Below are 115343 nucleotides of genomic sequence, written 5' to 3'. Positions count from 1 at the left end.
GTGACTCTTTTGCTCAACGTCTCATCACGCAGATGTATTTCGAGGGCGACCCGCTGATTAAACAGTGCCCGATTGTGAAAACCATTAATAACGATGACGCAATTCGCACATTGATTGCCGAACTGGACACCCATGCCGCGGTGCCGCTTGATTGCCTGGCGTATCGCTTTGATTTAGTTCTGCGTGGCCAGCGAGCCACACTGTTTGAAAACCGTACTCAGGGGGCCGCGTGATGAAAGATTATTTAGCAGAAACCGCATCGCAAACGGCTGGCCCATACGTCCACATTGGTCTGGCTCCGCAAGCTGCTGGTTTTAACATTTTCGAGAAAAACTTCAGCCATGTGCTGACAAATTCCCACACCCAAGGCGAGCGGATTATCGTAGAAGGCCGGGTGTTTGACGGCTCAGGAACGCCTGTGCGCGATGTGTTGCTGGAAGTGTGGCAAGCCAACGCGGCCGGACGTTACAACCACCCTGCAGATAAACAAACAGATAAAGAACTGGATGAAGATTTCCGTGGCTGGGGACGTACCTGTTCAGATTTCGACAGTGGTATCTGGCGTTTTGACACCATCAAACCGGGTGCTGTAACCGGGCGCGACGGCCGCATTATGGCCCCGCATTTGAACCTGTGGATTGTGGCGCGTGGCATTAATATCGGCCTGAATACGCGGATGTATTTTTCCGATGAGCAAGCAGCGAATGAGGCCGACCCGGTGCTCAATATCATCGAGTGGGAAGTGCGACGTAATACGCTGATTGGGAAGCGTGAGAAGCGCGGTAATGAAGTGGTGTACACGTTTGATGTGTTTCTTCAGGGGGAGAAGGAGACGGTGTTTTTTGATGTATAGGTGGGTCACAATTCACTTGTTGGGTTGTGTCCTTTGTTAGAGTAGCGATTGTTCCGTTCACTAAACGTTCAGTGTTCCCTGTACTTACCGAAACGGTGAACGTATCAAGGGTGCTACCGCAGCACCCTTGATAATCCCGGCTCCCGGCGATTAAATCGCTGCTTCGCAGTAAACCTCCGTTTTTCCTTTCAGTCCCAGGGTCGGTTGTGACGCGCTCCCGGCGATCACAACCTCTCGCCGTTCCCGACGGCTCGACCCGGCCTTACAGTCAAAACGGAGGCGATTTATGCCGGACTCAAAGGTCAACACCGAAACCCAGGGTCAAAAGCTAGTCTGGTTTTGACCCTGGGTCCCGGTATAAATTGCCCCAGTGTTCCTCATAAGTCAGGGTTGAGCTGCCGGGAGCAGCGAAAGAGAGCGATCGCCGGGAGCGAGTCGCGAACGACCCTGAACGTTGGGGATAAGCTGGAGTTTACCGCGCAGCGGCAATTTAAAACCGGGCGGCGGGGTTGTCAGGGGGATGCCGTAATCCCCCTGACACGTTCACCGTTAACAAGTGTATCCGGGAACGCAGAATTTACGGGTGAACGGAAAACCTCCGATCACTATATATTTATTGGAACCCACCCATTTCCAATAAACCCCTCCTGACCCGAATCATTAATTTAAATTAACCTTCCCTCACCTATTGTTATAAAATATCGAGTGATGTTAATGAAATTTTGCTAGCAAGTTATCAAAATCAAACAACTTATCTTGTCAGCGCTACGGGTCTGTTTTTAACATCAGGTTATGGAAAAAAACGGTTTGTTTAGTCAGCGCATTCGCTTGCGCCATCTTCATACTTTCGTGGCTGTCGCTCAACAGGGAACTCTGGGGCGCGCGGCTGAAACACTTAATCTTAGCCAGCCTGCATTATCGAAAACACTTAATGAATTAGAGCAGCTAACCGGCACGCGTTTATTTGAGCGTGGGCGGCTTGGCGCACAAATGACGCTGATGGGTGAGCAGTTTCTGACGCATGCGGTAAAGGTGCTCGATGCGCTCAATCACGCCGGGCAATCGTTTAATCAAAAAGATGGGCAAAACACTACGGTTATCCGTGTTGGTGCGTTACCAACGGCAGCTCTGGGCATATTACCAAAAGTTATCGGCCAGTTTCACAAGCAGCAAAGTGACGTTACGCTGCAAGTCGCCACTATGAATAACACCATGCTGCTGTCGGGTTTAAAATCGGGTGAGCTGGATTTAGGCATTGGCCGAATGTCAGATCCTGAATTGATGACCGGGCTGAACTATGAACTGTTATTTCTTGAATCGTTAAAACTGGTGGTTCGTCCTGGGCACCCGCTACTGCATGAAAACATCACACTTAGCCGCGTGATGGAGTGGCCGGTGGTGGTGTCGCCAAAAGGAACGATTCCACGCCAGAATGCCGAATCACTGCTTTCAAGCCAGGGTTGTAAAATGCCTGCAGGCTGCGTTGAAACGCTTTCCGCATCTCTTTCTCGCCAGTTGACTGTGGATTATAACTACGTGTGGTTTGTGCCATCTGGCGCGGTTAAAGAAGATTTACGCCAGGGAACTTTGACCTCGTTGCCGGTGGCAACACAAGGTGCTGGTGAGCCGATTGGTATTTTGACTCGCGTGGATAAACCGCTTTCAGCGGGTGCACAAATTCTGCTCTCTTCGATTCGGAAATCTATTCCGGGTTAAATAACAAGGGTGGATGGCGCATGCGACTCATCCACTCTACAACACCGTTTTCGTAGGTCGGATTAGCGTTAGCGCCATCCGACATTAATTAACCAGCAGCATCCATCTCATCAAACACCTGTTGTGCAAGATGCATAGTAGCGTTGGCTGCGGGTAAACCGCAGTACAGTGCTGAATGCATAATCAGTTCTTTGAGCTCATCTCGCGTCACGCCGTTGTTAAAAGCCGCTCGCAGGTGCATTTTCAACTCAGCCTCACGGTTAAGCGCAATTAACATCGCGATGGTTATCATGCTGCGTGTGTGGCGCTCAAGCCCCGGACGCGTCCAGATATCGCCCCAGGCATAACGCGTAATGAAGTCCTGAAACTCCTCATTTAGCGGCGTGAGTTGTGACAACGTGCGGTCTACGTGTTTATCGCCGAGCACCGCGCGGCGCACTTCCATGCCTCGTTGATAATGTTCTTCGTCCTTCATCTCAGTCGCCCTGTTGAATAAAGTTAAGCAACGCGATGTTGAAACCGTGCGCGTCTTCAATGCTGGAGAGGTGTGAAGCCTCGATAGTGACAAGGTGCGAACCATGCACCTGCTGATGCATAAACTCACTGTCGGCCACGGTGCAAACCGGGTCGTTGGCTCCGGCGATAAACTGCATCGGTAGCGTGATATTGCCAATTTCTGCACGTAAATCCGCGGCTGCCAGTGCTTCACAACAGGCTGCATAACCTTCTGGATTGGTCTCGGCCAGGGTTGCGCATAACGCATCGACTTGCGCATGATGGTGGTGAACAAAATCATCAGTAAACCAGCGTGACGGCGCACTTTTGGCAATCGCCGACATCCCTTCGTGGCGAACAGTTCGCGCGCGTTCCAGCCAGCCACTTTGCTCACCGATTTTCGCGGCACTGTTGGCGACGGTTATCGAAAGGAACCGCTCCGGCGCAAAACACGCCAGCCAAAGGCCAGTCAAACCACCCATTGAAATCCCGCAGAAATGCGCCTGCTTAACGCCCGCATCATCCATCACGCTGAGAACATCTTCTGCCAGTTGTGGCAGTGTAGTTTTCTCGTTTTTGGTAGTACGTCCGTGGCCATGCGTGTCGTAACGCAGCACGCGGAAGTTCTCAAGCAACGCCGCCATTTGCGGCTGCCACATTTCAAGAGTGGTGCCGAGCGAGTTCGACAACACTACAACCGGTGCGCCGCTGCGCCCTTCCAGTTGATAATAAAGGCTCATTTTACCCTCCTGGTTTGTTGTGCCGCCCGCACCAGAACCTGGCTGATAAAGGTGTCGTTACTGCCAAGAGCTTGTTGCGGGTCGAGTAAATTTTCGATTTGTATCGCGGAAAGATGGGCGCTGACATCAGGATGCTGTGCGAGCAATGTCGCGAGGGGCTGATTTTCGTCCAACGCGCGATGACAAAGTTGTTCCACCAGATGGTGTGCGGCCTGTTTTCCGATTGATTTCGCCAGCGCCAGAGTCACAGATTCCGCCATAATCAAACCGTGAGTGATATCCAGGTTAGTACGCATTTTCGCGGTGTTAATCTGCATTCCCCGCATCAAATCCAGCGAGGTTTGCATCACACCGCCTGTCAGCATAATCAGCTGTGGGAGCGTTTCCCATTCGGCTTGCCAGCCGCCAAGCGCCCTTTCATGTTGCTGATTCTGGCTGGCGTACAGCGTTGCCATCATTCCCGGAATACGCATGGTGGCAGTCAGAATAGCGGCACAGCTCACCGGATTACGTTTATGGGGCATGGTGGATGAACCACCGCGCCCTTCGGCAATCGGCTCGGCTACCTCTGCAACTTCGGTTTGCATCAGTAACGAAAAATCGTTGGCGAATTTGCCGAGTGTGCTGCTGACACCTGCGAACCAGGTGGCGGCTTCCAGCAATCTGTCGCGCTGGCTATGCCACGGCGTGTCTGACTGGTTAAGCGCAAGGATGCTTGCTAACGCTTGCGCCACAGGCATGCCCTGATCTTTAAGCGATGCCAACGTACCCGCAGCACCGCCGAATTGCAGAACCAAAACACGCGGTTTTATCTCATTCAAACGCTGCTGCCAGCGCAAAAGTGCATCAAGCGTTCCTGCCAGTTTAAGACCAAAAGTAATCGGCAATGCGTGCTGCATCCAGGTGCGGCCAGCCATCACGCTATGCTGGTGTTGTTGGACTTGTGTGGCTAAAACATCGATCAACTGGCCGATATGTAACTCAGAGGCATCGAATGCAGCGCGTAGTTGCAGCACCAGTCCGGTATCAATCACATCCTGGCTGGTTGCGCCCCAGTGAACGTAACGTGCGGCCTGTTCATCTTGTTGTTTTACGTTGGCAGTGAGCTGTTTCACCAGAGGAATCGCCAGGTTTCCAGCACCTGCCGCCGCTTGCGCTAAGGCTTCACTATTGAGATTTGTGGCCTGACACTGCCCGGAAATGACATTAACCGCCGATTCCGGGATCACGCCACATTGCGCACAGGCCTGCGCCAGTGCTGCTTCAAAATCCAGCATCCCTTGTAACGTCTTCTCATCGCTGAAAATTTCAGTGAGCGATGAAGCACGCAACATTGGGGTAAACAGTGTCATGCCAGCTCCTTAAACGCGTTCAATAATCAGTGCAATCCCCTGACCGACACCAATACACATGGTACATAGCGCGTAACGCCCGCCGCTACGCTTGAGTTGATACGCGGCGGTCATCGCCAGACGCCCACCGGATGCACCAAGAGGGTGCCCAAGCGCAATGGCCCCACCATTCGGGTTTACATGTTCGGCGTCATCAGGCAGACCCAGGTCGCGCATCACCGCCAGCGCCTGTGCGGCAAAAGCTTCGTTTAATTCAATCACGTCCATTTGTGCCAACGTTAACCCGGTTTGCGCCAGCACTTTGCGCACTGCCGGAGCCGGGCCAAAACCCATAATCCGTGGCGCGACACCTGCGGTCGCCACACCAACGACTCGCGCCAGCGGCTGCAAACCATGAGTGTTGAGCGCCTGTTCGCTTGCGACCAGCAACGCACAAGCCCCATCATTAACACCTGATGCGTTTCCTGCGGTGACGGTGCCGTCGGCTCGTACCACACCTTTGAGTTTTGCCAGTGCCTCAATCGAGGTGGAACGAGGATGTTCATCCTGCTTAAACAGCAATGCTTCACCTTTGCGTTGCACGATAGAAACGGGAATTAACTCATCATCAAAAATACCCATTTCCTGAGCGCGAGCGGTGCGTAACTGGCTGCGTAAGGCAAAGGCGTCCTGATCCTCACGGTTAATATTAAAGTCAGTCGCGACGTTTTCTGCCGTTTCGGGCATCGCATCAACACCGTACTGCGCTTTCATCAGCGGGTTGATAAACCGCCAGCCGATGGTGGTGTCTTCCATTTTCATATTGCGACTAAATGCGCTTTCCGCTTTGCCCATTACAAACGGTGCGCGCGACATACTTTCCACGCCACCTGCAATCATCAGCTGCGTTTCACCGCTTTTAATCGCCCTTGCCGCAACACCCAGCGCATCAAGGCTTGAACCACATAAACGGTTGATGGTGCTTCCCGGTACCGTCTCTGGTAGCCCCGCCAGCAACAAAGCCATACGCGCCACGTTGCGGTTATCTTCCCCCGCCTGGTTTGCGCAGCCGTAAATCACATCATCAACCGCCGACCAGTCGAGATTTGGATGGCGCGCGATCAAGGCTTTCAGCGGTAATGCAGCTAAATCATCACTACGAACACTGGACAGTGTGCCACTAAAACGACCGAACGGAGTACGCACTCCATCACAGATAAATGCTTGATTCATCATAGTTCCTTACGCGCTTTCTGCCAGTTGTTCGAAGCCCAGGGTGACCGGGGTAATACGTTGTAATTCTTCAAAAGAGAGGCCGTTGAAGATTTCGCGTACCACGGGTCCCTGTGCAGTGATATCAATCACTGCGAGGTCGGTATAAATACGACTGACACAGCCGATTCCGGTGAGTGGATAAGAACAGCTATCCACCAGTTTGCATTCGCCGTCGCGGGTCAGATGATCCATCATCACAAAGACCTGGCGTGCGCCACTGGCTAAGTCCATCGCCCCGCCGACGGCAGGAATGGCATCCGGTGCGCCAGTGCTCCAGTTTGCCAGGTCACCTTGCGCGGAAACCTGGTAAGCGCCGAGTACGCAGATATCGAGATGGCCGCCGCGCATCATGGCGAACGAGTCGCCGTGGTGGAAATAGCAGCCACCGGTCAACAAAGTCACAAACTCTTTCCCGGCATTGATAAGCTCAGGATCTTCTTCCCCTTCAGCCGGTTTTGGCCCCATACCTAACAGACCATTTTCGCTGTGCAGGAAGATTTCTTTATCTGCCGGAAGGTAGTTTGCAATGCGCGTCGGCAGGCCGATGCCGAGGTTCACGTATGCGCCTTCGGGAATATCACGCGCCACGCGCTGCGCCATTTCATCACGAGTGAGTTTTTTCATTTCCAGCTCCTTAGGCGCTTTGCGCCAGCGAGTTTTCGACGGCGACCAGGCGTTTAACGAAAATACCGGGGGTGATGATGTTTTCCGGGTCAAGTTCGCCCAACGGCATAATTCGGCTGACTTCCGCGATGGTGACGGTGGCAGCTGTCGCCATGATTGGCCCAAAGTTACGCGCCGCTTTGCGGTAGACAAGATTGCCCCAGCGGTCGCCTTCATAGGCTTTGATTAAAGCGAAATCAGCTTTTAGCGGGTATTCGAGAACGTACTGGCGGCCATCGATTTCACGGGTTTCTTTACCTTCTGCGAGCGGCGTTCCAAAACCGGTTGGCGTAAACACCGCACCTAACCCCGAACCTGCCGCCTGAATACGCGCCGCCAGGTTGCCTTGTGGCACCAGCTCCAGTTCGACTTTGCCGCGTCGATACAGGTCATCAAAAATTTGTGAATCCACCTGACGTGGGAAGGAACACACCATTTTGTGCACGCGCCCGGCTTTCAATAATGCCGCCAGCCCCACTTCGCCATTGCCTGCGTTGTTGTTGATGATTGTCAGGTCGCGTGCCCCCTGTTCTATCAGGGCATCAATCAGATGGGTGGGCTGCCCGGCGGTGCCAAAACCACCAATCATAATGGTGGCTCCGTCGAAAATTCCGGCAACCGCTTCTTCAAGCGAAGCCACAGTTTTGTTGATCATCACGGTTCTCCCTGGGGTGCTTTATTCGCACAAGATTGCGTTTCTTGAACAAAATGTGACTCGCTTAACGAAGCTGGTCAAGGGCGATAATCGAAATGTAGTGCGATTATCGAACATCATGTATCTTTGTTTTCAGAGTGTGATCAACGGCGAAATTTGAGGAGAACGGAATGGAAATTCAACGTGATGAACCGGTAGCAGGTGAAGTCGATCCCTTTAAGGGCGACCCGAATTTTATGGCATCCCTGGCTCGTGGATTAGAAGTAATTCAGGCATTCACTCCACAGCGGCGACAAATGTCTATTTCGCAAATTAGCCAGAAGACCGGGATCCCTCGCGCTGCGGTGCGACGCTGTTTGTACACTCTGGGCAAGCTTGGTTTTGTCTACGCCGAAGACGGAAAATACTACCAATTACGCCCGCGAATTTTATCGCTGGGCCACGCTTATCTGGCCTCTACGCCACTGGCGAAATCCACGCAACCGGTGCTCAAACATCTGAGTGAAATGCTCAACGAGTCCTGTTCAATCGCAACGCTGGATGGCGACGATATTCTGTATATCGCCCGCGCTTCCAGCTCACGCATCATGACCATTGATTTGGATATCGGCAGCCGCCTCCCCGCGTGGTCAACGTCCATGGGGCGCGTGTTGCTGAGTTATTTGCCGGAAGAACAACTCAATGATTTCCTGGCGCGGATTACGATGATTCGTTATACGCCGCAGACGGTGGATTCGGTCAGTAAGCTTCGCGAGGAGTTGAAGCGTGTGCGCCAGCAGGGCTACGCGCTTAACGATCAGGAGCTGGAGATGGGGCTGCGTTCGATTGCTGTTCCACTGGTGAATCCTGAAGGAACGGTGGTTGCCGCACTCAACGTTGGCGTTCATGCCGGGCAGGTTTCCGCCCAGGAATTGCTTAACCGTGTACTGCCTAAGTTGCAGGAAGCAGCGCAGGAATTGTCGTTGTTGTTGAAGGCAGATTAACGGCTGCGTTTAGCGTGGCGCTCCCAGTTCTCGGCTTTCGCCTGCTCGGATTTTTTGAGCGCCACGTAACACGCCCCGCAGCCACCGTGATGCGGCATGGCGCTGCAAAACGCCTGCACTTCTTCAAATTCCACCAGCCAACGAGCGAGATAACTGCGCACGATATTGGCATGTGATTTGTCTTCACGCCCTTTGCCATGAACGATCAGCAAATTACGCAAACCGTCTTTTTTGGCTTCCTGAATATAGGCAAAAAGCATCTGACGGCACTTTTCAACCGGCTGGCGAATCAGGTTCAGGCTTGCTTCTTGTTTGTATTTGCCATGTCGCAGTTTATCCAGTACGCCGGTTTGTAGCCCTTCACGCTTAAATTCCAGCGGTGCGGCGAGCGGAATAATTTCCAGAAAACCGGTGGTGAGGAAGTTATCTAATTGAAGCGTGTCGGGCTTTTGCACCACTTTCTCTTTGACCGGTTTTAACCACTGGCTGCTGTTGCAATCTTTCAGCGGTTTCACGTCTTCCATCGCGTCGAGAAACAGCGATTTTTCGTCAAGGTTCATGGGCAAAATCCTCCAGGCTTTATTCAGGAGTCACTATAGCCGCCGATGTGCCGTGGCTCAACGGCATTCGCGGCGAAATTGATTGATAAGCGCGGTGGTTAACGGAGCCTGGGTCACATCACGCCGCTGAATCAAATAGTAAGTGGCGTTCGGTAGCGTTTCGACGATTTTGATTTGTTTGAGTCGGTGCGCCAACAACGGGTCATCGCCTAGTTCGGCGGGCAAAATACTGAGGAAATCACTTTGTGCCACCAGGCTGATGCAGGCCGAAAAGGTTTCGCAGAACACGCTGACATTGGGAATTTCTGAGCGCTTATGGAATAACTCTTCCAGTTGTTTGTAGTAACTGCCGCGTGGCGTTGGCAGCGTCCAGTTGTAGTGCAGGAGTTCTTTTATTGATGTGGCGTTAATTGCCGGATGATCCTCGCGACCAAAGATGGCGAACGGTTTTTCAAACAGCCGTTCAAAGGTAAATTCCTGGTCGTAGGGTCCCTGATAATAGGTGTTGATGGTGAAATCCAGTTCTCCCTGGCGCAGCGAGTTGATCATCGACACCAGTTGCCCTTCCATAATGCGCACTTTCACTTGCGGGTGTTTTTGATGAAACGCGGTGATAACCGGCGGCATTAATGTGCGGGAAACACTCGCCCCCAAACCGATATTGATTTGCCCCGCAAGTTGCCCCTGACGCTGCAAAATATCTTCCTGTGCGGCGCGTAACTCTTCGAGAATCAAGCGTGCGTGAGAGTAAAAACTTTCACCGCATTCGGTCAACGCCACGCCCTGGCTGCGCCGGATAAACAGACGTGCCGACATCCCTTCTTCTAATTCTTTTATCGATTTTGTGAGCGCGGGCTGCGAAATATTTAACGCCCGGCTGGCTCCGCGAATGCTGCCATTTTGCGTCACCGCCACGAACGCGCGGATTTGATGGAGCTTAACCTGGAAGGTCACATTACCTCCTGATAACCATTAGCTATCAGCCGAAAGATTTTAGCATCTACTGTAATTCAAACTCTTGTGCCAGGGTAATCCCATGACGGCGAAAACTACCAAATATCGCTGAGCGATAAGTAAAAACTATCACAGCGTGAAGTTGATCACAGAAGATGCTTATACAGGATGGGTTATGTCGCAATTAGAACTGGCAGTACATGAACTGGCTCCGCGCATGCAGCACTGGCGGCGTGATTTTCACCATTTTGCCGAGTCTGGCTGGCTGGAGTTTCGCACCGCCACGCTGGTTGCTGAGACGCTACATCAATTAGGTTATCAGCTGGCGTTAGGTCGTGATGTGATTGATGACGCAGCGCGCATGGGGCTGCCATCGGCTGAAGTACTGGCACGTGAAGAACAACGTGCGCTGGAACAAGGCGCATTACCGCAATGGCTCCACCATTTTTCCGGCGGATTTACCGGGGTTGTAGCCACTCTGGAAACCGGTCGTCCCGGCCCGACGCTGGCGTTTCGCGTGGATATGGACGCGCTGGATTTAGGTGAGCTGCTCCAGCCTGCGCACCGCCCGTTTGCCGAAGGTTTTGCGTCTTGCAATACCGGAATGATGCACGCCTGCGGCCATGACGGACACACGGCGATTGGCCTCGGGCTGGCCACCGTTTTGCAGCAGTTTTCCAGCCAGTTAAACGGCACTATCAAACTCATTTTCCAGCCTGCCGAAGAAGGTACTCGTGGCGCTCGCGCCATGGTGGCAGCTGGTGCGCTCGATAACATCGACTACTTTACGGCGATTCACATCGGCACTGGCATCCCTTCCGGCACCGTGGTGTGCGGTAGCGATAACTTTATGGCAACCACCAAGTTTGATGTGGAATTTACCGGTGTCGCGGCACACGCGGGCGGCAAGCCGGAAGAAGGCCGTAACGCCCTGCTCGCCGCCGCGCAAACCGCACTGGCTTTGCACAGCATCGCGCCGCACAGTGCGGGCGCATCACGCGTTAACGTCGGCGTTTTGCAGGCTGGCAGCGGGCGCAACGTGGTTCCCGCGCAGGCTTTATTGAAAGTGGAAACTCGTGGCGAAACCAGCGCAATCAATGACTATGTGTTTGACCGGGCACAGGAAATCATTCGCGGCGTGGCAACGATGTATGGCATCGAAGCTGACGTGAAGTTAATGGGTGCCGCGACCAGCAGCGTGCCATCGCCAGAATGGGTGGCATTTATCCACCAACAGGCGTTAGAGGTGAATGGCGTAAAAGAAGTGGTCGACACCGTAAAAGGCGCAGCAGGTTCCGAAGATGCGACGTTGATGATGGCGCGCGTGCAGGAACAAGGCGGCAAAGCCTCTTACATGGTGTTCGGCACCGAATTGAGCGCCGGTCATCACAATGAGAAGTTTGATTTTGATGAAAACGTGATGGAAGTTGCCGTGAATACCATGGCACGCCTCGCACTTAATTTCCCGTGGCCGCGAGGTGTGTGATGAGTTCGATTTATCAGTTTGTCGATGATGCGATTGAAGCAAAACGCGGCGAGTTTACCACGATCGCCGATGATATCTGGGATCACCCGGAAACCCGTTTTGAAGAGCACTGGTCTGCGGAACGCCTGGCCTGCGCGCTGGAAGCAGAGGGTTTCAGTGTTGAGCGCAATGCCGGGAATATCGAAACTGCGTTTGTGGCGAGTTTTGGTTCCGGTAAACCCGTTATCGCCCTGCTCGGCGAATACGATGCGCTGGCGGGATTAAGCCAGTGTTCAGGCGAAGCATCACCAAATCCGCTGGTTGAAGATGCTAACGGACACGGTTGCGGTCACAATTTACTGGGTACGGCGGCCTTTGCAGGCGCGGTAGCGGTGAAGAACTGGCTTGAACAATATGGCGCTGGCGGAACAGTACGATTTTACGGCTGCCCTGGCGAGGAAGGCGGTTCCGGCAAAACGTTTATGGTGCGCGAAGGGTTATTTGACGATGTTGACGCGGCCGTGACCTGGCACCCGGAAGCCTATGCCGGGATGTTCAGTACCAGTTCGCTGGCGAACATTCAGGTGGCGTATCGCTTCCACGGAATTGCGGCACATGCCGCAAACTCACCGCATCTCGGGCGTAGCGCATTAGATGCGGTGACGCTGATGACCACCGGCACTAACTTCCTCAACGAGCACATCATCGAAAAAGCGCGTGTGCATTACGCCATTACGAATACCGGAGGGATTTCGCCGAATGTGGTGCAGGCGCAGGCCGAAGTATTGTATTTGATTCGTGCCCCGGAAATGGCCCAGGCACAGCATATTTATGAGCGCATCAATAAAATCGCCGAAGGTGCGGCGCTGATGACCGAAACTTCGGTGAAAATTCGTTTTGATAAAGCCTGTTCCAATTATCTGCCCAATCGCAAGCTTGAAGGCGTGATGTACGAGGCTTTACAAGCACTTGGCTTGCCACAATGGAGCGAAGAAGAACTGGCATTCGCCAAACGAATTCGCGCTACGTTCACCGAAAATGACCTGCAAAACAGCTTAAACAACATTGCTAACACCTCCAATGAAGAGGGAAAAATGTTTGCGCGTCGCCATCGTGAAACGTTGTTGATTAACGAAATTGCGCCCTATGCCCCAAATGACAAAATTTTGCCGGGTTCCACGGACGTTGGCGATGTGAGTTGGAAGGTGCCAGTCGCACAATGCTTTAGCCCGTGCTTTACCGTCGGCACCCCGCTGCACACCTGGCAATTAGTGAGCCAGGGACGCACGTCGATTGCCCATAAAGGGATGTTACATGCGGGTAAAGTGATGGCGGCAACCGCTCTGCAATTGTTTGCAAATCCGAAGATATTGGAAGGCTGCCAAAGCGAGTTGCACGCACAACTCGCCGAACGCCCTTATCAGTGCCCGATCCCGGAAGGCGTGACACCGTCACCTTTAAAATAATTATATAAAACACAATATCGCAACTTCACCCGAGGTAAGCCCATGAGTATGTCCTCCATACCCACGCACTCCGGCTCTGGCAAGCTGTACAGCCTTGTAGAAAAAATTGGCAATAAAGTGCCCCATCCTTTTTTGCTGTTTGTTTATTTGATTGTTGTTTTGTCTGTGAGCACTGCGGTGCTTTCTGCTTTCAACGTCAGTGTTCGTAACCCCGCTGACGGCAGCATGGTGCAGGTCAAAAACTTGCTGAGCGCAGATGGTGTGCACTGGTTTTTGCCAAACGTGATTAAGAACTTCAGCGGGTTTGCGCCGTTAGGAGCGATTCTGGCTTTGGTTTTAGGGGCGGGCCTGGCGGAGCGCGTCGGGTTGTTACCGAGTTTGATGGTGAAAATGGCGTCCCATGTGAGTGCACGTTACGCCAGTTATATGGTGCTGTTTATCGCCTTCTTCAGCCATATTTCTTCAGATGCCGCGCTGGTGATTATGCCGCCGATGGGGGCGCTGATCTTCCTGGCGGTGGGTCGCCATCCGGTAGCCGGATTGCTGGCAGCCATTGCGGGCGTGGGCTGCGGGTTTACCGCGAATTTACTGATCGTGACAACCGATGTGCTGCTTTCGGGCATTAGCACCGAAGCCGCGCATACCATCGATCCCGCGATGCACGTTAGCGTGATTGATAATTGGTATTTTATGGCGACCTCGGTGTTGGTTCTGTCGATTGTCGGCGGCCTGATCACCGATAAAATCGTCGAGCCGCGCCTGGGGAAATGGCAAGGTGAAAACAAAGAAAAACTGCAACAACTTGATGATGTACAACGCTTTGGATTACGCGTCACCGGGATTGTGTCGCTGTTGTTTATTGCAGTTATCGCCCTGCTTTTAATTCCGGAAAACAGTTTGCTGCGTGATCCGGTGAAAGGCACGATTATCCCATCGCCATTTATTAGCGGAATTGTGCCGCTGATTATTCTGTTCTTCTTCGTCATCTCTCTGGCCTATGGCATTGCGACCGGGAAAATCCGTAAACAGGCTGATTTGCCGCAGCTCATGATTGAGCCGATGAAGGAGATGGCCGGTTTTATCGTGATGGTGTTCCCGTTGGCGCAATTTGTGGCGATGTTCAACTGGAGCAATATGGGCAAGTTTATGGCGGTCGGGCTGACCGATGTGCTGGAAGGCTCCGGGCTAAACGGTATTCCGGCTTTCCTGGGTCTGGCATTGCTTTCGTCGTTCCTGTGTATGTTTATCGCCAGCGGTTCGGCTATCTGGTCGATTCTGGCACCGATTTTCGTGCCGATGTTTATGATGCTGGGCTTCCACCCCGCGTTCGCGCAAATTCTGTTCCGCGTGGCAGACTCTTCGGTTATCCCGCTGGCACCGGTTTCGCCGTTTATTCCATTATTCTTAGGCTTCCTGCAACGTTATAAACCCGATGCCAAATTAGGGACTTATTACTCTTTAGTATTACCTTATCCCCTCATCTTTTTGGGTGTCTGGTTGCTGCTATTGGTGGCGTGGTATCTTGTTGGCTTGCCGATTGGGCCGGGAGTTTACCCGCATCTTTAATTAACCGGAGCGAACAATGCTGACATTGCTGGAAGACAAGATCGTTACACCATTAGGGCCGTTATGGGTCATTTGCGACGAGCAGTACCATTTGCGTGCGGTGGAATGGGAAGAACATAGCGACAGAATGGTGCAACTACTGGGTCTTCATTATGGCTCTGGCGGCTATCAACGTGTGGCTTGCACGAATCCAGATGGATTAAGCGGCAAGCTGCGCGATTATTTTGAGGGTGATTTAGCGGTGATTGAAACGCTCCCTACCGCGACGGCGGGAACGGCATTTCAGCGCGAAGTATGGCAAACGTTGCGCACAATCCCTTGCGGGCAAATCATGCATTACGGGCAGTTAGCAGACCAACTTGGCAGGCCGGGTGCAGCGCGTGCAGTGGGTGCTGCAAATGGTTCAAACCCGGTCAGCGTGGTGGTTCCATGTCATCGAGTGATTGGCCGTAATGGCACAATGACGGGTTATGCGGGAGGCGTAAGCAGGAAAGAGTGGTTACTGCGGCATGAAGGATATTTGTTGCTGTAGCACCCTAAGCGCAGAGGAATGTTCTTTATTCACACAATAATAATATGGATTAATATACAGTTCTATTAATTTCAATAGGATAGCTCTATAACCACAAGGTTATTAGCTGATATATTCTGAATGCGCTTTCATCATACTTACGTGCTCAAGAAAAAGATGTTAAAATTGACCAATATCAATAACGGCCCGAGCATATCTATGATCCCTGAAAAGCGAATTATTCGACGCATTCAGTCTGGCGGTTGTGCTATCCATTGCCAGGATTGCAGCATCAGCCAATTATGCATCCCCTTCACGCTCAATGAACATGAGCTTGATCAGCTTGATAATATCATCGAGCGTAAGAAGCCTATTCAGAAAGGACAAACCCTGTTTAAGGCTGGTGATGAGCTGAAGTCGCTGTACGCAATTCGTTCAGGGACCATCAAGAGCTACACCATTACTGAGCAAGGTGACGAGCAAATTACCGGCTTCCATTTAGCAGGCGATCTTGTGGGCTTTGACGCTATTGGCACGGGTATGCACCCAAGCTTTGCGCAAGCACTTGAAACCTCAATGGTTTGCGAAATCCCATTTGAAACCCTTGATGATTTGTCGGGTAAAATGCCAAATCTGCGCCAGCAGATGATGCGTTTGATGAGCGGCGAAATTAAGGGTGACCAGGATATGATCTTGCTGCTTTCCAAAAAGAATGCAGAAGAGCGTCTGGCCGCATTTATCTACAATCTTTCACGTCGCTTTGCCCAGCGCGGCTTCTCCCCTCGGGAATTCCGTCTGACCATGACTCGTGGCGATATCGGTAACTATCTTGGGCTGACGGTGGAAACCATTAGTCGCCTGTTAGGCCGTTTCCAGAAAAGTGGCATGCTGGCGGTGAAAGGTAAGTACATTACCATCGAAAATATCGATCTTCTTGCACAACTCGCTGGTCAATCGCGTAACGTCGCCTAGTATCTGCTTTCCTATGTGGGATCATAAAATTTTCCTGATTTATTGATCCCACAGAGACTTATCACCTGTTTCATTCATCGCATATGGGTTAATCTTAATTTACAGACTGTGGTTAATCAGTTGTAAGGAGACCTGTATGGCAAAGTATCAAAACATGCTAGTCGCTATAGATCCTAATCAGGACGATCAACCCGCCCTGCGGCGTGCTGTTTATTTGCATCAACGGATTGGTGGCAGGATCAAAGCATTTCTGCCTATCTATGATTTTTCCTACGAAATGACCACCCTTCTGTCACCAGATGAACGCACAGCTATGCGCAAAGGCGTGATTAGCCAGCGTGCGGCCTGGATAAAAGAACAAGCCCAGTACTACATCGATTCGGGTGTACCGATTGAGATTAAAGTGGTTTGGCATAATCGTCCCTTCGAGGCGATTATTCAGGAAGTGATCAGCGGTGGTCATGACCTGGTGCTCAAAATGACGCATCAGCACGATAAACTGGAAGCGGTAATTTTCACACCAACCGACTGGCATCTGCTGCGTAAGTGCCCAAGCCCGGTATGGATGGTTAATGAAAAACCGTGGCCTGAAGGCGGCCGAGCGGTCGTTGCGGTCAACCTTGCCAGTGAAGAGCAATACCACAACGCGCTCAATGAAAAGCTGGTTAAAGAGACTATTCGCCTGGCCGAGGATGTTAACCACACTGAAGTTCACCTCGTTGGTGCTTATCCAATTACTCCAATTAACATCGCCATCGAACTCCCTGATTTTGATCCAAGCGTTTATAACGATGCCATTCGCGGCCAGCATTTAGTTGCGATGAAAGCGTTACGCCAAAAATTTGGAATCGATGAGAAAATGACTCACGTCGAGAAAGGATTACCGGAAGAGGTTATTCCTGATCTCGCGGAACATTTGCAAGCGGGTATTGTGGTGCTCGGCACTGTAGGACGCACCGGTCTTTCTGCTGCATTCCTTGGCAATACTGCCGAACAAGTTATCGACCATTTGCGCTGCGATTTGCTGGTCATCAAACCTGATGATTACCAAACACCGGTAGAAATGGATGATGAAGAAGACGATTGATTTGTCGTTCAATCGGTAAAGAAAAGCCCGTTCATTAATATGAACGGGCTTTTTGTTGGGTGGCGTGCTGAATCTCATACCAGATACCCATGTGTGGCGGGAAAAGTTCATTCCCGCCACTGACCTCAAAACTTCACGATTGCGACTTGTGACAAGCTAAGAATGCCGCCATCTCAATGCCTCCTTTTCGATAGTGAAATTCACACAGTGAATCTTTCACCAGAAAAATAATCATGAGAATTGTCAAACAGATAACGATAACGGTGAACAACCTGTTCTTTGACGACATCTTCGCCTCCTGCGTTGCAAACACAAAGTGAAGAGGCTACTATCATGGTGTCTATGCATGAGAGGGCCTCGGGTTGGTTTAACTAACTCGGGGCTTTTTTCTGTCTGCTTTTCACCACTGGCATTGAAGCAAACAGCTTCAGCACCCGGTGATACTTTACTCCTCACACCTTATCTCATCTACATTATTTTTCTATAGATTCAGTCAGTTAAATGTAATATTTCATTCACTTGAGTGATAGACACGCGGAAAAAAACCGCCCCGAAAGGCGGTTATGGTATGCGGCTCGCACTATTATAAAAAAAACTAGAGCGCTTTAAGAATCGCTTCAACGCTGGCTTTGGCATCGCCAAACAGCATTTGAGTATTCTCTTTAAAGAACAGCGGGTTCTGCACACCTGCGTAACCTGTGTTCATTGAACGTTTAAAGACGATTACGTTTTGCGCCTTCCACACTTCCAGCACTGGCATACCAGCGATTGGGCTGCGCGGATCTTCAAGCGCGGCCGGGTTAACGGTGTCATTCGCGCCGATAACCAGAACTGTGTCGGTATCGGTGAAATCATCGTTGATTTCATCCATTTCCAGAACCACATCGTACGGAACACGGGCTTCAGCCAACAGAACGTTCATATGGCCTGGCAAACGCCCAGCAACCGGGTGGATACCGAAGCGAACTTTGATACCACGCGCACGCAGCTTCTCAGTAATCTCTGCCACCGGATATTGCGCCTGCGCAACAGCCATGCCGTACCCTGGAGTGATGATCACAGACGTTGAGTTTTTCAGCATGTCTGCTGTGTCTTCAGCTGTGATTTCACGATGCTCACCGACTTCGTCATCTTCACCAGTAGAAGAACCGTCAGTACCAAAACCACCGGCAATTACGCTGATGAAGGAACGGTTCATTGCCTTACACATGATGTAAGACAGAATCGCACCGGAAGAACCAACCAATGCACCGGTTACAATCAGCAAGTCATTGCTGAGCATAAAACCTGCTGCTGCTGCTGCCCAACCGGAGTAGGAGTTCAGCATTGAGACGACAACTGGCATATCTGCACCACCAATTGACGCAACCAGGTGCCAGCCAACAATCAGTGCGATGATAGTCATCACCAGCAATGCTAATACTTGCAAGCCAACGCTTTCAGTACGCACGAAGATGATGAGCATAGCGAAGGAAACAACCAGCGCCGCGAGGTTCAGTTTATGACGATGTGGCAACATTAACGGTTTAGAGGAAATCTTACCGCGCAGCTTACCAAACGCCACGATGGAGCCCGTGAAGGTCACCGCACCAATAAAGATACCGAGGAAGACTTCCGTTAAGTGGATGTTTTCCATAATCGGCTCAAGGCCAGGAGCATGATCCAGATAGCTGTTAAAGCCAACCAGAACCGCAGCCAGACCCACGAAGCTGTGCAAAATTGCTACCAACTCCGGCATCTCGGTCATTTCTACTTTCTTGGCAAGATGGATACCGATGGCACCACCAATCACCATGGCAACGATAATCCAGACCACGTTGCCAGTTTCTGGCCCGAAGATGGTCGCAACCAATGCGATACCCATACCGGCCATACCGAACAAGTTGCCTTGCTTAGATGTTTCGTGTTTTGACAGCCCCGCCAGGCTGAAAATAAACAGAATAGCGGCAACAATGTATGCTGCTGTAACTAATCCACCAGACATGTGTTACCCCTTAGTTCTTCCGGAACATTTTCAGCATGCGCTGAGTGACGGTGAAACCACCAAAAATATTGATACTGGCAATCAGTACGGCAACAAAGCTCAGGAAGCTAACCCAGCCGCCATGACCAATTTGCAGCAATGCACCCACCACAATAATCCCTGAAATGGCGTTAGTGACCGACATCAGGGGCGTATGTAGAGCGTGTGAAACATTCCATACAACGTAGTAACCAACAACACACGCCAGCGCAAACACGGTGAAGTGGCCGAGGAACTCTTTAGGCGCAACGTCAGCAAGCCAGCCGAACAGAATGATCGCCAACGCCATAAACGCATATTTGCGCCATGGTGAAGCCGGTTTTTTATCTTCGACAGGAACAGCGGCTTTCTTCGCCGCAGCTTGAGGCTGTGCAGAAACCTGAATTGGCGGTGCCGGCCAGGTGACTTCTCCATCACGAATAACCGTCACACCACGAATGACAACATCTTCAAAATCAATCACGGTATTGCCATCTTTCTCTTTGCAGAGCAGTTTCAGCAAGTTAACCAGGTTGGTACCGTAAAGTTGAGAGGATTGCGTTGGTAGGCGTCCTGGCAGATCGGTGTAACCAATAACTTTCACACCGTTTGGCGTTACAGTCACCTGGTCGGCAACGGTATATTCGCAGTTACCACCGTTTTGCGCTGCAAGATCGACAATCACGCTGCCCGCTTGCATGGAGTCAACCATTTCACGGGTGATAAGTTTTGGAGCCGGTTTGCCTGGGATCAACGCCGTAGTAACGATGATGTCGACTTCTTTCGCCTGGGCTGCAAACAACTCCATTTCGGCTTTAATGAAGGCTTCAGACATCACTTTGGCGTAGCCATCACCGCTGCCTGCTTCTTCTTTAAAGTCCAGTTCAAGGAACTCAGCACCCATACTTTGCACTTGTTCTTTAACTTCTGGACGAGTATCGAAGGCGCGCACAATAGCACCAAGGCTGTTAGCTGCACCAATCGCCGCAAGGCCCGCAACACCAGCACCGATGACCATCACTTTCGCCGGTGGTACTTTGCCCGCAGCGGTAATTTGCCCGGTAAAGAAGCGGCCAAATTCATGAGCGGCTTCAACAATTGCGCGATAACCCGCAATGTTAGCCATTGAACTTAGGGCATCGAGCGACTGCGCACGTGAAATACGTGGCACGGAATCCATCGCCATTACGGTGACATTTTTAGCGGCAAGCTTTTCGAGCAACTCAGGATTCTGAGCAGGCCAGATGAAGCTCACCAGCGTGGAACCTTCACGCAATAGCTCAATTTCGCTATCTTGCGGTGCATTCACTTTCAGAACGATGTCAGATTGCCAGACGTCAGCGGTATCCGAAATGGTCGCGCCAACTTGTACAAATGCTTCGTCATCAAAGCTCGCCAGTTTACCCGCGCCGCTTTCGACTGTGACGGTGAAGCCCAGTTTCAGCAATTGCTCCACTGTTTTTGGCGTGGCTGCCACGCGGGATTCGCCCGCCCACCGCTCTTTTGGTACCCCAATACGCATAGTATTCCCTTCCATCTGATTTTTGTTGATGGTTTGTCAGACATTGCCTTGGCAATCGTCAGTTCCGTTACCAGTTCAATTAAAAATACATCTGTAACAAACTATTTATAACCTACTGAAAATAACGCCTGTGATCTAGATCAGGATCTCAGTATTTGTATCATTATCGTAAAAATTTAGCTCCAGAGCCTTAAGACAGCTCTTTTCGACTAATTTTCATCTACAACACCTGATAATACGCTTCATCAGTGCGGCAATTCACGATTCTGCGCCGCTGCAAATTGCACATTTAACATTACATTAACCAATTAAGTTGTAAGCTTTACCACTTTTACTGGTCAAAGCACTCTTTTATGAAGCTATAAATTTTCGTTATGAAAAGTAGCTGAAATCAATAATTGCAGGGTGCGAGATACCGCAGGCAGTTACACGTTGCAACCTACAACCTTAAGCCTGCCAACTTACACAATTTTTTCCACTTTTCATGCCCCTTTCGTCATAGAACACCGAATTTTAAGCCCTTTATCTGAAGCCTCAGTCCGCGATAAAAGCAATGAAACAAACCAATCCTATGCGGAATTAACACACGCCATAAAGTTGCATGAATGATGAGAGAACATTACGATGAACTGATTAAAACACGCGCAATCTACAGACGTCTCAAGCAGCCGCCTTTGATCAACCCCACTTTCAAATAAATTAGCTAATAAAAGCATGACCCTACAGTACCAGTATCCAGAGCATCTTCGTCATACACTTAAAACTCTTCCATCAAGTCCTGGTGTATATATTTTCTACGGTTCGGATCAAAGCTTTCCTCTCTACATCGGGAAAAGCATCAACATTCGTAGTCGTGTTCAGTCGCATTTCAGAACACAATCTGAAGCGAAATTACTGCACATGACCACTCGTATTGAATTTCACCAAACCATTGGTGAAATTGGCGCCCTGTTACTTGAGTCCCAACTCATAAAGAATCACAGCCCACTCTTCAACAAAAGGTTACGAGTGACGAGAAAGCTTTGTTCTCTTCGTATTACTGACCAAACAACACAATTTGTATTCAGCAGCGAAACCGACTTCACAAATGTTAATGGCTTATTTGGGCTGTTTAAAACCAGGCATGCAGCTATAGACCAGTTAAGAGAGTTGGCAGACAAGGAACAACTTTGTTGTGGGGTATTAGGCCTTGAAAAGTTGACTGCTGGCAGGCCGTGTTTCCGTTTCTCGTTGAACAAATGTGCGGGTGCGTGTTGCGGGAAAGAGACTATTGAGCATCACCAGGAACGGCTTAGAAGTTCTCTTGAATCGATAAGAGTCCGGAGTTGGCCATACCCCGGACGCATTGCTATAAAAGAGAAATCAGGAGATCAAACTGAGTACCATATATTGAATAACTGGCTGTATTTGGGAACGGTAAACACTCTGGAGTCAGGTAAAGCAATGGTTACTCCCCCCTCACATTTTGACCGGGACAGTTACAAGATTCTTTGTCGATATGTTTTCCAGAGCGATGCCGTAAAAATCGTTGAGCTAGACTGACTGGCAAATTCTACTGCTCTTTGCTTCATATCTTTGTTGAGATAAACACCGTGCTAACCAAATACGGCATATATACCCTTACTGGGCGGTTTCAGCTGGTACAAATCCTGCTTTTATCGCCGGAGAGATGGGACACGAGAATGCGCAAATGGTATATACGGTCTACTCTGCGTGGATTTCAGGATTAGATGCTGATCAAGTCAGTCTTTTGAATAGCAAGATTGGTAATGCATAAACGGCTACCATGCCCCTATTATGCCCTTTTATCAATAAGTTAACTTGATAACGCAAGCTAAATCAATCAGTTGTAGATTAGCCACTATTTCAATGCAATAATCGGCGGCTAACAGGTAACCCTCAGAGAATGCGGTATTTGTATTCATTTTGCGCAAGGCGAAGGACTATTTTTATGAAGCTCAAGAACACCCTTCTGGCATCAGCACTGATTTCCTTAACGGCGCTGTCTGCTCAGGCGGCAACGGAACTGACACCGGATCAAGCTGCAGCTCTTAAACCATTTGATCGCATTACTATCACTGGTCGTTTCAATTCGATTGGTGACGCTGTCGATGCTGTTTCCCGTCGTGCGGATAAGATCGGCGCCGCATCTTTCTATGTTCAGGGTACAAGTGATGCCAGCAGTAGCGGTAACTGGCGCGTAGTCGCTGATGTGTATCATGCTGATGCCCCTAAAGCCGAAAAGACGTCCAACCGCGTTATTAATGGTGTGACGGAGTTACCGAAAAACCAGGCATATGCTCTTGAACCATTCGATACAGTGACAATTCAGGGCTTTTATCGCAGCCAACCTGAAGTTAATGATGCAATCACTCGTGTAGCTAAAGAAAAAGGTGCGGACTCCTTCTTTATTGTGCGCCAGATTGATGCTAACTCCGGTGGTAACCAACGTATTACCGCTTTCATCTATAAAAAAGATGCCAAGAAACGTGTTCTGCAAAGCGCTGACGTGATTCCTGCTGATTCAGAAGCAGGTAAAGCGGCGCTGGCTGCCGGTGGTGCTGCAGCCGCCAAAGTTGAGATCCCAGGGGTTGCAAGCTCCAGCACACCAAGCTCTGATGTTGGTCGCTTCTTTGAAACACAAACCACTCAAGGCGGGCGTTACACTGTAACGCTACCAGACGGCACTAAAATTCAGGAACTGAACAAAGTGACTGCCGCTCAAATGGTTCCATTTGATAGCGTGAAATTCACTGGCCACTATAGCAGCGGTACTGAAATTTCTTACCAGGTTGCAAAACGTGCGGCCAAGAAAGGTGCGAAGTACTACCACATCACTCGTCAATGGGATGAACGTGGCGGTAACATGACAATTAGCGCTGATTTGTATAAATAAGCGCAGCTTTTGTAGCAAAAAGGGTGGCTCAGCCGCCCTTTTTTTATTTCCCGAGCATTTTATGGCTCATGTCATTGCAAGCAGCGTCTACACTCCGTAAAATTCCGCGCCTTAGTGTTACCCACCATTTTTATGCATAAAAACATGATAATTATTCTGGGTCTTATTTGAATATCACGGGACTGCTATGGAAAAGAAACTTGGCCTCGCCGCATTAACTGCATTGGTATTGAGTTCGATGCTCGGTGCTGGTGTATTTAGCCTGCCGCAAAACATGGCGAGTGTAGCCAGTCCCTCAGCATTACTGATTGGCTGGGCCATTACCGGTGCAGGTATTTTGTTGCTGGCGCTGGCAATGTTGGTGCTAACCCGCCTGCGGCCCGATCTGGACGGCGGAATTTTTACTTACGCTCGCGAAGGTTTTGGCGAACTGATCGGATTCTTCTCCGCATGGGGCTACTGGCTTTGTGCAGTGATCGCCAATGTCTCCTATCTGGTTATTGTTTTCTCCGCACTGAGTTTCTTCACCGATACGCCGGAACTGCGCTTGTTTGGTGATGGGAATACCTGGCAGTCGATTATTGGGGCATCGGTGCTACTGTGGATGGTTCACTTCCTGGTACTTCGCGGCGTGCAAACGGCGGCCAGTATCAATCTGGTTGCCACACTTGCGAAGTTATTGCCGTTAGGTCTGTTTATCGTTCTCGCCGCTTTGGCCTTTAAACTTCGTACCTTCACCCTCGATTTTAGCGGGATTGCGCTAGGTGTTCCCGTTTGGGAACAGGTCAAGAACACCATGCTGATTACCCTTTGGGTATTTATTGGTGTTGAGGGTGCAGTGGTGGTTTCTGCTCGTGCGCGTAATAAAAATGATGTCGGGCGAGCAACACTTCTTGCTGTGACTGCGGCATTAGGCGTGTATCTGCTCGTCACATTGCTTTCGTTGGGGGTAATTGCCCGTCCGGAACTCGCCGGTATGCGCAATCCTTCGATGGCCGGATTAATGGTCGAAATGATGGGCCCTTGGGGTGAAGTTATTATCGCTGCTGGACTTATTGTTTCAGTGTGTGGTGCCTATCTGAGCTGGACTATCATGGCCGCAGAAGTGCCATATCTTGCAGCCACACATAAAGCCTTCCCGAAGATTTTTGCTCGTCAGAACAAGAATAATGCACCGTCTGCTTCGCTGTGGCTTACCAATATTAGTGTCCAGATTTGCCTGGTTTTGATTTGGTTGACGGGCTCAGATTACAACACGCTGCTAACGATCGCTTCAGAGATGATTCTGGTTCCCTACTTCCTGGTCGGTGCCTTTTTGCTAAAAGTGTCGACCCGCCCTCTGCATAAAGCAATTGGCTTTGGGGCATGCATTTATGGCTTATGGCTGTTGTATGCATCAGGCCCCATGCATTTACTGCTTTCGGTGGTATTGTATGCGCCGGGATTATTAGTCTTTATGTATACGCGCAGCACGCATACGCATGACATCAAACTTAATTTCAAGGAAAGATCTGTCATTTTCCTGATGCTGGTGGCTGCGTTTCCTGCAACATGGGTACTGGTGAAGTAAATCACCAGAAAACAACAGTAAGGAGTCGTCGATGGAGATAACATCATCCGCCCGTCCCATTTTGATTACTGGTGCCGGTAAACGAATTGGCCTGGCACTGGCGCGACACTTCCTGGCTCAAAAGCAACCCGTCATTATCAGCTACCGTACGCGTTATCCGGCGGTAGATGAGCTAGAACAGGCAGGGGCAACTTGCCTGTTCGCAGATTTCTCAACTAACCAGGGTATTGAGCAATTTGCCCTGAACGTCACACAGTGTTGCGACGGCCTGCGTGCCATTCTGCACAATGCCAGTGCCTGGCTTCCCGAGCCCTCTCACTCGTCACCCGCTCAGACCCTGGCTGAAATGCTACAAATTCACGTTAACACCCCCTATCTTCTCAATCATCTTCTCGAGCCGCTGTTGCGTGGAGGTGGGCATTCCAGTGCCGATATCATTCATTTCACCGATTACGTTGTAGAACGTGGAAGCGATAAGCACATTGCCTATGCAGCCAGCAAAGCTGCGCTTGATAATATGACTCGCTCGTTTGCCCGCAAACTGGCACCTGAAGTCAAAGTGAATGCCATTGCGCCAGCAATGATCATGTTCAATGAGCATGACGACAGCGAGTACCGAAAAGCAGCATTGAATAAATCGTTGATGAAAATAGTGCCTGGTGAACAAGAAATAGTTGGGTTAGTAAATTATCTGTTGAACAGCAGCTACGTGACAGGCCGCACCCATTGCGTAGATGGCGGCCGCCCACTTAGATAATTTTGTTTACCCTCGATTTATGGCATTAAAACCTATTGCAGTGTATGTTTTCTTTTTGATCCAATGTATCGGGCTATGAGCAAAATCGTATACGTAGAAGACGATCCTGAAGTAGGAGCGTTAATCGCCGCTTATCTCGGCAAACATGACATTGACGTTATTGTTGAAAGCCGTGGTGATTGCGCTGAAGCAACAATTCAGCAGCAGCGCCCTGACCTTGTGTTGCTTGATGTCATGCTCCCCGGCAAAGATGGTATGACATTGTGCCGTGACTTGCGTCCTCAGTGGGATGGCCCGATTGTGCTGCTTACCTCTCTGGACAGCGATATGAACCACATATTGTCACTGGAGATGGGCGCTAACGACTATATCCTCAAAACCACGCCTCCAGCCGTTCTTCTTGCGCGCTTACGCTTGCATTTACGCCAACGCGTTTCTGCGCAACATACTGTCGAAAGTAGCCCTACAGCGCTCAAACCTCACAAAGCTATGCGCTTTGGTGCGTTGTGTATTGACCCGGTCAATCGTCAAGTCACCCTTGGTTCAGAGAACATCACACTTTCCACTGCTGATTTCGATCTACTTTGGGAACTGGCGACTCACGCGGGGCAAATTATGGATCGCGATGCATTGCTTAAAAATTTGCGTGGGGTGACCTACGACGGTCTGGATCGTAGCGTTGACGTCGCTATTTCACGCCTGAGAAAGAAACTCTACGACAGCGCTACTGAGCCATTTCGTATCAAAACGGTGCGTAATAAAGGCTATTTATTCGCCCCACATGCCTGGGAAAGCGAAGTTTAGGTGCTCAATATTTCATTTGCTTAATACTATAAGTAACCGTTCATTTAATGAGCGGTTACTTTGATTCAACGACTTCCTTTCGAAATCCCTCCTCATATATTTCACAGCCTCACCCGACTAGTTTTAATTGTGTAAACTTATGTATAGAAATACACCTAACTTATATGATAGATTTCTGTCTGTGATTTGCTTCAAAAATTCAGATTAATATTTCACAAAAAAAACTATTTTATTATTACTTTGTGTTCTTTTTGTTACTTATCTGAATTAACAAAAAAACCTTTAAATTTCATTCACGGGCAAAAATCCGTGAATGTAGAAAAATAGCTAATTTCACCTTGTCGTAACACCGGATAACTCGCTCTGACAATCCAGTTATCTGTTTAAAAACACCATTATGAGCGTAATTGCTTCAGGTAATTTTGTGATAAAAGTGTGGCTACAAAATAATATTTTGCATCGTTTGAATAACAGTCAAATCAAGTTATTAAACAATCGTTATGCCCATGCCATTATTGCCAGCACCATGGCTATTGTTCCCTTATCGATTGTTCGTGGTTTAGTTATCACTGCGTCGGTACTTTGTGATACTGCAGGATTTAACCAGGCAGCGCTGTGGTTTATGCAGCTACAGATTGGTTTCTTAGCGCTAGCACCACTGGTGATGAATATCTATGTTGCGGTTCACTGGGCCGTCAGAAACCGCCTGTCGCAAATATACTGTATCGCGTTAAGCATCAGTACGTTGATGATCTTCCGACGAATCATGGATGATAACGCACAATTTTTCCTGGATATCAGCATTCCTATGGCTTTGGCCTCCGGAATAATTGGTAATGTATTACAGGAAATCGTCAGTAAGAATCTGTTAAAAATTCGCCAATGGAAGGATAACAATAACGTCACAATTGTTTCGTTTTTTGTTACGTTAATGGTAATTGCCCTATTCAGCAGCATTATAAAATTAGCTGCTGAAGCTGGCTTAGACCATACAATGAATTTATTCAGCCAACTGTCACTTTATTTTTACCCAACTAATTTTCTAAATGGCATTTCATACGTCCTGTTGCGCAGTGTTCCATGGTTCTTTGGTCTACATGGCTATTATCTATTTATGGACATTGATGTTGCTTTTACTGCAGCTGCAAAATTAAATATTAATGATTGGTATTCAGGACGTGGCGCACTCAATATTCTCAGCCCTGTCTTCTATGACATGTGGTGTAATTCTGGTGGTACAGGAAATACACTGAGTTTAGTCATCTGCATTTTAATGCAGAAAAACAGTCCGCACCGCCGCCTGTTGACCATCGCCGGGCCAATGGCATTGTTTAACATCAACGAACCGCTGATTTTTGGTTTTCCGATTGTTCTCAACCCGGTAATGATTATTCCGTTCGTCCTGACCCCGTTAGTCTCTTACATCGTGGCGTACGGGGCGACTTACTATAGTTTCATCCCGCGGATTACCGCAATCGTTAGTTGGTCAACGCCAGGGCCTATCAAGGTGTGGTTAGCCAGCGGGGAATCCAGTGCTGCCGTCATGCTATATATTGCTCTTGTCGCTCTAGGCGTGGCTATTTATTACCCATTTGTCAAAAGTACATTAAAACAAAAAAGCGCTGTAAATAATGACATGGACTTACTGACCGGTGAGGTAAAAACCAGCCAACCGACAAACTTTGAGATGGTGCCTAACTACAATCATGTTGTAGAAGAAAACAGTAACCTTGAAGCACAAAGACAGATAGAAAAACTGCAAACCAGCGGTCAATTCATCCTGTATTTCCAGCCGCAGATACGTTTATCTGACAATAAAATCTTTGCCGTTGAGGTTTTAATCCGCCATCAGGATGACCACGGAAAGATAACGCCACCAACATTCCTGAAATATTATGAGCGTGCTGGTTTGATGCCGGAGATAGATTTCTGGGTGATGGAAAACGCAATGGATTATGTGCGAGAAAATATGCCTGAAACAGAGGGCATGACTCTATCGGTCAATATTTCCCCACAAACGTTGGTCGACTATCGACTTCTGCACATTGTGAATAAAGTGCTGACTAAACCATTACCTGCTGGCTGGAATCTTGAGTTTGAGATAACAGAATCACAAAAGGTTCACGAACCTGTGCGTGCCGCAGAAGTGCTGGAAAAACTGCGCAGTCTCGGTATCAAAATCGCCCTTGATGATTTTGGTTCTGGCTATTCAACACTGCACTATTTGACCCGCTATCCGTTGGATAAGATTAAGCTAGATAGATCGATGGTTCTCGGTTTGGCCAAGCCTGATGGGTTTAGCTTCCTGCAACAGGTAGTTAAATTATGCACGGTTGTTCAATGTGAAATACTCATCGAAGGTGTTGAAACCGAGCAAGAATTAGAACTTGTGAAAATGGCCGGCATTGAATTGTGCCAGGGTTTCTTGTTCCACCGCCCTTTGCCGGGAGAAACCGTGTGTCAACTTTTGGCGGAACAACACAAGATGGAAATGCAGCCAGGCCATACTCTGCCTGAGGTTGAAGTTATAGCTTAAGCCACCATTGTCATTAAACACCGCGTTTATACACACCAGATATTGTCAGCAGGGGCAAACCCTGCTTTCATACCCTGCCAACTGGGGTAAGAAAATTCTAAAATGACATCGCTCATATCCCCGTAGCGCTCCTGTAAAGCAAGAGCCAGTCTTCAGATACGTAATAACCCGGTGATTTTCATTGAAAAAGTTATTTATACAATTCTATCTTTTACTGTTCGTCTGCTTTTTGGTGATGACCATGCTGGTTGGCCTGGTATACAAATTCACCGCCGAACGTGCAGGTCGCCAGTCGCTAGATGATTTGATGAAAAGCTCACTGTATTTAATGCGTAGCGAGTTGCGAGAAATTCCTCCTCGCGACTGGAACCGCACCATTAAAGATCTCGACCTCAATTTATCCTTTAAGCTGCACATTGAGCCAATGGATAAATTCAAGCTTGATGAGATGACCATGCATCATCTGCGCGCAGGCGAAATTGTCGCTCTCGACGATGAATATACATTTATCCAGCGCATCCCTCGCAGCCACTATGTACTGGCCGTTGGGCCAATACCGTATCTCTTTTTCTTACACCAAATGCGCTTATTGGACGTCGCACTGATGGCCTTTATTGCTATCTCCCTCGCCTTCCCCGTATTTATCTGGATGCGACCGCATTGGAAGGACATGCTCAAACTGGAGACGGCAGCGCAAAGATTAGGGCAAGGGCATCTTGATGAGCGAATTCATTTCGACAGCGCCTCAAGTTTTGAGCGCCTGGGCGTCGCGTTTAACCAGATGGCCGATAGCATTAATGCGCAAATCGCCAGTAAGAAACTCCTGATTGACGGGATTGCTCATGAACTACGTACACCATTAGTCCGCTTACGTTATCGCCTGGAGATGAGTGATAATCTTACCGAAGCGGAATCACTGGCGCTAAACCGCGACATTGGACAACTGGAAGCGTTAATTGAAGAATTGCTAACCTACGCACGTCTGGATCGCCCGCAAACGGAGTTACAACTGGCAAGTGTCAACGTTCCTCGCTGGCTTGATGAGCACATTGCCGACGTCAGAATTATTCATCCCCATCTCGATATCTTGCTGGATACCCCACCTAGCGGCAATTTTGGCCTGATTGACCTACGCCTGATGGAACGAGTGACCGATAACCTGGTCAACAACGCACTACGTTACAGCAATGAGAAATTACGCATTAGCCTGTGGCTTGACGGACAAACCGCGATTTTGCAGGTGGAAGACGATGGCCCAGGTATACCCGCAGAAGAACGCGAACGAGTATTTGAACCATTTGTTCGCCTCGACCCAAGCCGTGACCGCGCTACCGGTGGCTGTGGCCTTGGGCTGGCAATTGTGCATTCTGTCGCAACCGCTATGGAAGGTTCTGTAGTCGTTGATAGCGGTGCCTTGGGCGGTGCGCGTTTTCGCTTTAGCTGGCCAATTAAGACTGAATCCGCAATGTCACTGGCCTCTATCAAGCCAAGCCGCTAAAAATCACATTGTCTCCTGCCTGACTTTCACAACACTGATGGTCAGGTTCATCTCCTTGTGTTATAAACAATAAATAGTATGTTGTAACTAATGTGGTGGCGAAATGACAAAATATGATTTGATTGAGCGCCTTAACAGTACATTTCGCGAGCTCGAGCGAGATCTCCGTCTGTTTAGTGAACAACTCGACAGCTACAGGTTGTTAGTTGGTCGCGTCTTTCAACTGCCTACGGTTGATAAAGGGAATGAACACGATGCGGTAAGCAAAATCGAGGTGACACAACGACTTGGTAGAGAAGCACATCAGGCCACCCTCGCCCATTTCACTCATTTGTTTATCCAGCAGCAGTCCGAGAAAACCAGCAGTAAAGCCGCTGTGCGCCTGCCTGGTGCGGTTTGCTATCAGGTTGACGAAATCTCCCGCCTTCAGACTCAAACCCTGGTAGTACGCATTAATCAGCTTAAACAGGAGCTTGAAAACATTATCAGCGTGGAGTCGGGACTGCCCAGCGTGCAGCGCTTTGAGTGGGTTCACCGCCAGCTTCCTGGGCTTATCACCCTTAATGCTTACCGCTCTATTACACTGCTGGAAAACCCCACTACGTTGAATTTTGGTTGGGCAAATAAACAAATCATCAAAAATTACTCACGCCGGGAAGTTATCGAAATACTCGAAAAGAGCCTCAAAGCGAATCGCGCTGTACCGCCCTACACCCGTGAGCAATGGGCGGAGCAAATTACCCGTGAGTTAAATTCCATTACCAGCCTTTCAGATAACGTACGCTTGAAGATTAAACGACCGGTAAAAGTACAGCCCGTTGCCCGCGCCTGGTACCAGGAGCGTAAAAAACAGGTACAACATGCCTGCCCGTCACCTTTGGTGGTGCTGTGTAACCGTGATAATGGCGAAATGCCACCGGATATGGGGGAGTTACTGAATTATGATGCGGAGAATATTCGTCATCGCTATAAGCCGGATGCGCAACCACTACGGCTGGTAATCCCGCGCCTGCATTTATACTGCGAGGAATAAATGCAGGCGCGTCGGCCTTACTGTTTCATGCTGCCAACCATCTCTTCTGGTCGCACCCAGGCATCAAACTCGTCTTCACTTAGATAGCCAAGTTTCAGCGCTGAAGCTTTCAAAGTTAGCCCTTCTTTATGGGCTTTCTTGGCAATTTCTGCTGCTTTGTCATAACCAATATGCGTATTGAGTGCAGTCACCAGCATCAGTGATTCGTTCAGTAATTGCGTAATGCGGTCACGATTCGGCTCAATACCCACCGCGCAATGTTCGTTAAAACTTTCCATACCATCAGCCAGTAAACGCACCGATTGCAAGAAGTTATGAATCACCATCGGGCGATAAACATTGAGCTCAAAGTTGCCTGACGCCCCACCCATATTTACCGCCACATCGTTACCCATCACCTGGCAGCAGAGCATCGTCACCGCTTCACACTGGGTAGGATTCACCTTACCAGGCATAATTGAGCTGCCCGGTTCATTCTCAGGAATAGCGATTTCACCAATTCCGCAGCGCGGGCCGGAAGATAACCAGCGCACATCGTTGGCAATTTTCATAAGCGACGCCGCCAGCCCTTTTAGCGCACCATGCGAATGAACCAGCGCATCACAGGTCGCCAGTGCTTCGAATTTATTCGGCGCGGTGATAAACGGTTGCCCGGTAATTTCTGCCAGTTCTTTGGCGACGCGTGCTGCATATTCTGGGTGGGTATTCAGCCCTGTTCCAACAGCCGTACCGCCTAATGCTAGTTCGGCAACGTGCGGTAGACTGTTTTCAACATGCCAGAGATTATGCTCAAGCATCGCTACCCAACCGGAAATCTCCTGGCCCAGGGTAAGCGGGGTTGCATCTTGTAAATGAGTACGGCCAATTTTAACGATGTCACGGAAGGCTTCCGCTTTACCCTGCAATGTCTCTCTCAATAGGTTTAGCTGCGGGATAAGTTGTTCGCGCACTGCAATGACAGCAGCAACATGCATCGCCGTTGGGAAAACGTCATTCGAACTTTGGCTCTTATTCACATCGTCGTTCGGGTGAACTTTTCGCTCCATGCCACGCACGCCGCCGAGAATTTCGCTCGCCCGGTTTGCCAACACTTCGTTCATATTCATATTGCTCTGTGTACCCGAGCCGGTTTGCCAGATAGCCAGTGGGAATTCATCCGGGTGTTTGCCCGCCAGAACTTCGTCGGCAGCCTTAATAATGGCGTTGCCACGATCCTCCACCAGCAATCCAAGATCCATATTTACCTTCGCGGCAGCTCGCTTGGTTAATGCCAACGCGTGGATCAGCGCCGTGGGCATTTTTTCGGTGGAAATACGGAAGTGCTCAAGTGAGCGCTGAGTTTGCGCGCCCCACAGTTTATCTGCCGGGACGTCGATTGGGCCCATTGAGTCTTTTTCACTGCGACTTGATGCCATTTCATTCTCCTTAGACATAGAGCATCCCCCAAAATAATTCGAGGTGCGTCAAGGCGACAAAGGAGCTTATCCCGATGAGCTTACATAAGTAAGTGATTCGGGTAAGCGAGAGCAGCCAACACAGACGCACCACGAAGAATGAAGGGGGATAAAAAAACCGCCCTGATGGGCGGCTTGAGTGTCTTACTTCACGCACCGTGTGCATTGCGAGGCGTGTATTTTCTGGAAGAAGTCATTGCCCTTATCATCCACCAGAATAAAGGCCGGGAAGTCTTCAACTTCAATCTTCCAGATGGCTTCCATACCTAATTCCGCATATTCCACGCAATCAAGGCTCTTGATGCTCTGCTGCGCCAGAACTGCCGCCGGGCCGCCGATACTACCAAGATAGAAACCGCCATGTTTATGGCAGGCATCCGTCACTTGCTGGCTACGGTTGCCTTTTGCCAACATCACCATGCTGCCGCCGTTGGCTTGCAATAAGTCGACATAGGAATCCATACGCCCGGCGGTTGTTGGCCCAAGTGAACCTGATGCATAACCGTCTGGCGTTTTTGCAGGCCCCGCGTAATACACCGGGTGATCCTTAATGTATTGCGGCAAACCTTCGCCGTTGTCGATACGTTCTTTGAGTTTAGCGTGGGCGATGTCACGTGCCACAATTATCGTGCCGCTTAAAGAAAGGCGAGTTGAAACAGGATACTGCGCCAGTTGTTTTAGGATCTCACTCATCGGACGGTTCAGGTCGACTTTAACTGCCTCCCCTTCACCCGCCTGACGCAATTCCTGCGGGATAAATTTTCCTGGGTTGTGTTCGAGTTTTTCGATCCAGATACCATCGCGGTTGATCTTCGCTTTAATGTTGCGATCGGCTGAGCACGAAACACCCATACCAATCGGGCATGACGCACCGTGACGCGGCAAGCGCACAACACGGATATCGTGGGCGAAGTATTTACCACCAAACTGCGCGCCAAGGCCAAGGTTCTGAGCTTCTTTTAATAACTCGTTTTCAAGTTCTACGTCGCGGAATGCCTGGCCGTGTTCGTTACCTTCGGTTGGCAGACCATCATAGTATTTGGTTGAGGCGAGTTTTACGGTTTTAAGCGTCGCTTCAGCCGATGTACCGCCAATCACAAACGCCACATGATACGGCGGGCACGCTGCAGTCCCGAGGCTACGCATTTTATCGACCAGGTAATCTTTAAGGCGGCCAGGACTCAACAGCGCCTTAGTTTCCTGATAGAGATAGGTTTTGTTTGCTGAACCGCCGCCTTTGGCGATACAGAGGAATTTGTATTCAGCGCCATCAACACTGTAAAGATCGATTTGCGCAGGCAGGTTTGTGCCGGTATTCACCTCTTTGTACATATCCAGCGCCGCGTTTTGCGAGTAGCGAAGGTTATCTTCAATAAAGGTGTTATAGACGCCGCGGGAGAGCGCTTCTTCATCACCACCGCCGGTCCAGACGCGTTGGCCTTTTTTACCCATGATAATTGCCGTACCGGTATCCTGGCAGGTTGGCAAAATACCTTTTGCAGCGATTTCGGAATTACGCAGGAATTGCAGCGCGACATACTTATCATTTTCGCTGGCTTCAGGGTCATTCAGGATATCGGCTACTTGTTGCTGGTGGGCCGGGCGCAACATAAACGAGGCATCGTGGAAGGCGTGTTTGGCGAGTAACGTGAGGGCTTTAGGATCAACTTTCAGGACTTCCTGCCCTTCGAACTCTGACACGGAAACATAATCACTGCTGAGCAGGTAGTATTCTGTTTCATCTTTTTTTAACGGGAACGGTTCTTGATAATGAAAGTCTTTATTCGGCATTGTTCTCTCACTTACTACGTTAATTATTATCTTTTATACCCTTTAGATTTCAAGCCTGAGCCAACCCCGCTGTGGCTTGAAAGATAACGGGTCTAACATGCTACACAATTTTTTAACAAAAACTGAGACTAAACCGACTTTTTAATCCCCTGGTTACTTCACTGCGGATAATTGGTTTAATAGCAGTAACTTTGTTTAGATTACTATAGGGCTTGATAATGCAAAAACTCATTAACTCAGTGCAAAACTATGCCTGGGGAAGTAAAACTGCGTTAACGGAACTTTACGGCGTGGAGAACCCAGAAAACCTGCCTATGGCAGAACTTTGGATGGGGGCTCACCCGAAAAGTAGCTCAAAAATTCTTGATAATGGCCAGGCTCGTTCACTGCGTGACGTGATTGATGCTGACAAACCCGCACTGTTAGGCAAGGCCGTTGCAGAGCGTTTTGGTGAGCTACCGTTTCTCTTCAAAGTGCTGTGTGCCGATCAACCCCTTTCTATTCAGGTTCATCCTAACAAAAAAGCTTCTGAATTGGGCTTTGCCAAAGAGAATGCAGCAGGCATTCCATTAGATGCCGCAGAACGTAATTACAAAGATCCAAACCACAAACCAGAACTGGTGTTCGCGCTTACCCCATTCCTGGCAATGAATGCGTTCCGTGAGTTTAGCGATATAGTCTCTTTGCTGCAGCCCGTTTCTGGCGCACACCCTGCCATAGCTCATTTCTTACAAGAGCCAAATGCGGAACGTTTGTCACAGCTTTTTGCCAACCTGTTGAAAATGGAAGGCGAAGAAAAATCTCTCGCCCTCGGCGTGTTGAAGGCTGCTTTGAATAATCAACAAGGCGAGCCGTGGGAAACCATTCGCGTGATTTCTGAGTTTTACCCGGACGACAGTGGCTTATTCTCACCACTGCTGTTGAACGTGGTGAAATTACAACCGGGCGAAGCGATGTTCCTGTTTGCGGAAACCCCGCACGCTTATCTGAAAGGTGTGGCTCTTGAGGTGATGGCAAACTCGGATAACGTCCTGCGCGCAGGGCTCACGCCAAAATACATCGACATTCCTGAGCTGGTCGCAAACGTTAAGTTTGAGCCAAAACCTGCCGCTGAATTGCTGACTCAGCCGGAGAAAAATGGCAGCGAGCTGGACTTCCCTATTCCAGTTGATGACTTCGCCTTCTCCTTGCACGATCTCAGCTCTCAGCAAGTGCAGCTTGCCCAGCCAAGTGCGGCCATTGTGTTCTGCACTGAAGGTGAAGCAATTTTAAGCAAAGACCAGCAACAATTGACGCTCAAACCTGGTGAGTCTGCGTTTATTTCTGCGCAAGAATCACCGGTATCTCTCAGCGGTGTAGGTCGTGTGGCTCGTGTGTTCTCTAAAATCTGAGTTTAAAGCAACTTACTGATCTTTTTGGGTAGGATTGCTAAGCTGTGTAGAATCAGTTTCTTCAATGCCCGCGGGCATTTCAATCATCTGCCGGAGGACTACCGGCAGATGCACTTAATATGGACTACGACAGAATGAAAAAATCACTGGTTGCAGTAGGTGTTATTGTGGCTTTGGGTGTGGTGTGGACTGGCACAGCCTGGTACACCGGTAAACAGCTCGAAGGCCGTATGGCGGAGATGATCAGCAACGCTAATACCGCATTGAATAAAGCCTCACCCGAAGCTGGCTTGACGCTGGGCTACCAGGATTACCATCGTGGTCTGTTCAGCAGCACCATGCAGTTAGTCATCAAGCCAACCGCAGGAATGACAAGCGCGATCCTCAAGCCCGACCAAACTATCGTATTTAACGAAACCATTGATCATGGCCCGTTCCCGTTTGCACAACTGAAAAAATTCAATCTGTTGCCTTCCATGGCTTCAGTTCATACCACATTGACGAACAACCCAACCACCAAACCATTGTTTGATATTGCTAAAGGCCAGTCCTTTATTGATGCCCAAACGCGCATTGGCTATAGCGGTGACACCTCATCTGATATCAACTTGCTGCCACTGAATTATGAAAATGGCGAACAAAAAGTTGCCTTTAGCGGTGGTGAGTTCAAGGCTGATGTGGATGCCCAGGGTGATAAAATTGCCGTGAGTGGCGAAGCGCAAAGCGGCCTGGTCAATACCGTCAATGAATACGGACAGCACGTGCAGATGACCTTTAACGGTATTAAAACCGAAGGCAATAGTGCGCGTAGCGAATTTATCGAGCGAATTGGTAGCCAGAAAGCCTCGATCGACAAGTTATCCATTTCCATCGAAGGCAAAGAAATGGCCGTTGTGGAAGGTTTTAACATCAACGCCAAATCTGAGCTTCAGGAAGATAAAAAGCATCTTTCCGGCCAAATCGATTACGCGATTAATTCTTTGAAGATACAGAACAAAGATATTGGTAGCGGCAAGCTAACGCTCAAAATCGGCAATCTTGACGGAGCGGCGGTGCGCGAATTTAGCCAGAAATATAATGCTGAGTCGCAAAAATTACTGGCAGATCCTGCTGTTGCGCAGAATCCAGAAGCTTACCAGCAGCAAATTGTTGAGCTGTTTGCCGCCAACCTGCCGCTGTTGTTGAAAGGTGATCCGGTGATTACCATTGCACCATTAAGCTGGAAAAATGCTAAAGGCGAAAGCAGCTTCAATCTGTCTTTGTTCCTGAAAGACCCGGCGCAATCAACGGGTGAACCAACAACTCCGGAAGAACAACTGAACCGTGTGGTTAAATCTCTCGACAGTAAGCTGGTTATCCCAGTAGATATGGCGACTGAGTTAATGACTCAAGTTGCGCAGTTTGAAGGCTACCAGCCTGCCGAAGCAGCTAAACTTGCCGAGCAGCAAATCAAAGGTCTGGCCGCAATGGGCCAAATGTTCCGCGTGACCACTATGGAAGACAATAATGTGGTTTCCAGCCTGCAGTACTCCAACGGTCAGGTGACACTGAACGGCCAGAAAATGGCACTGGGCGATCTGTTAGGAATGTTTGGTATGCCGACTATGGGTGAGCCAGAAGCGGCCCCGGCACCAGAACTTGAAGCACCTGCCACACCAGACGCGCCTGCTGTTCCTCAGCAATAATTATGAGCGATGCCTGGCTAAGAGCCTCCCTTTAGGGAGGCTCTTTAACTTTTTCTCACCACTAATCGTGCTGGCATAATCTGACTGAGCGCACTGGTATCACCTTGTTGTGTACGTTGCAGGATACGCTGCCCAGCCATACGGCCTATCTCACGAGCAGGTGTAGAAACCCAGGTTAATGGCAAGTCATCCAGTTCATCGTCCATCACTTCAGCGAACGCTGCTAGTGCTACATGGCGGTCATAGTAACTGTCGATACTTCCCTCACCGCTTTGTCTTCCTGCGCGCAGTAAACCAAACCATGCCCCCATCGCCACAGTGCTGTTGTGGCAGAGCACAGCAGTAATTGTCGGGTTGTGCTGTAGAAGTGTGGTGATCGCGTCCGCCGCTTTTTTCTGACTCGGCTCGCATTCGATTATCCACTCACTGTGGAATGGCAAGCCGTATTGCAGAAGCGTGGAACAATAACCACCCACGCGCTCGGCGCGAGTCAAAGAGGCACCATCACCACCGAGCCAGGCAATCCGTTGATGCCCACGCTTGATCAAGTGTTCGGTGACAAGCTGAGCGGCCTGCATATTGTCAGGCCTGATAATATCGGCCTCATCGAGGTAGCTGGCGCGAGAGGCAAATACCAGGGGTAAATTTTTCTGTTGCGCAATAGTACGCATATCCGCCCCCTGTCCTGCTGCTCCGGCGACAATAATGCCATCCACTCCTTGTGCAATTAACATGTCAAAGCAACGCTGCATATGCTGCCCCTGCGCGCCACTTTGGGTCAGGAAGAGTAGCTTGCCCTGCTTTTCTAGTTCATCCGTTAAACCTGCGGTGAGCTCGGCATAAAAAGGATTGCATAGATCACGCACGATCAACCCAATAACCCCGCTTTGGCCACCACGTAATGAAACAGCCTGGCGATTACGCACAAATCCTAACTTTTCTATGGCTTCATTCACGCGCAATCCGGTCGCTGGTGAAATGCGCCCTTTGCCACTGAGAACCAGAGAAACTGTCGTAACAGAAACTCCAGCGGCTTCAGCAACTTCGTTAATTGTTATTTTCTTTTCCTGAGTCGTCATTAGGCCGACGGACCCTCCATGAAACAAAATTTAGTGATAAAACGTTTAACCTCATATGAGGTATTAAGCACTCTAGTGAGCTTTAGATCTGTGAACTATAGCGCAATAAAGGTTGGTAAAACGTTTTATCATCCGCTTCGTTCTTTACCACCACCCATCTATCAACCAGGGTTTAAGGAGTCGTTATGGCGGCTAATACACCACAAAAAATTACGCTTTGGGAGTTTTTTCAAAACCTTGGCAAAACCTTTATGTTGCCCGTGGCACTTTTGTCGTTCTGCGGCATCATGCTCGGTATCGGGAGTTCACTCAGTAGCCACGATGTAGTGACTCTGCTTCCAGCATTAGGTAATCCTGTTTTACAGCTAATTTTCACCTGGATGGGGAAAGTCGGCTCGTTTGCGTTTAGCTTCCTGCCAATTATGTTCTGTATCGCAATCCCACTTGGGCTGGCGCGTGAAAACAAAGGTGTAGCGGCGTTCTCCGGTTTTGTCGGTTACGCGGTAATGAACCTTGCAGTGAACTTCTGGCTGACGGCTAAAGGCATTTTGCCGACAACAGATGCCGCCATCCTGAAAGCAAACAACATCCAAAATATCCTGGGTATTCAATCTATTGATACCGGCATTTTGGGTGCAGTTATTGTCGGTGTGATTGTATTCCTGCTGCATGAGCGTTTCCACAACGTGCGCTTGCCTGATGCGCTGGCATTCTTTGGTGGTACCCGCTTTGTACCGATTATCACGACTCTGGTCATGGGTATTGTTGGTCTGGTTATCCCGTTAATCTGGCCAGTTTTTGCCGCTGGGATCAACGCCCTGGGTAACATGATCAACAGCGCTGGCATGTTTGGGCCGATGATCTTCGGTACCGGTGAGCGCTTATTGCTGCCGTTCGGTTTGCACCACATCCTTGTTGCGCTGATTCGCTTTACTGATGCAGGCGGAACGATGGATGTTTGTGGCCATAGCGTCAGCGGCGCACTGACTATCTTCCAGGCGCAATTGAGCTGCCCAACGGTTCATGGTTTCTCTGAAAGTGCGACCCGCTTCCTGTCACAGGGTAAAATGCCTGCGTTCTTAGGCGGTTTACCTGGTGCGGCACTGGCGATGTATCACTGTGCTCGCCCTGAAAACCGTCACAAAATTAAAGGCCTGCTGATTTCTGGCGTGATTGCCTGCGTGGTTGGTGGAACGACTGAACCGCTGGAATTCCTGTTCCTTTTTGTCGCTCCTGTGTTGTATGTCATCCACGCTTTGTTGACTGGCCTTGGCTTTACCATGATGGCGGTATTGGGTGTGACTATCGGTAATACCGATGGCAACATCATCGACTTCGTCGTGTTCGGTATCCTGCACGGCCTGGCGACAAAATGGTATATGGTGCCTGTGGTTGCAGCTATCTGGTTTGCGGCATATTACGCAATTTTCCGCTTTGCCATAACCCGCTTCAACATCAAAACGCCGGGTCGTGATATCGATAACACCACCAGCGCTGAAAAAGCGATTGCCGGCCAGGTGGGTAAATCGGGTTACAATGTTCCAGCCATGCTCGCAGCTCTGGGCGGTGCCGAGAATATTGTTTCTCTCGATAACTGCATCACTCGCCTGCGTATGTCAGTGAAAGATATGGCTTTGGTTGACAGTGCCGCACTGAAAAATCTGCGTGCCATCGGTGTGGTGCAACTCAACCAGCACAATCTGCAAGTGGTGATTGGTCCGCAGGTCCAGTCGGTGAAAGATGAAATGGCGCATCTGATGCAAACTGCTCAGGCGTAAATCATAACGGGCGCTACGGCGCCTGTTTGTTGCGAGGTAATATGTTCGATTTTTCCACAGTCGTTGACCGCCACGGAACCTGGTGTACTCAGTGGGATTATGTCGCTGACCGTTTCGGTGCCGCCGATCTCCTGCCCTTTACCATCTCCGATATGGATTTCCCTACCGCTCCAGTCATTCTTGAAGCTCTGCAACAACGTTTATCTCACGGTGTATTAGGTTATAGCCGCTGGAAGAATGAGGAGTTTCTAGGCGCGATCGCGCATTGGTATCACACTCGTTTTAACAGTGTGATTGATAAAGAGTCGATAGTGTACGGCCCGTCGGTTATCTACATGGTATCGCAACTCATCCGCCAGTGGTCTGAACCTGGCGACGCAGTGCTAGTCCATACCCCTGCATATGACGCATTTTATAAAGCCATTGAGGGCAACCAACGCCAGGTATTTAGCGCTCCGTTGCATAAGACCGAAGGCCGTTGGATGTGCGATATGGGTGCTCTCGAAGCACAACTGGCGAAGCCTGAATGCAAGATCATGCTGCTTTGTAGCCCGCAAAATCCTACCGGCAAAGTCTGGACACGTACTGAGCTTGAAACCATGGCAATGCTTTGCGAACGTCATGGCGTGAGGGTTATCAGTGATGAAATCCATATGGATATGGTATGGGAAGGCCACCAGCACACGCCGTGGAATGAAGTAGGCAAAGGTCAATGGGCTCTGTTCACATCGGGCTCCAAAAGCTTCAACATTCCTGCATTAACAGGTGCTTATGGCTTGATTAATGATAGTGATGAGCGCCAGAAATACTTAAATGTGCTGAAAGGTCAGGATGGATTATCATCCCCCGCCATTCTTGCCGTTGTCGCACATATCGCGGCCTATCAAGAAGGTTCAGTCTGGCTTGATGAGCTTCGAGTTTACCTGCAAAGTAATCTGCGCTTTGTCGCCGATGCTCTGAACGGAGAGTTTGCGCAACTATACTGGCAACCGCCGGAATCCACTTATCTTGCATGGATAGATTTACGCCCATTGGGCATTGATGACAACGCGCTGCAAAAATTGCTTATCGAGCAGCAAAAAGTCGCCATCATGCCGGGATATACCTACGGCGAGGAAGGAAAAGGATTTGTACGACTGAATGCCGGCTGCCCACGCGTTAAGCTTGAAGACGGCGTGAAGCGCCTGATTGCGGCGATTAAATCTCTCCAGTGAAGTTAAGGGGAGAAAACTCCCCTTTTTGTTTGCGCAACGTAGCTATTTAGGTGCGTTTGTTCTTATACTGTTGCGCACTTAAATCAAAAAAAGAGTGCGACCATGATTGATACCACCCTGCCGTTAACCGATTTGCACCGCCACCTTGATGGCAATATTCGTGCTCAAACTATTCTTGATCTGGGCCGCCAGTTTAATCTGCCGCTTCCGGCTGACTCCCTTGAAGCACTTCGTCCTCATGTACAAGTTGTGGAAACAGCACCTGACCTGGTGAGCTTCCTGCAAAAACTGGACTGGGGCGTTAAAGTCCTCGCGGATCTCGATGCCTGCCGCCGCGTAGCATGGGAAAACATTGAAGATGCAGCCCTGAATGGCCTGCATTATGTCGAATTACGTTTCTCCCCCGGCTACATGGCCATGACCCATAACCTGCCGGTTGCAGGTGTGGTGGAGGCGGTGATTGAAGGCGTTCGCCAGGGCTGCCGTGATTTCGGTGTTGAAGCCCGCTTGATTGGCATTATGAGTCGTACTTTCGGTGAGGCGGCATGTCTGGCTGAGCTGGAGGCCCTGCTGGCACATCGCGACAGCATTACTGCGCTTGACCTTGCCGGTGACGAACTCGGTTTCCCGGGTAGTCTGTTCCTGAGTCACTTTAACCGTGCACGTGATGCGGGTTGGCATATCACCGTTCATGCCGGTGAAGCCGCTGGCCCGGAAAGTATCTGGCAGGCAATTCGTGAGCTGGGTGCCGAGCGTATCGGACATGGTGTTAAGGCAATCGAAGATCCGGCGCTTATGGATTTCCTTGCGGAACATGGAATTGGCATCGAGTCCTGCCTGACGTCCAATATCCAAACCAGCACGATAGCCTCAATGGATAAACACCCGTTGATTACCTTCCTGGATAAAGGCGTGCTGGCTACGATCAACACTGATGACCCAGCCGTCCAGGGTATCGATATTATTCACGAATATAATGTGGCTGCACCGCAGGCAGGTTTGAGTGCGGCACATATCCGTACCGCACAAGAGAATGGTTTAAGAATTGCCTTCTTATCTGATGCAGAAAAACAGGCGCTGATTGCTAAGGTTCGCGCCGCGTAGCTCCGACAAGAGCTTGAGTCAGCTTGCTGACTCAAGCTCTCTTTTTTCTTTTGCTGTTTCGCGCGCAAACCCAGTGCCATTAAGACGAGGCTTTACCCTAAGCATCAATAATAATTGATGCTATTTTTAATCGTATAGCTTTCAACTTTCGGTGGTTTGACACTTTCATCGGTGATGTTCAGTACACATTCCAGTGGGTTGAAATACCCGTCGTAATCGCAAGTTTGTTTGACCAAAGCGATAGACTTGCCGTTGAGCGTGCTCTCAGAGGTGTAATCGAGTTTTTTCTTATTGTCGCTACCGGATTTCGCCTTGATAGCCAGGGTGTCATTTTTTGCTGTAGTTACCTTACCTAACGGATATCCATCTGCGTCGTAGTTATAAACAATGGATGTCGCTTCACTGTGCGCTGCCACCACAAAACCTCTATCGTCCGTCTCATAGGTAATAGCGACACTCGGCAATTCTGCTAACTGGCATTTTCCCTGAAGCTTTACCCGTTTTTCACGGGTGATAGCGTCAAGATAGTAATTAGCATCCAACACCAGGGTTGCCCCGGTATTGTTTTCCAGATCGTGAAATTCTAGCTCGTTGAAACACCCTTCTTCCGATATCAGGCCAACAATGCGTTTCACGACTTCGCCTTTTTCATTGATTAATGTCTGACTGAAGTCTTTTACCGGCCCACGCAGCGGGTCAAAATCAAATTCATTCGAGAAGCTCGCCATTTCTGGCGTGTAAGAAAGCGTATTGTTCTGATTGTCACACCCGGCAATAGACACTGCCAGCGCACAGAGGATAATGATTTTCTTCACGTAATTCCTGTCCCCGCCTTGAAATGTAACAACAATGATGTCCCCAAAATAATTCGAGTTGCAAAAGCGGCAAGAGAGCGAGTCCCGATGAGCTTACTCTGGTAAGTGATGCGGGTGAGTAAACGCAGCCAACGCACATGCAACTTGAAGTATGAAGGGTATAAGCAAATACAACAATTTACACTGCAGATACTATTCTTACTACAGCCCCTCAACAGAAGGAAGATACGATGAAACGTTCAATTTGGCTTGGTGTATGCCTGTTGGCTGCAGCAACTCCCGTACTAGCCGCACAGACTTCCTGCGATACAGTCAAGGCCGACATTCAGCAAAAGATAATCAATAACGGTGTCCCAGAGTCAGGCTTTAGCTTAACAATTGTTCCTAACGATCAAGCTGATAAGCCTGATGCCCAGGTTGTTGGCCATTGTGCTAATGATACGCAAAAAATCCTTTATACGCGTACCAGCAGCGGAAACTATCCGGTAAGCGGTGGTAGTACCCAGGATGGGTCACAAAGTGAGCCACAATAGTTATTAAAACGGATGTCGATGTCTAATGCATAGCAATTGCCAGGCAATCCGTAGAGAATGCGCGGCATAACTCGCGCAACAAGGAAGAGAATGATGTCTGAAACAACGCAACGACTGGCGACTATCGCCCTGACAGGAAGAGTGCTCGGTGCGCTTTTTTATCAAGAACCCAAAAGCCGGGATGTCGCATCACTGTATGCCTCACTTCAGGACACATCGTGGACTGAGCAATGGCCAGTGCAGCATGAAGAGCTGGCGAGTATCGCGCAGCGTATGGCGGAAGGTTTTAGCTATGAGCCAGAATCTTTGAGTGAAGCCTGGCAGCGCCTGTTCATCGGCCCGGACGCTTTACCTGCCTCGCCCTGGGGTTCGGTCTATCTCGATAAAGAACAAGTGCTTTTTGGTGACTCGATGCTTGAGTTACGCCGCTGGATGCGTAAAAACGACATCTCCAACGAGCAAGAAAACAACGAACCCGAAGATCACTTCGGTTTGCTACTGATGCTGGCCGCCTGGCTTGCTGAAGAAAGATTGCAGCCTAAAGTTGACGAACTGCTTGCCTGGCACATCCTGCCGTGGAGCGGGCGTTTCCTGGAGTTGTTTATCGTCAATGCTGAACATCCGTTCTATCAGGCGTTAGGCGAACTAACTAACCTGACACTTGCTGAATGGAGTAAAGGTTTGCAGATTCCTGTCGCACAAAAAGAGCTCTATTCCTAAGAATCTGAGTAACGGTGGATGACGTTTTCGCTTATCCACCGACTATTTCTCTAATATCAAACCGCATATTAACCCCCTCATTATCCGGCATTTACTCTCAGTCACTTTCCCCCGTAAAAGTTACAACGTAACTTCATTCAAACACTTTTAAGACAATTCTTTACAACCACGTTTCAAGCGAGGCGGCACAAGGCTAACTCGTTAATTTACACGCTAATCATTCGCCTGGTAATTTCCCTGTTTACTGGAATCATTCCCATTGCGTTGCTATAGGTCAAAACACCCTGCCGACACAAGGCATAACAACAAGCGACCTCAAGGTTGCTATAACGTGCACCCAGGGAGACACACTGCAATGCATAATACTTCCATCGTAAAACGCACTTTTTTTGGTGCACTGGCAATAATCGTCGTCCTCGGATTATTGATTTGGGGAATTGGTCCCGAAACCATAATCGCGCGTAAAGTGGATTTGCTTTATCTCGGGCAACAACACTTAATTTTGGTGTTTAGTTCGATGGCGCTGGCTCTACTTGTGGGGATCCCAAGCGGAATTCTGCTCAGTCGCCCTGCTGCTCGCCGTTTCGCTGAATATGCGATGCAAATCTTTAACGTCGGAAATACCTTGCCGCCGCTGGCCGTCTTAGCGTTGGCGATGGTGTTTATCGGGATTGGCGACAAACCTGCAATAATCGCATTGTTCCTCGCCTCGCTGCTGCCAATTGTCCGTAATACATACTCGGGTTTATCCGGCGTCCCTTCTTCGCTTATTGAAGCTGCCAACGGCATTGGCATGACTAAATGGCAACGCTTGCGTCAGGTCGAATTACCTAACGCATGGCCTGTCATGCTTTCGGGTATCCGTATTGCAACCGCAATTAACGTTGGCACTGCACCGCTGGCGTTTTTGATAGGTGCCAGCAGTTACGGTGAGCTTATTTTCCCGGGCATCTACCTCAATGATTTCCCGACACTGATTTTGGGTGCCGCTGCCACAGCACTCTTTGCCCTGATCCTTGATGTTGCACTCGCGGGCTTAGGACGCGTGTTAAGTCCTCACACAGTGAAATAAAAACAATAAAAAGGAGCCCGTCATGAAACCATTTAAACCGTTACTTGCCGCACTCACCACAACGCTGCTATTCGCAGGCGCAGCAAAAGCCGAACCTATCGTGCTGGCAACAAAAAGCTTTACCGAACAACATATTTTGTCTGCCATGACCACACAGTACCTACGTAAGAAAGGCTTCCAGGTGACGCCGCAGACCAACATTGCCACCGTAATTTCCCGTAATGCGATGATCAACAAACAGGTGGATATGACCTGGGAATATACCGGTACCTCATTGATTATTTTTAATCACATCAACAAACGTATGACCCCGCAGGAGTCCTACGACACCGTTAAAAAACTCGATGCCAAACTCGGATTGGTGTGGTTGAAACCTGCCGATATGAACAACACCTACGCCTTCGCGATGCAGCGCAAACGCGCTGAAGAAGAGAACATCAATACCATGTCGGAACTGGTGGCAAAAATTGAACAAATCCGCAAAACAGACCCGGACAACAACTGGATGCTCGGACTAGACCTGGAGTTTGCCGGGCGTAGCGATGGCATGAAACCTTTGCAGCACGCCTACAACATGCCGCTCGACAGACCGCAGATTCGCCAAATGGACCCAGGCCTTGTCTATAACGCGGTGCGCGATGGGTTTGTGGATGCTGGGTTGATTTACACCACCGACGGGCGCGTGAAGGGCTTTGATCTGAAAGTGCTGGAAGACGATAAGGGCTTCTTCCCAAGTTATGCCGTGACGCCTGTTGTGCGTAAAGAGACGTTAGCGGCGAACCCTGGGCTTGAGGAGGCTCTCGACACCCTCTCCGCATCACTCAATAACGATGTGATATCCACCCTGAATGCCAAAGTGGATATCGACCATGAAACCCCACAAAAAGTTGCGCAAGAATTCCTGCAGCGTAAAGGCTTGCTCTAAGGAGGCATCATGGAAACGTTACATTATATGATTGATAACGCGGGCTATCTTGGCAGCCTGACGCTACAACACTTGTGGCTAGTCTTATTAGCTGTGGGGCTGGCGATAGTTATTGGCGTGCCGTTGGGAATTTTAATTGTGCGCCACAAATGGCTCGCCACGCCGGTACTAGGTATCGCCACCATCGTGCTGACGATCCCGTCTATCGCGCTGTTTGGCCTGATGATTCCACTGTTTTCGCTGGTTGGACAAGGGATTGGCGTATTCCCCGCCATTACCGCTGTCTTCCTCTATTCGCTCTTGCCGATTGTACGCAACACGCACACCGCATTAGATAGCCTGCCGCCCGGATTACGCGAAGCGGGACGCGGTATCGGCATGACCTTCTGGCAACGCCTGCGTTGGGTTGAAATCCCAATGGCTTTACCGGTGATTTTTGGTGGTATTCGTACCGCAGTGGTCATGAATATTGGTGTGATGGCGATTGCTGCGGTGATCGGTGCTGGCGGCTTAGGTTTGTTATTGCTAAACGGCATCGGCAGCAGCGACATCCGTATGTTGATTGCCGGTGCGGTGATGATTTGTGTTTTGGCTATTGTGCTTGATTGGTTATTGCACCGCCTTCAATTGGTGCTGACTCCTAAGGGGATTCGATAATGATTAAACTAGAAAATCTCACCAAACAGTTCGTTCAGAAAAACGGCCAGACGTTTAACGCCGTTGATAACGTCAGCCTGAACGTGCCTGAAGGCGAAATGTGCGTGCTGCTCGGCCCTTCCGGCTGCGGTAAAACCACTACGCTCAAGATGATTAACCGCCTGATTGCCCCAACCGGCGGCAATATTCTGATTAACGGTAAAAACACTAACGAGCTGGATACCGTGACGCTGCGCCGCAATATTGGCTACGTTATCCAGCAAATCGGTCTGTTCCCGAATATGACGATTGAAGAAAACATTACCGTCGTGCCGCGAATGCTGGGTTGGGATAAAGCGCGCTGTAAAGAACGCGCCAGCGAATTAATGAGCATGGTGGCGCTCGACCCGAACCGCTTCCTGAACCGCTACCCGCGTGAAATGTCAGGCGGCCAGCAGCAACGTATTGGCGTGATTCGCGCCCTGGCGGCGGATCCCCCGGTGCTGCTGATGGATGAACCGTTTGGCGCGGTCGACCCTATCAACCGTGAAGCAATCCAGAATGAATTTCTGGAAATGCAGCGTCAACTGAAGAAAACAGTCATGCTGGTCAGCCATGATATTGATGAAGCACTGAAATTGGGTGACCGTATCGCCGTATTCCGTCAGGGGAAAATTGTGCAATGCGCCAGTCCCGATGAACTCTTAGCTAAGCCTGCCAATGAATTTGTAGGCTCGTTTGTTGGCCAGGATCGCACCCTGAAACGCCTGTTGTTGGTTCAGGCAGGTGACGTCACCGACCAACAACCGACAATTACCGCGCGTGAGTCCACACCGTTACCGGAGGCATTTTCTACTATGGATGATAACGACATGCGCTCGATAACCGTTGTGGATGGTGAAGGTAAGCCATTAGGCTTTGTGAAGCGCCGCGAAGCGCGTGGGGCCATCGGTTCTTGCTCTGAGTTACTGCATCCGTTCCGCGTGACCGGGCGTGCGGAAGATAACCTGCGAATCGTGCTATCTAAACTCTACGAGCACAACATGGTATGGATGCCGATTACTGACGAAGATGGCCGCTACAGCGGTGAAATTTCGCAAGATTATATCGCCGATTACCTCAGTTCAGGCCGCACCCGCCGAGCACTGAATATTTCGTAGTTTAACAACGCCAACATTAGTCGGGTTAGCGCCAGCAACATCCGACAAAACAGCAACAAACGGTGGATGACGCTAACGCTCATCCACCTTACAATACCTGGATGCACCATCTAAACCACTTCCCCGATATGAAAGGCATGCTTCGACGGCTAATATTCGCCGTCTGGATTGGCGTTGCCTCTGCATTAGTCGTCTGGCTGTTTCGCCAGTCAATGTATTTCCTTGAAAGCCTTTTCCTTGGCGACCATAGCGGAAGCCTGGTTGCAGCCGCTGCAGCACTCCCGCCGTGGCGCAGATTACTCACCCCGGCTATTGGTGGTTTACTTGCGGGTACACTACTTTGGGGCTGGCAACGCGCCACACGCCAGCGCCCTTCTGCTCCCACCGACTATATGGAAGCCATCGAAACCGGCGATGGGCGTCTTGATGTATCCGCAAGTCTGGTCAAATCGGCCGCGTCATTGATTGTGGTAGCAAGCGGCAGCGCCATTGGCCGTGAAGGGGCCATGATCCTGCTGGCCACCGTGTTTGCTTCGGTATTCGCCCAGCGTTTCACCAATAAAGATGAATGGAAACTATGGGTCGCCTGCGGAGCTGCCGCCGGGATGGCAAGTGCTTATCACGCGCCACTAGCGGGCAGTTTGTTTATCGCCGAGATTCTGTTTGGCACACTGATGCTCGCCTCGTTGGGTCCAGTAGTGATTGCCGCCGTCAGCGCCTTGTTGATGACTCATTTACTCAATGACGAACAAGCATTGCTTTATACCGTGCGAGCGTTAAGCGCTCCGCAACCTATACAGTATTTGCTGATGGCAACCTTCGGTGTGATAGCCGGTGTCGCCGGGCCGTTATTACTCTGGCTGATGTCCCACAGTAGTAAATTGTTCCAACGTTTGCATTTAACGCCGCCGTTGCAACTGGCGCTGGGTGGTTTGCTGGTTGGGCTGCTTTCGCTGATTACGCCATTGGTTTGGGGAAATGGTTACAGCGTGGTGCAATCGTTCCTTTCTCAGCCTCCGGCGCTGCTGTTTGTGGCAGGGATTCTGGTTTACAAACTAGCAGCGGTGCTGGCAAGTAGCGGTTCCGGCGCGCCCGGTGGCGTGTTCACACCGACACTGTTTGTAGGTGCAGCGCTCGGAATGCTGGTCGGACAATGGTTTGGGATTTGGACGTGGAGTGGCGATAGTATCGCTATTTTGCTGGCATTAACCGGAATGGCAACGCTTTTAGCGGCGACTACGCATGCACCGATTATGTCCACATTGATGGTTTGTGAAATGACCGGGGAATTTACTTTACTCCCCGGCTTACTGCTGGCGTGCGTAATTGCTTCAGCACTTTCGCGCTGGTTACGCCCGCAAACGGTCTACAGTCAGAACGCTGCTAAGACGGGATAAATCGATGTAACTTGCCAGTTCACGCTGCTCTGCTCGAGGCAAATAAGGCAGTTCGCCCACCAGCGGTGCAGGCAATTTCTTGCTTAATACATCGATAATTTCTGCGTAGTGTGCAAGCCCTGGATTGATACGGTTTGCCACCCAACCAATCAGTGGCAAGCCATCATTGGCAATCGCCTGAGCTGTCAGTAAGGCATGATTGATGCAGCCTTCCTGAATCCCAACCACCATCAACACCGGTAACTGTTCCTGAACCACCCACTCCGATAATGGACGTAAGTCGTTCATCAGGCTGCGCCAACCGCCAGTGCCTTCGACAACAACATGATCCACCTGCCCGGCCAAACGCTGAAGCCCATCAGACAGCAGCGAATAGTTAATCTGGCAGTTATGGCTCACGCTGCTTTCTTCTTCGCTAAGAGCGATAGGATTGATGGCTTCATAAGGTAAATTGACAGTGGAAACGCTTTGTAGAACTAACGCGTCTTTGTTGCGTAGGCCCTCTGGCGTCTCTTTACTGCCTTTGGCTACCGGCTTATAGCCGACGACACTTTTGCCACTGGCTGCAAGAGCCTGCAACAAGGCGCGAGAAACCACAGTCTTCCCGACTGCAGTATCGGTACCCGTTATAAAGAAACGCGTAAGCATGACTAACTCCCAAGGTAATGCTTTAAGTACCCATCAAACTTAAGGTTGCAGGTGTGGTTATAACCCGCCCGCAGCTCAAATTATTCAGGGTATGAGTGATTAAAAATTGAATAATTCAGGAGTGAAAGTCTAAAAGAATAGTCATTCGACCAGATTGAGATAGCGCAATTTTTAGTGGATCAGGCAATGACATTAACCTTGCAGCAAGCGAATCAATAATGAGCCGTTATACATTGCATCTTTTACCAGCGCCGCGCCCGCCATTGTTCCACGATGATTGTACTGGGTACTTTCAACAACCATATGTTCGCTATATGCAGGGAGTGCTTGTTGGCGAATACAACTGGTGATTGCCGGATGCAGAATCTCTGCGGCTCGGTTAAACGGGGAACCAATCAGGATTTTTTGTGGATGGAACAGATTCACCATTATCGCAAGTATACGGCCGACGTTAGTGCCAATACCGAGAATGATATCTTTCGCTAATAGATCGCCACTTAATGCAGCATCACAGAGAGACTCGACTGTCAGAGGTTGCTCATGCAGCATGGAACCCATCGACTGGCTCATGCGAAGCTGCGCCAACTCAAGCACGCTGTCGATACTGGCAATCGTTTCCAGGCAACCGTGGTTACCGCAATAACAACGTTTACCATACGGATCGACTTGCGTATGGCCAATTTCAACCAGGCTGCTACTGCCCGCATGGAGCAGGCGGCCATCGGTAATCACACCGGCTCCGACGTTATCATCAATAACAACCTGAATCACATCACGAGCGCCCTTTGAGGCGCCAAACAGCCCTTCCGCCATCGTCCAGGCGCTGATGTCATGCTGAATATAGACCGGCACGCCGGTATAGTTTTCCAGAATCTCACCGAGCGGCATATCGCAGACTTCATAAAACGGCATCCGATGCACTATGCCGCGCTTGGTGTCGATAATACCCGGCATAGTGATAGCTATCGCCGTCAGGCGCTCAAGTTTTTGCTGATGGCGGATAAAGAACTGATCAATCTGCGCGATGATGCGTTCAATAAGCGGTTGTGCGTCATTAATAGCAAGGTCAACCGTATCTTCAACTATCAGCTTGCTGCTTAAATCATGCAGGCCAAGGGAGATTTCCCCACGACTAATACGCACGGACAAGTAGTGCCATGCTTCAGTTTCCAGCATCAAACCCACGGCGGGACGGCCCCGGCTACCGGGGTCTTGAATTTCCGTTTCCTGCACCAGATGAGCTTCAATCATTTCACGAACAATTTTCGTGATGCTGGCAGGCGCAAGTTGCGCCAGGCGAGAAAGATCGATGCGCGACACCGGCCCATGGGTATCAATCAAGCGATAAACTACGCCCGCATTAGTTTGCTTGATCTGATCAATATGGCCCGGTTGACTATCAGCAACCACTTGCGACTCCCTTTATTTTCGCGCTTCGAAATAAACTTTGGGCTATGGTGAAACACTTCAAGTGAAGGAGTCAAATATTTAAGTAGGGTTGTGATTTACCGCACATAATCTGCTGTATTAACCCTCTTTTAACGTCGTTATTGACTCAGTGAGCAGCGCAGAGATGCGAAGTGCCGCAGCTGAAAGTTCACGGTGCTTTGGCCAAACCAGCCACATTTCAGATTGCGCTTCCGGCTCATCTATGGGTAGCCACACCACTTCAGATAGACGGACGCGTTTAAATGACGCCGGAAGTATCGACACCCCTAACCCGGCGGACACCAACCCAATGATCGTCATAGCCTCGCCCACTTCCTGGGTGATGTAGGGTGAAATCCCGTGGCGTTGCAGCAGGCCGAGAATATCCTCATACAGCCCGGTCCCAACGAGCGGATCAAAGAAGACAAAAGGTTCATGTGCGAGCTGTTGCAGCGAAACTTTTGAGCATTGGGCCAACGGATGGTCACGATGCACCATTGCCAGTAGTGGCTCACGTAGAACCAGACTCCAGTCGAGCGTATCCGGAAGCCGCGTGTTGCGCATTAAACCGAGTTCGAGTTCACCGTCGTTTAACGGTGCAATTTGCTTGCGAGTGTTGATTTCCCGCATCTGGAGATGTACGTCCGGGTAGCTGCGGCGAAATGTCGAAAGACTATCGGATACCGTTTTAATAAAGGGCGCGGATGAGGTGAAACCAATACGCAACTCGCCGGTTTCCCCTTGATGAAGCCGGGCTGCGCGCCCTGCCGCTGCATCAACCTGGCTTAAAATCTGCCGGGCATCTTGCAAAAACTGGCTGCCTGCGGCGGTCAGATTCACGCTGCGATTAGTTCTCGCCAGTAGACGCGCACCAATTTGCTGTTCCAGGATTTGAATTTGCTGGCTCAAAGGTGGCTGAGAGATACGTAAACGCGCGGCAGCCCGTCCAAAATGCAGCTCTTCAGCAACGGCAATAAAGTAACGCAGATGGCGCAATTCAATATTCATACTTTTAAAATATTAATTGAGATTATTAATATATTAGACAGAACAATTACAATTTTCTACTCTGAAAAGAAGACTTCATTTGTGGATTTTTAAGGACCGATTTTGAGCCGTACAACCCTCGTCAACACCGCCCCGGCAGCAGATATTGACGAAAGACGATCTCCCCAGCCGGTCACTTACATCAAGCGTGGTTCACCTCAATTTATGCGCGTTACGCTTGCGCTCTTTTCCGCAGGACTTGCCACCTTCGCGCTGCTTTATTGTGTACAACCAATACTGCCGGTTCTTTCTCATGAATTTGGAGTCTCACCGGCCAGTAGCAGTATTTCGCTATCTGTTTCTACCGCTATGCTGGCGATTGGGCTGCTCTTTACTGGCCCGCTGTCTGATGCCATTGGTCGTAAACCCGTGATGGTTACGGCGCTATTACTCGCCTCATGCTGCACGCTGCTTTCAACCATGATGACAAGTTGGCATGGCATATTGGTGATGCGTGCCCTGATTGGGCTGTCTCTTAGCGGTGTTGCTGCGGTTGGTATGACTTACCTGAGTGAAGAAATCCACCCAAGCGTAGTGGCATTTTCGATGGGGCTGTATATCAGTGGGAACTCGATTGGTGGCATGAGTGGCCGCCTGTTAAGCGGCGTGTTGACCGACTTCTTTAACTGGCGTATTGCCGTTGCGGCTATTGGCTGCTTCGCACTCGCGTCAGCGTTAATGTTCTGGAAAATACTGCCAGCCTCAAAACATTTTCGCCCTTCTTCGCTGCGGCCAAAAACGCTGTTTATCAACTTCCGACTGCACTGGCGTGACCAGGGGCTACCGCTGTTATTTGCGCAAGGCTTTTTGCTGATGGGGGCGTTTGTCACCCTGTTTAACTACATTGGTTATCGCCTGATGCAGGGGCCGTGGTATTTAAGCCAGGCGGTGGTCGGGCTTTTGTCGGTAGCGTATTTGACCGGAACATGGAGTTCGCCAAAAGCCGGGGCAATGACCGCAAAATTTGGCCGTGGTCCGGTGATGGTCTTTTCCACCGCGGTGATGCTGGCAGGCGTGGTGTTAACGGTCTTTTCACCGCTGCCGATTATCTTCATCGGCATGCTGCTCTTTTCTGCTGGATTCTTCGCCGCACACTCCGTCGCCAGCGGCTGGATTGGCCCGCGAGCTAAACGCGCAAAAGGGCAAGCCTCGTCACTTTATTTATTCAGCTATTACCTTGGTTCAAGTCTTGCCGGGACGCTCGGCGGTGTGTTCTGGCACCAGTTTGGCTGGCCGGGAGTCGCGAGTTTTATTGGCTCACTCCTGGTCATCTCCTTAATGGTGGGGACACGTTTGCATCATCGCGCACAATAACCCCGTTACGGCCTCGTTTTCGGGATGGCTTTTTGCTATTTTCGCAGCGTAAACCATCTCTTTATGAGGCTCTATGGAAAAGCAAAACTATAATCATCTCACCCGCACCTTCCAGCGTCTTTCCCGTTTTGGACATCTCTCAGCCATCGCTGGCTGGGATATGTTCACCAATATGCCACCGAACGGCAGCACAGCGCGCGGCGAAGCCCTGGCCGAACTGAGTGTTTTGCAGCACCAAATCCTGACCGATAAAAAAATCGCCACGCTATTGCAGGCCGCGGTTCAGGAAAATTTGAATGATGTAGAACGTGCAAACCTGCGTGAAATGACACGCCAGTACCAGGAAGCCATTCTATTACCCGCCTCACTGGTAGAAGAAAAATCGCTGGTTGGGACGCGCTGTGAACATGGCTGGCGCACGCAACGCCCAGCCAACGACTGGCAGGGTTTTTCTACCAATTTAAAAGAAGTGGTTCGTGTTAGCCGTGAAGAGGCGAAACTGCGCGCCGAAGCAAAGGGGAAATCCCCATACGACGCGCTGTTAGACATTTATGAACCAGGGATGACCAGCGCTAAACTTGACGTTCTGTTTGGCGACTTGCGCACCTGGTTGCCAGCATTGCTGCAAAAAGTTGTCGATAAACAAGCAAAAGAGTCGGTCATCACTCCTGTTGGCCCATTCGCCACGCACGACCAACGCGAGCTTGGCCTGGAAACCATGAAGTTGTTGGGCTTTGATTTTAACGGCGGCCGGCTTGATGTTAGCGCGCATCCGTTCTGTGGTGGCGTGCCGGAAGATGTACGCATCACCACACGTTACGATGAAAGCGATCTGGTCAGTGCACTGTTTGGCGTTATCCACGAAACGGGCCATGCGCGTTACGAGCAGAACCTGCCACGTGAATGGCTCGGTCAGCCTGTTGCTCTTGCGCGTTCCACTGCGATTCATGAGTCACAAAGTCTCTTCTTTGAGATGCAGTTGGGTCGCAGCAAAGAGTTCCTTAAACTGCTGCTACCGATGGTTACATCGCGCTTTGGCAAACAACCTGCGTTTGAGACGGCAAACTTTATTGCCGTTAACCAGCGTGTTGAGCGTGGTTTTATCCGCGTTGATGCGGATGAAGTGAGCTATCCAGCCCATGTTGTGTTGCGTTACGAAATTGAGCGCGCGCTGATTGACGGCGAAATTGAAGTGGAAGACATCCCGGCACTGTGGGATGAAAAAATGCAGCAATGGTTGGGACTTTCTACCAAAGATAACTTCCGCAATGGCTGTATGCAGGATATTCACTGGACTGACGGTGCTTTCGGTTACTTCCCTTCGTACACGCTGGGCGCAATGTATGCCGCTCAATTGTTCAATGCTGCAAAACTTGCGCTGCCGCAGCTCGAAAGCGATATTGCGGAAGGAAACTTCAGCGCATTGTTCGACTGGCTACGTCAGAATATCTGGCAACACGGCAGTCGCTTCACAACGTCAGAGTTGATTACCAATGCAACCGGGGAAGATCTTAACCCGTTGTATTTCCGTAGGCATTTAGAAGCGCGTTACCTTTAATCTTCCTCACCTGTCCGCGCCCTAAATAATTCGGATTGTAGGGGGGATTAGCGTTAACGACATCCACCATTGACGCAGGTTATGTCGGATGTCGCTGCGCTAATCCGACCTACGAAGGAATTTCGTCATCAATTCCCCGGCGTGTACAAACCGTTACACGCCGAAACCAATCACTCACTGAACGCATTGATCCACAAGTCTATAGTTCATCTCAACGGCCCCGCAGGGCTTCAAAGAAACATAAATTCAAACATGAATTGAGGATGTCGAGATGAATAAAGTACTAGCTCTGGTTGTTGCCGCTGCAATGGGTCTGTCTTCTGCTGCTTTCGCTGCTGAAACTACTGCGACCCCAGCTCCTGCTACCACTTCTGCTGCAGCTAAAGCCCCTGCTGCAAAAACTACTCATCATAAAAAACACAAAAAAGCAGCTACCGAGCAGAAAGCACAAGCCGCTAAAAAGCACAAAAAAGAAGTGAAGAAAACTGAAGCAGCAAAACCTGCGCAGACCGAACAGAAAGCTCAGGCTGCTAAAAAACACAAAAAAGCAGTAACCAAAACTGAAGCGGCAAAACCAGCTGCACAGAAAGCCCAGGCTGCTAAAAAGCATCACAAAAAACCTACCGCTAAAACTGAAGCAGCAAAACCTGCAACTCAGCCAGCTGCATAAGGTTATCGGGGTTATCCCGAAAGCATAGCCACACTACTAACCTGCATAATTTGAGTTGTCGGCAGGTGGCGAGCAAGTGAGTCCTCAGAAGCGTAGATAACTATGTAACTGGGGTGAACGACCGACGCCAACACACCGATAACCTGAAGTATGATGGTTAAAAACACCCGGTTCGCCGGGTGTTTACTTCCGGAGTCTGGATGATGTTGCGACGCTACAGCTTTGAAATCATCCTCACGCTGCTTATTCTTTGCGGCATTATTACGCTAAGCTTCTGGCTGTAATGACTTTTTACTCCCACTTTTTGTGCGACCCGTCTATAGTTAGTCCATTCGCTGGGTTTATATAACAATCAAAATTAATCGCCCCACAGAGAGTGATATGCGCAAAAAAGTTGTGATGTTGTTAGGTGTACTGTGCTTGTTGCCTGCCCTTTCTCATGCTGATGACGAAAGTGCTGCAAATGTCAAAACGCTGTTTTTTGGCAAGGATGACCGCACAAGAGTGAATGATCCCGCAACACCGCCGTGGGATGCTATCGGTCAACTTGAGACGGCCAGCGGCAATCTTTGCACCGCGACCTTAATTTCCCCTCACCTGGCACTTACCGCCGGGCACTGTTTGCTACAACCACCCCGTGGAAAACCCGATAAAGCCATCGCTTTGCGCTTTGTATCTAATAAAGGCAAATGGCGTTATGAAATTCATGATATTGAAGGCCGGGTTGAATCTACGCTGGGTCGTCGCCTTAAACCCGATGGTGACGGTTGGATTGTCCCCGCCAGTGCGGCGCCTCATGATTTTGGTCTGATTATTTTGCACAACCCGCCTTCTGGTATCACGCCGTTGCCATTGTTTGAGGGTGACCGTGACGCACTAACTGAAGCGCTTAAAAATCAGAATCGTAAGGTCACACAGTCGGGTTATCCCGAGGATCATCTGGACGATCTCTATACCCATAACGATTGCCTGATTACCGGCTGGGCACAGAAAACTGTACTCTCACATCAGTGCGATACTTTGCCTGGTGATAGTGGCTCACCCTTGATGCTGAAAACGGAAAATGGTTGGCAGCTGATTGCGGTACAAAGCTCAGCGCCTGCTGCGAAAGATCGTTATCGGGCTGATAATCGTGCGATTTCTGTGACCGGGTTTCGTGACCAGCTACAGAGTTTAGCCAGCCAATAATTTCACCGCCGGGTATCACTCCCGGCGGTTTTCTTTTAAGCCAGTTTGATTAGCACCATGCCCGCTAGTAATAAAACCAGCCCCACCCAGCCTTTACGGTTTAGCCGCTGGCCGAATAAAATCCAGCCCGCCGCCACGGTGGCGATAATGCCGAAGCCACCCCATAGTGCATAAGCTACCGACAGCTCAATTCCTTTTACTGCCTGCGCCAGCGCGCTGAAGGCTGCCAGAACTGCACACAGCGACAATATGCCGTAGCCAAAACGGCGAAAACCATCAGAGTGTTTCAAGAAAATATTAGCGGCAATTTCTAACACGATTGCCAGGAACAGCCATAGCGCGTGAACCCATTCAAATGATTGCATGTTCGCTCTCCTTTGCTGGTTTTACCGTTCGCGTTTTTTTAGCGCTGGTTCCCGATTTAATCAAAGCAATTCCCACCACCAGCGTGGTCAGACCGATGATTTTCAGTAGCGAGATCGATTCGTCGAACAACAGAACACTGAAAAGGGTAATAAATAAAATACCAATTCCTTCCCACATGGCATACGCGACGCCAAGGGCGATTTTTTTAACCGAAAATGATAATAAAATATAAGACAAGGTGATCATCAACAGCATAAAAATATAGCCGAGATTATCATCACTGACGCTGGACCATTTCATGGATAACGTGCCGGTAATTTCGGCAATAATAGCCAATGCTAATAATATCCAATAGATCATGATTCCTCTCCTGATAGAGAAAATAGCCGTACTAATGCTTGTAATGTGCTAAATAAAGCGCACAAGCCGAATAAAAAATAAGCTTATTTACCCGCAATAATTCGTGTGCCAGTAAGGCGACAAGACCGTAAGCAAGCCGGTGCAGTCAACGCAACTGGGGCGCGAAGTATCAAGGGAAAAACAGGAGAGCGAATCTACAGCGCGTTACGCCAGTGTTGTTCACCGGAAAGCGAAAAAGCAGAAGAGAAAGATGGGGCTTGATGGGTTATTAACGTTTTGAACAGCTTGTTCGTAAGCATAATGTCCATAGTTTTCACAACGTATCCGCGGTGTTGCTTCTCATCAGTTGCGGATAGTAAATTGTCCTCAGTAGTCAAACACGCTGAATTTGTACCATATTTCGCAAGATGCCTGACTTCCCTTTTCAATTCTTTACGCTTGAGCAGCAGAAAATAAGTGTATACCCCTCCTTTCCTCACCCGTACTATATACACAATTAAGGAACGGATTATTCTGATGGAGACCGTCAATAATGGCAAAACCCATTATTACGTTAAGTGGATTAAAAGCAGTCATTATGTTGGGGATGTTAGTCATCATCCTTGCGGGTATAAAAGTGGCTGCCGAGATCATCGTGCCATTTATTCTGGCACTGTTTATTGCCATTATCCTCAATCCAATGATTCGTCGTCTGGAGCGCATACGGGTCCCGCGCGTGCTGGCGATTACCTTCGTCATTTCAGTAATTATTTTCTTTATGGCTGTGTTACTCGCCTACCTGGGAACCACGCTTAATGAGCTGACGCGCACGCTACCACAATACCGTTCCTTGCTAATCTCCCCTCTACAAACATTGGACCCGTGGCTGCAACGGGTTGGGATTTCTGTGTCGGTGGATGAACTGGTTAAGTATATCGACCCTAACGCGGCAATGACGTTAGTCACAAGTCTTATTACGCAGCTTTCCAACGCGATGACCTCAATCTTTTTGCTGCTTTTGACCGTCGTATTTATGTTGATTGAAGTACCGCAATTGCCGGTAAAGCTCCAACAATTGATGTCTCGGCCGGCAGAAGGCATGGGTGCTATCCAGCGAGCTTTAGACAGCGTCAGCCATTATCTTGTGCTAAAAACCGCTATCAGCCTGGTGACGGGATTGGTGGTCTGGATAATGTTAGCCATGCTGGATGTGCGTTTTGCCTTTGTCTGGGGGCTACTCGCCTTCTCGCTCAACTATATTCCCAATATTGGCTCCGTTCTCGCAGCAATCCCACCGGTTGCACAGGTGCTGGTATTTAGTGGACTGTATGATGCGCTGCTTGTCGTTGCCGGTTATCTGGCCATCAACCTGGTGTTTGGCAATATCATCGAACCACGCATGATGGGGCGAGGATTGGGTTTGTCCACTCTGGTGGTTTTCTTATCGTTGATTTTTTGGGGCTGGCTGCTGGGCCCGGTGGGAATGCTACTGTCGGTTCCACTGACTATCGCGGTGAAAATAGCACTTGAACAAAACGAGGGTGGCAAGAGTATTGCCGTGCTGTTGAGTGATGTGACCAAAAACTAAAGAGCCATAGCCGCTCCGGATAACAGAGCGACTATGGAGTAACGCTACATACTGTAACCCGGTTTTTTGGCCAAAGTATCCAGTGCCGGAGCTATCTCTTTATCGTAGACATCCTCTTTCCAGCGATCTTTCTGGATAGGTGTTAGCGCAACAGAGAGCGACTCGTCAGATGAATTAAAGTGCTTCTTCAGCACGGCACAAATATCAGCGGCAAGCGCCTCTTTTTGCTCTTCAGTCAACTCACGCGGGAAGTGTTTTACGGTGATATGCGGCACAACAGATCTCCTTTGAATGGCGAACTCTATTCTTACGTTAAACAATCAGGTTATAGCAACAGAAAATCATTTGGGGCAGATGGGGGCAAACTCATCAAAGCTGATACCGTACTGCTCGTGGTCCAGTCGCAAACCAAATTTTTCTTGTAGCAGTTGATACACCGCCCTCTCATCAACCATTTCTTCGCGTTGCTCACCGCTAAACTGCCGGTTACTCAGCGTTAACGTTGTGCCATCGGGTTTATGCAAACACAACATTAAATGATGACGGAAATACGATTCAGGCCAGGTCGAAACATAGTGATTTGCAACCTGAAAATCACTGAAATATTGGGGTTGCAGATCAAACCGATACAGAGGCATCCAGCCATCTTGTTGTTTGATGCTCAGCAAGTAATCGCCATCCAGATGCGTTAAGCGATAGACACCATGCGCCGTAGGCTGCTCAACATCAGTTTCCAACCGCAAAGGGGAAGTCAGAGTTTTCCCGCCAAATCCTACATCAGCCAGATAACGCTGTTGATTTATCGTCACCAGCAATAGGCGGTGCGTTCTTGGTGGCATTTCAGGTGGTTGCGTGATCAACACTCTCGCCGCCAGGTCTTCCACTTCAAAACCAATGTCTTCAAGCGCTGCGCGCAGCAAAGCATTTTGCTCATAGCAATAACCGCCTCGACCAGCAACGACGAGCTTTTCAAAAACATTATCGAGTTCAAGCCTGATGGTTCGACCAAGAAGCGCATCTAAGTTTTCGAAAGGAATGGAACAAGCATGCAGCAGATGAATACGTTGCAAGGTTTCTAAGGTGGGTATGGCTTCACCATGAAAACCGATACGCGCAAAATAGGTTTGTCGCTCGAAAGTCATTATCTCAACCTCTTAAAATCCGATGTCTTTACTATAAAGCGTTTTTTTCATGGCAAATGATCGATAATGCTCTGGCTACAACAGGCCTGTAGACTATTCCCCGGAAATTAAGTGCCAGAAGGATGCGCCATGAAACCCAAGTCGATGACTCTCTATGATGTGGCAAAACACGCCAATGTTTCCTATCAGACCGTTTCACGGGTTATCAATCAGGCAGAGCACGTTTCTGATAAAACGCGCCGTAAAGTCGAAGCAGCGATGCAAGCACTTAACTACGTTCCTAACCGGGTGGCGCAGCAACTGGCTGGAAAACTAAGCCAAACGATTGGGCTTGTGACCAGCAATTTGTCCCTCCACGCTCCGTCGCAAATCGCCGCAGCCATTAAGTCTCAGGCCAGCAAACTCCACTTTAACGTGGTGATATCGATGATTGAGCAGCCTGATTTGAGTGCCTGCAAAGGTGCGGTGAATAGCCTGCTCTCCCAGCGGGTTGATGGGCTGATTGTGAATATTCCTCTGGAAGATGACCAGGTTCGAGCCATCACTGACATGTGCGGCAATGTGCCGGTATTGTTCCTCGATGTATCCCCGACTCTCAATACCCACAGCATCACATTCGATGCCACCACCGGCACGCAGTTGGCAGTAACTCATCTCGTCCAACAAGGCCACCAGCATATTGCTTTACTGAGCGGGCCGTTGACCTCAGTTTCAGCCCGCCTGCGTCTGGAAGGTTGGCAACAGGCTCTGGCAAAGCATCAGCTGATGGCTATCGCGCAATTGCAGGGTGACTGGAGTTCAATCTCCGGTTATCTCCAGACACTGGCGCTCATTAGTACGGGATCGAAGTTTACCGCCCTGCTGGTCGCTAACGATCAAATGGCGTTAGGTGCATTACGTGCCCTCAATGAATCAGGCTTATCCGTTCCTGGGCAAGTCTCAGTGGTGGGTTATGACGATACCGAAGACAGCGCCTGTTTTATCCCGCCGCTCACTACCATCAAGCAAGACTTTAAAGCACTGGGGAATACCAGCGTTGACCAACTGATTGCCCAAATCCGCACGCCCGCTTTACCGGGCCTTGCCACCGTTCTTCCCGTCACGCTTATTGAGCGTAAAACGACGGCAGCACCAAATGCTGAAACTGTGTCACCACAAGCCCTGGCCGATGCGCTTGCGGTACTTGCCCACCAGGTCGCGCGTCTGAAGTAATTTTTGTGAATCGCCTCACCTGAAGTTGTTTTACTGCTTTACATCTGCGCAGGTAAAAAACATATTAATTAATAATTGTGAGCGCTTCGCAAAAATGTAAAGGAACATCAAGTATGACCATCAGATCGGGTTCTGTTGCGGCCACTTTGGCCGCGATCCTTGGGCGACGCGACTGGGAGAACCCAGCAGTGACGCAATTAAATCGCTTGCCTGCCCGCCCACCATTTTCCAGTTGGCGTGATGCTCTCGCCGCGCGCGACGACTCATCATCTGAAAGTCTGCGCAGTCTTAACGGTAAGTGGCAGTTTAGCTACTTCACTCAGCCCGAGTGTGTTCCCGAAAGTTGGCTTGAGGTTGATTTAGCCGATGCTCAAATCTTACCAGTCCCATCAAACTGGCAAATGCATGGCTTTGATGCCCCGATTTATACCAATGTCACCTATCCCATTCCGGTTACACCGCCATTTGTGCCACAAAACAACCCAACCGGATGTTACTCGCTCACATTTAACATCGAACAGTCATGGCTTGATGATGGTCAGACGAGGATTATTTTCGATGGTGTGAATTCGGCATTTCATCTTTGGTGTAACGGCCACTGGATCGGGTACGGACAGGATAGTCGCCTGCCCTCTGAATTTGACCTCAGTGAAGTCCTTCATGCGGGGCAAAACCGCATTGCGGTGATGGTGCTACGTTGGTGCGATGGAAGTTTTCTGGAAGATCAGGATATGTGGCGCATGAGCGGTATTTTCCGCGATGTGACGCTACTGCATAAACCTTCCACCCAGTTGAGCGATGTGCACATTGCCACCCATTTAAACGAAGATTTCAGCCATGCTATACTGGAAACAGCTGTTTCGGTGAAAGGCGAAACCGACGGCGCGTTACAGGTAAAAGTGCAGCTGTGGCACGGTGACGAATGCGTGAGTGAGCGGCAACAAGCGCTGGCCAGCGAGATTATTGATGAACGTGGAGCATATAACGACCGCACTACCCTCCGAATGCCTGTCGCAAACCCTCTGCTGTGGAGTGCGGAAATCCCCAACCTCTATCGCGCTGTCGTTATTTTGCTGGATAGCGCAGGCGCGACAATAGAGGCAGAAGCTTATGACGTGGGTTTTCGTAAAGTCGAAATCCATCAAGGGTTGTTGAAACTCAACGGCAAACCTTTGCTGATTCGCGGTACCAACCGCCATGAACATCACCAGGAATTTGGCCAGGTGATGGATGTGGAAACCATGCGCCAGGATATTCTGTTGATGAAGCAGCACAACTTCAACGCGGTGCGCTGTTCCCATTACCCAAATCACCCGTTGTGGTATCGCTTGTGCGACCGTTACGGCCTGTACGTGGTGGATGAGGCAAACATTGAGACCCACGGAATGGTGCCGATGAATCGCCTGAGTGACGATCCTGGCTGGCTGCCCGCGATGATGGAACGTGTCACTCGTATGGTGAAACGCGATATTAATCACCCATCAATTATCATCTGGTCGCTTGGTAATGAGTCCGGTCACGGTGCCAATCATGATGCGCTTTATCGCTGGATAAAATCTGTCGACCCCTTCCGCCCAGTGCAGTACGAAGGGGGTGGTGCCAACAGCGCGGCAACCGATATTATTTGCCCCATGTATGCCCGCGTCGACCAGGATCAACCCTTCCCGGCAGTGCCTAAATGGTCAATTAAAAAGTGGATAGGTATGCCGGATGAAACCCGCCCGCTGATTCTTTGCGAATATGCCCACGCCATGGGCAACAGTTTTGGCGGCTTCCATAAATACTGGCAGGCATTCCGCCAGCACCCGCGACTGCAAGGTGGTTTTGTCTGGGACTGGGTCGATCAATCGCTGATTAAACACGATGAAAATGGCGAACCCTTCGCAGCCTACGGCGGGGATTTTGGCGACAAACCAAACGATCGTCAGTTCTGCATGAACGGTCTGGTTTTTGCCGACCGCACAGCGCATCCGGCACTGTATGAAGCACAACAAGCACAACAGTTTTTCCAGTTTGAACTTCATCGTGAAACCCCGTTGCGCCTCGAAATAACCAGCGAGTACCTTTTCCGCCATAGCGATAACGAACGCCTTATTTGGCAGGTTTCGCAAGCGGGTGAACGGCTTGCTGAAGGCGAAGTGCTGCTTGATATCGCGCCAGCTGGAACGCAGACAATTACCTTTGATTCATTGCCAACCATCGTGCGTGGCGGTGACGTGTGGCTGACCGTAAAATTACAGCAAATCAACGCCACAGACTGGTCTGATGCCGGGCATATTTGTGCATGGGATCAGTGGCAACTCCCGAGTATTCTTAGCGCAACCCCGCTGCCTTTTAATGGTAAAGCACCTGAACTGATAACCAGTAACTGCCATTTCGATATTCGCCTCGGCCTGCATCACTGGCAGTTCAACCGCGAAACCGGCTTGTTAAACCAGTGGTGGAAAGCACAGCAACCTGCGCTCATCACACCGCTGCAAGATCAGTTCACCCGCGCGCCGCTTGATAACGACATTGGCGTCAGCGAAGTGACGCGCATTGACCCGAATGCGTGGGTCGAGCGTTGGAAGGCAGCAGGAATGTATGAGCTTGAGTCGCGTGTGGAGAGCTGCGAAGCGGAGGTTCTGGCCAATGAAGTGCAGCTGCGCACCGTTCATAGCTGGCATCACCATGGTAAAACGCTGTTTATCAGCCGTAAGCTTTGGCGAATTGACTGCCAGGGCGAACTCCACGTCAGCGTAGATGTTGAAATTGCTTTTGGCACACCTCCACCTGCACGCATTGGCCTGACCTGCCAGTTAGCGGAATTGTATCCTGAAGTGAGCTGGCTCGGGCTCGGGCCCCATGAAAACTACCCCGATCGCAAGCAATCTGCCCTCTTCGATAGTTGGCAGCTTCCACTGGAAGAACTGTACACACCGTATGTTTTCCCAACGGAGAATGGCTTGCGCTGCGATACCCAAACATTGGAATACGGCGGCAACCAGTGGCGCGGGAATTTCCACTTCAATATCAGCCGCTTTAGCCAACAACAACTGCGCGAAACCTCACATCGCCATTTGCTTGTTGCGGAAACAGGCACCAGTTTAAACCTGGATGGTTTCCATATGGGTGTTGGTGGCGATGACTCCTGGAGCCCAAGCGTTTCACCGGAATACTTGCTTGATAAGCAGCATTATCACTACCAGTTAAGTTGGCAACGCCGCTAACGTCCCTTCTTCAGCGATGGCCTGTGTAGTTGCAGGCCATCTTCGAATAACCGCTACAATCTGTATTCTTTGAAAAAAGGCATTAGCGTCCTTAACCATTTATGGATAGGATCTGTCGCCCTATTTTGTCATGACGTTGAAGTTATAAAAATGTCAGGCATTACACAGGGGTCTTTTAAACAAAGGAACAGGGTCTACATGAACACAACACACAAAACGGAAGCGGAAAAGCACGCAGCTAAACGCCGCTGGCTTAATTCGCATGATTCCGGGTATCACAAAGCAATGGGTAACCGCCAGGTACAGATGATTGCCATCGGCGGCGCAATTGGCACAGGGCTTTTCCTGGGCGCTGGCGCACGTCTACAAATGGCAGGCCCGGCTCTGGCAATCGTCTATCTGGTCTGCGGCATCTTCTCTTTCTTCATTTTACGCGCGCTAGGTGAACTGGTACTTCATCGCCCTTCGAGCGGCAGTTTTGTTTCTTATGCCCGTGAGTTTCTCGGTGAGAAAGCCTCCTACGTGGCAGGCTGGATGTACTTCGTGAACTGGGCAATGACAGGCATTGTCGATATCACCGCCGTGGCACTTTATATGCACTATTGGGGCGCTTTTGGCGATGTCCCGCAGTGGGTATTTGCTCTCGGTGCGCTGGGTATTGTCGGTGCCATGAATATGATCGGCGTGAAATGGTTCGCAGAAATGGAGTTCTGGTTTGCGCTGATAAAAGTCCTCGCAATCGTCGCCTTCCTGGTGGTCGGAACGGTGTTCCTTGGCAGCGGGAAAATGCTTGATGGCAACACGACAGGTTTCCACTTAATTACTGATAACGGTGGTTTCTTCCCGCATGGGTTACTGCCTGCATTAGTGCTTATTCAGGGCGTGGTGTTTGCTTTTGCTTCAATCGAACTGGTGGGGACGGCAGCGGGTGAATGCAAAGATCCAAAAACAATGGTGCCAAAAGCGATTAACAGCGTTATCTGGCGTATCGGGCTTTTCTACGTCGGCTCCGTGACATTGTTGGTTTTATTACTGCCCTGGAACGCCTACCAGGCAGGGCAAAGCCCGTTTGTGACATTTTTCTCTAAACTCGGTGTGCCATATATTGGCGACATCATGAATATGGTGGTTCTGACTGCTGCGCTTTCCAGCCTAAACTCTGGCCTCTATTCCACCGGGCGTATTTTGCGCTCAATGTCGATGGGTGGCTCAGCACCTCAGTTCATGTCGAAAATGAGCAAGCAGCATGTACCCTATGCCGGGATATTGGTTACGCTTGGGATATATGTGATTGGTGTGGTACTGAATTATCTTGTGCCATCACAAGTGTTCGAGATAGTTCTCAATGTTGCCTCACTGGGAATTATCTCTTCCTGGGCATTTATCATGGTTTGCCAGATGCGCTTGCGTAAAGCGATTAAAGAGGGGAAAGCTGAAGACGTTAGCTTTAAATTACCTGGCGCACCATTTACCTCATGGTTAACCCTGCTCTTCCTGTTTAGCGTATTGGTATTGATGGGGTTCGATTACCCGAACGGAACTTATACCATTGCATCTATTCCGCTGATTGCTTTGTTACTGGTGATTGGCTGGTTTGGCGCACGTAAGCGTGTTCAAGAACTTGCCCACAATCCCGACGCTCACCCTGAGGAAGCGCCGCAAAAGGTGAAGTAAACCCATACTGAGCCAATGTTTCGTAGCGATAAAGGGCAGAATATTTTCTGCCCTTTTTGCTGCTCTTTACAATGTCCCGCTAAATATGACTGGCCCGGTCGGTTGCCCCGTTGGAGAGCCGCCTTGTGGTTCGAGGCTGATTGCAATCGTCGTGCCTGGTGATAAAGCCACGCTGGTTGCAGTAAGTTGCGTAGGTTCACTGGCATTCACTAAGCCAAGTGAAATAGGTTTTGCACCTGAAGGTATCGCCCATAACTGCAAGCTGTTATTGGCCGCAATGGCGCGAGGCTGAACCGGAACCAACTGCAGCGTTTTACGTTCACTGTCAGCACTGACAACCCATTGACCTTTGGCTGTATCGCTGCTGTTTAACACCACCAGCGGTGCGAGATCGGGTGAGCGGTTCGCGAAATACGGCACCAGAATAACCGCGGCGAGTCCGGCTGCCAACGCCCACCCCAGGTAATTCCAGTTCCACAATGACGTTGGTTTTTGCGTCGGTAAGCTAAGCTGTATTTTTTTCCACACCCGTTCTGGTGGAATCTGGTGCTGTGTGTTGTTTTCAAATGGTGCCAGCAAGGTTTGCCAACGACCAAGTTGCTGTGCCAACTCTTGCTCCTGTGCAAGGCGTTTTTCGAAACGCAGACGCGCATTCCCACGCAGGGTGCCCAGGGCATACTGCGCGCTCAATGCGCTGTCGATATCTTGTCTGCTTTTCATAATCCTACGCAGTCCTTAAGGTGGTCCAGAGCACGGCGCACCCAACTTTTTACGGTACCAAGCGGTTGATGCATCCAGGTTGCAATTTCGCTATGCGACAACCCCTGATAGTAGGCCAGCACCACGCTTTGCCGTTGTTCCGGGGGCAGATGCGCAAGGCACAGTGTGAGTTTGTCGACTTGCTTATCGTCGTGCTGGCTATCTTCATTTTGATGGCTCGTTACTGGCGTATATTCATTCAGTTCATCTTCTAGTTCACTACTACGAGCGGCGCCACTTCTTAGCCAATCGATACAACGATTGCGCACAATGTGCGTAAGCCAGGTCATCGGGGAGCTAAAGGCAGGATCATAAGTTGCAGCACGATTCCAGACGGCAAGAAAACTATCATGCAGGACCTCTTCGGCCCATGCAGAGCGGCGCAACATACGCAACGCTACCGGGAAAAGCAGTGGTGACGTCTGGCGATAAAGTTGTTCAAAGGCGCGGCGGTCACCATCGGCAACCGCCCGCACAAGCGCTACCTGTTGTTGCACTTGCTGATTATCCATATCTTTCCTGATTGGGTGTGAGTCAGTCACTCACACCGAGTATAGACAGGATTTATTTAGGCATCAGGACAGTATCAATAACGTCAATTACACCGTTTTTCTGATTTACGTCATAAGTACTGATATTCGCGATATTTCCCTGAGCATCTTTCAACTGGATGTTATGCGGGCCGTTACTCATTACCCATAAAGGTTGCCCATTTACGGTTTTCAACTCCGCATGGCCGCCACCATCTTTAATTTTTTTCTCAAGCTGCTTCATGTCGTATTTTCCTGCCACGACGTGATAAGTCAGGATGTTGGTCAGTACCGCTTTGTTTTCCGGTTTCACCAGATTCTCAACGGTCCCTGCGGGCAGTTTTGCAAATGCTGCATTAGTTGGTGCGAACACAGTAAATGGTCCTGTGCCCTGCAATGTGTCGACCAGACCCGCAGCTTTTACCGCGGCAACCAGGGTTGTGTGGTCTTTAGAGTTGAGCGCATTTTCTACGATATTTTTTGAAGGATACATCGCAGCGCCGCCCACCATCACGGAGTCTGACATCATGGCAGCCATGCTGGCGGCACTAAAGAGTAATGATGTAGAGATAGCAGCAGTAAGGATTCTGTTCATGGTTATTTCCTCATTGAGTCAGGAGCACGTTGTTGGCTCACACTCTGATATACGTACGAGGAAATGAACTGGATGCAGAAATATGAAAATATTTTTTCACTTCTGAAAAATCACTCCTGGCGCCGCGTAAATACTCACAAAACACTTTCGATCATAAAAACTTGCATTAACGTTATGTGCCGTTAACACTTTTCAAACATTCATCACAAGTATTAACATGCCCTCTTGAATGTTCCAGATGGTTCGTCCGGAACGTAAAATGCTCCCACCTGTGAAAATGTCTGATGAAAATTGTGCACCATGGAAAGATCTCCCTGCCACTGATATTAGTCCCGGCCCTTTCGTCTTTTGCCCTTCAGGTACTTGCCGCCGAAGAGACGATGGTCGTTACCGCAACACAAGGCACGATTTCCGAGCTGGATACACCAGCGGCAGTGAGTGTCGTCAATGGCGACGATATGCGCCAGGCGGCACCACGCGTTAATCTTTCAGAAAGCCTTAGCAGCGTACCGGGTTTGCAAGTTCAGAATCGCCAGAACTATGCGCAAGATTTACAGCTTTCGGTGCGCGGATTTGGTTCTCGCTCCACCTATGGTGTGCGCGGCATAAGAATGTATGTCGATGGTATTCCCGCTACCATGCCTGATGGCCAGGGCCAAACCTCGAATATCGATATTAACAGCGTAGAAAGTATTGAAGTGTTACGCGGCCCCTTCTCGGCACTTTATGGCAACGCATCGGGTGGCGTGATTAATGTCAGCACAACAACGGGTACACAGCCGCCAACTTTTGAAGCGAGCAGCTATTACGGCAGCTTTGGAAGCTGGCGTAACAGTATTAAAGCAACCGGTGCCACGGGTGATGGTACGCAGGCCGGCGATGTCGATTACGCCGTATCAGCTTCACGCTTTACTACTCATGGCTATCGCGACCACAGCAGCGCCCAAAAGAATCTCGGCAATGCCAAACTGGGTGTGCGTCTCAATGAAGCAAGCAAATTAACACTACTGCTCAACAGCGTAGATATTGATGCTAACGATCCTGGCGGGTTAACCGAGCAGGAATGGCGCAATGACCCGACTCAGGCCCCTCGTGCCGAACAGTACAATACCCGCAAGACCACTAAACAGACTCAGGCTGGCCTGCGCTACGACAGGCAGTTAACCGCCAATGATGATTTAAGTGTCATGACCTATGCAGGGGTGCGCGAAACTACGCAATATCAGTCAATTCCCGTGGCCCCTCAGTTAAACCCATTAAACCCAACACATCCAGGTGGCGTGATTGAACTTTCACGCCATTACCAAGGGATAGATTCTCGCTGGACACATCGAGGCAATCTTCTATCTGTGCCGGTAACGTTTACCACCGGGCTTGATTACGAAACCATGTCGGAAAAGCGCAAAGGGTATGAAAACTTTGTGGTAGAAAACGGCACCACCGCTTTAGGCGAAAAAGGCGACCTTCGCCGTGACGAACGTAACCTGATGTGGAACGTTGACCCCTATCTGCAAACTGCCTGGCAACTCACCGATAAACTCAGCCTCGATGCAGGTGTGCGTTTCAGCTCGGTCTGGTTCGACTCGAATGATCAGTACATCAGCGGTAAAAATGGCGATGACAGCGGCGATGCGAGCTACCACAAATGGCTACCTGCCGCCGCGTTGAAATACGCCGTGACCGATGCCTGGAATATTTACACCTCGGCAGGCCGTGGTTTTGAAACGCCGACCATCAACGAACTCTCGTATCGTGATAACGGCCAGTCAGGTTTGAATTTTGGATTAAAACCGTCCACCAGCGATACCGTGGAAATCGGCAGTAAAACGCGCGTCGGCAATAATTTGTTTACTGCGGCACTCTTCCAGACAGATACCGATGATGAAATTGTTGCAGACCAAAGCAGTGGTGGGCGCACAACCTACAAAAACGCCGGTGAAACCCGCCGCCGTGGGGTGGAACTCTCTGCAGATAGCCAACTTGGCTACGACTGGCGCGTTAAAATGGCATGGACTTATCTCGATGCGACCTATCGCAGCAACGCATGCGGTGATGACAACTGCGAGGGTAATCGTATTCCGGGCATCGCGCGTAATATGGGATACGCTTCGCTTGAATACGCACCGCCAGAAGGGTTCTATGCTGGAGCCGACGTGCGTTATATGAGTGATATTCAGGCCAATGATGAAAATACTGCGAAAGCACCGACTTACACGGTCGCCACACTCAATAGCGGTTATAAACTGCGGATTCAAGAAAGCTGGTTATTGGATATTTGGGGACGCGTCGATAACCTGTTCGATCGCGAGTATGTCGGTTCCGTTATTGTTAACGAAAGTAATGGTCGCTACTACGAGCCCGCACCGGGGCGAAATTATGGTGTGGGGGTGAACCTGAGTTACACATTCTTATAAGCATAAAAAAACGGAACCCCGACAGGTTCCGTTTTTATTTGGTGCCGGGAGATGGATTACTCCATCGTCGCGCCGCCGTTAAGTTTAAACACCACGTTGACAATCATACCTTGCCCTGGCTTGCCGCTTTCATAGCGCCATTTTTTCATCGCCAGTTTCACTTCGCGTTCGAACATATTGGCAGGTGTCGCGGAAAGAATAGTCACATTGCTTACGCTACCATCTGCAGCAACATCAAACTTCACACGTACCTTGCCTTCAATGCGTAGTGCATGCGCACGCGCAGGATACTGTGGCGAATTACGGCTCAGCGCACGCGGCCCAGTGGCAACAGGTGCTGCTGAGGCAACAGGTGCAGTGTTTGCAACCGGTGCGGGACGTGCGGGTGCGGTGTTAGTTACCGGTGCGCTCGGACGCGGTTCAACCGGCCTTACTTCGCGCTTCGGCTCTTCAACCTTTTTCACCGGCTTCGGTTTTGGCTTAGGTTTTGGTTTCGGTTCTGGCTTATGAATGACAACTGGCGCCTCTTTCGGCGGCTCAGGGATCGGTTCAGGCTCAGGTTCGGCTACCGGCTCTGGCGGTGGCTGAACAACTTCAGGTTGCGGTGGTTCAAGCTCAGCCGGAGTCACCATGGTGATACTGATAGGCTGTGCAGGTGCTGGCAACTCAACAACCTGATGATGTACCGAGGTATAGAGAGCCGCCGCGACAATAGCACCATGAAGTACGACAGAGAGTGCGGTCGGCCACGGAAAGCGGCGGCGAGGTAAATCAAGGGTCATTGTATTTGAACTATTCGCTGAAAGTATCATTTGAAATTGTAGTGTTATTACGACTTTCAGAGATTGTACCGCAAATGAGAAGTGTTATCACCTATTTACGTTTCAGCAGCAAGTCCCTGATTTGAAATCAAGCTGAAACAAACCCAGATACGCAATACCCCTTTCACGACAATTTAGCTGTTCAAGTAGCAGCGCTTGGTTGCAAACAAGCTCACTGTCCACTTCATTTGCTGGCTGGATGAGTTCAAATACTCAAAGCTTTATTCGTCGAGCCCCCACATATCCCTGTATGCTTCGTTGCCTGCATGCCAGGTCGCCATGATCCCCATACTCAAAAATAAAGTCAGCGGGAATAATGCCCAAAATAATACTGACCAACCCGAAACATTAGCCATTGCTTCCGGTTTACCGAAGCCGCATATCCCAACGAACAACGATCCTGAAAGAAACATTCCAAATAATCCTCCGTATTGCCAAGGGTACATATAGTCCACATACCAGGATGACGAAGGTGCAGTAGTTAAACGTGATGACACAGCAGCTAAACCTAACTTGTTATTATCAGAAGCGGCAACAAGCTGATCGCCTTGGGAATATTTGACAGCATCAGCAGCCAACGCCAAGACTAACCATCGATAACCCGCCGTTTTTCCCCCGAAAGAAGTCTCTACATCCAGCCGATTCGCCACCAGCTTACGATCATCGAGTATTTGCATGAGTGGATATTTTTCGACCTTAGATAAAGCGGTGTACCAGAGCGTTTTGGGCGAAATTACCGGGGCTATGTACAAATACACGGGTATGACTGTTTCCACGTCTGTTACATCCGTAATTGGCCGATACAAGTACATCGGTTTCTCACCTTCCGTTTTGCCATATATATTAGTCAGCCAAAAAGCACTAGCGTTTTCCATCGATTTCGATTCACTTCCCTCGTCATGCATATCCACTATGACAAGCAGCCGGTTCGTCACATAGTTAGTGGAACTATCTATCCAGTTGGTGACCAGCGAGTAATCCGGGCAGTCTTGTAAATATTCAATTTCGTTTGATGCCAGCCCCAGGCGTTCAAATGTACGGCGCAGATCGTCACAACACGATTCATCACCTCCGCGAACCCACAACGTTGAATCAAAATTTCTGTAATGGGGTGTTTTTAGCTTTTCTGCAAGTGGGGCCAATAAGCGATTCAGCAGTAGTTCGGTTTGGGTAAACTCAAAATCATATTCGCGGGGAATCTTAATAGGTGTTTTTGGCGCTAGCGGAAACTCCCCTTCCAGTTTAAGCATGTTTAATGCTGGTTCATCCAGTGGAGTCAGCGTAGCCCAACCAGCAATAATGAGGTGCCGCCTGGCGTACTGCTTTAACTGCTCTTCCCGCTCTTTTGCAATCGCCACCCGAGTTTCCTCGTAGTGCTTCCTGGTACTGACAGGTATCAGAAAGAGAAACACTACGCACAACAGCACGAGCAGTGGAAAAACGACGGATTGAGTAAAAAAATATTCATCGACGTGTTTATCACCTGGCCACGTCACCGCACGAACAGCAACACTGATGATAAGGACAAACAGGGCAATAATTACCGTCGCTAGTACTGGAAACTCTGATCGCTCAGGCTTTTTTTGCTCCTTAAATAACCACCAATTCATCATGCAGCTCCCGCAATCGTTAGTGTCGTTTTTATTACACAACCGCATTCAGCCTTACAACCATCCACCACAACGCCACGGTCGTGCATTGTCCATGACGGATGACATTCAGAAATGGCAAACACCCCTTTATGTTCTGGACACTCAACCTTATCGCCCTTCAGCGCGACAGATTTCCCCATAAAATTGGCCCCTGACGCGCTAATCACCTTCCCGCCACTCACCAGCGGGTCATTAAGACGGATAACTCCTTTCATTGCTTATATCCTTATCGCCCGGCGTTCATATCGCAGCGCATGTGGTCCCAGCCCGTATAGCCTTTAATATCGGGTATCTGGTCCGGTAAATTCTGGTAATTAGTCTCATGACTAATGACTTTTCCTTGTAATCCCTCTTTAGTGAAATACACCATCCCCCATTTCCACCCGGGCGAACGGGGATCAATGCTTTGAATGGTTCCGTCATCAAGCGTGTAAGTGATACCCGGGCCACCATCGACCACTCGAGGATCATCAAATGGTTTGGAGGACATATACAGTCGGTGTTTGGTTTGTAAAAAGCCCTGGTCGTTGACGACAGTAAAGGAAAGAACGTCATCGTAAGGTGGGGACGAATCCCCATTCGGCTCATTTTCACCTGGGGAGAACATCATGGGGTACCAGGTTTGCCCGTAATCCTTCGAAACGATTGACGCTGCAGAATCCCAAGTAGGTAAAGCGATATAACGTTCGGAAGGATGAACGAATTTTTTGGTAAAAATACGGTAAAACTGTTTTACGGGTTCAGTGTGAATACCTCGCTGGCTATCCGTGTACCAGAGTTCACCCTCGCAGCCCCAGCCTTTCAGCTCCAGATAGCGATATTCATCAAACCGGTAAACCACCTGCGTCGGCGGCTCTTTGGCCTGGCATCCGGCAATCAGTAAAACAGCGACAGCAGCAAGTCCTGCTTTAAATCCTTTCATTGTTTATCCTTACGCCCCAAATCCATATCGCAGCGCATGTGGTCCCAGCCCGTATAGCCTTTAATATCGGGTATCTGGTCCGGTAAATTCTGGTAATTAGTCTCATGACTAATGACTTTTCCTTGTAATCCCTCTTTAGTGAAATACACCATCCCCCATTTCCACCCAGGCGAACGGGGATCAATCCTTTGAATGGTTCCGTCATCAAGCGTGTAAGTGATACCAGGGCCACCATCGACCACTCGAGGATCATCAAATGGTTTGGAGGACATATACAGTCGGTGTTTGGTTTGTAAAAAGCCCTGGTCGTTGACGACAGTAAAGGAAAGAACGTCATCGTAAGGGCCATAATTATCCCCATTAGGTTCATTTCCAGATGGTGAAAAGTGTGCATCAAACCATGTTTGACCATAATCTTTGGATACTCTGAATCCATCTGCACCCCAGCCGATAATTGCAATATAGCGCTCGGATGGATGGACGAGTTTTCGGGTAAATATTCGATAGAACTGAGAATAAATTTGCGAGTGTATTCCTCGTTGCATGTCCCCGTACCAGAGTTCACCCTCGCAGCCCCAGCCTTTCAGCTCCAGATAGCGATGGTCATCAAACCGGTAAACCACCTGCGTCGGCGGCTCTTTGACCTGGCATCCGGCAATCAGTAAAGCAGCGACAGCAGCAAGTCCTGCATTAAATCCTCTCATTGTTTATCCTTACGCCCCAAATCCATATCGCAGCGCATGTGGTCCCAGCCCGTATAGCCTTTAATATCGGGTATCTGGTCCGGTAAATTCTGGTAATTAGTCTCATGACTAATGACTTTTCCTTGTAATCCCTCTTTAGTGAAATACACCATCCCCCATTTCCACCCAGGCGAACGGGGATCAATCCTTTGAATGGTTCCGTCATCAAGCGTGTAAGTGATACCAGGGCCACCATCGACCACTCGTGGATCATCAAACGGTTTGGAGGACATATACAGTCGGTGTTTTGTTTGTAAAAAGCCCTGGTCGTTAACGACAGTGAAGGAAATCACATCCTGGCTTGGCGCACGATTATCTCCGTTAGGTTCATTCCCTGATGGAGAAAATTGCGCAAGGTGCCAGGTTTCACCATAGTCTTTAGAAACTGTAAAACCGCTAACATCCCAGCTTGTAATTGCAATATATTTTTCTGATGAATGGACAAACTTTCGCGTAAACAGGCGGTAAAACTGCGAATATGGTCGTGAGCGAATTCCTCGTTGCGTATCCGTGTACCAAAGTTCTCCCTCGCAGCCCCAGCCTTTCAGCTCCAGATAGCGATGGTCATCAAACCGGTAAACCACCTGTGTCGGCGGCTCTTTGGACTGGCATCCGGCAATCAGTAAAACAGCGACAGCAGCAAGACCTGCTTTAAATCCTTTCATTGTTTATCCTCAAGCCAACTGGCTGTCGCTCATCGGTTTTGGCATAGCCCATTGCAGATTCGGTGTTTCCTGATTCCCGGCGGACAAATCCCGGGAAGGTTGAATCGTCGTGGGATTGTTAAACTGGTTTTCAACACCAAAATCCCCTTTAGGAAGTACCTCATCGGGTCTATTCATATGGTTTTTTGTCTGTGCTTGTGGCAGTTTTCCGCTCCGGTAATACTCTTTAGTCGCGGAGTTACCATTCAGCGGGTCGCGCCAATCAGCGCGGTGCAGCAGGTCCTCCCAGAATTTACCGGCTTTATAGTCAAATGCTTTGCACTGGCCTAGTGCCAGGTCAAAAGCCATCGCGTGAGATGGGGCAAGTTCGCTCATGACGATAGATGAGTGCTGGCTGTACCCTACCGGATCGGTTTTTCGCCATTCCGCCTGCAACTCTTCCGGGGTTTTCAGCCAGGTTAGGGTGACATTCTGAAAGTCTTTTGTTCCCGTAACGACACCGCGAATCACTTCATGTTTGCGGCCAACACTTTCCACCTTCAGCTCTTCAGGCGTAAGAACGTGCCCGGGCCGCCAGTTGAGACTCTGATAATGGCTAACAGAATACGTGGCTGAGTCAGTACGTTTAATGGCATAGGCTTTTGCCGAATAGGAGATGTAGGCATCCGGGCTGTCTGGGTCGACATAGGCTTCATAAGGTGTATCCCACGTTGCTGGATCGTCGTCTTTTTTGTTTCTCTCGCCTTGCAGCTCAAAAATAAACGGCTCCGGCAGTTCTTCACCATTGATCACCACATCGCTATAGGAATAACCAGCGTTCATGACTGGAGTGGTGCTGAAATCGCCTTTATTTTTCTGGCTCATTTTGAACGGCTCCGTTTCCAGCCGTCCTACCCAGCGATGCTGGCAAAAAACGCGTTGACGGAGATTAGGCATGTTTTTGGCTATATCATTCGGAATACCACGCCAACCAACCCCCTGAATATTTTGTAACGACACCGTGCCATCCTGAGGGCAGAAGTAGTTATAAACTTTGCCGTTGTTGTCACGGCGGTACTTCATATCTTTTCGTAGCGGATTATCTGACGGTTTACGCAGCGTACAGCTGGCTTCCATCTCCAGCATAGCGCCATCTGACAGCTCCCCGCCTTTGTACTGTGTCGCCATCAGTGCGCAGAAATTTTTAAACGTTTTCTGCCGCGCAAAAGCCGTCTGGTGATGACCCGGCTGGGCGTCTTCACTCAAGCGAGCTTCAAGAGAGTACGGTGAATGATTCAGGATGGTGCAATTGACCGGATCATAGCCGGCCTGCTTAACCAGCATATTTGCCAGCATGGTGATGATCGTACCCTGACTATGTGCCACGACGTTAATCACATCATTCTTAGTAACATCTTCACCACGGATCTGAATTATCAAATCTGCCAGACGCTGGGCGGCAAAAAACTGATAAATACGGTGCGGATTAGGGAAAATTGGATGGGTATAATCTCCTCCGTTCATATGCAGCGTGCCAAACCCGGCAACAGCTAACGCCACACCTCCGGCTCCCGGCCCCAACATATCGGGGATGTTGGTTGTCGCGTTCGCAAACGTCCCGCCATTTTTTGCAAAATTTGCATCCAGGGCGTTTTTGAAATTGTCGTTCTGGTACTTAAACGGGCTACTGCCATCGTTGCCCAATGCGGCTTTGTTCTTTTCGTTATCTTCCTGATAAGCGTCATATGGAAGATGGGCCGCGTCTGAAACTTTATCAACTTCTTCGCGGTAACGTTGCTGGTCAGCACGATAGTCTGCATGCGTCACCGGCTTATAACCCCAGTAGAACGGAATGACCGGAGATCGACCTGATTCAGAGACTTTCTTCTGTGCTTCTTCGTTATGCATCATGATGAAATCACGCCAGCTATGTGCATGAAAATCATTACGACCCAGGCGCTTACTTAGCCCTGCAATAATGCCTTTCTCCTGGTTCTGGTACGCTTCGCCAACATCATTAACGCCATGAATTAAAATCACAATACACGGCATAGGGCGCGGTACACCCACACGGCAGGTCTGAGCCACTTCGCCCAGGTCTTTGTGTACCGGAATATCTCCCTGGGAAACTACCCGTGGGGCAAACGGGCTGTTTTTTGTCTCCGTCATTCCATTAACTCCAGTTTGTAGGTATCAAGATCATCCGCATCAAGCAGTGGGGAATAACCGTTGCTATCAGTGATGCCCTCCACCACCTGACCAGACGAGCTGGATAATTTAAATTTTCTGTTTGCAAGTACCTGATCTGCATCATCACTCGCATGCAACTGATAACGCTGCTTAAATGCGCCTTTATTAAATGAAGGGGATTGTACCTGGGCACTTTCCGCACCGTCGTATTTCAGGTTAGGCGCTTTAAGTTCAATGCCCGTAGGCGAGAATATTGTCACTAACCCGCTCGGACTGACCCGAATCCCTCCACCAGCGCAAACAAACTGCAGCCCCTGTTTGGCACTACCGTTCAATTTCCCGCCCTTACTGACCATGGTGAAATCCTGCTCAGAAAGCATATGCATAGCACCGCGCTGGGCTTGGGTGTTGATGTCCCCTGCGCCAGCAATCAACTGGATACCGAGTTTGCGGACAAACAATGAAAGCTTTTCACCCACGGCCAGCGAGAATTTCTTCACTACGTTCACACTTGCGTTATTTCCCGCAGTCGCTATCAAATCTTTTCCGGCCGATAACTGCAGGCTCTGTGGCGTGACGTGTGCCATGCCTTCCCCGGCATAAGTCAGAATACCTGGAGCTGAGAGCTGGTTCAGCGTCTGATTTAGCGCATTTTGTTGCTCGGTATCCACATTACTCGCTCCTGCTGTATTGGCGCTTTGCTGTAACGTCATTGCCACTTTCAAAGCAGCTTCCAGCTGTGCAATAGCGGCGTTCATATCCAGTTGTTGACCCAAGGCTCGGGGTTGTTTTTCGGTGGTAATCATCACCCCTTTTGCACCACGCAATGTCATCCAGCTATCGGTGCGCGCCTCCAGACCTTCTCCACGTTTTTTCCCGTCGGCATCGACAAGGTGACCAACGCTAAGTTGCCCTTTGCTGTATTCAGTGGAAATCTTGATATGTTGCTGATTGCGCCGGTCCTCAAGGCGAATTTTGTTCAGCCCAGCGGTGCGGATCACGTTGCGGGTATCATTGCGATTTGTCACCAGGTCCGGGCGACTTCCGTCATGCATGACGTGAGCGATAAATGGCCTGTCCGGGTCGCCACCTTCAAAAGCTACGGCCACTTCAGTCCCCTCAAGCAGTGGGAAGTGAAAACCATAGGTGTCACCGGCATACGGCCGTGCAAGGCGCACCAGAGCACTTTCAAAACCATCCCATTTTTCATCCAGATCAAAATCAAACTGCACACGGTAACGGCCTTGAGCATCCACTCCGGCATATGTTTTATCGGAAGTCATGGCGGCCACTTTCGCGGGTACCGTTCCTGCAATCACTGGCCGAGAAATAAGTTCTGGGCGGAAATTGTAAATATGGAAATAAGGAATGCCTGTCAGGTCTGCACAATAATGTTCTGCCCGGCTGCCCCTTATCGTCATGGCTGTTATGAGGAGTCCAGGTTTAAATCCATCGGGAATAGGGCCAGATATGTTGAACATGATGCCAGGCTGGAGTACAGGATCATTAGTTTTGGCCCCAAGAATACACTGCTCATTCAGTAGACGCTCATAACGAAAGCGAGCATAAAAGTTAGCTGTTTCAGCCTCTTTACCGTAAGAATCCCCTTTTTCCAAATAATGATCTGCGTAATGATATTCCTGCCCGTTATTTATACCGGCAGGCGTACTCTGTGTTGCGATGGTTTTATTTACCTGAGGTGATTGAGGGGTACGATAATTATATGTACGCACCAGTACACTTTGAGGGATTATCTTGTGCTGCTCTTCCAGATCCGTGACATATTCTTCATAGCTTGTCGTGCCAGAATCGCGAATATATGGTGTTTGTTTGCCGCTGAAAATATAACGTGCCGCAGAGTCACCAAAGATAGTGACCGTTTCCTTTTGCACTTTGTCGTGATTTTCAATGCGGAACCAGATACCCACCTCTGCAAGAAGTCGCTGGATAAACTGCAAGTCGTTTTCTTTCCACTGAATAACCATTTCACGCCGCGGATAATCGTGACTCAGCTTATCGAAATCGATGTTGAAACCTTCAAAAAAACCACTGTTTTTCATCACCAGCGTAACGAGATCTGGCACAGTTATATTCATATAAACAGCCGAACGATGATTTTGACTCAATAGTACTAATTCATGCTCCAGTACGCATTCGTACAGTGCCTCATCGACTGAGGAACTGATACGTGATAAACGAGTGATTACGCCATTAATTTGTCGCACCAGCAACCAGTTAGATTCTCCGTGCCATTTTGCTATTGGGTTCGGAGCACGCAGTATAAATTCAGTCTTCTGATTGAGCACCGTATCAATAGAAATGTTTTGTTCTGAGGTTGTAAAACGGATGATATATCGATAAGGCTGGCTTAATGCTTCATTCGCTGTGAAAGAATTCACATCGGGTATAACACTCTCGTTACAGTGAAAATACAATAAATAGCGGTTTATAGTATCTTGCTGTTGAGCCGTTTCGGATAGCCCTGCCATAGCCAAAATCCTTTTAATTAAATCGAGTTTGTATGAAACAATATTTTTCGCTTTCCTTCAATTAAAACACCCTTCCATAGTGACATATAAGACATTACAAACTACTGCCTATTCATGAGGAAAATAAAAAAGTAAAAACTCATATGAAATAGAAATATTATCTCAGACAAAAATTATAATTAAACTCTATTAACAAAATGAGTAACTGTCCGCTGCACATCATGTGTATTAGTTAGATTATTATTAATATTGCCTATACTCTTCAAAAAGATTTGATACCCCAACCATCTGGACTGCTCGCTGACACGACCAACAAAGTATCGGCTATCATTTTGGTAAGTTTTAGCCAGATGGTGATTCCTGCTGAATTAACACCCACAATGTAACATCTTGTTAGCGCGCAATTGATTTCAAGTTGCAGTCTTAGCGCCATTCACTTACCGTGTTTTACAAACCTCATATCTATAAGGAGTGCTGCACGTGCTGTATGTCATTTATGCGGAAGATAATGCCGACTCTCTCGAAAAACGCACGGCTGTGCGCCCTGCCCACCTGGCCCGTCTACAACTTTTACGCGATGAAGGTCGCCTGTTAACTGCCGGGCCTATGCCTGCCGTCGACAGTAATGACCCTGGTGCTGCTGGTTTTACCGGTTCAACGGTTATTGCTGAGTTTGCATCTCTAGAAGATGCCCAAGCCTGGGCTGAAGCAGATCCTTATATTGCGGCGGGTGTCTATAAACAGGTAGCAATCAAGCCATTCAAGAAGGTATTCTGATTCAACTATTCGTACGGTGAATGAAGTTATCAGGAAATTTTTATGGATTTGTTTGATGAGTCTTATGAGCGCCACAAGCAATCTGTGGGTAATCAGGAAGCACGCTGGAACGCCTGGCTTGCCAAACATCCGTTGGTGATTGTCGCGGCGGCATCAGTCACAGTGCTGATTATTTTACTGGCAATGCATTTCTCGTAAGACCGAAGTTTCAGAAGATTTTGAAGATTTTGAAGATACTGGGCACCGCAAGCGGTGCCCTTTTCTTTACGACGCCCATTGATCGTGAATGGCAAACAGCAAGGAGTTACGCTGGCGGTTTGTCTGGCACTTTCTGATGGCGTGAATGCGCATATTACGGCGTGACTGACCTTCCAGCCAACGCGATCTGCGCCGTTGTGTCTGACGCAGCATACGCCAACGTCCGACCTCAGTTCTACTACGCCTCATTTTTACGACTCAGGTTGCATGTAAGACGCGCCATTATAGTGTCTTCTTCACGCCAGACCAGACGTTTTACGATTATACCCGTCATACTTCAAGTTGTTGGTGCGTTGGCTACTCGCCTTCACCCCAGTCACATTGTTATCTATGCTCCTGGGGACTCACGCGTTTGCCGCCTTCCTACAACTCGAATTATTTGGGTATTGTTTTATGGCGGTTATGCGTAAACTCAAAACATACGGTTTCTAAAGGATTTTTGAACTATGACAACCTTCTATACAGTCGTTAGTTGGCTGATAATTTTAGGTTACTGGCTATTAATTGCCGGCGTGACGCTCCGCATTTTAATGAAACGTCGCGCAGTTCCTTCTGCCATGGCTTGGCTTCTGATTATTTATATTCTTCCTCTGGTAGGGATAATCGCCTACCTCTCGTTTGGTGAGTTGCATCTGGGCAAGCGTCGTGCCGAACGTGCGCGTGCTATGTGGCCATCAACCGCAAAATGGCTAAACGACCTTAAAAGCTGCAAACATATATTCGCCGAAGAAAATAGCGAAGTCGCGACATCGTTATTCCAGTTATGTGAACGCCGCCAGGGGATTGGTGGCGTTAAAGGCAATCAGCTTCAGCTCCTTACGACATCTGATGAAACCATGCATGCGCTGATCCGCGATATCCAGCTGGCGCGTCATAATATCGAGATGGTGTTTTATATCTGGCAGCCAGGAGGGTTAGCAGACCAAGTGGCTGAATCACTGATGGCTGCGGCTCGCCGTGGCATCCACTGCCGTTTAATGCTGGACTCAGCCGGTAGCGTCGCCTTCTTCCGCAGCCCGTGGGCAAATATGATGCGTAACGCCGGCGTGGAAGTCGTTGAAGCGCTCAAAGTTAATTTGATGCGTGTGTTCTTGCGCCGCATGGATTTACGCCAGCACCGCAAAATGGTGATGATCGATAATTACATCGCTTATACCGGCAGTATGAATCTCGTCGACCCACGCTTCTTTAAACAAGATGCAGGCGTTGGGCAATGGGTTGATTTAATGGCTCGTATGGAAGGCCCGGTCGCGACAGCTATGGGAATTGTCTATTCCTGTGACTGGGAAATCGAAACCGGTAAGCGCATTTTACCCCCTGCCCCAGACGCCAATATTATGCCGTTTGAAGAAGCCAGCGGTCATACCATTCACACGATTGCTTCAGGCCCAGGTTTCCCGGAAGATTTGATTCACCAGGCATTACTGACATCTGTGTATGCCGCGCGTGAATATTTAATTATGACGACCCCTTACTTCGTACCAAGCGATGATTTACTCCACGCAATTTGTACTGCGGCACAACGTGGCGTGGACGTCAGTATTATTGTGCCACGCAAGAACGACTCATTACTGGTGGGTTGGGCAAGCCGGGCATTCTTTACCGAATTGCTGGAAGCTGGCGTGAAGATTTACCAGTTCGAAGGCGGCCTACTGCATACCAAGAGCGTACTGGTCGATGGGCAACTCAGTCTGGTGGGTACGGTTAATCTGGATATGCGTAGTCTTTGGCTCAATTTCGAGATAACCCTGGTTATCGACGACTCCGGTTTTGCCAGCGACCTTGCCGCCGTACAGGACGATTATATCTCCCGCTCACGGCTAGTTGATCTACGCTTGTGGTTGAAACGCCCAATGTGGCAACGTGTGGTAGAGCGACTGTTTTACTTCTTTAGCCCGTTACTGTAAAACGTGGCGCATCAGTACTTAATAAGTGGAACCAGACATGGAAATGGATCTGAACAACCGCCTGACAGAAGATGAAACTCTCGAGCAGGCTTACGATATTTTTCTGGAACTGGCGGTTGATAACCTCGACCCGGCAGATGTGATTTTATTTAACCTGCAATTTGAAGAGCGTGGCGGTGCCGAGCTTTTTGACCCCGCTGAAGACTGGCAGGAACATGTAGATTTCGACCTGAACCCTGACTTCTTTGCCGAAGTAGTGATTGGCCTTGCCGACACAGACGGTGGCGAAATCAACGATATCTTTGCTCGTGTGCTGCTGTGCCGCGAAAAAGATCACAAGCTCTGCCATATCCTCTGGCGCGAGTGATGTTTTTTAGCGCGGCACTGCTGCCGCGCTACTCTTCTTTCCCTATTAGCGGTAATCGCCCACCACACGACTTACAATATTGAGCGTTAGTCTCATGATCTTGCTGATGACATAACGGGCATTTTCGTTCCAGCCTTTTGCGCTGTAATTCCGCCGTCATTTGCGCGGTCAAAATCCCGGTTGGGATAGCAATCACCGAGTAGCCAATCAAGATAAGCAATGAAGCCACTAACCTTCCTAACGGGGTATGAGGCGTAATATCGCCGTAACCTACTGTCGCAACCGTCACCACTGCCCAATAAACTGAAACACCAAGACTCGTAAATCCGTTAACGGCCCCTTCAATTCCATACATTAATGCGCCAGCCGTGACTAATACGATGGCGATAAATGAATAGAATAGAATTAATTGATGCCGGGAGTTAACCACCGCACGCCATAAACTATTAAGCGCCGGCATTAAGCGCAGTAATTTCAGGATGCGTAAAACGCGAATTGCCCGCATGGCGCGCCAGGCAAAGAAATAGTGTATTGCCAGCTCCGGCCATAGCCACAAAACATACAGCGGCAAGATCGTCGCAAGATCGATAAATCCCCAGAAACTGAACACATAGCGCACCGGATCGGGCCAGACAAGCACGCGCAATACGTATTCAAGGGTAAAGACCAGGGTAAAACCAATTTCGATGGCGATAAACATCCGCCACTGATCTGGTGTGAAAGTGACTTGATTGCCGATGCTGGATTCAATAAAAACAGTGATGACACTAAGCAGCGCCAGTAAACCCCAGAATGCTTCACAGCGGCGCCCTGCGCGGGTTCGTTGGTCAAATAAAACGTGGTAACAACGTAGTCTTAAAGAACTCTTATTCCCTGTCACGAAAACCTCGCCTGTAAAAAAGGGCTGGCGTAATGCCAGCCCTGCGAGATTATAACGGGTCAACCTTCAGACAGGAAACGGCATGCTTGAAACTGCCTTCCAGAACCGGGCGAGTTTTCGCACATTCTGGGCCTGCAATCGGGCAGCGCGTACGGAATACGCAGCCTGACGGCGGGTTAATTGGTGATGGCAACTCCCCTTCAAGAAGTTGTATCGTTTTATTTCTCTCCAGATCCGGGTCAGGAATCGGCACCGCAGACATCAATGCTTTGGTATAAGGGTGCAGCGGGTTGTGGTACACCTCATCATAGGTGCCCAACTCAACAGCATGGCCCAGATACATCACCAGAACGCGGTCAGAGATGTGTTTTACCACTGCTAAATCGTGCGCGATGAAGATAAGGGAAAGCCCCATTTCACGTTGCAGTTTTTGCAGCAGGTTCACAACCTGAGCCTGGATTGATACGTCGAGCGCTGAAACCGGTTCGTCACAGATAATCAGTTTTGGCTCAAGGATCAAAGCACGGGCAATCCCGATCCTCTGGCACTGGCCACCTGAAAACTCGTGCGGGTAGCGGTTGATGAGGTTTGGCAGCAAGCCTACTTTCATCATCATCGCTTTTACACGGTCACGAACTTCCTGGCGCGGCATTTTTGGGTGATACGTGCGCAGTGGCTCAGCGATAATATCGCCGATATTCATACGCGGGTTGAGCGACGCCAGCGGGTCCTGGAAAATCATCTGGATGTCGCTACGCACATCGCGCCACTCGTCCTGATTCATGCCCAGCAAATCTTTACCCAGCCATGCCACGCGGCCTTCAGTGGCTTTCACCAGACCGATAATCGCACGAGCAAATGTTGATTTTCCGCAGCCAGATTCCCCGACCACACCCAGCGTTTCGCCTTCGTATAAACGCAGCGTCACGCCATCAACCGCTTTCAGGGTTTTAGAGGGTTGCCAGAACCACTGCTTGCCGTCTTTGATATCAAAGTGAACTTTCAGGTCAGCGATTTCTAAGAGGACTTTTTTCTCTTGCGTCACGGCGTTCATACTAACTCCTCCACTGGCTTAAAGCAGGCGCGTAAGCGGCCTTCACCAAATTGTTCCAGCGGCGGTGCTGTATTGCAGATTTCCATCGCATGTGGGCAACGCGGCTGGAACGGACAACCCTTCGGCAAACGCAACAGGTTTGGCGGGTTGCCAGGAATAGTCAGCAGTGATTCACCTTCAGCATCCAGACGCGGTACCGCATTTAGCAGACCGATAGAATACGGGTGAACCGGGTTGTAAAACACATCCCGCGCCTGACCATACTCCATAGTACGGCCAGCATACATCACCAGTACTTTGTCGCAGATCCCGGCAACAACACCCAGATCGTGGGTGATCATGATAATAGCGGTGTTGAACTCACGCTTAAGTTCATTCAACAGCGTCATGATTTGTGCCTGAACAGTTACGTCCAGTGCTGTCGTTGGTTCATCGGCAATCAGCAGTTTTGGACGGCACAGTAACGCCATGGCAATCATTACGCGCTGGCGCATACCGCCGGAAAACTCATGCGGGAACATGCGCATGCGTTTACGTGCTTCAGGCATTTTCACCGCATCGAGCATACGAACAGATTCTTCAAACGCTTCCGCTTTACCCAATTTTTTGTGCAACATCAGCACTTCCATCAACTGCTCGCCTACACGCATGTAAGGGTTCAGTGAGGTCATTGGGTCCTGGAAGATCATCGAAATCTGTTCTGCACGCAGACGGTTAAGCTGGCTTTCTGGAAGATTCAGAATCTCTTTACCATTAAACTTCGCTGAGCCACCAATACGGCCGTTCGCCGCCAGCAAACCCATCAAAGCAAAAGCCGTTTGCGATTTACCGGAACCGGACTCGCCCACAATACCCAGTGTTTCACCGGCTTTCAGGCTGAAATTCAGATCGTTTACCGCAGTAACATCACCGTCTGGCGTTCCGAAGGTGACGCGCAGATCTTTTACGTCTAACAACGTAGAAGTCTGGCTCAGTGGAGTAACCACCGCAGGATTTTCAATTGTGCTCATCGCGGCACTCCTTAACGATCTTTCGGGTCGAGGGCATCACGCAGGCCATCGCCGATAAAGTTGAAACAGAACAGAGTGATAACCAGGAAGCCTGCCGGGAACATCAGCAACCATGGGGAAACTTCCATGGAGTTGGCACCATCGCTCAACAATGCACCCCAGCTACTTAATGGCTCTTGTGTACCCAGACCCAGGAAGCTCAGGAAAGATTCGAACAGGATCATGCTTGGCACCAGCAGCGAAGCATAAACCACCACCACGCCGAGCACGTTCGGCACAATATGACGAACTACAATGTTAACGGTAGAAACACCGCCAACCTGGGCTGCTTCAATGAACTCTTTACGTTTCAGGCTCAGCGTCTGGCCACGCACGATACGCGCCATATCCAGCCAGGAAACCATGCCGATTGCGACAAAAATCAGCAGGATGTTTTGCCCGAAGAATGTCACCAGCAAAATTACGAAGAACATGAATGGGAAGGAGTTGAGGATCTCAAGCAGACGCATCATCACAGAGTCGGTTTTGCCACCCAGATAACCCGCAAGCGAGCCATACAATGTGCCAACTACTACCGCGACCAGTGCCGCTGCAACACCAACCATCAACGAGATACGACCACCGATTGCGACACGAACCAGCAGGTCACGGCCCGAGGAGTCCGTCCCGAAATAGTGACCTGAGGTCATATCCGGTGCAGCCGACATCATTCCCCAATCGGTATCAAAATAGCTAAATTGCGACAGCATCGGCGCGAAGGTCACGAACAGCGCGATAAGTGCCAGGACAATCAAACTCGCTACCGCTGCACGGTTATGCATAAAGCGGCGACGGGCGTCTTGCCAAAGGCTACGGCCTTCTACTTCTAGTTTTTCACTGAAGTTTTCCAGCGCCTCGCTGTTTTTATTACTCAACATCATGGCGTACTCCAGCGTCAGTAACGGATTTTCGGATCGATAACGGCATACAGCACATCAACAATCGCGTTAAAGAGAATAGTCAGCGCGCCAACCAGAATGGTCAGGCTCAGAACCAATGAATAGTCACGGTTCAACGCTCCGTTTACGAACAACTGGCCGATACCCGGTAATCCGTAAATGGTTTCAATAACCATCGAGCCTGTGATGATACCGACAAATGCCGGGCCCAAATATGACAGAACGGGTAGCAGTGCAGGTTTCAACGCGTGGCGCAAAATAATGCGGCGCATCGGTAAACCTTTCGCACGTGCGGTACGGATAAAGTTTGAGTGCAGAACTTCAATCATGGAGCCACGAGTGATACGCGCGATACTGGCAATATAAGCCAAAGACAACGCGACCATTGGCAGGATCATGTATTGAATGGCCCCTCCGTTCCACCCGCCTCCGGGCAACCACTTGAGGGTTATCGCAAATATCAGAACCAGTAATGGCGCAACCACGAAGCTCGGGATAACTACCCCGGTCATGGCTATCCCCATTACGGCGTAATCCCATTTGGTATTTTGATTCAGTGCGGCAATAACCCCAGCGAAAACCCCTAAAACAACGGCAAAGATAAATGCAGCAGCACCCAATTTTGCCGAGACTGGGAAGCTTGAGGCCACCAGGTCGTTCACTGAATAATCTTTATATTTAAATGACGGGCCAAAATCACCGTGAGCCAGTTGTTTCAGATAACTGAAATACTGGGTCGAGATCGGATCGTTTAAATGGTATTTGGCTTCAATGTTCGCCATAACTTCCGGCGGCAGTGCGCGTTCGCTGGTAAAAGGGCTACCTGGCGCAAGGCGCATCATGAAGAATGAAATTGTTATAAGAATAAATAGTGTCGGAATTGCTTCCAGACAACGACGCAGAATAAATTTCAACATTGCCCGTACCTTCTGGCTGTGCCTTTAGAGTGCGATAAAATAAGACACGATGGGGCAAGCTCTACCCTTTTATCTTAAATAATTCACGTTGCAGGAAGGCGACAAGCTCATGACCCCCCAGGAACATAGAAAACTATGTGACTGGGGTGAATGAGCGCAGTTAACGCACCTGCAGCGTGAAGTATGAGGGATAAAACCTGCCCCACGAATTGCCATTAATGTTTGATGATATACATATCTTTAGTATAGATATTATCCATCGGGTCTTTACCGGTATAACCGCCAACCCATGGTTTCACCAGACGGGCATTCACGTAGTAATAAACCGGAACGATTGCAGAATCTTTGCCCAATTGCTGTTCCGCTTTATCGTATGCAGCAGCGCGTTGTGCATCATCAGTCGCTTTCAGCGATTCCGCCATAATGGCGTCAAAGGCTGGGCTCTTATAATGCGCGGTGTTCATTGAGCTTGAAGACAGCATTGTGTTCAGGAAGGAAGTCGGTTCGTTGTAATCCGCACACCAGCCAGCACGCGCAACGTTGTAGTTGCCCTGGTGACGAGTATCGAGGAAGGTTTTCCACTCCTGGTTTACCAACTTAACGTTCACACCGAGGTTTTTCTGCCAGATAGAAGCAGCTGCGATAGCCAGTTTCTTGTGCAGATCGGAGGTGTTGTACAACAGGTCGAAGGTCAGCGGCTTATCTTTGGTGTAACCCGCTTCAGCCAGCAACTTCTTAGCTTCTTCGTTACGTTTTTCCTGAGTCCATGAGAACCACTCAGGTTTAGTCAGTTTTGCACCGTCAGTATAAGGAGGGGTATAGCCATATGCTGGCAGATCGCCCTGCGCCTTCACTTTATTAACGATAATGTCACGATCCAGACCCAGTTTCAGAGCGGTACGGACACGCGCATCGTTAAATGGAGCTTTCTGGTTGTTAATTTCGTAGTAGTAAGTACACAGATATGGGTCAACGTGTACTTCAGCTGGAATTTCTTTTTTCAGTTTCTGGAACAGCTCGATTGGCAGGTTGTTATACGTCATGTCAATCTCGCCGCTGCGATAGCGGTTCACATCCGTGACTTCGGAAGAGATTGGCAGATAGGTGATTTGCGAAATAACGGTTTTCGCGTTATCCCAATAATTAGTATTACGCTCCATTACGATGCGTTCGTTAACAACCCAGTCTTTCAGTTTATAAGCACCGTTGCTCACGATGTTTGCAGGTTGGGTCCACTTCTCACCAAACTTCTCAATGGCGGTTTTGTTCACCGGGGACATCGCCGGGTTAACCAGAAGTTTGTAGAAGTAAGGAACAGGCTCGCTCAAAGTGACTTCCAGAGTGTGGTCGTCAATGGCTTTTACGCCCAGTTCACTTGGTTTCATTTTGCCGTCGATGATGGCATCAACGTTTACGATATGGCCGTATTGCGGGTAGCTTGCGTATGGGGAAGCAGTATTTGGATCAACCAGACGCTGCCAGCTATAAACGAAATCTTGCGCTGTGACTGGCTCGCCGTTAGACCATTTCGCATCTTTACGCAGATGGAAGGTCCAGACTTTGAAATCTTTATTATCCCAGGACTCTGCTACTCCCGGAATTGGGTGACCGTCTTTTGGAGAAGTAATCAATAAACCTTCAAACAGATCACGGCTGACGTTTGACTCAGGAACACCTTCAATCTTATTTGGGTCCAGAGACTGTGGTTCAGCACCGTTATTTCGGATCAACGTCTGCTTTTCTGACAGTTGAACACCTGCAGGAACTTCGGCCGCCATGGCCACATTGCCTACGATTAGCGCGGATAAAATGCTTGCTGCTACCAGACTTTTTTTTGTGATGATGGACATTGTGTTGATACTCCACTCATTATAATTACCGACCCGAAAGCCAGCCTCTTCCCCTTAGGGTTCCTTAACAGCGCAAGAGCGTTATGCGACTGTCCGGATTAACTTCTGTATTACTTGCTATCACCGACTTTATTTTTTGGGACGCTCTTATTGGCACCCTGTTCCGTCGATTCTTAATCAACCTACCCTGTACTCAGGTTGATTTTTATGAGTCATCTGTAAATGAAACATTTCTCAGATAATTGTGTTGCCCGGAAAGTATCAAAAGCCTTTGACACTCGCCAATACAATTTGCAAATTTGTTAACCATTTCTCTTTTATCTATGTGGAGACTGGTTCGTAACGATGCTTTTGCCGTGCAAAACACTCGGTTAACTCTTTAAAAATAAAAGAGATACCGGTGACCAAAAAGATGGATTTCACGCAGACTGATGGCACTCAGTTTTCATTCACGAAAAATTAACAACTGGTTATTTTTTAGCACATTCATCTGCTGGATAGCATGATTTACTAATATCATCTCAATAAAGCGGCAGCAAGCATCATTGTGTAGTGTGAGTTAAATAACGAACTGATTGTCAGTTTTATGTACAGCGGGGAAAAATGAAGGTTGTTAATACGCGGTTTCCAAAGCATTTTCTTATGAATAATTTTCTTATGAAAACTAAAAAAATGCTTATGCTTTAATCGCATTGGTAAAAAATTAACAAAAAAAAGCAGAATGGCTATTCTGCTTTTTCATATGCCGGTTTCAGCAGAACTAACTTAATAACCCTGGGAAGATCGTTTTCAGGCCAGTCACTATAAATTCGATACCCAGCGCCATCAACAACAACCCCATAATACGGGTGATAACGTTGATGCCGGTTTGCCCCAACAAACGGACTAACCACGGGGCAAGGCGGAAAACCAACCAGCAACAAAAAGCAAAGAGTGCAATAGCGATTGAAAAACCAACCAAATAATTCCAGCTATGGTAACGCGTGCCCCATACAATAGTCGAACTGATTGCACCAGGGCCTGCCATTAAAGGCAATGCCAATGGCACGACCCCCACACTTTCACGGATAGCGCTTTCTGATTTTTCTTGTTTGTTCTGTTTATCTTCCCCGAGCTTACCGCTGATCATCGACATCGCAATGGTGACCACCAGGATACCGCCAGCAATGCGGAAAGAATCAATTGATATGCCAAATAATTGCAGAATACCGTCACCGAGGAACAACGACGTCCATAAAATAATCGCTACCGACAAGTTGGCGGTAAGGTTTGTTTTATTCCTGGCCAACGCCGTTTGGTAGCTGGTCATACTGATGAATACAGGAATGATCCCCACTGGGTTTACCAGCGCGAACAAGCCAATAAAGAACTTAAAATAGGTAGGCAAATCGAACAAGGATTGAGCCACTCAAAACTCCGCGAATGAACGTAGCAAAGGCCGGCGTAATGTAATGGAAAACAGGTGCTGGCGCCACGCACTTTCGCAGCATAGATAACTACTTTTATTAGCAAATGCGATATTAAACGATATTGTTACCCACTTGTTGAAAATATGGTAATTTGTTTTATCTTTGCTGTGACTAAAATTTTAAAGACTTATCAGTTACCTGAATCCTCCCTGCTGAATGGAGTCAGCCTTAAAATATTGTGATTTATATCACAAAAAACCTACTCAGAAGTGAGTACTCTTGATGCATCTGAAGAGCAAATGATTCAGAGGATGAATAGGTTTTTTTAGGTAGGCTCTTTTAGTAAGTCAGCAAGATGTTTTGGGAAGTTTTTGGATAGTCGTGGCTCGTGTCTTACGCAAGCTGTTGCCCGCTGACTATACTGTCGTCTCGAGCAGCTCATTTACTAAAAGAGTTTAAACATTATCAGGAGAGCATTATGGCTGTAACTAATGTCGCTGAACTTAACGCACTTGTAGAGCGCGTCAAGAAAGCCCAGCGTGAATATGCCAACTTTACTCAAGAGCAAGTTGATAAAATCTTCCGCGCCGCCGCTCTGGCTGCTGCAGATGCTCGAATCCCTCTCGCGAAACTGGCCGTTGCTGAATCTGGCATGGGTATCGTTGAAGATAAAGTGATCAAAAACCACTTTGCTTCAGAGTATATCTACAACGCCTATAAAGATGAGAAAACCTGCGGTGTGTTGGATGAAGACCACACCTTCGGGACTATCACCATCGCTGAGCCAATCGGTATCATCTGCGGTATCGTGCCAACGACTAACCCAACTTCAACGGCTATCTTTAAGTCTCTGATCAGCCTGAAGACTCGTAACGCGATCATCTTCTCTCCACACCCACGTGCAAAAGACGCGACCAACAAAGCAGCAGACATCGTTCTGCAAGCAGCGATCGCTGCTGGTGCACCTAAAGATCTGATCGGTTGGATTGACCAGCCATCTGTTGAACTGTCTAACGCACTGATGCACCACCCAGATATCAACATGATTCTGGCAACTGGTGGCCCAGGCATGGTTAAAGCAGCATACAGCTCCGGTAAACCAGCAATCGGCGTTGGCGCAGGTAACACTCCAGTTGTTGTTGACGAAACTGCCGACATCAAACGTGTTGTTGCTTCTATCCTGATGTCTAAAACCTTCGATAACGGCGTAATCTGTGCTTCCGAGCAATCAGTTATCGTTGTTGACTCTGCATATGATGCAGTGCGCGAGCGTTTTGCATCACACGGCGGCTACATGCTGCAGGGTCAAGAGCTGAAAGCTGTTCAGAACATCATTCTGAAAAACGGCGCGCTGAACGCAGCTATCGTGGGTCAGCCAGCAACTAAAATTGCTGAACTGGCAGGCTTCACAGTACCGGCTGACACCAAGATCCTGATTGGTGAAGTTAGCGTTGTTGACGAATCTGAGCCATTCGCTCACGAAAAACTGTCTCCAACTCTGGCTATGTACCGTGCTAAGAGCTTCGAAGATGCCGTTGTTAAAGCTGAGAAACTGGTTGAGATGGGCGGCATCGGCCACACCTCTTGCCTGTACACAGACCAGGACAACCAGCCAGAGCGCGTTAAGCACTTCGGCGACAAAATGAAAACTGCACGTATCCTGATCAACACCCCTGCTTCTCAGGGTGGTATCGGTGACCTGTACAACTTCAAACTCGCGCCTTCCCTGACTCTGGGTTGTGGCTCATGGGGTGGTAACTCTATCTCTGAGAACGTGGGTCCTAAGCACCTGATCAACAAGAAAACCGTTGCTAAGCGAGCTGAGAACATGTTGTGGCATAAACTTCCGAAATCTATCTACTTCCGCCGTGGCTCCCTGCCAATCGCGCTGGACGAAGTGATTACTGATGGTCACAAACGTGCGATGATCGTTACCGACCGTTTCCTGTTCAACAACGGTTATGCAGACCAGATCACTTCTGTTCTGAAAGCAGCTGGCGTTGAAACTGAAGTATTCTTCGAAGTAGAAGCTGATCCAACTCTGTCCGTAGTACGTAAAGGTGCAGAACTGGCGAACTCCTTCAAACCAGACGTGATTATCGCGCTGGGTGGTGGTTCACCGATGGATGCTGCGAAAATCATGTGGGTTATGTACGAGCACCCAGAAACTCACTTCGAAGAACTGGCTCTGCGCTTCATGGACATCCGTAAGCGTATCTACAAGTTCCCGAAAATGGGCGTAAAAGCGAAAATGATCGCGGTTACCACCACTTCCGGTACTGGTTCAGAAGTGACTCCGTTTGCTGTTGTAACTGATGATGCTACTGGTCAGAAATACCCACTGGCTGACTACGCTCTGACTCCAGATATGGCGATTGTTGATGCCAACCTGGTCATGGACATGCCTAAGTCCCTGTGTGCATTCGGTGGTCTTGATGCCGTAACTCACGCACTGGAAGCTTATGTTTCTGTTCTGGCGAGCGAGTTCTCTGACGGCCAGGCTCTGCAAGCGCTGAAACTGCTGAAAGAAAACCTGCCAGCATCTTACAACGAAGGCTCTAAAAACCCAGTTGCTCGTGAGCGTGTACACAACGCTGCGACCATCGCGGGTATCGCGTTTGCGAACGCCTTCCTGGGTGTGTGTCACTCAATGGCTCACAAACTGGGTTCACAGTTCCACATTCCTCACGGTCTGGCGAACGCCCTGTTGATCTCCAACGTTATCCGTTATAACGCGAATGACAACCCAACTAAGCAGACTGCATTCAGCCAGTATGACCGCCCACAAGCGCGTCGTCGTTATGCTGAAATCGCAGACCATCTGGGTCTGAGCGCACCGGGCGACCGTACTGCTGCTAAGATTGAGAAACTGCTGGCATGGCTTGACAGCATCAAGGCTGAACTGGGTATTCCTAAGTCCATCCGCGAAGCTGGTGTTCAGGAAGCTGACTTCCTGGCTCACGTTGACAAACTGTCTGAAGATGCGTTCGATGACCAGTGTACCGGTGCTAACCCACGTTACCCACTGATCTCTGAACTGAAACAAATTCTGATGGATACCTTCTACGGTCGTGAATTCTCCGAAGAAGGCAACGAAGCAGCACAGGCTAAAACAGCAGCTCCTGCCGCGAAAGCTGACAAGAAAGCGAAGAAAACCGCTTAATTGTAATAGCTAATAAAAAACCCGCTTCGGCGGGTTTTTTTGTTTCTGCTTTCTAAAAACGCCGCACAAAGCCTCTCACGACGATGATTGAGAAAGGCACTCATCTGCCTTCCTATTTAATTTAATTCGCTCTGAATGCCTTCCAGAGAGCCTGTTTGCAGCGCTTCTTTATAGTGTTTACGGCAAACAGACACATAGCGCTCGTTCCCACCAATCACAACCTGTTCTCCCTGGTTATACGGACGACCTTCCTGGTCGAGGCGCAAAACCATGCTGGCTTTACGTCCACAAAAACAGATAGTTTTTAATTCCACGAGTTTGTCTGACCACGCTAATAAATATTGGCTTCCGCCAAATAACTCGCCCTGAAAATCAGTGCGTAGGCCATAACATAATACGGGAATATCTAATTCATCCACGACGTCTGATAACGCCAGAACTTGATCGCGTGTCAGGAACTGGCATTCATCTACCAGTACGCAATGCACAGCGTCCCGCTGATGCTCTTCACGTATTTCATTGAATAATTGGGTTGAGTCATTGTAGAGCTTTGCGGGCGACGATAATCCAATACGCGAACTCACCTTTCCAGAACCAAACCGATTGTCAATTTCTGCGGTATACACCAATGTACGCATTCCGCGCTCTTGATAGTTGTATGACGATTGCAGTAATGCCGTAGATTTACCCGCGTTCATTGCGGAATAGTAAAAGTAAAGTTGTGCCATTGGTCAGCTAGCCTGAGTTAAAATGTAAATATTATTAACACAGGATTATATCATAAGCCGTTAGGGAGTTGCTTTTACCTTATGACTCCAGGAAGAATTCATAGATTGTTAGAGAGATATATAAACCATAGCGTGGAATGCCTGAAATCGGCAGATGTTTGATGTTCATCACGTTGCACTTAACTTACGGAGTTTTCAGTGTTTTTGCTGGCACTCCCTGAAATCTATTGGATCATCAATAATAACTATCTATTAAAAATATCCACCATTACAGGCAATAATACCAAAGGTTGATATTTCACCATTAATGCGTTTATGTCTCAATTTACTACTTCGGCAACCCTGAAACTATCAGGGTTGTTGTAGAAAAAGTGAGTTCCCCACGTTTTGTTTACCTTAGATGCAAGCCAAAATTTAAGTTAATACCCTTTTATAAATCGACAAAATATTATGGAATTTTGAATTCCTTACATTACTTCCTATTGCAGAACTTAATTTAAGCCTCTATTATTAGCCCAACAAGCCAACCATCAATATAAGTTTGAGATTACTAAAATGAGCGAAGCACTTAAAATTCTGAACAACATCCGTACTCTTCGTGCACAAGCCAGAGAATGTACCCTGGAAACGCTGGAAGAAATGCTGGAAAAATTAGAAGTTGTTGTTAACGAACGCCGTGAAGAAGATAACGCTGCTGCTGCAGAAATTGAAGAGCGTACTCGTAAACTGCAACAATACCGTGAAATGCTAATTGCTGACGGCATTGATCCTAATGAATTACTGAATAGCATGGCTGCTGTTAAAACTACAGGCAAAGCTAAACGCGCTGCACGTCCAGCTAAATATCAGTACATCGACGAAAACGGCGAAAGCAAAACCTGGACTGGCCAAGGCCGTACTCCAGCTGTAATCAAAAAAGCAATGGAAGAGCAAGGCAAGAAACTGGAAGACTTCCTGATCGCCTAATTTTCGCTTTTAGTGCTGCTTATTAAATCCCGCTTCGGCGGGATTTTTATTTTGAGCGCATCATTAGCAGAATCTTTGTTACTACAAATAGTGCTCATAAAAAAAGGAAGCCAGGCTTCCTTTTTTCTTTTTTCTTTTAACTTCTCAGCATTAGCTGACTTTATAGAATGCCTTATACCAGTCTACGAAGCGCTGTACGCCATCCTGAACCGATGTCTGTGGTTTAAAGCCAATGACATCGTACAACGCCTTCGTGTCCGCACTCGTCTCCAGAACGTCACCTGGCTGCATAGGCATCATATTCTTCTGGGCAACCTTACCTAAAGAGGTTTCAAGGGCAGTAATATAATCCATCAACGTAACCGGATTACTGTTCCCGATATTATAAACTCGATAAGGTGCTGAGCTTGTCGCCGGAGTTCCTTCCTCTACTGTCCACGTGGCATCGGCTTGCGGAATGACATCCTGCAAACGAACGATTGCCTCTGCAATATCATCAATATAAGTGAAGTCACGACGCATTTGCCCATGATTATAAACGTCGATACTCTTTCCTTCGACAATCGCACGAGTAAATTTAAATAACGCCATATCCGGGCGGCCCCATGGACCATAAACGGTGAAAAAGCGTAACCCGGTCGTCGGTAACCCATATAAGTGCGAGTACGTATGCGACATCAACTCGTTAGCTTTTTTGGTTGCCGCATATAATGATATTGGATGATCGACAGTGTCATCAGTTGAGAACGGAAGTTTGCGATTTAGCCCATATACCGAACTGGACGAAGCATATAACAGATGCCCCACTTTATTATGGCGACAACCTTCAAGAACATTTAAATGCCCCACAAGGTTTGAATCAGCATAGGCGTGAGGGTTATCGATGGAATAACGTACACCTGCTTGTGCAGCAAGATGAATCACACGATCAAATTTCTCTTTGGCAAATAATTCCGCCATGGCATTACGATCGGCAAGGTCAATTTTATCGAAACGGAATGAAGAATGTGGTGCGAGGAGATCAAGACGAGCTTGCTTAAGATTGACATCGTAATAGTCATTCAGGTTATCGATACCGATAACCTGGTGACCGGCTGCCAGCAAACGTTCACTGACATGAAATCCAATAAAGCCTGCACTGCCGGTAACCAAAAATTTCATATAATCCTCATTTATACCCGTCATACTCCAAACTACATCTTTGTTGGCTTCGTAAACATACCCGAATCACCTACTGATGTAAGTTCATCGGGATGTGTTCACTTGCCGCCGCGATGCAGCTTGAATTATTTAGGATATATTACGCAATATTGATGGACGCTCCGCGGCCGATTGCATAATAGACAAAGCCGCGTTTGTTAAGTCTCTCAGGATCATACAGGTTACGGCCGTCAAAGATAACTGGTTGCTTTAGGGATTTCTTGATTGCATCAAAATCAGGTGCACGGAAACTTTGCCATTCTGTACAAATAACCAGAGCATCTGCATCTTGTAATGCGGCTTCTTTAGTTCCCATCAATTTCAGATCTGGACGATGTCCGTAAATGCGCTGAGCTTCGTCCATTGCTTCCGGGTCATACGCCTGCACCTGAGCACCGCGTTCCCACAGCGCTTCCATCAGGACGCGGCTAGAGGCTTCACGCATATCGTCGGTATTCGGTTTGAATGAAAGTCCCCACAGCGCGAAGGTTTTACCTTTCAGATCTTCACCGAAATGACGAGTAATAAACTCAGGGAGTTTTAACTTCTGGTCGTGGTTGACCTCTTCTACCGCTTGCAGAATACGTGGCGTGTAGCCAATCTGCTGAGCGGTACGAATCAGAGCCTGCACATCTTTAGGGAAGCAGGAGCCACCATAACCGCAGCCAGGGTAAATAAAGCTGTAGCCGATGCGGGAGTCTGAACCAATACCCATACGCACTTTTTCGATATCTGCGCCCAGCCGTTCTGCCAGGTTGGAGATTTCGTTCATAAAGCTAATTTTAGTCGCCAGCATGCAGTTCGCGGCGTACTTGGTCAGCTCAGCACTACGGATATCCATCAGGATCATGCGATCGTGGTTGCGATTGAACGGCTCGTACAATTCACGCAGCAAATCCACCACATCATCGTTATCGGTACCGATAACAATACGCTCAGGGCGCATGCAGTCAGAAACTGCCGCACCTTCCTTCAGGAATTCAGGGTTAGAAACCACATCAAATGGAATATCCACGCCACGGGCTTTCAGCGTCTCTTCCATTACGTTGCGCACTTTGTCTGCTGTTCCGACAGGAACGGTAGATTTATCGAGCACAACTTTGTGGGATGTCATGTGCTGCGCGATAGTACGTGCAACAGCGGTGACATATTTCAGGTCAGCAGAACCGTCTTCATCCGGCGGAGTTCCAACGGCAATAAATTGCATTTCACCATGATGGACGCCCAATTCAGCATCGGTGCTGAACTGTAAACGGCCTTCTTCATAGTTTTTCTTCACCAGTGGCGTTAAGCCGGGTTCAAAAATTGGGATCACGCCGTTTTTCAGATTTTCGACTTTCTTCGCATCGACATCTATGCACATTACATCGTGACCAACTTCCGCAAGCACTGCAGCCTGAACAAGTCCAACATAGCCGATACCAAATACAGTAACTTTCATCTTTCTATCCTGCGTTGAAATGAATTACTTTTTCGCGCCAACTGTCTCTTCTAGCCAGGCTTTAAAGTCTGCGCCCAAAGTGCTGTGACGGATACCGTACTCCACAAACGCCTGCATATAACCGAGTTTGTTACCACAGTCATGGCTCACGCCTCTCATGTGATAGGCTTCAACAGTCTGTTTTTCCATCAACATAGCAATGGAGTCAGTCAGCTGAATTTCATCACCAGCACCTGGAGGTGTTTTGGACAACAGCGGCCAAATATCAGCAGTCAGCACATAACGGCCTACAACTGCAAGATTAGATGGTGCAACATTGGCTTTAGGTTTCTCAACAATACCGACCATTGGCACGCTGTCACCTTCGTTTAACTCAACGCCTTTGCAGTCAACAACACCGTAAGCGGTAACATCTTCTACCGGCTCAACCATGATTTGGCTGTGGCCTGTAGTATCAAAACGTTTGATCATTTCGGCCAGGTTATCCTGCGAAAGATCGGATTCGAACTCATCAAGAATTACATCTGGCAGAATAACGGCTACTGGCTCATCGCCGACAACCGGATGGGCGCACAGCACTGCGTGCCCCAGGCCTTTAGCCAGGCCCTGACGAACCTGCATGATAGTGACATGCGGAGGGCAAATAGCCTGAACTTCATCCAGCAACTGGCGCTTAACACGTTTTTCCAGCATGGCTTCAAGTTCGAAGCTGGTATCGAAGTGGTTTTCGATGGAGTTTTTCGAAGAGTGAGTCACCAGCACAATTTCAGTAATGCCCGCGGCGATACATTCATTGACCACATACTGAATTAACGGTTTATCGACTAAAGGCAACATCTCTTTTGGAATAGCCTTGGTAGCCGGTAACATACGTGTGCCCAATCCCGCGACAGGGATTACTGCTTTTCTTACTTTAGAATTAATGGCAGCCATTGAAAAATCTCCTGGACTGTTCAAGTTTTCACTTGCACGTCAATTAAAAAAACGTCTCGAGTATATCAGCTTAAAAATGGAATCTGCGGCTGTTTACCCGTTGCGTTGATAATTTAAGACTAATACGATTTGGATAGATACGATATTACCACCAGCAATGATAGGGGAGAAAACCTAAATGATTTCAACCATCCAGATGCTCATTCCGCAGACAACATCAGCCGTAATCGCCCGCCACTTCCCCAAACCTGACACTGCCAGGACTCACAACGCTGGCTAATTTGATTGAGATAAGTATTGCCCAGTGTTCCCAAAGGCACACCGTTGCTGACCTGAATTTGATGCTCACCGGTATTTAAGGTGGCATTTAGCCCCGCCGAGACCAAAATGAGGTTTTTGAGTTCACTATGGTAATAACCCACCATCAGCGGAAACTGCCCGGTAAGATTGGCCTGACGTAATAATTGATTCACTTGTTTGAGTAAATTACCGAGCTCAGGTAAACGTTGGTTTTGTTTGGAAAGTTGTTCCTGCAATAGCCCGTTAAATAGTGCTCGTAATAACAGTGCCGCCAGCACCCCATTATCCCCTGCTCTTGTCACATCAAGGCAATAAAATGCCAGGTCGTTCTCTGACAAAGCAGCAATATCCAGAACAAGTCCTGGTTGATTATGAGTAATTAACTGGCGGTAATTCACCCGGCAATGCGAAATCACCTGTTGTACCGGGGGTTGTAGTTCTTGAAGTAGCGTAGATGCAGCCTGCGGGTCGCTGACTAGCGCATCCCAGTCCTGAAATAGGCGTTCTTCTTCCTCAACACGCGAATTAAACATGTTGGGATAGAGGCAGGCGAAGACTGTTTCACGCAGACGATTGAGATCTTTAATAGGTTTTAGCAAGACGTCCTGCACGCCAAAGCGCAGCGCTTTAGCGATATCTGACATATTCTCTGTCGCGGAAATCACAAGGATTGGCGTCTGTATGCCTTCATTACGCAAGTGCTCTACCAACTTCAATCCATTCATGCGCGGCATAGCCAGATCGCAAATCAGCAGATCGGGCGCAAAACTGGTCATCTTTTCCAGAGCATCTATACCATCAACGGCAACAGCAATGACCGCACCTAAGGAAGAGAGATAATTTTCCAGTAAAGAGCGGAAAACGGGCTCATCTTCAACAATGAGAATCAGTTTTCCAACGAGTGGCTGTGTCATTTTCGCTCCCCTGACTGGCGATAGATCAATAGTGGCATGGTATGACAATCACCGCCTGTCAGAATTGCCTGAAGATGCGAGTTTTCACCATACTCAATCATGGGTACGAACCAATGGCAGCAGCTCATCCATCTTTTTCTCGACGGCAAGACTGCCCGCACTTATCGCTTCCGCGGCACGGTGGAAATCAAGCGTTGAAATCTGGGGGCAAAAAGGTTGCAGCAAAATATCCGGTGGGTCACCCGCCATACGGTTACGCTTTAAGCGGTTTTCCAACACCTGAATAGAGGTGGTCATGATTTCCATGGCCGTTGGCGTGGTATTGGCACGACGGGTAGTGATTTTGCCGAGCTGTTCGCGCAAACGACCACGCCATGAATCAGGCTGCACCTGATTTTCAGCCAGAGGAGTCGTCATATTGACGGAGAGTAAATCTTGCTGCATCAAATGCGCATCATGTTGCAGGTCGACGGCAATCACGATATCGGCACCCAGCGCACGCGTTAGCGAAACAGGCACCGGGTTAACCACTGCGCCATCCACCAGCCAGTAGCCGTTATACCCGACCGGCGACAATAGCCCCGGCATACTGCAAGAGGCTCGAACAGCCTGATGCAAATCACCATCCGTGAACCACAATTCACGTCCAGTACTTAAATTGGTGGCAACAGAGCCAAAACGCAGCGCGCAGTCTTCAATTTTCTCTTCGGTAATGATTTTGCGGACGTTGTTGAACACTCTTTCGCCACGCAACAATCCGCCACGACGCCAGGAAAGATCCATTAGTCGCAGTACATCCCAATAGCCGAACGAGCGCACCCATCGTTCCATCATAGGTAAGCGATTACTTGCATACGCGGCACCGACCAGTGCCCCAACCGAGCAACCTGCAACGATATCAACCTGAATGCCTGCTCGTTTTAACGCATTAATGACACCAATATGCGCCCATCCTTTTGCTGCTCCCGACCCTAATGCCAGGCCGATCTTTACCTGTCTCATTTTGCCTCGGTCTTTCTTCCCCGGTTTATACCCATCATTCATCAAGCTGCGGGTGGTGTTGATTGCAACTCAAATGCCCATGGATATATCACCTCGTGGCGAACTCGCCACAGCTCAGTTAACATAACTACCCCGCGTATTTACGCTGACTATTTTTTGTAACCAAGGAGATGCTGTGTCGCAACTTTGCCCTTGTGGTAGCGGTCTGGAGTATAGCGTATGTTGCCAGCCTTACCTACGCGCAGACAAGCCCGCGCCAACCCCATCACAGCTAATGCGTTCACGTTATAGTGCGTATGTGATGCAGGACGCAGACTATCTTGTCACGACCTGGCACCCGCAAACCCGCAGCCCTTCGCTGAAATCAGATATTTCAGGAAGTTTTGGCACAACCAAGTGGTTAGGTCTGACAGTTTATGAAGCTGCTGCCGGACGCGATGAAAACGAAGGTTTCGTCAGTTTTGTCGCGCGCTTTGAAGAACAATGCGAAGAAAGTGCCATTATCGAGCGTTCGCGTTTCTTAAAGGAAAACGGCCAGTGGTACTATGTCGATGGAACACGCCCGCAATTTGGTCGCAATGACCCCTGCCCTTGCGGTTCTGGAAAAAAATATAAAAAGTGTTGTGGTCGTTAACTCACCGTGGCACAAATCAATTAGCAAACACACGCACAACAGGATTTCCCCGTGACACAAGCACTACAGCGAAAAGTACTCCGCACCATTTGCCCTGACGCTAAGGGCCTGATCGCCAAGATCACCAACATTTGTTACAAGCACGAACTGAACATTGTTCAGAACAACGAGTTTGTTGACCATCGCACCGGGCGCTTCTTTATGCGTACCGAGCTTGAGGGGATTTTCAACGACAACACGCTACTGGCTGATTTAGATGGCGCATTGCCTGAAGGTTCGGTGCGTGAACTCATTCCTGCGGGTCGTCGTCGCGTGGTGATCCTGGTCACCAAAGAAGCGCACTGCCTGGGTGACTTATTAATGAAAGCCAATTATGGCGGCCTCGATGTTGAGATCGCTGCTGTTATCGGCAACCACGAAACGCTGCGCACGCTGGTTGAGCGTTTTGATATTCCGTTTGAGCTGGTCAGCCATGAAGGTCTGACGCGCGAAGATCACGACCAACAAATGGCCGACGCAATTGCAGCGCATAAACCGGATTACGTGGTACTGGCGAAATACATGCGTGTGTTGACGCCTGAGTTTGTTTCGCGCTTCCCGAACCAGATTATCAACATCCACCACTCGTTCCTGCCTGCGTTCATCGGTGCGCGTCCTTATCACCAGGCGTACGAGCGCGGCGTGAAGATTATCGGTGCCACCGCACACTACGTGAACGACAATTTGGATGAAGGCCCAATCATCATGCAGGATGTGATTCACGTCGATCACACCTACACTGCAGAAGATATGATGCGTGCCGGGCGTGATGTTGAGAAAAATGTTCTCAGCCGCGCACTGTATCAAGTGCTGGCCCAGCGCGTGTTTGTATACGGTAATCGCACGATTATTCTGTAGATCAATCATGTAATTGCTTAGGTTTGCGACGTTACGTGTAAAAAAACGGCAAACGATTCATTTTCTTACAGTGAATGCTTTACAGCGGCGCTTCATTTGATATGATGCGCCCCGCTTCCAGACGAAGGAGGCGAGTAAGAAAGCCAACAAAATGTAATACCCCTGGCGGGGTTCCCGAGCGGCCAAAGGGAGCAGACTGTAAATCTGCCGTCATCGACTTCGAAGGTTCGAATCCTTCCCCCGCCACCATTCTTGACCACTGCATTGTGGTTAAGGCAATAAGTTATCATTGAGATGAGCACTTATTGGGGAAGGACGAGAATCTTCGATTAAGGTTCGAGTCGAACGTAGTGAGACAACGTTGCTTTAGCAACGGTCATCCTTCCCACTATGTTCAACAAGGCAACACCAATCAGGCTTTAGCAGTACCCAACACCCCTGGCGGGGTTCCCGAGCGGCCAAAGGGAGCAGACTGTAAATCTGCCGTCATCGACTTCGAAGGTTCGAATCCTTCCCCCGCCACCATTCTTTGCAACACCTTCCCAGCTCATCCAAATCGTACAATCTTCCATATTCCCGTTGGGGAAGGATGAGAAGCTTCGACTAAGGTTCGATTCGAGCGAAGCGAGAAAGCGTTGCCGCAGGCAACGACCCGAAGGGCGAGACGCAAAGCGTCGAGAAATCCTTCCCCCGCCACCATTCTCTAGCAATACCTCTAAACAAATCCAAATCGCACAATCTTCCATATTCCCGTTGGGGAAGGATTTTTTACGTTCCGTTTTCCCGATCCGTAGTTCGGATAAGCGCAGAGTCATCCGACATAACAGGCAAAAAAATACCCGGCCGAAGCCAGGTATTTTCAATCCAACCAACAACCGTCAGCGACGAGCGCGCACAATCTGGTACTTACGCGTCAAATACTCCACCGGAGCGCTCCACACATGCACCAGACGGGTGAACGGGAACAGCAGGAACAGCGTCATGCCCAATACCAAATGCACGCGGAAGATAAACGCCACGCCGTCCAGATGCTCAGATGCACCGCCGTGGAAAGTCACCACCGCCTGCGCCCAGCCCACCAGCTTCATCATCTCGCTGCCGTCCATATGCTGCGCCGAAAACGGAATCGTCAACAAACCCAACGCACACTGAATCACTAACAGGCTGAGAATCAGAATATCCGCCACGCTCGACGTTGCACGAATACGCGGGTTAAACAGGCGGCGTTTCAGCAGCAACAAACCGCCCACCAGCGTCATCACACCGCACGCGCCACCGGCAATCATCGCCATCTTCTGCTTCACATCAATTGGCAGGAACGACTCGTACATCCAGTGCGGCGTTAACATCCCCAGGAAGTGACCGGCAAAAATCCCGAGAATCCCGATATGGAACAGGTTTGACGCCAGATTCATCCCTTTGCGATCCAGCATCTGGCTGGAACCCGCTTTCCAGGTGTACTGGCCGTAGTCGTAACGCAACCAGCTCCCTAGCAGGAATACCGTCCCGCAAATGTACGGATACATGTCGTAGAAGAACACATTGAGAAATTGCATGATTACTGTCCTCCGATATTCAGATACTGCGGAGCGACAGCCCCGGCAAAACGCTTCTGATGGCTGGAAATTTCAGATTCACCGCAACCGGCGTCAGCCACAAATTTCACCTGCTCTTCTTCCCATACCGCATCCAGCGCCTGCGGCGTGTCATCGCGCGCTTCGCCAGCAATCTGCTTGCTCACGCTCTCAACCGCCACATCGCTTTGCGACAGGCCGAGCAGCACATCAAACAGCGCCGCATAATCACTTTCGCGCTGTTTCAGGCGCGCAGCCAGCAGGGCGAGAATCGGTGCGACATCCTGCAAACCGCCACGCGCTTCACTTTCTTCACGCTGCGACAGATATTCCAGATACAGCGGCAAATGGTCCGGCAGCTCGCGGCTGTCGATCTCCATCCCGGCTTGCCCGTACTGCCCCATCAGGTTAACCATCGCCTGCCCACGGTCACGGGATTCGCCGTGAACGTGTTCAAACAGCAGCAGTGAAGTCGCGCGACCACGGTCAAACAACTCGCTGTAACTCGCCTGCGCATCCAGCAAATCGCGGCTGCACAACGAAGTAATGAAACCGTTAAGCTGAGCCGCCTGCTGCAAATTCAACGCGCTTCCTTCAGCCATCGCATCGCGCAGTTCCTGCTGATGCTGCCACAGGGCAGCATCCGGGTACTCAAGCAGACGGGAAATCACCAAAAGTTCGATCATGGTTTTGGCTCCGTTTTGCTGGACACATCAATCGCATCGATACGCTTGCTGTTGAACAGGTTGAATTTGGAATCCGAACCGTGGCAACCGTCGCCGAAGCTGAAACCACAACCTTTACTTTCCGGGAAGGCATCTGCCGCCAGCTCGCGGTGGCTTGATGGCACTACGAAACGGTCTTCGTAGTTGGCAATCGCCAGATAACGATACATTTCCTGTGCCTGCGCTTCGGTCAAACCCACTTCTTCCAGCGCGCTGATATCGTGAACGCCTTCTACCGTTTCCGCACGCTTGTAATGGCGCATTGCCATCATGCGCTTCAGGGCGCGAAGAACCGGCGCGGTGTCGCCCGCGGTCAGCAAATTCGCCAGGTATTCCACCGGAATACGCAGGCTTTCAACGTCTGGTAATATCCCGGTGTGCGGCAGTTCACCCGCGTCAGCCGCAGACTGAATTGGCGACAACGGCGGCACGTACCAGACCATCGGCAGCGTGCGATATTCCGGGTGCAGCGGCAGCGCCAGCTTCCAGTCCATCGCCATTTTGTAAACCGGCGACTGCTGTGCAGCTTCGATCACGCTATTTGGAATACCATCTTTCCGCGCCTGCTCGATAACCGCTGGGTCGTTTGGATTGAGGAAAATACCCAACTGGCGCTCGTAAAGATCTTTCTCGTTCTCGGTACTGGCTGCGGACTCAATCGCGTCCGCGTCATACAACAGCACACCGAGATAACGAATACGGCCTACGCAAGTTTCGGAGCACACCGTTGGCTGGCCCGCTTCGATTCGCGGGTAACAGAAGATGCACTTCTCGGATTTACCGCTCTTCCAGTTGAAGTAGATTTTTTTGTACGGGCAACCGGTAATACACATGCGCCAACCGCGGCACTTGTCCTGGTCAATGAGTACAATGCCGTCTTCTTCACGCTTATAAATAGCACCGCTCGGGCACGTCGCCGCACACGCCGGATTCAGGCAGTGTTCGCACAAGCGCGGCAGGTACGCCATAAAGGTGTTTTCGAACTGGCCGTACATCGCCTTTTGCATGTTGTGGAAGTTCTGGTCTTTAGAGAGTTTTTCGAACTCACCACCCAGATCATCTTCCCAGTTCGGGCCTGCTTCGATTTTGTTCATCCGTTGACCGGTAATCAGCGATCGCGGGCGTGCAATCGGCTGATGCTTGCCTGCTGGCGCGTTATGCAGATGCTGATAGTCGAAATCAAACGGCTCGTAGTAATCGTCGATGCCCGGCAGATGCGGGTTAGCGAAGATTTTGCCCAGCAGCATCGCGCGGTTACCCATGCGCGGTTGCAGTTTGCCGTTAATTTTACGGATCCAGCCGCCCTTCCATTTTTCCTGGTTTTCCCAGTCAGTTGGGTAGCCGGTTCCCGGTTTGGTTTCCACGTTGTTGAACCACGCGTACTCCATCCCTTCGCGGCTGGTCCAGACGTTTTTACAGGTCACAGAACAGGTGTGACAGCCGATGCATTTATCAAGATTCAGCACCATGCCGACTTGTGAACGAATTTTCATTTTACGCTCTCCTGTTTCTGGTCGTTGCCTTCACCGTCTAACCAGTTAATGTCTTTCATCTTACGTACCACTACGAACTCATCACGGTTTGAACCGACGGTGCCGTAGTAGTTAAAGCCGTAAGCCAGCTGCGCATAGCCGCCAATCATGTGCGTCGGTTTCGGGCTAATTCGGGTGACCGAGTTATGAATCCCGCCGCGTTGCCCGGTAATTTCAGAACCCGGCAGGTTCACGATACGTTCCTGCGCGTGGTACATCATGGTCATGCCTTCCGGCACACGCTGACTCACCACCGCACGCGCGGTCAAAGCACCGTTATTGTTGAACACTTCAATCCAGTCGTTATCTTCGATGCCCAAATCTTTGGCGTCGATTTCGCTCATCCAGACAATCGGCCCGCCGCGTGACAACGTCAGCATCAGCAAGTTGTCGCTGTAGGTTGAGTGAATGCCCCATTTCTGGTGCGGCGTCAGGAAGTTCAGCGCCTTCTCTGGGTTACCGTTAGATTTTTTACCCATCACACCTTTCACTGATCGGGTATCAATCGGCGGACGGTATACCAACAGGCTTTCGCCAAAATCACGCATCCACTGGTGATCCTGATACAGCTGCTGGCGGCCAGACAGCGTGCGCCATGGGATCAGCTCGTGAACGTTGGTGTATCCGGCACTGTAAGAAACGTGTTCATCTTCCAGACCCGACCAGGTTGGGCTGGAGATGATTTTGCGTGGCTGCGCCTGGATATCGCGGAATCGAATCTTTTCGTCTTCTTTATTGAGCGCCAGGTGCGTGTGGTCGCGTCCGGTAAATTCGCTGAGTGCCGCCCAGGCTTTTACCGCAACCTGGCCGTTGGTTTCCGGTGCCAGGGTGAGGATCATTTCTGCGGCATCGATCGCCGTGTTGAGAGTCGGCTGGCCTTTCGCCGGGCCTTCGGTTTTGGTGTAATTGAGCTTACGCAACAGATCCATTTCAGACTGCGTATTCCAGGCGATGCCTTTACCACCGTTGCCGATGGTTTCCATCAGCGGGCCAATCGAGGTGAAACGCTCGTAAGTCGCCGGGTAATCACGTTCAACGGTGATTAGATGCGGTGCGGTTTTGCCCGGAATCAGATCACATTCGCCTTTTTTCCAGTCCATCACGCCAAACGGCTGCGCCAGTTCTGCGGCGGAATCGTGCTGAATTGGCAGCGTCACCACATCGGTTTCTTTACCTAAATGGCCGACACACACTTCGGAGAATTTCTTCGCGATGGCTTTATAGATTTCCCAGTCGCTTTTTGAATCCCAGGCTGGGTCAACGGCTGCAGAAAGCGGATGAATAAACGGATGCATATCCGACGTATTCATATCGTCTTTCTCATACCAGGTCGCCGTTGGCAGCACGATATCGGAATACAAACAGGTGCTCGACAGGCGGAAGTCCAGCGTCACCACCAGATCCAGTTTGCCGTCGAGGCCGTTATCGACCCACTCGACTTCTTCCGGCATCACGCCGCCTTCTTTACCCAGATCTTTACCCTGAATACCGTTCTCGGTACCGAGCAAATATTTGAGCATGTACTCGTGGCCCTTACCGGAAGAACCCAGCAAGTTTGAACGCCAGACGAACAAGTTGCGCGGATGGTTATTGCCAGCATCCGGCTGTTCTGCGGCAAAGCGAATATCGCCACTTTTCAACTGCTGCGCGGTGAAATCAGCCGGGCTCATACCTGCCGCTTTCGCCTGTTTTGCAATGTGCAACGGGTTGGTGTTGAGCTGTGGTGCAGACGGCAACCAGCCCATGCGTTCAGCACGCACGTTGAAGTCAATCAGGTGGCCGCTATAACGGGATTTATCCGCCAACGGCGACAACAGTTCTTCGGCAGTCAACGACTCGTAGCGCCACTGGCTGGAGTGGTTATAGAAGAACGAAGTGCTGTTCATATGGCGCGGTGGGCGCTGCCAGTCGAGGGCGAACGCCAGCGGAGTCCAGCCGGTTTGCGGGCGCAGTTTTTCCTGGCCAACATAGTGTGCCCAGCCGCCTCCGCTCTGGCCGACGCAACCGCAGAAGATCAGCATGTTGATCAGGCCACGGTAGTTCATGTCCATGTGGAACCAGTGGTTCATACCGGCGCCGACGATGATCATCGAACGGCCATGGGTTTTGTCGGCGTTGTCAGCAAATTCACGAGCGATGCGGATGATGTTCTGGCGAGTTACGCCGGTAATCTGCTCCGCCCACGCCGGAGTATACGCTTTTACATCGTCGTAGCTGGACGCACAGTTTTCGTCATTCAGGCCGCGATCCAGACCGTAGTTCGCCAGCGTCAGGTCATAAACGGTGGTCACCAATGCGGTAGAACCGTCTGCCAGCTGAATGCGTTTAACCGGCAGTTTATGCATCAGCACGTTATCGAGCTTCACGTTGCTAAAATGCTCGGTGCTTTCACCGCCGAAGTATGGGAAGCCAACTTCCGCCACTTCATCGTGGCTGCCGAGCAGGCTCAGGCGCAGTTCGGCCTCTTCGCCACTGGTGCCGTCGCGCTGCTCCAGGTTCCACTTGCCTTTCTCGCCCCAGCGATAACCGATAGAACCGTTCGGTGCCAGCAACTCGCCGTTCTGGCTGTCCATGGCGACCGTTTTCCACTGCGGGTTATTTTCCTGGCCCAAACCGTCAACCAGGTCAGAGGCGCGTAACATGCGTCCAGCGGCGTAGAAGCCGTCACGCTCTTCCAGCATCACCAGCATTGGCATGTCGGTATAACGACGCACGTAATCAGTGAAATATTGGCTTGGGTTATCGAGGTGGAATTCACGCAGCATCACATGGCCCATCGCCAGCGCCATCGCCGCATCGGTGCCTTGTTTTGGTGCCAGCCACTGGTCGCACAGCTTGGCGATTTCAGCGTAATCCGGCGTTACCGCGACGGTTTTGGTGCCTTTGTAACGCACTTCGGTAAAGAAGTGGGCGTCCGGCGTACGAGTCTGCGGAACGTTAGAGCCCCAGGCCATGATGTAGCTGGAGTTATACCAGTCGGCAGATTCAGGAACGTCAGTCTGCTCGCCCCAGGTCATCGGCGACGCAGGCGGCAAATCGCAATACCAGTCGTAGAAGCTCAGACAGGTACCGCCAATCAGGGAAAGATAGCGAGCGCCGGAAGCATAAGAAACCATCGACATTGCCGGAATCGGCGAGAAGCCCGCGATACGGTCAGGGCCGAAAGTTTTCGCGGTAAACACGTTAGCCGCGGCAATCAGCTCGTTCACCTCCTGCCAGCTTGAGCGCACAAAACCACCGCGACCACGGGCTTGTTTATAGCTTTTGGCTTTTTCCGGGTCGTTGATGATTGAAGCCCAGGCATCGACCGGATCTTGATGCAGGGTTTTCGCTTCACGCCACAGTTGGATCAGACGCTTGCGCATCAAAGGATATTTCAGACGGTTGGCGCTGTAGAGATACCAGGAGTAGCTTGCGCCGCGTGGGCAGCCGCGTGGCTCATGGTTTGGCATATCTGGGCGGGTACGCGGGTAGTCGGTTTGCTGGGTTTCCCAGGTTACCAGGCCGCTTTTGACGTAGATCTTCCAGCTACAGGAGCCCGTGCAGTTTACACCGTGAGTGGAACGCACCACTTTGTCGTGTTGCCAACGCTGGCGATAACCTTCTTCCCAATCACGATTGGTATCGAGCAGTTGGCCATGTCCATCGGCAAAAGTTTCGCCCTTCTGTTTGAAGTACCGAAACCGGTCAAGAAATTTGCTCATCGGGGTTCTCCTGATGTGGAGCCTGGAGGCTCTATCTTATGAAAACGACATTACTAACGATGGCGGCACGGTAACTCGCGCATATGAAGGGATAATTGATAAGGATCAACTGGGGTTGAGGATGTTTTAAGCGCGAAGTGGCGATATACCACCAAAGTGGCAATCGAATATTGCTAGTTAATTAATTGATATATAAACAAAACACCCATCCTCTACATTCTGTAAGGAGTAGAAATCAGAACGACTGGGTATTAAGGGGTAAGTCCGCCAAGATGGAGGGTGGGAAACCCAAAATGGGGCATCCTCTATCAGAGAAGCCCCATGTTGGATGGTGTCACAATCAGACAGAAGTTAACGGTTCAGCTTTGCGTTCCGCACGAATGTTTTTGATAAGCAGGCCCGAAATAACTATCCCGGCGCAGGCGAAAACAGCCATCAAGCCAAACACGATTTTATAGCCCAATAACCCTGGGTTGGTATCTAAAATGTAGCCATACAGGCTGTAGCAGAACATCGCCGGGGCATAACCGATAAAACTGCCCAATGCCATTGCCGCACCGGTGTTTTTCTCACTGATTCCCGCTTCACCGATTGGGGCGAAGAATACTGCACGTTGTGTAAAGATAACCGCACCAAACATCAGCGTGCAGGCCATGCCCAAATAAACAGGCATTTGCTCATGCGGCAGTAATATCAAGGCAACCAACGCCAGAGCGCTAATAATAAAGGTATAGAACAAATACTGGCTGGGAGATTTTAAAACCTTGTCAGCAATTAAGCCACCAATAGGGCCGCCTACCATTTTCAAACAATATTGATTGATAATTCCATAGGCGCCCACCAGTGCAATAGGCAATGCGTAGACATTTCTTAAGAATGGAATAAAGAATGTCAATCCACAATACACCGCATAAACACAGAACACACTAAAAGCGATTAACCAGACGGTTTTGTTTTTTAATACATTCCCCAAACCTGGATTGCTTTCTTTTTTCGCTGCATTCTCTTTTTTCGCCGTTTGTTCTTCCGGGCTTTCTTTTAATACGAAGAAAATAATCACACCCACCGCAATCGCGATAAATGAGTAAAACAATATTGCGGCTTTAAAACCGAAATAGTCGCTACCAAACCAGGTGAAAACAGCCAGCGCGCTAAAGGCGATAATGGTATCAACAATGCCTCGCCCGGTTTCGAAGAAACCAAACAAGCGCCCCTGTTGGGTGTTGTCTCCGAGCAAACTCACCGACTTTAACAGCACAGGCCAGTTCAGCATGTCGCAGGTCACGCCGAACAGCGCCCAGACAAAAAGTATCCCCCAGTAGCCCGGCATGGTAGAAAGGTAGATCCCCAGCAGGCCAGTCGCAATCAGTGAAAGCGACATCGTAAAGCGGCGCGGTAATTTGTCGGAAAAGTAAATTGATAAGAAGAAACCAATGGTCGTAACAATGGAGTTAACCGACATCGCATTACCAATCTCACCGTTGGTCAGGTGAAAATACTCCTGCATAGGAACATAAAATGCGTCTTTCAATGACGGCAGTTTATATATTGTCCCACCGCACAGAACCAACAAGCTAAATATAGTCCATCTTTTTTTGGATAGCATAAGACACCCCACCCCTGAATTAGCGGAATTAATTATTATTTGAGAGTACAGTCACTTCACGAAAAGCAAAGCGCCGGAATTAAACGATTCGGATTATTTATTTCTGAAAAATAGCCATGGCATCTTTGTTAAGCTCAGAAAGAATATTACGCACATGCAATATTTGATTCATGGCATCGTCAATTTCTTTATTCAGTCTTTCTTCCAGTCCGGAGGTTGGCAACGGGGTTTCACTCATCTGCCGTAATGGAATCCACGGATTTTTATCTTCATTGGTGAAGCGAAATGCCGGGGCGTAATAATCCACTTCTTCTTCCAGACCAAATGCCGTGACCTGCGGTTTATCTTCACCTAAACAAATTAATTGCAGCAGTAACTCTTTAAACGGTAATTCACCCTGCCCGGAAATACACGCCGTATGCCCGCGCCCTTCACCTTCGTGAGTTATTAACGCATCTTTAATATGGACCTGGGTGACTTCATTTCCCATGACTGCCAACGCTTCAAGTGGCTCTTCGTTAGCGTTAATCATATTGGCAAAATCAAACAGCAGCGAAAGCTGAGGGAAGTCGGCCTGTTGAACCAGTCGTACCAATTCATGGCTTTGCAGATCTTCGTGTTGCTCGAGGGTAAATGTCAGGCCGCTATGTTGGTATTTCGCTTTAATGTATTGAATATCCTGGGCAATGATTTCCATCACCTCAGAAAGTGTCCCTTCATAGCGCGGATAAAAGCGCACCGAAGTCGCCCCGGATTTCAGCGCAATGTTCACTGCTTCATCAATGGTTTGGGCATCCGAGGCGCTGGTTTCGATGTGAACATCCAACCCCAACTGGCGCGATTTTTCTGCA

At 49.5% G+C, this 115343-nt stretch carries 102 protein-coding genes, 2 tRNA genes and 1 other RNA gene (2 of these 105 running past the window's edge); 51 read left to right on the top strand and 54 right to left on the bottom strand.

Annotation, left to right across the window (positions count from 1 at the left end; genetic code table 11):
- The 3 genes from pcaH to pcaQ form a co-directional block, all read left to right on the top strand.
- Nucleotides 1-233, top strand: partial view of a protocatechuate 3,4-dioxygenase subunit beta gene (pcaH, locus tag LVQ79_RS07620; protein WP_064518657.1) — the 3' end only. Its footprint begins 505 nt before the window's first position; 233 of the gene's 738 nt are visible here — the last part of the coding sequence; its start codon lies off the left edge, out of view; its stop codon occupies nucleotides 231-233.
- A complete protein-coding gene (gene pcaG, locus LVQ79_RS07615) occupies nucleotides 233-853 on the top strand; it encodes a protocatechuate 3,4-dioxygenase subunit alpha (RefSeq protein ID WP_232864477.1) in 621 nt (206 codons plus the stop codon). Before pcaH ends, pcaG begins: the two co-directional genes overlap by 1 nt.
- A 792-nt stretch (nucleotides 854-1645) precedes the next feature.
- Complete coding sequence (gene pcaQ / locus LVQ79_RS07610) at nucleotides 1646-2569, top strand: pca operon transcription factor PcaQ (RefSeq protein ID WP_232864476.1); 924 nt, start codon at nucleotides 1646-1648, stop codon at nucleotides 2567-2569.
- A gap of 88 nt (nucleotides 2570-2657) precedes the next feature.
- Here the strand turns inward: pcaQ and pcaC are convergent, their stop codons facing one another.
- Genes pcaC through LVQ79_RS07580 form a run of 6 tightly spaced genes read right to left on the bottom strand, consistent with a single transcriptional unit; the run spans nucleotide 2658 to nucleotide 7728 of the window.
- A complete protein-coding gene (gene pcaC / locus LVQ79_RS07605) occupies nucleotides 2658-3044 on the bottom strand; it encodes a 4-carboxymuconolactone decarboxylase (protein ID WP_232864475.1) in 387 nt (128 codons plus the stop codon).
- Between the two features lies 1 nt (nucleotide 3045).
- The gene (pcaD, locus tag LVQ79_RS07600; RefSeq protein WP_232864474.1) at nucleotides 3046-3804 is read right to left on the bottom strand and encodes a 3-oxoadipate enol-lactonase; all 759 of its coding nucleotides are present in this window, start codon (nucleotides 3802-3804) and stop codon (nucleotides 3046-3048) included.
- Nucleotides 3801-5156, bottom strand: a complete 1356-nt coding sequence (locus LVQ79_RS07595) for a 3-carboxy-cis,cis-muconate cycloisomerase (RefSeq protein WP_232864473.1) — start codon at nucleotides 5154-5156, stop codon at nucleotides 3801-3803. Before LVQ79_RS07595 ends, pcaD begins: the two co-directional genes overlap by 4 nt.
- Before the next feature lie 9 nt (nucleotides 5157-5165).
- On the bottom strand, nucleotides 5166-6368 hold the full coding sequence (pcaF, locus tag LVQ79_RS07590; RefSeq protein WP_232864518.1) for a 3-oxoadipyl-CoA thiolase: 1203 nt from the start codon (nucleotides 6366-6368) through the stop codon (nucleotides 5166-5168).
- A gap of 9 nt (nucleotides 6369-6377) precedes the next feature.
- Nucleotides 6378-7034 (bottom strand): 3-oxoacid CoA-transferase subunit B, encoded by a 657-nt coding sequence (locus LVQ79_RS07585; RefSeq protein ID WP_232864472.1) that lies wholly within the window; start codon nucleotides 7032-7034, stop codon nucleotides 6378-6380.
- A gap of 10 nt (nucleotides 7035-7044) precedes the next feature.
- Nucleotides 7045-7728, bottom strand: coding sequence for a 3-oxoacid CoA-transferase subunit A (locus LVQ79_RS07580; RefSeq protein ID WP_232864471.1), 684 nt, complete (start codon nucleotides 7726-7728; stop codon nucleotides 7045-7047).
- Nucleotides 7729-7898: 170 nt separating this feature from the next.
- Here LVQ79_RS07580 and LVQ79_RS07575 point away from each other — a divergent pair, with 170 nt between their 5' ends.
- The gene (locus LVQ79_RS07575; RefSeq protein ID WP_232864470.1) at nucleotides 7899-8711 is read left to right on the top strand and encodes an IclR family transcriptional regulator domain-containing protein; all 813 of its coding nucleotides are present in this window, start codon (nucleotides 7899-7901) and stop codon (nucleotides 8709-8711) included.
- Here LVQ79_RS07575 and smrA read toward each other — a convergent pair.
- Both smrA and LVQ79_RS07565 read right to left on the bottom strand, forming a co-directional pair.
- Nucleotides 8708-9271: a DNA endonuclease SmrA gene (gene smrA / locus LVQ79_RS07570; protein WP_232864469.1), complete on the bottom strand. Its 564-nt coding sequence runs from the start codon at nucleotides 9269-9271 to the stop codon at nucleotides 8708-8710. The genes LVQ79_RS07575 and smrA overlap by 4 nt on opposite strands.
- Before the next feature lie 57 nt (nucleotides 9272-9328).
- Nucleotides 9329-10225 (bottom strand): LysR family transcriptional regulator, encoded by an 897-nt coding sequence (locus LVQ79_RS07565; RefSeq protein ID WP_232864468.1) that lies wholly within the window; start codon nucleotides 10223-10225, stop codon nucleotides 9329-9331.
- A gap of 175 nt (nucleotides 10226-10400) precedes the next feature.
- Between LVQ79_RS07565 and LVQ79_RS07560 the strand changes: the two genes are divergently transcribed.
- From LVQ79_RS07560 to uspE, 6 genes are all read left to right on the top strand, one after another.
- On the top strand, nucleotides 10401-11711 hold the full coding sequence (locus LVQ79_RS07560) for a M20 family metallo-hydrolase (RefSeq protein WP_232864467.1): 1311 nt from the start codon (nucleotides 10401-10403) through the stop codon (nucleotides 11709-11711).
- On the top strand, nucleotides 11711-13156 hold the full coding sequence (locus LVQ79_RS07555) for a M20 family metallopeptidase (protein ID WP_232864466.1): 1446 nt from the start codon (nucleotides 11711-11713) through the stop codon (nucleotides 13154-13156). The genes LVQ79_RS07560 and LVQ79_RS07555 overlap by 1 nt, the downstream gene beginning before the upstream one ends.
- Before the next feature lie 42 nt (nucleotides 13157-13198).
- Nucleotides 13199-14722 carry a p-aminobenzoyl-glutamate transporter gene (gene abgT, locus LVQ79_RS07550; protein WP_232864465.1) on the top strand — a complete coding sequence of 508 codons (1524 nt, stop codon included), beginning with the start codon at nucleotides 13199-13201 and terminating at the stop codon, nucleotides 14720-14722.
- 16 nt (nucleotides 14723-14738) lie between these two features.
- Nucleotides 14739-15254, top strand: a complete 516-nt coding sequence (gene ogt, locus LVQ79_RS07545; protein ID WP_232864464.1) for a methylated-DNA--[protein]-cysteine S-methyltransferase — start codon at nucleotides 14739-14741, stop codon at nucleotides 15252-15254.
- 198 nt (nucleotides 15255-15452) lie between these two features.
- Entirely contained in the window at nucleotides 15453-16205 is a 753-nt protein-coding gene (fnr, locus tag LVQ79_RS07540; protein WP_134183258.1) for a fumarate/nitrate reduction transcriptional regulator Fnr, read from the top strand.
- Nucleotides 16206-16341: 136 nt separating this feature from the next.
- Nucleotides 16342-17292, top strand: coding sequence for a universal stress protein UspE (gene uspE, locus LVQ79_RS07535; protein ID WP_064554050.1), 951 nt, complete (start codon nucleotides 16342-16344; stop codon nucleotides 17290-17292).
- Between the two features lie 133 nt (nucleotides 17293-17425).
- Here uspE and LVQ79_RS07530 read toward each other — a convergent pair whose 3' ends face one another.
- The 3 genes from LVQ79_RS07530 to pntA form a co-directional block, all read right to left on the bottom strand.
- Nucleotides 17426-17581, bottom strand: coding sequence for a Hok/Gef family protein (locus tag LVQ79_RS07530; RefSeq protein WP_151993337.1), 156 nt, complete (start codon nucleotides 17579-17581; stop codon nucleotides 17426-17428).
- Between the two features lie 306 nt (nucleotides 17582-17887).
- Nucleotides 17888-19276 carry a Re/Si-specific NAD(P)(+) transhydrogenase subunit beta gene (gene pntB / locus LVQ79_RS07525; protein ID WP_064518602.1) on the bottom strand — a complete coding sequence of 463 codons (1389 nt, stop codon included), beginning with the start codon at nucleotides 19274-19276 and terminating at the stop codon, nucleotides 17888-17890.
- 10 nt (nucleotides 19277-19286) lie between these two features.
- Nucleotides 19287-20816 (bottom strand): Re/Si-specific NAD(P)(+) transhydrogenase subunit alpha, encoded by a 1530-nt coding sequence (gene pntA / locus LVQ79_RS07520; protein WP_151993336.1) that lies wholly within the window; start codon nucleotides 20814-20816, stop codon nucleotides 19287-19289.
- A gap of 714 nt (nucleotides 20817-21530) precedes the next feature.
- On the opposite strand from pntA, the gene cho reads away from it, so the two are divergent.
- The 8 genes from cho to tus all read left to right on the top strand — a co-directional run bounded on the left by cho (nucleotide 21531) and on the right by tus (nucleotide 31910).
- Complete coding sequence (gene cho / locus LVQ79_RS07515; protein ID WP_151993335.1) at nucleotides 21531-22358, top strand: excinuclease Cho; 828 nt, start codon at nucleotides 21531-21533, stop codon at nucleotides 22356-22358.
- Between the two features lie 409 nt (nucleotides 22359-22767).
- On the top strand, nucleotides 22768-23712 hold the full coding sequence (gene ydgH, locus LVQ79_RS07510) for a DUF1471 family protein YdgH (protein ID WP_232864463.1): 945 nt from the start codon (nucleotides 22768-22770) through the stop codon (nucleotides 23710-23712).
- Between the two features lie 187 nt (nucleotides 23713-23899).
- Nucleotides 23900-25282, top strand: coding sequence for an amino acid permease (locus tag LVQ79_RS07505; RefSeq protein WP_064518598.1), 1383 nt, complete (start codon nucleotides 23900-23902; stop codon nucleotides 25280-25282).
- Between the two features lie 31 nt (nucleotides 25283-25313).
- The gene (gene folM / locus LVQ79_RS07500; protein WP_232864462.1) at nucleotides 25314-26039 is read left to right on the top strand and encodes a dihydromonapterin reductase; all 726 of its coding nucleotides are present in this window, start codon (nucleotides 25314-25316) and stop codon (nucleotides 26037-26039) included.
- Between the two features lie 75 nt (nucleotides 26040-26114).
- Nucleotides 26115-26843 carry a two-component system response regulator RstA gene (rstA, locus tag LVQ79_RS07495; protein ID WP_151993332.1) on the top strand — a complete coding sequence of 243 codons (729 nt, stop codon included), beginning with the start codon at nucleotides 26115-26117 and terminating at the stop codon, nucleotides 26841-26843.
- A 397-nt stretch (nucleotides 26844-27240) separates the two neighbouring features.
- Complete coding sequence (locus tag LVQ79_RS07490; protein WP_232864461.1) at nucleotides 27241-29379, top strand: EAL domain-containing protein; 2139 nt, start codon at nucleotides 27241-27243, stop codon at nucleotides 29377-29379.
- Between the two features lie 181 nt (nucleotides 29380-29560).
- A complete protein-coding gene (gene rstB, locus LVQ79_RS07485; RefSeq protein WP_232864460.1) occupies nucleotides 29561-30877 on the top strand; it encodes a two-component system sensor histidine kinase RstB in 1317 nt (438 codons plus the stop codon).
- A 103-nt stretch (nucleotides 30878-30980) separates the two neighbouring features.
- Nucleotides 30981-31910, top strand: coding sequence for a DNA replication terminus site-binding protein (gene tus, locus LVQ79_RS07480; RefSeq protein WP_151993329.1), 930 nt, complete (start codon nucleotides 30981-30983; stop codon nucleotides 31908-31910).
- Between the two features lie 17 nt (nucleotides 31911-31927).
- On the opposite strand, the gene fumC is transcribed toward tus, so the two are convergent.
- Both fumC and fumA read right to left on the bottom strand, forming a co-directional pair.
- Entirely contained in the window at nucleotides 31928-33325 is a 1398-nt protein-coding gene (fumC, locus tag LVQ79_RS07475; RefSeq protein WP_232864459.1) for a class II fumarate hydratase, read from the bottom strand.
- A gap of 183 nt (nucleotides 33326-33508) precedes the next feature.
- Entirely contained in the window at nucleotides 33509-35155 is a 1647-nt protein-coding gene (fumA, locus tag LVQ79_RS07470; RefSeq protein WP_232864458.1) for a class I fumarate hydratase FumA, read from the bottom strand.
- A 218-nt stretch (nucleotides 35156-35373) separates the two neighbouring features.
- Here fumA and manA point away from each other — a divergent pair, with 218 nt between their 5' ends.
- Nucleotides 35374-36546, top strand: a complete 1173-nt coding sequence (manA, locus tag LVQ79_RS07465; RefSeq protein ID WP_232864457.1) for a mannose-6-phosphate isomerase — start codon at nucleotides 35374-35376, stop codon at nucleotides 36544-36546.
- A gap of 134 nt (nucleotides 36547-36680) precedes the next feature.
- Nucleotides 36681-38231 carry a YdgA family protein gene (locus LVQ79_RS07460; RefSeq protein WP_232864456.1) on the top strand — a complete coding sequence of 517 codons (1551 nt, stop codon included), beginning with the start codon at nucleotides 36681-36683 and terminating at the stop codon, nucleotides 38229-38231.
- Nucleotides 38232-38275: 44 nt separating this feature from the next.
- Here LVQ79_RS07460 and LVQ79_RS07455 read toward each other — a convergent pair whose 3' ends face one another.
- Nucleotides 38276-39310, bottom strand: coding sequence for a Mal regulon transcriptional regulator MalI (locus LVQ79_RS07455; protein WP_232864455.1), 1035 nt, complete (start codon nucleotides 39308-39310; stop codon nucleotides 38276-38278).
- Nucleotides 39311-39495: 185 nt separating this feature from the next.
- Between LVQ79_RS07455 and malX the strand changes: the two genes are divergently transcribed.
- The 3 genes from malX (at nucleotide 39496) to add (ending at nucleotide 43406) form a co-directional block, all read left to right on the top strand.
- The gene (malX, locus tag LVQ79_RS07450; RefSeq protein WP_232864454.1) at nucleotides 39496-41088 is read left to right on the top strand and encodes a maltose/glucose-specific PTS transporter subunit IIBC; all 1593 of its coding nucleotides are present in this window, start codon (nucleotides 39496-39498) and stop codon (nucleotides 41086-41088) included.
- Between the two features lie 41 nt (nucleotides 41089-41129).
- On the top strand, nucleotides 41130-42302 hold the full coding sequence (locus LVQ79_RS07445) for a MalY/PatB family protein (protein ID WP_232864453.1): 1173 nt from the start codon (nucleotides 41130-41132) through the stop codon (nucleotides 42300-42302).
- A gap of 102 nt (nucleotides 42303-42404) precedes the next feature.
- Entirely contained in the window at nucleotides 42405-43406 is a 1002-nt protein-coding gene (add, locus tag LVQ79_RS07440; protein ID WP_154150177.1) for an adenosine deaminase, read from the top strand.
- Nucleotides 43407-43510: 104 nt separating this feature from the next.
- Here the strand turns inward: add and LVQ79_RS07435 are convergent, their stop codons facing one another.
- The gene (locus LVQ79_RS07435; RefSeq protein ID WP_232864452.1) at nucleotides 43511-44221 is read right to left on the bottom strand and encodes a YnfC family lipoprotein; all 711 of its coding nucleotides are present in this window, start codon (nucleotides 44219-44221) and stop codon (nucleotides 43511-43513) included.
- A 230-nt stretch (nucleotides 44222-44451) separates the two neighbouring features.
- Between LVQ79_RS07435 and LVQ79_RS07430 the strand changes: the two genes are divergently transcribed.
- The 7 genes from LVQ79_RS07430 to clcB all read left to right on the top strand — a co-directional run bounded on the left by LVQ79_RS07430 (nucleotide 44452) and on the right by clcB (nucleotide 50664).
- Nucleotides 44452-44754, top strand: coding sequence for a DUF1161 domain-containing protein (locus LVQ79_RS07430; RefSeq protein ID WP_232864451.1), 303 nt, complete (start codon nucleotides 44452-44454; stop codon nucleotides 44752-44754).
- 90 nt (nucleotides 44755-44844) lie between these two features.
- On the top strand, nucleotides 44845-45474 hold the full coding sequence (gene dmsD / locus LVQ79_RS07425) for a Tat proofreading chaperone DmsD (RefSeq protein ID WP_370639838.1): 630 nt from the start codon (nucleotides 44845-44847) through the stop codon (nucleotides 45472-45474).
- Between the two features lie 355 nt (nucleotides 45475-45829).
- The gene (gene osmY / locus LVQ79_RS07420) at nucleotides 45830-46546 is read left to right on the top strand and encodes an osmoprotectant ABC transporter permease OsmY (protein ID WP_154150169.1); all 717 of its coding nucleotides are present in this window, start codon (nucleotides 45830-45832) and stop codon (nucleotides 46544-46546) included.
- 22 nt (nucleotides 46547-46568) lie between these two features.
- The gene (osmX, locus tag LVQ79_RS07415) at nucleotides 46569-47471 is read left to right on the top strand and encodes a glycine betaine ABC transporter substrate-binding protein (protein WP_232864449.1); all 903 of its coding nucleotides are present in this window, start codon (nucleotides 46569-46571) and stop codon (nucleotides 47469-47471) included.
- A gap of 9 nt (nucleotides 47472-47480) precedes the next feature.
- Nucleotides 47481-48128, top strand: a complete 648-nt coding sequence (gene osmW / locus LVQ79_RS07410; RefSeq protein ID WP_232864448.1) for an osmoprotectant ABC transporter permease OsmW — start codon at nucleotides 47481-47483, stop codon at nucleotides 48126-48128.
- Nucleotides 48128-49267, top strand: a complete 1140-nt coding sequence (gene osmV, locus LVQ79_RS07405; RefSeq protein ID WP_232864447.1) for an osmoprotectant ABC transporter ATP-binding protein OsmV — start codon at nucleotides 48128-48130, stop codon at nucleotides 49265-49267. Before osmW ends, osmV begins: the two co-directional genes overlap by 1 nt.
- Nucleotides 49268-49368: 101 nt before the next feature.
- Nucleotides 49369-50664, top strand: a complete 1296-nt coding sequence (clcB, locus tag LVQ79_RS07400) for a voltage-gated ClC-type chloride channel ClcB (protein WP_232864517.1) — start codon at nucleotides 49369-49371, stop codon at nucleotides 50662-50664.
- On the opposite strand, the gene bioD is transcribed toward clcB, so the two are convergent.
- The 3 genes from bioD to ynfL form a co-directional block, all read right to left on the bottom strand.
- The gene (gene bioD / locus LVQ79_RS07395; protein WP_232864446.1) at nucleotides 50617-51312 is read right to left on the bottom strand and encodes a dethiobiotin synthase; all 696 of its coding nucleotides are present in this window, start codon (nucleotides 51310-51312) and stop codon (nucleotides 50617-50619) included. The two genes, clcB and bioD, sit on opposite strands and share 48 nt — an antisense overlap.
- A gap of 192 nt (nucleotides 51313-51504) precedes the next feature.
- On the bottom strand, nucleotides 51505-52722 hold the full coding sequence (mlc, locus tag LVQ79_RS07390; protein WP_232864445.1) for a sugar metabolism global transcriptional regulator Mlc: 1218 nt from the start codon (nucleotides 52720-52722) through the stop codon (nucleotides 51505-51507).
- Nucleotides 52723-52839: 117 nt separating this feature from the next.
- A complete protein-coding gene (ynfL, locus tag LVQ79_RS07385; protein ID WP_232864444.1) occupies nucleotides 52840-53748 on the bottom strand; it encodes a multidrug efflux transcriptional activator YnfL/SxtR(Kp) in 909 nt (302 codons plus the stop codon).
- Nucleotides 53749-53850: 102 nt separating this feature from the next.
- Between ynfL and ynfM the strand changes: the two genes are divergently transcribed.
- The 5 genes from ynfM (at nucleotide 53851) to LVQ79_RS07365 (ending at nucleotide 58517) form a co-directional block, all read left to right on the top strand.
- Complete coding sequence (gene ynfM, locus LVQ79_RS07380; protein ID WP_232864443.1) at nucleotides 53851-55101, top strand: multidrug efflux MFS transporter YnfM/SxtP(Kp); 1251 nt, start codon at nucleotides 53851-53853, stop codon at nucleotides 55099-55101.
- A 73-nt stretch (nucleotides 55102-55174) separates the two neighbouring features.
- Nucleotides 55175-56659, top strand: a complete 1485-nt coding sequence (locus LVQ79_RS07375; RefSeq protein WP_232864442.1) for a carboxypeptidase M32 — start codon at nucleotides 55175-55177, stop codon at nucleotides 56657-56659.
- A gap of 271 nt (nucleotides 56660-56930) precedes the next feature.
- Nucleotides 56931-57329: an acid resistance repetitive basic protein Asr gene (asr, locus tag LVQ79_RS07370; protein WP_154150155.1), complete on the top strand. Its 399-nt coding sequence runs from the start codon at nucleotides 56931-56933 to the stop codon at nucleotides 57327-57329.
- A 179-nt stretch (nucleotides 57330-57508) separates the two neighbouring features.
- Nucleotides 57509-57613 (top strand): small membrane protein YdgU, encoded by a 105-nt coding sequence (ydgU, locus tag LVQ79_RS22660; protein ID WP_456061802.1) that lies wholly within the window; start codon nucleotides 57509-57511, stop codon nucleotides 57611-57613.
- A 97-nt stretch (nucleotides 57614-57710) separates the two neighbouring features.
- On the top strand, nucleotides 57711-58517 hold the full coding sequence (locus LVQ79_RS07365) for a trypsin-like serine peptidase (RefSeq protein WP_151993309.1): 807 nt from the start codon (nucleotides 57711-57713) through the stop codon (nucleotides 58515-58517).
- Between the two features lie 35 nt (nucleotides 58518-58552).
- On the opposite strand, the gene mdtI is transcribed toward LVQ79_RS07365, so the two are convergent.
- From mdtI to LVQ79_RS22655, 3 genes are all read right to left on the bottom strand, one after another.
- Entirely contained in the window at nucleotides 58553-58882 is a 330-nt protein-coding gene (gene mdtI / locus LVQ79_RS07360; RefSeq protein ID WP_134182944.1) for a multidrug/spermidine efflux SMR transporter subunit MdtI, read from the bottom strand.
- Nucleotides 58869-59246, bottom strand: a complete 378-nt coding sequence (gene mdtJ / locus LVQ79_RS07355; protein WP_232864516.1) for a multidrug/spermidine efflux SMR transporter subunit MdtJ — start codon at nucleotides 59244-59246, stop codon at nucleotides 58869-58871. The genes mdtI and mdtJ overlap by 14 nt, the downstream gene beginning before the upstream one ends.
- 191 nt (nucleotides 59247-59437) lie before the next feature.
- Nucleotides 59438-59542, bottom strand: coding sequence for a protein YdgV (locus LVQ79_RS22655; protein ID WP_502258309.1), 105 nt, complete (start codon nucleotides 59540-59542; stop codon nucleotides 59438-59440).
- Nucleotides 59543-59775: 233 nt separating this feature from the next.
- Between LVQ79_RS22655 and LVQ79_RS07350 the strand changes: the two genes are divergently transcribed.
- Complete coding sequence (locus LVQ79_RS07350; RefSeq protein WP_232864441.1) at nucleotides 59776-60810, top strand: AI-2E family transporter; 1035 nt, start codon at nucleotides 59776-59778, stop codon at nucleotides 60808-60810.
- A gap of 44 nt (nucleotides 60811-60854) precedes the next feature.
- Here LVQ79_RS07350 and pptA read toward each other — a convergent pair whose 3' ends face one another.
- Together pptA and LVQ79_RS07340 are read right to left on the bottom strand one after the other, a co-directional pair.
- The gene (gene pptA, locus LVQ79_RS07345; protein WP_034455817.1) at nucleotides 60855-61085 is read right to left on the bottom strand and encodes a tautomerase PptA; all 231 of its coding nucleotides are present in this window, start codon (nucleotides 61083-61085) and stop codon (nucleotides 60855-60857) included.
- Between the two features lie 66 nt (nucleotides 61086-61151).
- Nucleotides 61152-61952 carry an arylamine N-acetyltransferase family protein gene (locus LVQ79_RS07340; protein ID WP_232864440.1) on the bottom strand — a complete coding sequence of 267 codons (801 nt, stop codon included), beginning with the start codon at nucleotides 61950-61952 and terminating at the stop codon, nucleotides 61152-61154.
- Nucleotides 61953-62081: 129 nt separating this feature from the next.
- On the opposite strand from LVQ79_RS07340, the gene LVQ79_RS07335 reads away from it, so the two are divergent.
- The 3 genes from LVQ79_RS07335 (at nucleotide 62082) to ansP (ending at nucleotide 68047) form a co-directional block, all read left to right on the top strand.
- Nucleotides 62082-63164 carry a LacI family DNA-binding transcriptional regulator gene (locus tag LVQ79_RS07335; protein ID WP_232864439.1) on the top strand — a complete coding sequence of 361 codons (1083 nt, stop codon included), beginning with the start codon at nucleotides 62082-62084 and terminating at the stop codon, nucleotides 63162-63164.
- Nucleotides 63165-63277: 113 nt separating this feature from the next.
- Nucleotides 63278-66373 (top strand): beta-galactosidase, encoded by a 3096-nt coding sequence (locus LVQ79_RS07330; RefSeq protein WP_232864438.1) that lies wholly within the window; start codon nucleotides 63278-63280, stop codon nucleotides 66371-66373.
- A gap of 198 nt (nucleotides 66374-66571) precedes the next feature.
- Nucleotides 66572-68047 carry an L-asparagine permease gene (gene ansP, locus LVQ79_RS07325; RefSeq protein WP_154150147.1) on the top strand — a complete coding sequence of 492 codons (1476 nt, stop codon included), beginning with the start codon at nucleotides 66572-66574 and terminating at the stop codon, nucleotides 68045-68047.
- Nucleotides 68048-68113: 66 nt separating this feature from the next.
- Here the strand turns inward: ansP and LVQ79_RS07320 are convergent, their stop codons facing one another.
- The 3 genes from LVQ79_RS07320 to LVQ79_RS07310 are packed head-to-tail and all read right to left on the bottom strand — an operon-like array spanning nucleotide 68114 to nucleotide 69931.
- Complete coding sequence (locus LVQ79_RS07320) at nucleotides 68114-68767, bottom strand: anti-sigma factor (RefSeq protein ID WP_232864437.1); 654 nt, start codon at nucleotides 68765-68767, stop codon at nucleotides 68114-68116.
- The gene (locus LVQ79_RS07315) at nucleotides 68764-69318 is read right to left on the bottom strand and encodes an RNA polymerase sigma factor (RefSeq protein ID WP_232864436.1); all 555 of its coding nucleotides are present in this window, start codon (nucleotides 69316-69318) and stop codon (nucleotides 68764-68766) included. The genes LVQ79_RS07320 and LVQ79_RS07315 overlap by 4 nt, the downstream gene beginning before the upstream one ends.
- 52 nt (nucleotides 69319-69370) lie before the next feature.
- Nucleotides 69371-69931, bottom strand: a complete 561-nt coding sequence (locus LVQ79_RS07310) for a fasciclin domain-containing protein (RefSeq protein WP_232864435.1) — start codon at nucleotides 69929-69931, stop codon at nucleotides 69371-69373.
- 284 nt (nucleotides 69932-70215) lie between these two features.
- Here LVQ79_RS07310 and pqqU point away from each other — a divergent pair, with 284 nt between their 5' ends.
- Nucleotides 70216-72345, top strand: coding sequence for a TonB-dependent receptor PqqU (gene pqqU, locus LVQ79_RS07305; protein WP_232864434.1), 2130 nt, complete (start codon nucleotides 70216-70218; stop codon nucleotides 72343-72345).
- Between the two features lie 56 nt (nucleotides 72346-72401).
- Here pqqU and tonB read toward each other — a convergent pair whose 3' ends face one another.
- From tonB to LVQ79_RS07265, 8 genes are all read right to left on the bottom strand, one after another.
- A complete protein-coding gene (gene tonB / locus LVQ79_RS07300) occupies nucleotides 72402-73127 on the bottom strand; it encodes a TonB system transport protein TonB (RefSeq protein ID WP_232864433.1) in 726 nt (241 codons plus the stop codon).
- Between the two features lie 260 nt (nucleotides 73128-73387).
- Nucleotides 73388-74779 (bottom strand): hypothetical protein, encoded by a 1392-nt coding sequence (locus tag LVQ79_RS07295; protein WP_232864432.1) that lies wholly within the window; start codon nucleotides 74777-74779, stop codon nucleotides 73388-73390.
- Nucleotides 74776-75033, bottom strand: a complete 258-nt coding sequence (locus LVQ79_RS07290; protein ID WP_232864431.1) for a PAAR domain-containing protein — start codon at nucleotides 75031-75033, stop codon at nucleotides 74776-74778. The genes LVQ79_RS07295 and LVQ79_RS07290 overlap by 4 nt, the downstream gene beginning before the upstream one ends.
- Before the next feature lie 11 nt (nucleotides 75034-75044).
- Entirely contained in the window at nucleotides 75045-75740 is a 696-nt protein-coding gene (locus tag LVQ79_RS07285; RefSeq protein ID WP_232864430.1) for a T6SS immunity protein Tli3 family protein, read from the bottom strand.
- The gene (locus tag LVQ79_RS07280; RefSeq protein WP_232864429.1) at nucleotides 75737-76444 is read right to left on the bottom strand and encodes a T6SS immunity protein Tli3 family protein; all 708 of its coding nucleotides are present in this window, start codon (nucleotides 76442-76444) and stop codon (nucleotides 75737-75739) included. Before LVQ79_RS07280 ends, LVQ79_RS07285 begins: the two co-directional genes overlap by 4 nt.
- Entirely contained in the window at nucleotides 76441-77148 is a 708-nt protein-coding gene (locus LVQ79_RS07275; RefSeq protein WP_232864428.1) for a sialidase family protein, read from the bottom strand. Before LVQ79_RS07275 ends, LVQ79_RS07280 begins: the two co-directional genes overlap by 4 nt.
- Nucleotides 77149-77157: 9 nt before the next feature.
- Nucleotides 77158-79296, bottom strand: a complete 2139-nt coding sequence (locus LVQ79_RS07270; RefSeq protein ID WP_232864427.1) for a T6SS effector phospholipase Tle3 domain-containing protein — start codon at nucleotides 79294-79296, stop codon at nucleotides 77158-77160.
- Nucleotides 79293-81806 carry a type VI secretion system Vgr family protein gene (locus LVQ79_RS07265; protein ID WP_232864426.1) on the bottom strand — a complete coding sequence of 838 codons (2514 nt, stop codon included), beginning with the start codon at nucleotides 81804-81806 and terminating at the stop codon, nucleotides 79293-79295. Before LVQ79_RS07265 ends, LVQ79_RS07270 begins: the two co-directional genes overlap by 4 nt.
- A gap of 480 nt (nucleotides 81807-82286) precedes the next feature.
- On the opposite strand from LVQ79_RS07265, the gene LVQ79_RS07260 reads away from it, so the two are divergent.
- Together LVQ79_RS07260 and LVQ79_RS07255 are read left to right on the top strand one after the other, a co-directional pair.
- The gene (locus tag LVQ79_RS07260) at nucleotides 82287-82583 is read left to right on the top strand and encodes a YciI family protein (RefSeq protein WP_034455828.1); all 297 of its coding nucleotides are present in this window, start codon (nucleotides 82287-82289) and stop codon (nucleotides 82581-82583) included.
- A gap of 42 nt (nucleotides 82584-82625) precedes the next feature.
- The gene (locus LVQ79_RS07255; RefSeq protein ID WP_154150139.1) at nucleotides 82626-82781 is read left to right on the top strand and encodes a hypothetical protein; all 156 of its coding nucleotides are present in this window, start codon (nucleotides 82626-82628) and stop codon (nucleotides 82779-82781) included.
- Between the two features lie 66 nt (nucleotides 82782-82847).
- Here LVQ79_RS07255 and LVQ79_RS07250 read toward each other — a convergent pair whose 3' ends face one another.
- The gene (locus tag LVQ79_RS07250) at nucleotides 82848-83030 is read right to left on the bottom strand and encodes a YciY family protein (protein WP_072009405.1); all 183 of its coding nucleotides are present in this window, start codon (nucleotides 83028-83030) and stop codon (nucleotides 82848-82850) included.
- A gap of 257 nt (nucleotides 83031-83287) precedes the next feature.
- On the opposite strand from LVQ79_RS07250, the gene cls reads away from it, so the two are divergent.
- Together cls and LVQ79_RS07240 are read left to right on the top strand one after the other, a co-directional pair.
- Entirely contained in the window at nucleotides 83288-84748 is a 1461-nt protein-coding gene (gene cls, locus LVQ79_RS07245; RefSeq protein WP_151993295.1) for a cardiolipin synthase, read from the top strand.
- 37 nt (nucleotides 84749-84785) lie between these two features.
- The gene (locus LVQ79_RS07240; RefSeq protein WP_034455830.1) at nucleotides 84786-85115 is read left to right on the top strand and encodes an HI1450 family dsDNA-mimic protein; all 330 of its coding nucleotides are present in this window, start codon (nucleotides 84786-84788) and stop codon (nucleotides 85113-85115) included.
- Nucleotides 85116-85143: 28 nt separating this feature from the next.
- On the opposite strand, the gene LVQ79_RS07235 is transcribed toward LVQ79_RS07240, so the two are convergent.
- From LVQ79_RS07235 to LVQ79_RS07205, 7 genes are all read right to left on the bottom strand, one after another.
- Nucleotides 85144-85995, bottom strand: a complete 852-nt coding sequence (locus tag LVQ79_RS07235; RefSeq protein ID WP_232864425.1) for an ion transporter — start codon at nucleotides 85993-85995, stop codon at nucleotides 85144-85146.
- Between the two features lie 49 nt (nucleotides 85996-86044).
- Nucleotides 86045-87049 (bottom strand): murein tripeptide/oligopeptide ABC transporter ATP binding protein OppF, encoded by a 1005-nt coding sequence (gene oppF, locus LVQ79_RS07230; protein WP_232864424.1) that lies wholly within the window; start codon nucleotides 87047-87049, stop codon nucleotides 86045-86047.
- Nucleotides 87046-88059 carry an ABC transporter ATP-binding protein gene (locus LVQ79_RS07225; protein ID WP_232864423.1) on the bottom strand — a complete coding sequence of 338 codons (1014 nt, stop codon included), beginning with the start codon at nucleotides 88057-88059 and terminating at the stop codon, nucleotides 87046-87048. The genes oppF and LVQ79_RS07225 overlap by 4 nt, the downstream gene beginning before the upstream one ends.
- Nucleotides 88060-88070: 11 nt before the next feature.
- Nucleotides 88071-88979, bottom strand: coding sequence for an oligopeptide ABC transporter permease OppC (oppC, locus tag LVQ79_RS07220; RefSeq protein ID WP_064518507.1), 909 nt, complete (start codon nucleotides 88977-88979; stop codon nucleotides 88071-88073).
- A gap of 14 nt (nucleotides 88980-88993) precedes the next feature.
- Nucleotides 88994-89914 carry an oligopeptide ABC transporter permease OppB gene (gene oppB, locus LVQ79_RS07215; protein ID WP_064518504.1) on the bottom strand — a complete coding sequence of 307 codons (921 nt, stop codon included), beginning with the start codon at nucleotides 89912-89914 and terminating at the stop codon, nucleotides 88994-88996.
- 215 nt (nucleotides 89915-90129) lie between these two features.
- Nucleotides 90130-91764, bottom strand: a complete 1635-nt coding sequence (oppA, locus tag LVQ79_RS07210) for an oligopeptide ABC transporter substrate-binding protein OppA (protein WP_232864422.1) — start codon at nucleotides 91762-91764, stop codon at nucleotides 90130-90132.
- Between the two features lie 760 nt (nucleotides 91765-92524).
- The gene (locus tag LVQ79_RS07205; protein WP_034455840.1) at nucleotides 92525-93172 is read right to left on the bottom strand and encodes a YchE family NAAT transporter; all 648 of its coding nucleotides are present in this window, start codon (nucleotides 93170-93172) and stop codon (nucleotides 92525-92527) included.
- Nucleotides 93173-93651: 479 nt separating this feature from the next.
- Between LVQ79_RS07205 and adhE the strand changes: the two genes are divergently transcribed.
- Nucleotides 93652-96336, top strand: coding sequence for a bifunctional acetaldehyde-CoA/alcohol dehydrogenase (gene adhE, locus LVQ79_RS07200; protein WP_232864421.1), 2685 nt, complete (start codon nucleotides 93652-93654; stop codon nucleotides 96334-96336).
- Nucleotides 96337-96452: 116 nt separating this feature from the next.
- Here the strand turns inward: adhE and tdk are convergent, their stop codons facing one another.
- Nucleotides 96453-97064 carry a thymidine kinase gene (tdk, locus tag LVQ79_RS07195; RefSeq protein ID WP_232864420.1) on the bottom strand — a complete coding sequence of 204 codons (612 nt, stop codon included), beginning with the start codon at nucleotides 97062-97064 and terminating at the stop codon, nucleotides 96453-96455.
- Nucleotides 97065-97619: 555 nt separating this feature from the next.
- Between tdk and hns the strand changes: the two genes are divergently transcribed.
- A complete protein-coding gene (gene hns, locus LVQ79_RS07190) occupies nucleotides 97620-98030 on the top strand; it encodes a histone-like nucleoid-structuring protein H-NS (protein ID WP_151995693.1) in 411 nt (136 codons plus the stop codon).
- Nucleotides 98031-98180: 150 nt separating this feature from the next.
- Here hns and LVQ79_RS07185 read toward each other — a convergent pair whose 3' ends face one another.
- From LVQ79_RS07185 to rssA, 5 genes are all read right to left on the bottom strand, one after another.
- Nucleotides 98181-99191, bottom strand: coding sequence for an NAD-dependent epimerase (locus LVQ79_RS07185; protein ID WP_232864419.1), 1011 nt, complete (start codon nucleotides 99189-99191; stop codon nucleotides 98181-98183).
- A 139-nt stretch (nucleotides 99192-99330) separates the two neighbouring features.
- Entirely contained in the window at nucleotides 99331-100671 is a 1341-nt protein-coding gene (locus LVQ79_RS07180; protein ID WP_064518490.1) for a UDP-glucose dehydrogenase family protein, read from the bottom strand.
- 24 nt (nucleotides 100672-100695) lie between these two features.
- Complete coding sequence (galU, locus tag LVQ79_RS07175) at nucleotides 100696-101604, bottom strand: UTP--glucose-1-phosphate uridylyltransferase GalU (RefSeq protein WP_151995691.1); 909 nt, start codon at nucleotides 101602-101604, stop codon at nucleotides 100696-100698.
- Between the two features lie 200 nt (nucleotides 101605-101804).
- A complete protein-coding gene (gene rssB, locus LVQ79_RS07170) occupies nucleotides 101805-102818 on the bottom strand; it encodes a two-component system response regulator RssB (protein ID WP_232864418.1) in 1014 nt (337 codons plus the stop codon).
- Nucleotides 102819-102911: 93 nt separating this feature from the next.
- Nucleotides 102912-103820: a patatin-like phospholipase RssA gene (gene rssA / locus LVQ79_RS07165; RefSeq protein WP_034455850.1), complete on the bottom strand. Its 909-nt coding sequence runs from the start codon at nucleotides 103818-103820 to the stop codon at nucleotides 102912-102914.
- Nucleotides 103821-103995: 175 nt separating this feature from the next.
- On the opposite strand from rssA, the gene LVQ79_RS07160 reads away from it, so the two are divergent.
- The 5 genes from LVQ79_RS07160 (at nucleotide 103996) to LVQ79_RS07140 (ending at nucleotide 106050) form a co-directional block, all read left to right on the top strand.
- Nucleotides 103996-104454: a YchJ family protein gene (locus LVQ79_RS07160; RefSeq protein WP_232864417.1), complete on the top strand. Its 459-nt coding sequence runs from the start codon at nucleotides 103996-103998 to the stop codon at nucleotides 104452-104454.
- Nucleotides 104455-104505: 51 nt separating this feature from the next.
- Nucleotides 104506-105351, top strand: coding sequence for a formyltetrahydrofolate deformylase (gene purU, locus LVQ79_RS07155; RefSeq protein ID WP_151995688.1), 846 nt, complete (start codon nucleotides 104506-104508; stop codon nucleotides 105349-105351).
- 164 nt (nucleotides 105352-105515) lie between these two features.
- A tRNA-Tyr gene (locus LVQ79_RS07150) sits at nucleotides 105516-105600 on the top strand.
- A 191-nt stretch (nucleotides 105601-105791) separates the two neighbouring features.
- Nucleotides 105792-105876, top strand: a tRNA-Tyr gene (locus LVQ79_RS07145).
- Nucleotides 105877-105919: 43 nt separating this feature from the next.
- A non-coding RNA gene (locus LVQ79_RS07140) (RtT sRNA) lies at nucleotides 105920-106050 on the top strand.
- 179 nt (nucleotides 106051-106229) lie between these two features.
- Here LVQ79_RS07140 and narI read toward each other — a convergent pair.
- The 6 genes from narI to LVQ79_RS07110 form a co-directional block, all read right to left on the bottom strand.
- Nucleotides 106230-106907: a respiratory nitrate reductase subunit gamma gene (gene narI / locus LVQ79_RS07135; RefSeq protein WP_232864416.1), complete on the bottom strand. Its 678-nt coding sequence runs from the start codon at nucleotides 106905-106907 to the stop codon at nucleotides 106230-106232.
- 2 nt (nucleotides 106908-106909) lie between these two features.
- Nucleotides 106910-107611: a nitrate reductase molybdenum cofactor assembly chaperone gene (gene narJ, locus LVQ79_RS07130; protein ID WP_232864415.1), complete on the bottom strand. Its 702-nt coding sequence runs from the start codon at nucleotides 107609-107611 to the stop codon at nucleotides 106910-106912.
- Nucleotides 107608-109143: a nitrate reductase subunit beta gene (gene narH, locus LVQ79_RS07125; protein ID WP_232864414.1), complete on the bottom strand. Its 1536-nt coding sequence runs from the start codon at nucleotides 109141-109143 to the stop codon at nucleotides 107608-107610. Before narH ends, narJ begins: the two co-directional genes overlap by 4 nt.
- Nucleotides 109140-112886, bottom strand: a complete 3747-nt coding sequence (locus LVQ79_RS07120; protein ID WP_232864413.1) for a nitrate reductase subunit alpha — start codon at nucleotides 112884-112886, stop codon at nucleotides 109140-109142. The genes narH and LVQ79_RS07120 overlap by 4 nt, the downstream gene beginning before the upstream one ends.
- A gap of 340 nt (nucleotides 112887-113226) precedes the next feature.
- Entirely contained in the window at nucleotides 113227-114492 is a 1266-nt protein-coding gene (locus LVQ79_RS07115) for an MFS transporter (protein WP_232864412.1), read from the bottom strand.
- A 97-nt stretch (nucleotides 114493-114589) separates the two neighbouring features.
- Nucleotides 114590-115343 carry the 3' portion of a sugar phosphate isomerase/epimerase family protein gene (locus tag LVQ79_RS07110; protein ID WP_232864411.1) on the bottom strand. 221 nt of this gene lie beyond the right edge of the window, so the window shows 754 of its 975 coding nt (coding positions 222-975); its start codon lies off the right edge, out of view; it ends in the stop codon at nucleotides 114590-114592.

The organism is Buttiauxella cochleicola, assembly GCF_021282405.1.
Classification (GTDB): Bacteria; Pseudomonadota; Gammaproteobacteria; order Enterobacterales; family Enterobacteriaceae; genus Buttiauxella; species Buttiauxella massiliensis.
This window is presented reverse-complemented; position numbering and strand designations above follow the sequence as displayed.

Coding starts and splice junctions, on each gene's coding strand:
- pcaG (WP_232864477.1), top strand. CDS start 233: ATGAAAGATTATTTAGCAGAAACCGCATCGCAAACGGCTGGCCCATAC.
- pcaQ (WP_232864476.1), top strand. CDS start 1,646: ATGGAAAAAAACGGTTTGTTTAGTCAGCGCATTCGCTTGCGCCATCTT.
- pcaC (WP_232864475.1), bottom strand. CDS start 3,044: ATGAAGGACGAAGAACATTATCAACGAGGCATGGAAGTGCGCCGCGCG.
- pcaD (WP_232864474.1), bottom strand. CDS start 3,804: ATGAGCCTTTATTATCAACTGGAAGGGCGCAGCGGCGCACCGGTTGTA.
- LVQ79_RS07595 (WP_232864473.1), bottom strand. CDS start 5,156: ATGACACTGTTTACCCCAATGTTGCGTGCTTCATCGCTCACTGAAATT.
- pcaF (WP_232864518.1), bottom strand. CDS start 6,368: ATGAATCAAGCATTTATCTGTGATGGAGTGCGTACTCCGTTCGGTCGT.
- LVQ79_RS07585 (WP_232864472.1), bottom strand. CDS start 7,034: ATGAAAAAACTCACTCGTGATGAAATGGCGCAGCGCGTGGCGCGTGAT.
- LVQ79_RS07580 (WP_232864471.1), bottom strand. CDS start 7,728: ATGATCAACAAAACTGTGGCTTCGCTTGAAGAAGCGGTTGCCGGAATT.
- LVQ79_RS07575 (WP_232864470.1), top strand. CDS start 7,899: ATGGAAATTCAACGTGATGAACCGGTAGCAGGTGAAGTCGATCCCTTT.
- smrA (WP_232864469.1), bottom strand. CDS start 9,271: ATGAACCTTGACGAAAAATCGCTGTTTCTCGACGCGATGGAAGACGTG.
- LVQ79_RS07560 (WP_232864467.1), top strand. CDS start 10,401: ATGTCGCAATTAGAACTGGCAGTACATGAACTGGCTCCGCGCATGCAG.
- LVQ79_RS07555 (WP_232864466.1), top strand. CDS start 11,711: ATGAGTTCGATTTATCAGTTTGTCGATGATGCGATTGAAGCAAAACGC.
- abgT (WP_232864465.1), top strand. CDS start 13,199: ATGAGTATGTCCTCCATACCCACGCACTCCGGCTCTGGCAAGCTGTAC.
- ogt (WP_232864464.1), top strand. CDS start 14,739: ATGCTGACATTGCTGGAAGACAAGATCGTTACACCATTAGGGCCGTTA.
- fnr (WP_134183258.1), top strand. CDS start 15,453: ATGATCCCTGAAAAGCGAATTATTCGACGCATTCAGTCTGGCGGTTGT.
- uspE (WP_064554050.1), top strand. CDS start 16,342: ATGGCAAAGTATCAAAACATGCTAGTCGCTATAGATCCTAATCAGGAC.
- LVQ79_RS07530 (WP_151993337.1), bottom strand. CDS start 17,581: ATGTCGTCAAAGAACAGGTTGTTCACCGTTATCGTTATCTGTTTGACA.
- pntB (WP_064518602.1), bottom strand. CDS start 19,276: ATGTCTGGTGGATTAGTTACAGCAGCATACATTGTTGCCGCTATTCTG.
- pntA (WP_151993336.1), bottom strand. CDS start 20,816: ATGCGTATTGGGGTACCAAAAGAGCGGTGGGCGGGCGAATCCCGCGTG.
- cho (WP_151993335.1), top strand. CDS start 21,531: ATGACCCTACAGTACCAGTATCCAGAGCATCTTCGTCATACACTTAAA.
- ydgH (WP_232864463.1), top strand. CDS start 22,768: ATGAAGCTCAAGAACACCCTTCTGGCATCAGCACTGATTTCCTTAACG.
- LVQ79_RS07505 (WP_064518598.1), top strand. CDS start 23,900: ATGGAAAAGAAACTTGGCCTCGCCGCATTAACTGCATTGGTATTGAGT.
- folM (WP_232864462.1), top strand. CDS start 25,314: ATGGAGATAACATCATCCGCCCGTCCCATTTTGATTACTGGTGCCGGT.
- rstA (WP_151993332.1), top strand. CDS start 26,115: ATGAGCAAAATCGTATACGTAGAAGACGATCCTGAAGTAGGAGCGTTA.
- LVQ79_RS07490 (WP_232864461.1), top strand. CDS start 27,241: ATGAGCGTAATTGCTTCAGGTAATTTTGTGATAAAAGTGTGGCTACAA.
- tus (WP_151993329.1), top strand. CDS start 30,981: ATGACAAAATATGATTTGATTGAGCGCCTTAACAGTACATTTCGCGAG.
- fumC (WP_232864459.1), bottom strand. CDS start 33,325: ATGGCATCAAGTCGCAGTGAAAAAGACTCAATGGGCCCAATCGACGTC.
- fumA (WP_232864458.1), bottom strand. CDS start 35,155: ATGCCGAATAAAGACTTTCATTATCAAGAACCGTTCCCGTTAAAAAAA.
- manA (WP_232864457.1), top strand. CDS start 35,374: ATGCAAAAACTCATTAACTCAGTGCAAAACTATGCCTGGGGAAGTAAA.
- LVQ79_RS07460 (WP_232864456.1), top strand. CDS start 36,681: ATGAAAAAATCACTGGTTGCAGTAGGTGTTATTGTGGCTTTGGGTGTG.
- LVQ79_RS07455 (WP_232864455.1), bottom strand. CDS start 39,310: ATGACGACTCAGGAAAAGAAAATAACAATTAACGAAGTTGCTGAAGCC.
- malX (WP_232864454.1), top strand. CDS start 39,496: ATGGCGGCTAATACACCACAAAAAATTACGCTTTGGGAGTTTTTTCAA.
- LVQ79_RS07445 (WP_232864453.1), top strand. CDS start 41,130: ATGTTCGATTTTTCCACAGTCGTTGACCGCCACGGAACCTGGTGTACT.
- add (WP_154150177.1), top strand. CDS start 42,405: ATGATTGATACCACCCTGCCGTTAACCGATTTGCACCGCCACCTTGAT.
- LVQ79_RS07430 (WP_232864451.1), top strand. CDS start 44,452: ATGAAACGTTCAATTTGGCTTGGTGTATGCCTGTTGGCTGCAGCAACT.
- dmsD (WP_370639838.1), top strand. CDS start 44,845: ATGATGTCTGAAACAACGCAACGACTGGCGACTATCGCCCTGACAGGA.
- osmY (WP_154150169.1), top strand. CDS start 45,830: ATGCATAATACTTCCATCGTAAAACGCACTTTTTTTGGTGCACTGGCA.
- osmX (WP_232864449.1), top strand. CDS start 46,569: ATGAAACCATTTAAACCGTTACTTGCCGCACTCACCACAACGCTGCTA.
- osmW (WP_232864448.1), top strand. CDS start 47,481: ATGGAAACGTTACATTATATGATTGATAACGCGGGCTATCTTGGCAGC.
- osmV (WP_232864447.1), top strand. CDS start 48,128: ATGATTAAACTAGAAAATCTCACCAAACAGTTCGTTCAGAAAAACGGC.
- clcB (WP_232864517.1), top strand. CDS start 49,369: ATGCACCATCTAAACCACTTCCCCGATATGAAAGGCATGCTTCGACGG.
- bioD (WP_232864446.1), bottom strand. CDS start 51,312: ATGCTTACGCGTTTCTTTATAACGGGTACCGATACTGCAGTCGGGAAG.
- ynfL (WP_232864444.1), bottom strand. CDS start 53,748: ATGAATATTGAATTGCGCCATCTGCGTTACTTTATTGCCGTTGCTGAA.
- LVQ79_RS07375 (WP_232864442.1), top strand. CDS start 55,175: ATGGAAAAGCAAAACTATAATCATCTCACCCGCACCTTCCAGCGTCTT.
- asr (WP_154150155.1), top strand. CDS start 56,931: ATGAATAAAGTACTAGCTCTGGTTGTTGCCGCTGCAATGGGTCTGTCT.
- LVQ79_RS07365 (WP_151993309.1), top strand. CDS start 57,711: ATGCGCAAAAAAGTTGTGATGTTGTTAGGTGTACTGTGCTTGTTGCCT.
- mdtI (WP_134182944.1), bottom strand. CDS start 58,882: ATGCAATCATTTGAATGGGTTCACGCGCTATGGCTGTTCCTGGCAATC.
- LVQ79_RS22655 (WP_502258309.1), bottom strand. CDS start 59,542: ATGCTTACGAACAAGCTGTTCAAAACGTTAATAACCCATCAAGCCCCA.
- LVQ79_RS07350 (WP_232864441.1), top strand. CDS start 59,776: ATGGCAAAACCCATTATTACGTTAAGTGGATTAAAAGCAGTCATTATG.
- LVQ79_RS07340 (WP_232864440.1), bottom strand. CDS start 61,952: ATGACTTTCGAGCGACAAACCTATTTTGCGCGTATCGGTTTTCATGGT.
- LVQ79_RS07335 (WP_232864439.1), top strand. CDS start 62,082: ATGAAACCCAAGTCGATGACTCTCTATGATGTGGCAAAACACGCCAAT.
- LVQ79_RS07330 (WP_232864438.1), top strand. CDS start 63,278: ATGACCATCAGATCGGGTTCTGTTGCGGCCACTTTGGCCGCGATCCTT.
- ansP (WP_154150147.1), top strand. CDS start 66,572: ATGAACACAACACACAAAACGGAAGCGGAAAAGCACGCAGCTAAACGC.
- LVQ79_RS07320 (WP_232864437.1), bottom strand. CDS start 68,767: ATGAAAAGCAGACAAGATATCGACAGCGCATTGAGCGCGCAGTATGCC.
- LVQ79_RS07315 (WP_232864436.1), bottom strand. CDS start 69,318: ATGGATAATCAGCAAGTGCAACAACAGGTAGCGCTTGTGCGGGCGGTT.
- LVQ79_RS07310 (WP_232864435.1), bottom strand. CDS start 69,931: ATGAACAGAATCCTTACTGCTGCTATCTCTACATCATTACTCTTTAGT.
- pqqU (WP_232864434.1), top strand. CDS start 70,216: ATGAAAATTGTGCACCATGGAAAGATCTCCCTGCCACTGATATTAGTC.
- tonB (WP_232864433.1), bottom strand. CDS start 73,127: ATGACCCTTGATTTACCTCGCCGCCGCTTTCCGTGGCCGACCGCACTC.
- LVQ79_RS07295 (WP_232864432.1), bottom strand. CDS start 74,779: ATGATGAATTGGTGGTTATTTAAGGAGCAAAAAAAGCCTGAGCGATCA.
- LVQ79_RS07290 (WP_232864431.1), bottom strand. CDS start 75,033: ATGAAAGGAGTTATCCGTCTTAATGACCCGCTGGTGAGTGGCGGGAAG.
- LVQ79_RS07285 (WP_232864430.1), bottom strand. CDS start 75,740: ATGAAAGGATTTAAAGCAGGACTTGCTGCTGTCGCTGTTTTACTGATT.
- LVQ79_RS07280 (WP_232864429.1), bottom strand. CDS start 76,444: ATGAGAGGATTTAATGCAGGACTTGCTGCTGTCGCTGCTTTACTGATT.
- LVQ79_RS07275 (WP_232864428.1), bottom strand. CDS start 77,148: ATGAAAGGATTTAAAGCAGGTCTTGCTGCTGTCGCTGTTTTACTGATT.
- LVQ79_RS07270 (WP_232864427.1), bottom strand. CDS start 79,296: ATGACGGAGACAAAAAACAGCCCGTTTGCCCCACGGGTAGTTTCCCAG.
- LVQ79_RS07265 (WP_232864426.1), bottom strand. CDS start 81,806: ATGGCAGGGCTATCCGAAACGGCTCAACAGCAAGATACTATAAACCGC.
- LVQ79_RS07255 (WP_154150139.1), top strand. CDS start 82,626: ATGGATTTGTTTGATGAGTCTTATGAGCGCCACAAGCAATCTGTGGGT.
- LVQ79_RS07250 (WP_072009405.1), bottom strand. CDS start 83,030: ATGAGGCGTAGTAGAACTGAGGTCGGACGTTGGCGTATGCTGCGTCAG.
- cls (WP_151993295.1), top strand. CDS start 83,288: ATGACAACCTTCTATACAGTCGTTAGTTGGCTGATAATTTTAGGTTAC.
- LVQ79_RS07240 (WP_034455830.1), top strand. CDS start 84,786: ATGGAAATGGATCTGAACAACCGCCTGACAGAAGATGAAACTCTCGAG.
- oppF (WP_232864424.1), bottom strand. CDS start 87,049: ATGAACGCCGTGACGCAAGAGAAAAAAGTCCTCTTAGAAATCGCTGAC.
- LVQ79_RS07225 (WP_232864423.1), bottom strand. CDS start 88,059: ATGAGCACAATTGAAAATCCTGCGGTGGTTACTCCACTGAGCCAGACT.
- oppC (WP_064518507.1), bottom strand. CDS start 88,979: ATGATGTTGAGTAATAAAAACAGCGAGGCGCTGGAAAACTTCAGTGAA.
- oppB (WP_064518504.1), bottom strand. CDS start 89,914: ATGTTGAAATTTATTCTGCGTCGTTGTCTGGAAGCAATTCCGACACTA.
- oppA (WP_232864422.1), bottom strand. CDS start 91,764: ATGTCCATCATCACAAAAAAAAGTCTGGTAGCAGCAAGCATTTTATCC.
- adhE (WP_232864421.1), top strand. CDS start 93,652: ATGGCTGTAACTAATGTCGCTGAACTTAACGCACTTGTAGAGCGCGTC.
- tdk (WP_232864420.1), bottom strand. CDS start 97,064: ATGGCACAACTTTACTTTTACTATTCCGCAATGAACGCGGGTAAATCT.
- hns (WP_151995693.1), top strand. CDS start 97,620: ATGAGCGAAGCACTTAAAATTCTGAACAACATCCGTACTCTTCGTGCA.
- LVQ79_RS07185 (WP_232864419.1), bottom strand. CDS start 99,191: ATGAAATTTTTGGTTACCGGCAGTGCAGGCTTTATTGGATTTCATGTC.
- LVQ79_RS07180 (WP_064518490.1), bottom strand. CDS start 100,671: ATGAAAGTTACTGTATTTGGTATCGGCTATGTTGGACTTGTTCAGGCT.
- galU (WP_151995691.1), bottom strand. CDS start 101,604: ATGGCTGCCATTAATTCTAAAGTAAGAAAAGCAGTAATCCCTGTCGCG.
- rssB (WP_232864418.1), bottom strand. CDS start 102,818: ATGACACAGCCACTCGTTGGAAAACTGATTCTCATTGTTGAAGATGAG.
- rssA (WP_034455850.1), bottom strand. CDS start 103,820: ATGAGACAGGTAAAGATCGGCCTGGCATTAGGGTCGGGAGCAGCAAAA.
- narI (WP_232864416.1), bottom strand. CDS start 106,907: ATGCAATTTCTCAATGTGTTCTTCTACGACATGTATCCGTACATTTGC.
- narJ (WP_232864415.1), bottom strand. CDS start 107,611: ATGATCGAACTTTTGGTGATTTCCCGTCTGCTTGAGTACCCGGATGCT.
- narH (WP_232864414.1), bottom strand. CDS start 109,143: ATGAAAATTCGTTCACAAGTCGGCATGGTGCTGAATCTTGATAAATGC.
- LVQ79_RS07120 (WP_232864413.1), bottom strand. CDS start 112,886: ATGAGCAAATTTCTTGACCGGTTTCGGTACTTCAAACAGAAGGGCGAA.
- LVQ79_RS07115 (WP_232864412.1), bottom strand. CDS start 114,492: ATGCTATCCAAAAAAAGATGGACTATATTTAGCTTGTTGGTTCTGTGC.